At 71.0% G+C, this 115,343-nt stretch carries 97 protein-coding genes and 2 pseudogenes (1 of these 99 running past the window's edge); 43 read left to right on the top strand and 56 right to left on the bottom strand.

Features of this window, described 5'->3' with window-relative positions; all coding sequences use genetic code 11:
• The 3 genes in view from Ate02nite_RS43210 to Ate02nite_RS43200 are tightly spaced (at most 25 nt apart) and all read right to left on the bottom strand, a layout consistent with a single transcriptional unit that may run on beyond the window.
• Positions 1–1,197, bottom strand: partial view of an Hsp70 family protein gene (locus tag Ate02nite_RS43210; protein WP_203813764.1) — the start only. Its footprint begins 1,488 nt before the window's first position; the window shows 1,197 of its 2,685 coding nt (coding positions 1–1,197); its start codon is at positions 1,195–1,197; the stop codon falls past the left edge of the window.
• 13 nt (positions 1,198–1,210) lie between these two features.
• Entirely contained in the window at positions 1,211–2,236 is a 1,026-nt protein-coding gene (locus Ate02nite_RS43205) for a COG1470 family protein (RefSeq protein WP_203813763.1), read from the bottom strand.
• Between the two features lie 25 nt (positions 2,237–2,261).
• Positions 2,262–3,797 carry a transglycosylase SLT domain-containing protein gene (locus Ate02nite_RS43200; RefSeq protein WP_203813762.1) on the bottom strand — a complete coding sequence of 512 codons (1,536 nt, stop codon included), beginning with the start codon at positions 3,795–3,797 and terminating at the stop codon, positions 2,262–2,264.
• A gap of 186 nt (positions 3,798–3,983) precedes the next feature.
• Here Ate02nite_RS43200 and Ate02nite_RS43195 point away from each other — a divergent pair, with 186 nt between their 5' ends.
• From Ate02nite_RS43195 to Ate02nite_RS43185, 3 genes are read left to right on the top strand one after another with little or no spacing between them, the layout of a single operon-like run.
• The gene (locus Ate02nite_RS43195; protein ID WP_203813761.1) at positions 3,984–4,604 is read left to right on the top strand and encodes a response regulator transcription factor; all 621 of its coding nucleotides are present in this window, start codon (positions 3,984–3,986) and stop codon (positions 4,602–4,604) included.
• A gap of 4 nt (positions 4,605–4,608) precedes the next feature.
• The gene (locus Ate02nite_RS43190; protein WP_203813760.1) at positions 4,609–6,531 is read left to right on the top strand and encodes an ATP-binding protein; all 1,923 of its coding nucleotides are present in this window, start codon (positions 4,609–4,611) and stop codon (positions 6,529–6,531) included.
• Positions 6,506–7,081 (top strand): Pvc16 family protein, encoded by a 576-nt coding sequence (locus Ate02nite_RS43185; protein ID WP_239148131.1) that lies wholly within the window; start codon positions 6,506–6,508, stop codon positions 7,079–7,081. Before Ate02nite_RS43190 ends, Ate02nite_RS43185 begins: the two co-directional genes overlap by 26 nt.
• Here the strand turns inward: Ate02nite_RS43185 and Ate02nite_RS43180 are convergent, their stop codons facing one another.
• The gene (locus tag Ate02nite_RS43180) at positions 7,082–10,753 is read right to left on the bottom strand and encodes an eCIS core domain-containing protein (RefSeq protein ID WP_203813759.1); all 3,672 of its coding nucleotides are present in this window, start codon (positions 10,751–10,753) and stop codon (positions 7,082–7,084) included.
• Between the two features lie 151 nt (positions 10,754–10,904).
• Here Ate02nite_RS43180 and Ate02nite_RS43175 point away from each other — a divergent pair, with 151 nt between their 5' ends.
• The 6 genes and pseudogenes from Ate02nite_RS43175 (at position 10,905) to Ate02nite_RS43155 (ending at position 14,321) form a co-directional block, all read left to right on the top strand.
• Positions 10,905–11,237 (top strand): helix-turn-helix domain-containing protein, encoded by a 333-nt coding sequence (locus tag Ate02nite_RS43175; protein WP_203813758.1) that lies wholly within the window; start codon positions 10,905–10,907, stop codon positions 11,235–11,237.
• A 15-nt stretch (positions 11,238–11,252) separates the two neighbouring features.
• A complete protein-coding gene (locus Ate02nite_RS43170) occupies positions 11,253–12,899 on the top strand; it encodes a phage tail sheath family protein (protein WP_203813757.1) in 1,647 nt (548 codons plus the stop codon).
• A gap of 13 nt (positions 12,900–12,912) precedes the next feature.
• Complete coding sequence (locus Ate02nite_RS43165; protein ID WP_203813756.1) at positions 12,913–13,344, top strand: phage tail protein; 432 nt, start codon at positions 12,913–12,915, stop codon at positions 13,342–13,344.
• Positions 13,341–13,700 (top strand): hypothetical protein, encoded by a 360-nt coding sequence (locus tag Ate02nite_RS43160; RefSeq protein ID WP_203813755.1) that lies wholly within the window; start codon positions 13,341–13,343, stop codon positions 13,698–13,700. The genes Ate02nite_RS43165 and Ate02nite_RS43160 overlap by 4 nt, the downstream gene beginning before the upstream one ends.
• A gap of 17 nt (positions 13,701–13,717) precedes the next feature.
• Positions 13,718–13,867 (top strand): annotated as a pseudogene (locus Ate02nite_RS49910) (DUF6760 family protein); the annotation flags it as partial.
• Entirely contained in the window at positions 13,860–14,321 is a 462-nt protein-coding gene (locus Ate02nite_RS43155; protein ID WP_203813754.1) for a phage tail protein, read from the top strand. The pseudogene Ate02nite_RS49910 and the gene Ate02nite_RS43155, both read left to right, overlap by 8 nt.
• 1,219 nt (positions 14,322–15,540) lie before the next feature.
• On the opposite strand, the gene Ate02nite_RS43150 is transcribed toward Ate02nite_RS43155, so the two are convergent.
• A complete protein-coding gene (locus Ate02nite_RS43150; protein ID WP_203813753.1) occupies positions 15,541–15,843 on the bottom strand; it encodes a hypothetical protein in 303 nt (100 codons plus the stop codon).
• A gap of 39 nt (positions 15,844–15,882) precedes the next feature.
• Between Ate02nite_RS43150 and Ate02nite_RS43145 the strand changes: the two genes are divergently transcribed.
• From Ate02nite_RS43145 to infA, 10 genes are all read left to right on the top strand, one after another.
• Positions 15,883–16,824: an eCIS core domain-containing protein gene (locus tag Ate02nite_RS43145; protein ID WP_203813752.1), complete on the top strand. Its 942-nt coding sequence runs from the start codon at positions 15,883–15,885 to the stop codon at positions 16,822–16,824.
• A 32-nt stretch (positions 16,825–16,856) separates the two neighbouring features.
• Entirely contained in the window at positions 16,857–17,537 is a 681-nt protein-coding gene (locus tag Ate02nite_RS43140) for a CIS tube protein (RefSeq protein ID WP_203813751.1), read from the top strand.
• Positions 17,530–19,176 (top strand): VgrG-related protein, encoded by a 1,647-nt coding sequence (locus tag Ate02nite_RS43135; protein WP_203813750.1) that lies wholly within the window; start codon positions 17,530–17,532, stop codon positions 19,174–19,176. The genes Ate02nite_RS43140 and Ate02nite_RS43135 overlap by 8 nt, the downstream gene beginning before the upstream one ends.
• 11 nt (positions 19,177–19,187) lie before the next feature.
• Positions 19,188–19,580 (top strand): PAAR domain-containing protein, encoded by a 393-nt coding sequence (locus tag Ate02nite_RS43130; protein WP_203726471.1) that lies wholly within the window; start codon positions 19,188–19,190, stop codon positions 19,578–19,580.
• On the top strand, positions 19,580–19,987 hold the full coding sequence (locus tag Ate02nite_RS43125; protein ID WP_203813749.1) for a GPW/gp25 family protein: 408 nt from the start codon (positions 19,580–19,582) through the stop codon (positions 19,985–19,987). Before Ate02nite_RS43130 ends, Ate02nite_RS43125 begins: the two co-directional genes overlap by 1 nt.
• Complete coding sequence (locus tag Ate02nite_RS43120) at positions 19,984–21,942, top strand: putative baseplate assembly protein (RefSeq protein ID WP_203813748.1); 1,959 nt, start codon at positions 19,984–19,986, stop codon at positions 21,940–21,942. Before Ate02nite_RS43125 ends, Ate02nite_RS43120 begins: the two co-directional genes overlap by 4 nt.
• Entirely contained in the window at positions 21,939–22,496 is a 558-nt protein-coding gene (locus Ate02nite_RS43115; protein ID WP_203813747.1) for a phage tail protein, read from the top strand. The genes Ate02nite_RS43120 and Ate02nite_RS43115 overlap by 4 nt, the downstream gene beginning before the upstream one ends.
• Positions 22,489–22,998 (top strand): zinc-ribbon domain-containing protein, encoded by a 510-nt coding sequence (locus Ate02nite_RS43110; RefSeq protein WP_203813746.1) that lies wholly within the window; start codon positions 22,489–22,491, stop codon positions 22,996–22,998. The genes Ate02nite_RS43115 and Ate02nite_RS43110 overlap by 8 nt, the downstream gene beginning before the upstream one ends.
• Positions 22,999–23,153: 155 nt before the next feature.
• Complete coding sequence (locus Ate02nite_RS43105) at positions 23,154–23,894, top strand: GNAT family N-acetyltransferase (protein ID WP_239148129.1); 741 nt, start codon at positions 23,154–23,156, stop codon at positions 23,892–23,894.
• Positions 23,895–23,897: 3 nt separating this feature from the next.
• Complete coding sequence (gene infA, locus Ate02nite_RS43100) at positions 23,898–24,119, top strand: translation initiation factor IF-1 (RefSeq protein WP_203813745.1); 222 nt, start codon at positions 23,898–23,900, stop codon at positions 24,117–24,119.
• A 3-nt stretch (positions 24,120–24,122) separates the two neighbouring features.
• Here infA and Ate02nite_RS43095 read toward each other — a convergent pair whose 3' ends face one another.
• The 7 genes from Ate02nite_RS43095 to Ate02nite_RS43065 all read right to left on the bottom strand — a co-directional run bounded on the left by Ate02nite_RS43095 (position 24,123) and on the right by Ate02nite_RS43065 (position 29,803).
• Complete coding sequence (locus Ate02nite_RS43095; RefSeq protein WP_203813744.1) at positions 24,123–25,226, bottom strand: CU044_5270 family protein; 1,104 nt, start codon at positions 25,224–25,226, stop codon at positions 24,123–24,125.
• On the bottom strand, positions 25,223–25,744 hold the full coding sequence (locus Ate02nite_RS43090; RefSeq protein ID WP_203813743.1) for an RNA polymerase sigma factor: 522 nt from the start codon (positions 25,742–25,744) through the stop codon (positions 25,223–25,225). The genes Ate02nite_RS43095 and Ate02nite_RS43090 overlap by 4 nt, the downstream gene beginning before the upstream one ends.
• Positions 25,745–25,805: 61 nt before the next feature.
• Positions 25,806–26,459, bottom strand: a complete 654-nt coding sequence (locus Ate02nite_RS43085; RefSeq protein ID WP_203813742.1) for a peptide chain release factor-like protein — start codon at positions 26,457–26,459, stop codon at positions 25,806–25,808.
• Positions 26,456–27,493 (bottom strand): RNA ligase RtcB family protein, encoded by a 1,038-nt coding sequence (locus Ate02nite_RS43080; protein WP_203813741.1) that lies wholly within the window; start codon positions 27,491–27,493, stop codon positions 26,456–26,458. Before Ate02nite_RS43080 ends, Ate02nite_RS43085 begins: the two co-directional genes overlap by 4 nt.
• A gap of 170 nt (positions 27,494–27,663) precedes the next feature.
• Entirely contained in the window at positions 27,664–28,554 is an 891-nt protein-coding gene (locus tag Ate02nite_RS43075) for a LysR family transcriptional regulator (protein ID WP_203813740.1), read from the bottom strand.
• Between the two features lie 12 nt (positions 28,555–28,566).
• A complete protein-coding gene (locus Ate02nite_RS43070) occupies positions 28,567–29,469 on the bottom strand; it encodes a YeiH family protein (RefSeq protein ID WP_239148128.1) in 903 nt (300 codons plus the stop codon).
• Positions 29,470–29,539: 70 nt separating this feature from the next.
• Complete coding sequence (locus Ate02nite_RS43065; RefSeq protein ID WP_239148127.1) at positions 29,540–29,803, bottom strand: arylamine N-acetyltransferase; 264 nt, start codon at positions 29,801–29,803, stop codon at positions 29,540–29,542.
• Between the two features lie 13 nt (positions 29,804–29,816).
• On the opposite strand from Ate02nite_RS43065, the gene Ate02nite_RS43060 reads away from it, so the two are divergent.
• On the top strand, positions 29,817–30,185 hold the full coding sequence (locus tag Ate02nite_RS43060; RefSeq protein WP_203814004.1) for a hypothetical protein: 369 nt from the start codon (positions 29,817–29,819) through the stop codon (positions 30,183–30,185).
• Between the two features lie 44 nt (positions 30,186–30,229).
• Here Ate02nite_RS43060 and Ate02nite_RS43055 read toward each other — a convergent pair whose 3' ends face one another.
• Positions 30,230–31,669 carry an XRE family transcriptional regulator gene (locus tag Ate02nite_RS43055; RefSeq protein WP_203813738.1) on the bottom strand — a complete coding sequence of 480 codons (1,440 nt, stop codon included), beginning with the start codon at positions 31,667–31,669 and terminating at the stop codon, positions 30,230–30,232.
• A gap of 127 nt (positions 31,670–31,796) precedes the next feature.
• Between Ate02nite_RS43055 and aceA the strand changes: the two genes are divergently transcribed.
• The 3 genes from aceA to Ate02nite_RS43040 all read left to right on the top strand — a co-directional run bounded on the left by aceA (position 31,797) and on the right by Ate02nite_RS43040 (position 36,280).
• Positions 31,797–33,080: an isocitrate lyase gene (gene aceA, locus Ate02nite_RS43050; RefSeq protein WP_203813737.1), complete on the top strand. Its 1,284-nt coding sequence runs from the start codon at positions 31,797–31,799 to the stop codon at positions 33,078–33,080.
• A 1-nt stretch (position 33,081) separates the two neighbouring features.
• Positions 33,082–34,710, top strand: a complete 1,629-nt coding sequence (aceB, locus tag Ate02nite_RS43045; protein WP_203813736.1) for a malate synthase A — start codon at positions 33,082–33,084, stop codon at positions 34,708–34,710.
• Positions 34,711–34,858: 148 nt separating this feature from the next.
• Positions 34,859–36,280: a glycosyltransferase family 39 protein gene (locus Ate02nite_RS43040; RefSeq protein ID WP_203813735.1), complete on the top strand. Its 1,422-nt coding sequence runs from the start codon at positions 34,859–34,861 to the stop codon at positions 36,278–36,280.
• Between the two features lie 3 nt (positions 36,281–36,283).
• On the opposite strand, the gene Ate02nite_RS43035 is transcribed toward Ate02nite_RS43040, so the two are convergent.
• Positions 36,284–36,997 carry a carbohydrate kinase family protein gene (locus Ate02nite_RS43035; protein ID WP_203813981.1) on the bottom strand — a complete coding sequence of 238 codons (714 nt, stop codon included), beginning with the start codon at positions 36,995–36,997 and terminating at the stop codon, positions 36,284–36,286.
• Positions 36,994–37,287: a hypothetical protein gene (locus Ate02nite_RS43030; RefSeq protein WP_239148126.1), complete on the bottom strand. Its 294-nt coding sequence runs from the start codon at positions 37,285–37,287 to the stop codon at positions 36,994–36,996. Before Ate02nite_RS43030 ends, Ate02nite_RS43035 begins: the two co-directional genes overlap by 4 nt.
• 74 nt (positions 37,288–37,361) lie before the next feature.
• Between Ate02nite_RS43030 and Ate02nite_RS43025 the strand changes: the two genes are divergently transcribed.
• Positions 37,362–38,384: an aldo/keto reductase gene (locus tag Ate02nite_RS43025; protein WP_203813734.1), complete on the top strand. Its 1,023-nt coding sequence runs from the start codon at positions 37,362–37,364 to the stop codon at positions 38,382–38,384.
• A gap of 1,004 nt (positions 38,385–39,388) precedes the next feature.
• On the opposite strand, the gene Ate02nite_RS43020 is transcribed toward Ate02nite_RS43025, so the two are convergent.
• The 4 genes from Ate02nite_RS43020 to Ate02nite_RS43005 form a co-directional block, all read right to left on the bottom strand.
• Positions 39,389–39,787 carry a response regulator gene (locus tag Ate02nite_RS43020; RefSeq protein WP_203813733.1) on the bottom strand — a complete coding sequence of 133 codons (399 nt, stop codon included), beginning with the start codon at positions 39,785–39,787 and terminating at the stop codon, positions 39,389–39,391.
• A 106-nt stretch (positions 39,788–39,893) separates the two neighbouring features.
• Complete coding sequence (locus tag Ate02nite_RS43015) at positions 39,894–40,577, bottom strand: response regulator (RefSeq protein WP_203813732.1); 684 nt, start codon at positions 40,575–40,577, stop codon at positions 39,894–39,896.
• A gap of 2 nt (positions 40,578–40,579) precedes the next feature.
• Complete coding sequence (locus Ate02nite_RS43010; RefSeq protein WP_203813731.1) at positions 40,580–40,726, bottom strand: ATP-binding protein; 147 nt, start codon at positions 40,724–40,726, stop codon at positions 40,580–40,582.
• A 29-nt stretch (positions 40,727–40,755) separates the two neighbouring features.
• Positions 40,756–41,706 (bottom strand): sensor histidine kinase, encoded by a 951-nt coding sequence (locus tag Ate02nite_RS43005; RefSeq protein WP_203813730.1) that lies wholly within the window; start codon positions 41,704–41,706, stop codon positions 40,756–40,758.
• A gap of 172 nt (positions 41,707–41,878) precedes the next feature.
• Here Ate02nite_RS43005 and Ate02nite_RS43000 point away from each other — a divergent pair, with 172 nt between their 5' ends.
• Positions 41,879–44,029, top strand: a complete 2,151-nt coding sequence (locus Ate02nite_RS43000; RefSeq protein ID WP_203813729.1) for an MMPL family transporter — start codon at positions 41,879–41,881, stop codon at positions 44,027–44,029.
• Positions 44,030–44,367: 338 nt separating this feature from the next.
• Here the strand turns inward: Ate02nite_RS43000 and Ate02nite_RS42995 are convergent, their stop codons facing one another.
• Complete coding sequence (locus tag Ate02nite_RS42995; protein ID WP_203813728.1) at positions 44,368–45,921, bottom strand: hypothetical protein; 1,554 nt, start codon at positions 45,919–45,921, stop codon at positions 44,368–44,370.
• 191 nt (positions 45,922–46,112) lie between these two features.
• Here Ate02nite_RS42995 and Ate02nite_RS42990 point away from each other — a divergent pair, with 191 nt between their 5' ends.
• Positions 46,113–47,729, top strand: coding sequence for a methyl-accepting chemotaxis protein (locus Ate02nite_RS42990; protein WP_203813727.1), 1,617 nt, complete (start codon positions 46,113–46,115; stop codon positions 47,727–47,729).
• Positions 47,730–47,743: 14 nt separating this feature from the next.
• Here Ate02nite_RS42990 and Ate02nite_RS42985 read toward each other — a convergent pair whose 3' ends face one another.
• Genes Ate02nite_RS42985 through Ate02nite_RS42975 form a run of 3 tightly spaced genes read right to left on the bottom strand, consistent with a single transcriptional unit; the run spans position 47,744 to position 49,802 of the window.
• Positions 47,744–48,631, bottom strand: coding sequence for an aldo/keto reductase (locus tag Ate02nite_RS42985; protein WP_203813726.1), 888 nt, complete (start codon positions 48,629–48,631; stop codon positions 47,744–47,746).
• Positions 48,632–48,685: 54 nt separating this feature from the next.
• The gene (locus Ate02nite_RS42980; RefSeq protein WP_203813725.1) at positions 48,686–48,898 is read right to left on the bottom strand and encodes a DUF397 domain-containing protein; all 213 of its coding nucleotides are present in this window, start codon (positions 48,896–48,898) and stop codon (positions 48,686–48,688) included.
• Positions 48,885–49,802, bottom strand: coding sequence for a helix-turn-helix domain-containing protein (locus tag Ate02nite_RS42975; RefSeq protein WP_203813724.1), 918 nt, complete (start codon positions 49,800–49,802; stop codon positions 48,885–48,887). Before Ate02nite_RS42975 ends, Ate02nite_RS42980 begins: the two co-directional genes overlap by 14 nt.
• Before the next feature lie 441 nt (positions 49,803–50,243).
• Here Ate02nite_RS42975 and Ate02nite_RS42970 point away from each other — a divergent pair, with 441 nt between their 5' ends.
• From Ate02nite_RS42970 to Ate02nite_RS42960, 3 genes are all read left to right on the top strand, one after another.
• Complete coding sequence (locus Ate02nite_RS42970; protein WP_203813723.1) at positions 50,244–50,513, top strand: hypothetical protein; 270 nt, start codon at positions 50,244–50,246, stop codon at positions 50,511–50,513.
• Positions 50,514–50,848: 335 nt separating this feature from the next.
• On the top strand, positions 50,849–52,339 hold the full coding sequence (locus tag Ate02nite_RS42965) for a mannitol dehydrogenase family protein (RefSeq protein ID WP_203813722.1): 1,491 nt from the start codon (positions 50,849–50,851) through the stop codon (positions 52,337–52,339).
• A gap of 33 nt (positions 52,340–52,372) precedes the next feature.
• Positions 52,373–53,770: a COG1470 family protein gene (locus tag Ate02nite_RS42960; protein ID WP_203813721.1), complete on the top strand. Its 1,398-nt coding sequence runs from the start codon at positions 52,373–52,375 to the stop codon at positions 53,768–53,770.
• On the opposite strand, the gene Ate02nite_RS42955 is transcribed toward Ate02nite_RS42960, so the two are convergent.
• The 5 genes from Ate02nite_RS42955 to Ate02nite_RS42935 all read right to left on the bottom strand — a co-directional run bounded on the left by Ate02nite_RS42955 (position 53,712) and on the right by Ate02nite_RS42935 (position 58,415).
• Complete coding sequence (locus tag Ate02nite_RS42955; protein WP_203813720.1) at positions 53,712–54,401, bottom strand: phosphatase PAP2 family protein; 690 nt, start codon at positions 54,399–54,401, stop codon at positions 53,712–53,714. The two genes, Ate02nite_RS42960 and Ate02nite_RS42955, sit on opposite strands and share 59 nt — an antisense overlap.
• A gap of 37 nt (positions 54,402–54,438) precedes the next feature.
• Positions 54,439–55,983, bottom strand: coding sequence for a GGDEF domain-containing protein (locus Ate02nite_RS42950; RefSeq protein WP_203813719.1), 1,545 nt, complete (start codon positions 55,981–55,983; stop codon positions 54,439–54,441).
• Positions 55,984–56,042: 59 nt separating this feature from the next.
• The gene (locus Ate02nite_RS42945; RefSeq protein ID WP_203813718.1) at positions 56,043–57,053 is read right to left on the bottom strand and encodes a phosphatidylinositol-specific phospholipase C; all 1,011 of its coding nucleotides are present in this window, start codon (positions 57,051–57,053) and stop codon (positions 56,043–56,045) included.
• Between the two features lie 91 nt (positions 57,054–57,144).
• Positions 57,145–57,687, bottom strand: a complete 543-nt coding sequence (locus tag Ate02nite_RS42940; RefSeq protein ID WP_203813717.1) for a DUF305 domain-containing protein — start codon at positions 57,685–57,687, stop codon at positions 57,145–57,147.
• Positions 57,672–58,415 (bottom strand): lytic polysaccharide monooxygenase, encoded by a 744-nt coding sequence (locus Ate02nite_RS42935; protein ID WP_203813716.1) that lies wholly within the window; start codon positions 58,413–58,415, stop codon positions 57,672–57,674. Before Ate02nite_RS42935 ends, Ate02nite_RS42940 begins: the two co-directional genes overlap by 16 nt.
• A 160-nt stretch (positions 58,416–58,575) precedes the next feature.
• Between Ate02nite_RS42935 and Ate02nite_RS42930 the strand changes: the two genes are divergently transcribed.
• The 3 genes from Ate02nite_RS42930 (at position 58,576) to Ate02nite_RS42920 (ending at position 59,929) form a co-directional block, all read left to right on the top strand.
• Positions 58,576–59,079, top strand: coding sequence for an FBP domain-containing protein (locus tag Ate02nite_RS42930; protein WP_203813715.1), 504 nt, complete (start codon positions 58,576–58,578; stop codon positions 59,077–59,079).
• Complete coding sequence (locus Ate02nite_RS42925) at positions 59,076–59,594, top strand: GNAT family N-acetyltransferase (RefSeq protein ID WP_203813714.1); 519 nt, start codon at positions 59,076–59,078, stop codon at positions 59,592–59,594. The genes Ate02nite_RS42930 and Ate02nite_RS42925 overlap by 4 nt, the downstream gene beginning before the upstream one ends.
• Positions 59,595–59,704: 110 nt before the next feature.
• Positions 59,705–59,929: a hypothetical protein gene (locus Ate02nite_RS42920; protein WP_203813713.1), complete on the top strand. Its 225-nt coding sequence runs from the start codon at positions 59,705–59,707 to the stop codon at positions 59,927–59,929.
• Between the two features lie 8 nt (positions 59,930–59,937).
• Here Ate02nite_RS42920 and Ate02nite_RS42915 read toward each other — a convergent pair whose 3' ends face one another.
• Positions 59,938–60,969, bottom strand: a complete 1,032-nt coding sequence (locus tag Ate02nite_RS42915) for a glycoside hydrolase family 18 protein (protein WP_203813712.1) — start codon at positions 60,967–60,969, stop codon at positions 59,938–59,940.
• Positions 60,970–61,030: 61 nt separating this feature from the next.
• Between Ate02nite_RS42915 and Ate02nite_RS42910 the strand changes: the two genes are divergently transcribed.
• Complete coding sequence (locus Ate02nite_RS42910; protein WP_203813711.1) at positions 61,031–63,112, top strand: bifunctional polysaccharide deacetylase/glycosyltransferase family 2 protein; 2,082 nt, start codon at positions 61,031–61,033, stop codon at positions 63,110–63,112.
• Here Ate02nite_RS42910 and Ate02nite_RS42905 read toward each other — a convergent pair.
• A complete protein-coding gene (locus Ate02nite_RS42905; protein ID WP_203813710.1) occupies positions 63,105–63,743 on the bottom strand; it encodes a response regulator in 639 nt (212 codons plus the stop codon). The two genes, Ate02nite_RS42910 and Ate02nite_RS42905, sit on opposite strands and share 8 nt — an antisense overlap.
• A 76-nt stretch (positions 63,744–63,819) precedes the next feature.
• Positions 63,820–65,007 carry a sensor histidine kinase gene (locus tag Ate02nite_RS42900; protein WP_203813709.1) on the bottom strand — a complete coding sequence of 396 codons (1,188 nt, stop codon included), beginning with the start codon at positions 65,005–65,007 and terminating at the stop codon, positions 63,820–63,822.
• Between the two features lie 153 nt (positions 65,008–65,160).
• Between Ate02nite_RS42900 and Ate02nite_RS42895 the strand changes: the two genes are divergently transcribed.
• The 4 genes from Ate02nite_RS42895 (at position 65,161) to Ate02nite_RS42880 (ending at position 71,839) form a co-directional block, all read left to right on the top strand.
• Positions 65,161–65,919, top strand: coding sequence for an ABC transporter ATP-binding protein (locus tag Ate02nite_RS42895; protein ID WP_203813708.1), 759 nt, complete (start codon positions 65,161–65,163; stop codon positions 65,917–65,919).
• The gene (locus Ate02nite_RS42890) at positions 65,916–68,459 is read left to right on the top strand and encodes an FtsX-like permease family protein (protein ID WP_203813707.1); all 2,544 of its coding nucleotides are present in this window, start codon (positions 65,916–65,918) and stop codon (positions 68,457–68,459) included. Before Ate02nite_RS42895 ends, Ate02nite_RS42890 begins: the two co-directional genes overlap by 4 nt.
• Positions 68,460–68,582: 123 nt before the next feature.
• Positions 68,583–70,841, top strand: a complete 2,259-nt coding sequence (locus tag Ate02nite_RS42885; protein WP_203813706.1) for an N-acetylmuramoyl-L-alanine amidase — start codon at positions 68,583–68,585, stop codon at positions 70,839–70,841.
• A gap of 20 nt (positions 70,842–70,861) precedes the next feature.
• The gene (locus Ate02nite_RS42880) at positions 70,862–71,839 is read left to right on the top strand and encodes an ankyrin repeat domain-containing protein (RefSeq protein WP_307873303.1); all 978 of its coding nucleotides are present in this window, start codon (positions 70,862–70,864) and stop codon (positions 71,837–71,839) included.
• Positions 71,840–72,226: 387 nt separating this feature from the next.
• Here Ate02nite_RS42880 and Ate02nite_RS42875 read toward each other — a convergent pair whose 3' ends face one another.
• The 14 genes and pseudogenes from Ate02nite_RS42875 to Ate02nite_RS42810 all read right to left on the bottom strand — a co-directional run bounded on the left by Ate02nite_RS42875 (position 72,227) and on the right by Ate02nite_RS42810 (position 90,977).
• Positions 72,227–73,429: a hypothetical protein gene (locus Ate02nite_RS42875; protein ID WP_203813704.1), complete on the bottom strand. Its 1,203-nt coding sequence runs from the start codon at positions 73,427–73,429 to the stop codon at positions 72,227–72,229.
• The gene (locus Ate02nite_RS42870; RefSeq protein ID WP_203813703.1) at positions 73,413–73,640 is read right to left on the bottom strand and encodes a hypothetical protein; all 228 of its coding nucleotides are present in this window, start codon (positions 73,638–73,640) and stop codon (positions 73,413–73,415) included. The genes Ate02nite_RS42875 and Ate02nite_RS42870 overlap by 17 nt, the downstream gene beginning before the upstream one ends.
• A 1-nt stretch (position 73,641) precedes the next feature.
• Entirely contained in the window at positions 73,642–77,127 is a 3,486-nt protein-coding gene (locus tag Ate02nite_RS49620; protein ID WP_203813702.1) for an SGNH/GDSL hydrolase family protein, read from the bottom strand.
• Positions 77,128–77,482: 355 nt separating this feature from the next.
• The gene (locus tag Ate02nite_RS42860) at positions 77,483–78,265 is read right to left on the bottom strand and encodes a glycosyltransferase family 2 protein (RefSeq protein ID WP_275423003.1); all 783 of its coding nucleotides are present in this window, start codon (positions 78,263–78,265) and stop codon (positions 77,483–77,485) included.
• A gap of 538 nt (positions 78,266–78,803) precedes the next feature.
• The gene (locus Ate02nite_RS42855) at positions 78,804–80,789 is read right to left on the bottom strand and encodes a response regulator (protein ID WP_203813700.1); all 1,986 of its coding nucleotides are present in this window, start codon (positions 80,787–80,789) and stop codon (positions 78,804–78,806) included.
• Positions 80,786–81,835, bottom strand: coding sequence for a chemotaxis-specific protein-glutamate methyltransferase CheB (cheB, locus tag Ate02nite_RS42850; RefSeq protein ID WP_203813699.1), 1,050 nt, complete (start codon positions 81,833–81,835; stop codon positions 80,786–80,788). The genes Ate02nite_RS42855 and cheB overlap by 4 nt, the downstream gene beginning before the upstream one ends.
• Positions 81,835–83,871 (bottom strand): hybrid sensor histidine kinase/response regulator, encoded by a 2,037-nt coding sequence (locus Ate02nite_RS42845; RefSeq protein WP_203813698.1) that lies wholly within the window; start codon positions 83,869–83,871, stop codon positions 81,835–81,837. Before Ate02nite_RS42845 ends, cheB begins: the two co-directional genes overlap by 1 nt.
• Before the next feature lie 2 nt (positions 83,872–83,873).
• Positions 83,874–85,343 (bottom strand): methyl-accepting chemotaxis protein, encoded by a 1,470-nt coding sequence (locus Ate02nite_RS42840; protein ID WP_239148125.1) that lies wholly within the window; start codon positions 85,341–85,343, stop codon positions 83,874–83,876.
• A complete protein-coding gene (locus Ate02nite_RS42835; RefSeq protein WP_203813697.1) occupies positions 85,340–85,876 on the bottom strand; it encodes a chemotaxis protein CheW in 537 nt (178 codons plus the stop codon). Before Ate02nite_RS42835 ends, Ate02nite_RS42840 begins: the two co-directional genes overlap by 4 nt.
• On the bottom strand, positions 85,873–87,261 hold the full coding sequence (locus Ate02nite_RS42830) for a CheR family methyltransferase (RefSeq protein ID WP_203813696.1): 1,389 nt from the start codon (positions 87,259–87,261) through the stop codon (positions 85,873–85,875). The genes Ate02nite_RS42835 and Ate02nite_RS42830 overlap by 4 nt, the downstream gene beginning before the upstream one ends.
• A complete protein-coding gene (locus Ate02nite_RS42825; RefSeq protein WP_203813695.1) occupies positions 87,258–87,737 on the bottom strand; it encodes a chemotaxis protein CheW in 480 nt (159 codons plus the stop codon). The genes Ate02nite_RS42830 and Ate02nite_RS42825 overlap by 4 nt, the downstream gene beginning before the upstream one ends.
• 44 nt (positions 87,738–87,781) lie before the next feature.
• Positions 87,782–88,966, bottom strand: coding sequence for an ABC transporter permease (locus Ate02nite_RS42820; protein WP_203813694.1), 1,185 nt, complete (start codon positions 88,964–88,966; stop codon positions 87,782–87,784).
• Positions 88,966–89,637: pseudogene (locus Ate02nite_RS42815) on the bottom strand (ABC transporter ATP-binding protein); the annotation flags it as partial. The gene Ate02nite_RS42820 and the pseudogene Ate02nite_RS42815, both read right to left, overlap by 1 nt.
• The gene (locus Ate02nite_RS42810; RefSeq protein WP_307873302.1) at positions 89,634–90,977 is read right to left on the bottom strand and encodes an efflux RND transporter periplasmic adaptor subunit; all 1,344 of its coding nucleotides are present in this window, start codon (positions 90,975–90,977) and stop codon (positions 89,634–89,636) included. The gene Ate02nite_RS42810 and the pseudogene Ate02nite_RS42815, both read right to left, overlap by 4 nt.
• Before the next feature lie 142 nt (positions 90,978–91,119).
• Between Ate02nite_RS42810 and Ate02nite_RS42805 the strand changes: the two genes are divergently transcribed.
• Entirely contained in the window at positions 91,120–91,293 is a 174-nt protein-coding gene (locus tag Ate02nite_RS42805; RefSeq protein ID WP_203813692.1) for a hypothetical protein, read from the top strand.
• Between the two features lie 53 nt (positions 91,294–91,346).
• On the opposite strand, the gene Ate02nite_RS42800 is transcribed toward Ate02nite_RS42805, so the two are convergent.
• Both Ate02nite_RS42800 and Ate02nite_RS42795 read right to left on the bottom strand, forming a co-directional pair.
• Entirely contained in the window at positions 91,347–92,102 is a 756-nt protein-coding gene (locus Ate02nite_RS42800) for a L,D-transpeptidase family protein (RefSeq protein WP_239148124.1), read from the bottom strand.
• A 149-nt stretch (positions 92,103–92,251) separates the two neighbouring features.
• Positions 92,252–93,151: a CAP domain-containing protein gene (locus tag Ate02nite_RS42795; protein WP_203813691.1), complete on the bottom strand. Its 900-nt coding sequence runs from the start codon at positions 93,149–93,151 to the stop codon at positions 92,252–92,254.
• A 211-nt stretch (positions 93,152–93,362) separates the two neighbouring features.
• Between Ate02nite_RS42795 and Ate02nite_RS42790 the strand changes: the two genes are divergently transcribed.
• From Ate02nite_RS42790 to Ate02nite_RS42780, 3 genes are all read left to right on the top strand, one after another.
• Positions 93,363–94,742, top strand: coding sequence for an acyltransferase family protein (locus Ate02nite_RS42790; protein WP_203813690.1), 1,380 nt, complete (start codon positions 93,363–93,365; stop codon positions 94,740–94,742).
• A gap of 68 nt (positions 94,743–94,810) precedes the next feature.
• Positions 94,811–95,647 carry an EamA family transporter gene (locus tag Ate02nite_RS42785; protein ID WP_239148123.1) on the top strand — a complete coding sequence of 279 codons (837 nt, stop codon included), beginning with the start codon at positions 94,811–94,813 and terminating at the stop codon, positions 95,645–95,647.
• 40 nt (positions 95,648–95,687) lie between these two features.
• Positions 95,688–96,722 carry a GGDEF domain-containing protein gene (locus tag Ate02nite_RS42780; RefSeq protein WP_203813689.1) on the top strand — a complete coding sequence of 345 codons (1,035 nt, stop codon included), beginning with the start codon at positions 95,688–95,690 and terminating at the stop codon, positions 96,720–96,722.
• Here the strand turns inward: Ate02nite_RS42780 and Ate02nite_RS42775 are convergent, their stop codons facing one another.
• The 7 genes from Ate02nite_RS42775 to Ate02nite_RS42745 form a co-directional block, all read right to left on the bottom strand.
• Positions 96,723–103,556: a hypothetical protein gene (locus Ate02nite_RS42775; protein ID WP_203813688.1), complete on the bottom strand. Its 6,834-nt coding sequence runs from the start codon at positions 103,554–103,556 to the stop codon at positions 96,723–96,725.
• Positions 103,557–104,298: 742 nt separating this feature from the next.
• A complete protein-coding gene (locus tag Ate02nite_RS42770) occupies positions 104,299–104,721 on the bottom strand; it encodes a hypothetical protein (protein ID WP_203813687.1) in 423 nt (140 codons plus the stop codon).
• Positions 104,722–104,788: 67 nt separating this feature from the next.
• Positions 104,789–105,742 carry a pirin family protein gene (locus tag Ate02nite_RS42765; RefSeq protein ID WP_239148122.1) on the bottom strand — a complete coding sequence of 318 codons (954 nt, stop codon included), beginning with the start codon at positions 105,740–105,742 and terminating at the stop codon, positions 104,789–104,791.
• A gap of 10 nt (positions 105,743–105,752) precedes the next feature.
• The gene (locus Ate02nite_RS42760) at positions 105,753–106,151 is read right to left on the bottom strand and encodes a pyridoxamine 5'-phosphate oxidase family protein (RefSeq protein WP_203813686.1); all 399 of its coding nucleotides are present in this window, start codon (positions 106,149–106,151) and stop codon (positions 105,753–105,755) included.
• On the bottom strand, positions 106,148–107,539 hold the full coding sequence (locus Ate02nite_RS42755; RefSeq protein WP_239148121.1) for a DUF2252 domain-containing protein: 1,392 nt from the start codon (positions 107,537–107,539) through the stop codon (positions 106,148–106,150). Before Ate02nite_RS42755 ends, Ate02nite_RS42760 begins: the two co-directional genes overlap by 4 nt.
• 20 nt (positions 107,540–107,559) lie before the next feature.
• A complete protein-coding gene (locus Ate02nite_RS42750) occupies positions 107,560–108,807 on the bottom strand; it encodes a DUF1501 domain-containing protein (RefSeq protein WP_203813684.1) in 1,248 nt (415 codons plus the stop codon).
• A gap of 2 nt (positions 108,808–108,809) precedes the next feature.
• Complete coding sequence (locus Ate02nite_RS42745; RefSeq protein WP_203813683.1) at positions 108,810–110,195, bottom strand: DUF1800 domain-containing protein; 1,386 nt, start codon at positions 110,193–110,195, stop codon at positions 108,810–108,812.
• Positions 110,196–110,310: 115 nt separating this feature from the next.
• On the opposite strand from Ate02nite_RS42745, the gene Ate02nite_RS42740 reads away from it, so the two are divergent.
• On the top strand, positions 110,311–111,372 hold the full coding sequence (locus Ate02nite_RS42740; protein ID WP_203813682.1) for an ROK family protein: 1,062 nt from the start codon (positions 110,311–110,313) through the stop codon (positions 111,370–111,372).
• 106 nt (positions 111,373–111,478) lie between these two features.
• Positions 111,479–113,452: a PPC domain-containing protein gene (locus Ate02nite_RS42735; protein ID WP_203813681.1), complete on the top strand. Its 1,974-nt coding sequence runs from the start codon at positions 111,479–111,481 to the stop codon at positions 113,450–113,452.
• Positions 113,453–114,101: 649 nt separating this feature from the next.
• On the opposite strand, the gene Ate02nite_RS42730 is transcribed toward Ate02nite_RS42735, so the two are convergent.
• On the bottom strand, positions 114,102–114,434 hold the full coding sequence (locus Ate02nite_RS42730; protein WP_203813680.1) for an STAS domain-containing protein: 333 nt from the start codon (positions 114,432–114,434) through the stop codon (positions 114,102–114,104).
• Between the two features lie 90 nt (positions 114,435–114,524).
• Positions 114,525–115,247 carry a S1C family serine protease gene (locus Ate02nite_RS42725; RefSeq protein ID WP_239148120.1) on the bottom strand — a complete coding sequence of 241 codons (723 nt, stop codon included), beginning with the start codon at positions 115,245–115,247 and terminating at the stop codon, positions 114,525–114,527.
• Between the last annotated feature and the right edge of the window lie 96 nt (positions 115,248–115,343).

The following is a 115,343-nucleotide window of genomic DNA, read 5'->3' as shown; positions in this document are numbered from 1 at the left end:
GTTGATCGGCGCCGAGGCTGCGGCGGCACCGGCCAGGCCGACTGCTGCGGCACCGCCGCGCTGGGGCGCCGACACCGCGGAATAGCCGTCGGCGGGGCGGGGTGGCGGGACGGCCGCCGAGAACGGGGAGGGGCCGCCGGTGGAGACGGCGGTGGCGACCGCCGCGCCCATCGCGATGCTGTGCTCCGGGTGCGGGTCGGCGACGACCGGCCGCTGGAACTCGGTCGACAGCAGCTGCGCGACGAGCGGGATCCGCGACGAGCCGCCGGCCAGCAGGAACGCGCTGAGCTGCTCGGGCGCGACGCCCGCGGCCCGCAGCGCCCGCTGGGTCGCGGTGATCGTGTCGGCCAGCGACGGCGCGATCATCGACTCCAGCTCGGACCGGTTGAGCCGCACCCGGGTGTGCAGGCCGGGCAGCGCCACCGGGATCATCGTCTCGGTGTCGAAGGAGAGCGACTCCTTGGCCTCCACGCAGTCGCGCCGCAGCCGGGCCAGAGCCGACACCGCGTCCGGGTCGCCCGGGTCGAGCTGGGCCTTGTCGCCGAGCACCTCGAGGACGTGCCCGAAGACCGCCTCGTCGAAGTCGATGCCGCCGAGCTGCTCGACCCCTTCCGGCTCGCCGAGCAGCACGAACCCGTCCCCGTCGCGGCGCAGCACGGCCACGTCGAAGGTGCCGCCGCCCAGGTCGTACACCGCGACGGTCTCGCCGGAGGCGATCCGCCGGGCGGTGGCGTGCTGCAGGGCCGCCGCTTCCGGCTCGCTGCGCAACTGCACCGCGCCGGCGTCGGCCAGCTTGATCGCCTGGTCGAGCTGTTCGCGCTTGTAGGGACCCCAATTGGCCGGGTGGGTGACGGTGACCGCGGCCGGCGGCCCGTCCTGCAGCTGGCTGACCGTGTCCAGGACGTGCCGCAGCAGCTTGGCGGTGAGCGCGTGCGCGGAGAACGGGGTGCCGCCGACCAGGATCGGCACCGGGTCGCCCATCCGCCGCTTGAACTCGCGGGCCAGCCGGGCCGGTTCGGCCTGGCCACGGCGTTCGGCGGCCTCGCCGATGAGCAGGCCGCCGTCGGACTTGACGAAGACCAGCGACGGGATCTCGGCCCGCCGCCCGCCCAGGCGCACGACTTCGACCCGGCCGTCCACCCGCACCGCCGCGGCGGTCTGGGTGGTGCCGAGGTCGATCCCCAACCCGTACTGCATTATGTGCTGCCCCCTAGGACGTGACCTTGCATTTCGGTGCGACCGAACGCCACTGCGTGCAGTACTGCTCGGCGGCCTGCGGGGACCCGAAGCCGTCCTGCAGCAGCATCCAGTAGCCGCCGGGATCGTCCACGAGGCGCACCGGCATGTTGGCGGCCTGAAGTTTGGCGAGGGCGGCGTCCGCGGCGGCCTTGCCACCGTCGGCGCCGCTGTGCGGGAAGACGTCCACCAGCGCGTACGGCTTACCGACGGTGCCCTGGGCCGGCGTCGTCACGCTTGATGTGCCCGGTTTCTTCGTGAACGGCAGGAAGTCGTGGTCGCCGGTGAGCAGGATCGCCGCACTGGCGCCGACGGCCAGCACGATGGCGGTAACGAACAGGACCGTGGTCGGGACACGTGACTTGCGGGTGCCGCTGGCCACCTCGGTGAGATAGGGGGCGCGTTCCGCGTCGTACGCGTCGGAGACTTTGACCACGACGGCGAAGGACCGCGGCGATCCGCTGAACGGCCGCCGGGGTTTCGCGTTCACCGCGACGACGGCGGCCGTGCCCGGTTCGAGGAGCACCGCGTTCGGTTCGACGGTGACCGAGCCGGACGGCGGGTCGAGCTCGGCGGTGATCCGCAACGGCGCCTGCACCCGGGTGTCATTGGCCAGGCGTAGGTCGTACTCATGGGTGGGACCTTCTTTGGCCACCAACCGGCCCGTCACCGGAACGGGAAGGGCGACTTTCAGCAGGGCCGTGGCGAAGCCGGCCGGTTCGCCGGTGGACGCCTCCTCGGCGTGCACGGTGAACGGCACCAGCGAGGAGCTCGGCGGCTGTTCGGGCGGGGTCTGCAGGATGACCGACACCTCGGCGGTCTCGCCCGGCCCGAGGTGCACGCCGGCCGGGTCCACCGTGGCCCACCCGGCGGCACGGCCGCGGGCCAGGTAGACGCGCAGGTCCAGCGGCTGCGCGTAGGGATTGCGCAGCTGCACCGGCACCCGGGTCGGCACGCCGGGGGCGAGCGACACGGGCTCGTCCGGCAGGGTCAGTTCCACGTCCACGATGGTCGCAGAAACCTGGTCAGGGAAGATCGGTGGCGTCGGTAAGCTGACCGCCCGGTATCTGGGTCGACCCGTTCGTCCCTACCTGCTCGGCCAGCTGGCCGTGCAGCAGCGGGTTGTCGTGCGCGTCCAGCGGGTTCGAATGCGAGTGGTACTCGAGAGCGTCGCTGAAACCGTCCGAGTCGGTGTCGGCCAGCTGGGCGTTGAAGCCGAGCACCTTCTCCAGCGAGTCGTCCAGCCCGTCCTGGTCGCTGTCGGTCTGCTGGAGCGGGGTGAGCGCGCCGTCCATGTGGCCGTCGGCGTCCGAGTCGGGCGAGCGCGGGTCGAGGCCCTGGGCCAGCTCGAACGCGTCGTTGAGCCCGTCGCCGTCGGTGTCCGCCTTCCGCCCGTCGGTGCCGTAGGTGACCATCTCCTGCGCGTCGGTCAGGTTGTCGCCGTCGGTGTCGGCCCGCATCGGGTCCAGGCCGTAGCGCCGTTCGAGCAGGTCGGACAGGCCGTCGCGGTCGGTGTCGGCGCCGCCCAGCGCGACCGGTTCCGGTTCGGGCAGCACCGCCGGGGCGGCGGTCTGCGCCATCAGCGTGGACAGCGGGTCGGTCACCGGGTTGGCGATCGGGGTGGCGCTGCCGTCGGAGATGCCCGGGATGACCGCCGCGAACTCGAAACGGTTGCCGGCGGTGGACTCGCGGACCCCGACCCGCGGGTTGGCGGCCTCGACGACCTTGCCGTTGCCGAGGCTGATCGCGACGTGCGCGCCGGGGGTGCGGCCGTCGCCGGCCCGCGGCTCGCGGTCGAACGAGAACAGCAGCGCGCCCGGGATGTCCTTCGCCTTGTCCGGGTCGATCAGCTGCCCTTTTTCCTTGAAGTGCAGATATTGCGCGGTGGCGCCGTCCGGGATCTTTGCGCCGGCCTGGAATGCCGCCCATTGGGTGAATTCAGAACAGTCGAAAACCGCCGGATTCGGATCGGAGAGCTTCACTTCCGCACCGAACACATAGCGATCACCAATTTGCGCCTTGGCCACCTTGAGAAACGTGTCGAGTGCGGCGTTGTCGGCGCCGGCCGCGGCGGGCTGGGTCGCGGCGAGGGCCACCGGGGTGCCTGCGACGTCGTGGAGCGCGGCGCCCGGGTCGTCGTCGCCGGCCGACGCGCCCTTGTGGTCGCCGTAACCGCGGGTGCCGGTCCACATGCCGCGGCCGGGCCCGTCGCCGTAGGCGATCGCGGCGGCCTGCGCGTCCTCTTTGAACCGCACATAACGCGAGCTGAGGCCGCCGTGCGTGGTGGTCCAGGGGGAAACGTCGTTACCCGAGTGCGAGATCTCGAAGGCGGCCTTGGCGTTGTCGACCGGGTCGTACAGGTTGTACTTCGTCAGGAAGCTCGGGTGGGCCTTCCCGTTGATCTGCCACAGGCCGCGGCTGTCCTCGCCGTGCGGGTTGTGGGCCTTGCTGTTGCCGCCCGACTCCGCCAGCGCGACCGCGGTCATCGTGGCCGACTCGTCCGGCGAGAAGCCCGCCCGTCGGGCGAAACCGTAGATCTGTTCGGCGGAGTACCTCGGCATGGTCCCGAGGGTAGACAGCGTAATCCACTCTGTATACGGGCCAGGTGTCTTGCACGAAAGGGCAACGAAAGGGGCAGGAGAGTTGGATCAACGACAGAGCCGAAAGAGCTATTGTTCTGATCGACTTGGCCGGGCCATCATGACTGGGCGGTCGCCCGCACAATGGGCGCTGACCAGGGGGAACGCATGATCTCTAATCGGCCGCCGACTGTCTGGATCGATGACAGTCATGCCATCGTGCGCCGCGGGATGGCGGCCTGCCTGCAGCAGGCCGACTTCGTCGTGCGCGGCGAGAGCTCGGTCCTTTCCCCCGAACCGGTCCTTGCCGATCTTGACGTGCTGGTCTTCGAATACGGCGCCACCACGCTGCGCCGGGCGGTCCGGCTGGCCGAGGGCCGCGGCACCCGCCTGGTCGCCACCGTCCGCGACGCCACCGAACAGAGTGTCCGCGAGATGGTCGACGCCGGCGTCGCCGCGATCCTGCCGCACCACACGCTGACCGCCGACAACCTGATCACCAGCCTGCGGTCGGTGGTGGCCGGCAACGTGGCGCTGCCCGGCGACATGCTTGCCCGGCTGCTGTTGCACGTCACCCAGACCTCGCACCTCGGCCCGGGCGGGCTCAACACCCGCGAGCGGTCGGTGCTGCGGCTGCTCGCCGACGGCATGGACACCCGCGGCATCGCCGAGGACCTGTGCTTCTCCGAGCGCACCGTGAAAAACGTGGTGCACGACGTGCTGACCAAGCTCAACTGCCGCACCCGGGCCCAGGCCGTCGCGGTGGCCACCCGGGAGGGCGTGATCTGAGCCGGTGGAAGACTGGATCACTCTGGCCGACGCGCTGCTGCAGCGCGAGGCCCTGATCTGCCGCCTGGGTGAGGGCCGCCCGCCGCGCGACTTCGCCGGCCTGTACGTCGCGGACGAGGAGGTCGACCGCCTGCTCGCGACGCTGCCCGGTCTCAACGGACCCGGGCCGGAGCGGGTGGCGGCCGTCCGGGCCGGGGCGGCCGCCCCGGTCGTCGCGGCGCGCGCGGCGCTGGCCGAGAACCCCGGCGCGGGCGTGCTCGGTGACCTGATCACCGCGATCGGTCTCACCCCGGCCGAGGCCGAGGTGCTCGCGCTGGTGGTGGCGGTGGAGATCTCGCCGGCCCGGCAGCGCCTGGTCGCGTACATCCAGGACTCGGTCCAGCTGCCCCGGCTCACCCTGGCCACGATCGAGCGGATCTTCCACGAGGAGGACCATCCGGCCGCCACGGTGCTGTCGCCCGGCGGTGGCCTGGTCCGCACCGCCCTGGCCCGGCTGACCGGCGACGGGCCGTGGGCGTCGCTGGTGGCCGAGCCGGCCGCCCGGCTGATCTGGCACCTGACCGGCGACGACACCCCCGACCGGGGGCTGCCCGCCGGGGCCGCGGTCCGGCCCGGTTCGACGGCCGGCCGCAGTGGGTTGGTGCTTGTGCACGGTGGCGACCGGGAGAGCCGGCTGCGGGCGGTCGGCGACGGCGGGCTGCTGGTCACCGACCCGCCCACCACTGATGCCGGATGGCAGGCGGTGGTGCGCGAGGCGACCATCGGTGGTCTCACCGTGGTGCTCGAACTGGGCGAGCCGCTGCCCGCCGCCGGGCGCGACGCGGTCGAGCGCGCCGCCCACCTGAGCTGGGCCCTCTCCTCGGCCGGGGAGCAGCCCCTGGAGGCAATTCCCGGACTGCCCTGGCGCGAGGTGCACGTGCACGACGGCATGGCCGACGACGGGGACTGGCAGCAGCTGCTCGGGCGGGCGCCCGACCCGGCGTACCGGCTCAGTCGTGAGCAGCTGCGCCTGGTCGCCGCCGCCGCGTCGGCCGACGGCGGGCAGGTCGCGCCGGCGGTCCGCCGGCTGGCCGGTGGCCACCTCGACGGCGTCGCCGTCCGCATTCGTCCCCGGCGTGCCTGGGACGACCTGATTCTCCCCCCGGAGGAGGCCGCCCAGCTGCGCGAACTCTCGCAGCGGCACCGCGGCCGGGACACCGTCTACGGGCGCTGGCAGTTCAGCCCGGCACCGTCGACCGGGGTGGTGGCGTTGTTCGCCGGGCCGTCCGGCACCGGCAAGACCCTCGCCGCCGAGGTGGTGGCGGGCGAGCTTGGCCTCGACCTGTACAAGGTGGACCTCTCGTCGGTGGTCAGCAAGTACATCGGCGAGACCGAGAAGAACCTGGAACGGATCTTCGGCGCCGCCGCGGCCGGCGACCTGGTGCTGTTCTTCGACGAGGCGGACGCGCTGTTCGGCAAGCGGTCCGAGGTCAGCGACGCCCACGACCGGTACGCCAACATCGAGGTCGCCTACCTCCTGCAGCGCCTGGAGACGTACGACGGCATGGTCGTGCTCGCCACCAACCTGCAGCGCAACATCGACCCGGCGTTCCTGCGCCGCATCTCGGTGGCGATCGACTTCGTCCCGCCCGAGGAGCCGGAACGGCGGCAGATCTGGTCCCGGGTGTTCCCGACGACCGCGCCGATGTCCGATCTCGATCTCGACTTCCTGGCCCGCCAATTCAAGATCACCGGTGGTGTGATCAGCAACGCCGCGCTCGGCGCCGCGTTCCTGGCCGCGGCCGAGGACAGCCCGATCACCATGCGGCACGCCATCCTGTCGGTGAAGCGCGAGTTCCAGAAGATGGGCCGGCTGCGCACCGAGACGGAGTTCGACCGCTACTTCGACCTAGTCAATAGGGATGCCCATGCTGCACCTGCTGGATGAGACGCTGGAGGCGTTCCTGCGCGAGGTGGTGCCGCTGCCGGCCCGCGACGTCGACGTGGCGTTCGACGCGCCGGACGGCGAGTGGTCGGCGGCCCTGTCGTCCCGGCCCACCGTCGACCTCTACCTCTGGGACGTGCGCCCCAACCTGGCCGAACGTGACTACGGCGAGGTGATCGTCGAGGAACCGGACGGCCGCCGCTACCGCCGTGACCCGCTGCCCCGGGTCGACTGCCGCTACCTGGTGACCGCCTGGACCAGCGAGGTCCGCGACGAGCACTCGCTGCTCGGCGACGTGCTGTCCGCGCTGCTGCTGCACCCGGTGATCGACACCGAGCACCTGCGCGGCGCGTTCGCCACCATCCGGCCGCTGCCCACGCTCAAGCTGCGCAGCGGCGACGGCTCGGAGAACTCGGACTTCTGGTCGGCCCTGGGCGGCCAGCTCAAACCGGGTCTCGACCTGGTCGTCACGGTCACCGTCGACGCGGCCCTGCGCGCCGTCGCCGGCCCGCCGACCGAGGCGATCACCGTGCGGGCGACCGGGCGGAACTGATCAGCCGGTCGGCGCCGGCTTCTTGCGCCGGATCACCTTGGGCATCGCGACCGGGGTGATGGTCAGCGGCGCGGCCTTCGTGCCGCCGAGCCCGACGACCTGGTCCCAGCCGTTGATGGCGGCGCGGCACGCCCCGTCGTCGCCGTTCCAGTCCCGGAAGACGGCGGCCACGCCGGAGTAGTCGAACCGCAGGTTGATCTGGGCGCCCGGCGGTGCCTGCTGGCGCACGTAGGTGGCGATCTCGGTGAGGCTGTTGGCGCACTGGCGGCACGGCGACCAGTCGCCGCTGAGCGTGGCGACGATCGTGACGACCTTGCCCATCTCCTGCTCGGTCACCCACTTGCGGAAGTTCGCCTCGGCGTGGCTGTGGTTGGTGCCGGCCACCCGGTGCGTCTTGTTGTAGGTGGCCGTGTGCACGGTGTTGGGGTCGCTCCCGGCCGGCTTCCACACCTTGCCCAGCGGCACCCGCTCGGGGGCCATGCTGGCGCCGTGCCGTTCGTTGTCCGGGAAGTCGTGCTGGGACAGGTCGGGCGCGCTGCCGAAGGTCACGTTGGCGTTCAGGGTGACATTGGACTCGGCCGCCTGCGGGTCGACGATGTCGGCGGCGTTGCGCCGGGCGCTGGCCGACACGTACATCTTGTATTTGCCCGGTCCGCCCTCCTGGACGATCTCCAGGGTCTTCAGGCCCTTGGGGGTCAGGTTGGCGAGGATCTCGGCGCCCGCCGTCTTCAGCTCGTCGATGTTCTTGACCTGGTCGTGCTTGGCGACGAGCAGCTTCGCCGCCTCCTCCTTGACCGCGATGCTCTCCTCGGTGTCCCCGTCGTCACCCTCGTCGCCGGGCTCGCCCTTGCCGCCCAGGCCGAGCGCGTTCAGCGCCGACTTGCCCAGCGCCACCGCCTTGGCCAGCAGCCAGTCGATGGCCTTGTCGACGAGCACCCGCAGCTCGCCGATCAGCTTGACCAGCTCTTCCGGCACGTTGCCGAGACCCACCTGGTTGGCCAGGAAGCCGATCGCCACCGGCACCGCCGCGGCCAGGCCCTTTTCCACCTTCTGGGCACCGGCCGACACGTTGCCGGCGGCCACCGCGGCCAGCGTGGTCACGTAGTCGTTGACGATCATCAGGATCTCGCGGACGTACTCGATCACCGACTGGACGGCCTTGAAGAACGCGATGCCGCTGTTGACCACGGCCATGATGCCGGTCGGGTCGAGCATGGACAGCAGCTTGGTGGTGGCCTTGGAGACGATCTCGCCGACGATCCAGTCCTTGACCATGCCGAGCAGCGTGTCCCACAGGTTGCCGAGCTGGCTCTCGATGTGTTTCCAGATCGCCGCGACGCCGCCCTCCTCGACGTCCTTGATGAAGTCGTAGGCGCCCTCGGCCATCGCCAGGCCCTTGCGCAGCTTGTCGACGGTCTCCGCGCCGATGTGGTCGCCCAGCTTCTTCCACAGCTTCTCGGTGGTGATGTCGAGGACCTGCAGCACCATGGTGAGGATCGAGCCGAACGACAGGTCCTTCGGCTTCTGGATGCCGATCGCGCCGAGCCCGCGGAACAGCCAGTCGGCCAGCCCGTTCAGCAGGTAACCGACGGCCTTGTCGATGAAGCCGAGGAAGCCCTGCTTGAGGGCCTCCAGCATGTTCATCAGGAAGGCGACCGGGTCGCGCTTGATGTCCTCGATCGCGGCCATCGCGTTGGAGATGATGCTGTCCAGGATGCCGGGCGGGAAGTTCATCAGCTTCAGGATCAGGGTGATGACGACCTTGAGAACCTCGCCGGCGAACTCGACGATCCGGCCCAGCGGCTCGCCGAACTTCTCCAGGATCTTCATGAACGCGCCGATCGGGTTGACCAGGTCTTCCAGGGTCAACGCGTCCCAGATGCCCTTGAACGTCCCGACGATCATCTCGGTGGAGATGCCGAGGCGCGCCATGGCGCCCTCGATCTGTGCCCCGGCCTCGGCGATCACGCCGGCCTCGGCGAGTTTCTTGTACGTCGCCTCGCCGCCCGGCAGCAGCGCGACGAACCCGCCGATCAGGTTTTCCGCCGACCGGGGGACCGCCTTTCCGGTGAACGGGTCCTGCCCGAGGATGACCGTCATCAGCCGGAACCCGCGCATCTTGGTGGCCTCGGTGCTCAGCCACTCCAGCAGCGCGTCCTTGATGATTTTGACGACCTCGGTCAGCACGTCCTTGGCGAACGCGCCGATCTTGGTGATCAGCCCCTTGGCCTGATCGGCCAGCTTGGACAGGTTGTCGCCGAGGTTCGCGATGTTCTCCGGCTGGATCGCCTCCCAACCGGCCTTGAACAGCGCGCTCAACTCGCCGAGGATGCCGAGGAACTGCGCGATCCGGCCGTCCAGCCAGTCGGCGGTCTTCTGGAGGGTGCCGCGCTCCTTCATCTGGGCGAGCGCGTCCTGCTTGCCGATCAGCTTGAGGAAGTCTTCCAGGATCTCGACCGTGGTGGCCGCGACCGGGGTGCCCCGCAGCGGGTCCTGGTGCAGCACCTTCTTGGCGAGGTCCCAGGTCGGCGTGCCGACCAGGTATTTCTCCGCGAGCCCGACCGCGGCGTCCCGGACGAGCTGGACGATCGCGTCATAGATGCCCTTCACGAACCCGAGCGCGTCGGCGTACAGCCCGCTCACGTGCCGGCGGACGATGACCAGCGCGCCATCCGGGTCGGTGAGGTCGATCTCCTTCCAGGCCTGATCGATCTCACCCTGGATGCGGCCGAGCGTCAGGTTGTGCGACTTGAGCCCGTCGTCGAGCATCTTGTAGGCGCCCTGCACCACGCCCAGCTCGATCAACTTGCCGGCCACGACGTTGCCGAACGGCACCAGGCCCAGCACGCCCCGGGTCAGATTCTCCGGGCTGCGGTCGACATTACGGTTGGCGATCGGGTCGTACCCGGCGACCACGGTCAGCATGTCGTAGCCCGGCACGCTCTTGACCAGCCCGACGATCGGCCCCATCAGGTAGTCGGAGGCGTCGCGCTGCACCGGCGTGCGATAGATGCCCACCGAGGTCTGCTGCACGACGTGGGTGGCCTCGTGCGCCATCAGCGCCAGATCGCCGGCCGACTCGCCCGCGCCGAGGAAGATGTGCTGCCCGGTGGTGAACGCCCGCGCACCCAGCTGCGCCGCCGCGGCCTGCGCTTTCGCGTCGTCGTGCACCAGCACCCCGCCGAGCGGGAAGCCGAGGTGCTCCTCGATCTTGGCGCGGACGTCGGGCGGGATCGGCCGGCCGCCACCGGGGGAGGCGATCATCTGCTCCAGGCCGGGCGGGGTGTTCGGGCCTTCCGGCGGCTCGCCCGCGGCCGCGGCCGGGGTGACCAGCCGGGAGATCGTCGGCATCGGACCGCCACCCTCGGCGATCGCCTCGGACACCGCGTCGGCCTGACGTTCGTACGGGTCACCGGGTTTGCTCACGGAGAGTTTGGGTTGCGCCAGGCGCGACAACGCGCCGTTACCCCCGCCGGCCAGCGCTTTGAGCGCAACCGGATGCTTCGCGCGGCCCGACGCCAGACGCTGCAGGGCCGCATTGCCGCCGGCGGCCGCCGGCTCCGTCGTGGTTGCTCGTTCATTGACCGTACGGGCAACGTGCTCCACAACCGCAGGAGACGAGCGCGACTGGTGCTCGTCGACGGTCGGCTCCTGCCGTGCGGACAGTTTCACCGGCCACCTCCGGCCCCCAGCATCGAATGCCGTCGTCGTGGCGGGCAAGTCCCCGGAAGCATCGGTGCACCAATGGCTGCACCGCCGCACCTTATGCCCGCGGGCAGACGCGAGAGACGCTCTCTTCGGCGGAGACCGTGGAGGTGAGGCGATGACGCGGGTCCTGATGGGGGACTTCGAGGCCCTGCACCGCCTGGGCCTCGAGCAGATCCTGCGGGTTGACGGCATCGAGCTGGTCGACACCGACGGCGACGACGTGCTCGACCGGTTGCTGGAGGCGTTGCCCGACGTGATCGTGCTGGACCTCGACAAGGTCAGCACCGGCGCGCTCGTGCACGTCATCGTGCACCGGTTCCCGCGGGTGAAGGTCGTGGCCTGCTCGTCGCGGCATCCGATGATGCGCGTGTTCCCGCCGCTGCACTACGGGGAGTTCTACGAATCCGACCTTGACCCCGCGCTGCTGACCAGCGCGGTGCAGGCCTGACAGGGGGAAGACTTCATGGCCGCGTCGTACGGAGCACCGGGCGTCTACATCGAAGAGCAACCGAGCGGGTCCATACCGATCGAGGGGGTGGGCACCGCCGTTGCCGCGTTCGTCGGTTTCACCGAGCGATACGACATCGAGCAGGGCGACCCGACCGACCCCGACGGGGTGAAACCGCAGCTGGTGACCAGCTGGCCGCAGTACGAGCGGATCTACGGCGGTTTCGTGCGCGGCGCCGTACTCCCGCATGCCGTCCGCGGCTTCTTCGAGAACGGCGGCAGCAAGGCCTACATCTGCCGCATCCCGACCACCGATGAAGAGGGCAACACCGCGGGCCGCGGCAAGCCGACGCTGACCCTGCCGAGCGCCGACAACCCGGGCACCCCGAGCCTGCAGCTGTCCGCCGTGCAGTCCGGCGCCAACCTCGAGGTCGAGGTCGTCCCGCCGGCCGCCGCACCGCCCGCCGAGGGCGAGGGCGAGGGTGGCGGCACCAGCAGCAACGGCAGCGGCGAGTACACCCTGCGGGTGTATGAGGAGGGCGCACTCCGCGAGGAGCTGAGCGGCCTGCAGTTCAGCGGCCGCAGCGCGCGCACGGTGGAGAAGACGGTCAACGACCGCTCCAAGTTCGTCCGCATCGAGGTGCAGCCCCTGCAGGGCGCGTCGCTGGCCGAGCGCACCCCGGCCGCCGGCCGATACACGCTGCAGGCGCCGCCGGTCTCCACCAAGTCGGTGACCCCGGCCGACCTGGTCGGCAACGAGAGCGACCGCACCGGTTACCAGGGTCTCGCCATCGCCGAAAATGTCACCATGGTCGCCATCCCCGACCTGGTCACGGTGGCCACCAAGGACGACGGCTCGATCGACGAGGAGATGTTCCTCGGCGCCCAGAAGCAGCTGATCGACTTCTGCGAGGCCAGCCACAACAAGATGGCCATCCTCGACACGCCGCCCGGCCTCAACGCGACCCGCGCCCTCGAGTGGCGGTCCCGGCTGGCCCGCGACTCGGCGTTCGCCGCGCTGTACTACCCGAACGTGGTGGTCCCCAACCCGCTGGCCCGGCCCGGTGCCACGAACGGCGAGCTCTACCTGACCGTTCCCACGGCCGGGCACGTCGCCGGCGTCTGGGCCCGCACCGACGGCACCCGCGGCGTCTGGAAGGCACCGGCCAACGAGGCCCTGCGCGGCATCGTCCGCCTGCAGAACGACGTGACCGCCGGCGAGCAGGACCTGCTCAACCCCGAAGGGGTCAACTGCATCCGGTCCTTCGGCAGCTACGGCACCAAGATCTGGGGCGCCCGCACGCTGGCCAAGACCGACCCGTCGTGGCGCTACATCAACGTGCGCCGGCTGTTCAACTTCATCGAGGAGTCGATCCAGCGCGGCACCCAGTGGGCGGTCTTCGAGCCGAACGACTTCGATCTGTGGCAGCGGGTCAAGCGCAACATCACCTCGTTCCTGCGCGGCCTCTGGCAGCAGGGCGCGCTGGTCGGCGCCACCCCCGAGCAGGCCTTCTACGTGGTGTGCGACGAGAGCAACAACCCGGCGTCCTCGGTCGACGAGGGCAAGCTCATCGTCGAGATCGGCATCGCCCCGGTGAAGCCGGCCGAGTTCGTCATCTTCCGGATCAGCCAGTGGCAGGGCGGCGGAGCCGCAACCGAGTGATTAGGAGGCCTCCGTGCCTGATTTGTCTACTACCTTCAACTTCGTTCTTGAAATCGGCGGAGTCGAAATGGCGAGCTTCCGGAAGTGCTCGGGTGTCGAGTCGGAGACCGAGACCATCGAGTACAAGGAAGCCACCAAGGACGGAAAGATGATCATCCGGAAGGTTCCCGGGGCGATGAAGTGGAGCGACATCACCCTGGAGCGCCGGATCGACGAGTCGAAAGCGCTGTGGGAATGGCGCAAGCAGGTCGAGGACGGTGACGTCGACGCGGCCCGCCGGGACGGCTCGATCGTCATCAAGGACTCCGTGAAGAAGGAAGTCGCCCGCTGGAACTTCGAGAAGGGCTGGGTCTCCAAGTGGACCGGCGCCGAACTCGACGCGGGCAGTAACGAGGTCGCCACCGAGAAGGTGACCATCACCCACGAAGGGCTTCACCGGGCATGAGCGGGCTACAGACCGAGTTTCCCTTCACGCTGCCGAAGGGCTATGTCGACGACGACGGCACGCTGCACAAGACCGGCGTCATGCGGCTGGCCTGCGCCCGCGACGAGATCGAGCCGCTGCGCGACGGCCGCGTGAAGGAGAACGAGGCGTACGCGACGGTGATCGTCCTCGCCCGGGTGGTGATCCAGCTCGGCTCGGTCGCGCGGGTCACCACCAAGACGATCGAGTCCCTGTTCGTCTCGGATTTCTCCTACTTGCAAGACCTGTACCGGATCGTCAACTTCCAGGACCCGAGCATCCTCGAGGCGCTGGAGCCCGGCGCCCCTTTCCCGCAGACGTCAGTGGGGGTGGGTTAGGGCACTACGCGCACGACGAGCTCTGGCAGGAGATCGCCTTCCTGGCCTATCACCTGCACTGGGACTTCGATCGGTTGCTCGACCTGGAACACGGCGACCGGATCCGCCTCCTGCGAGAGGTGGGCGGCCTGAACGAACGCGCATGGCAAGGAGTGGCAGGTGGCTGACGAGAGAAACCTCCGACCGCCCTTCGTCGGCAAGTTCCGCTTCAAGATCGGTGACCTGGAGATCGGCCAGTTCACCGAGGTGACCGGCCTGGCCGTGTCCATCGACGTGGAGGAACTGCCGGAGGGTGGTCAGAACGCGTACACACACAAGCTGCTCGGCCGGATGCGCTGGCCGAACATCGTGTTCAAGCGCGGCCTGACCAACTCCGACGCCCTGTTCACCTGGCTGTCCGGTTTCTCCGGCGCGGGCTTGACCGGCAAGCAGAACAAGGTCGCCCCGGTCACGGGTTCGATCAGCGTCCTCTACCAGACCGGCAAGCCCTACCGCACCTGGTCCCTGATCGGCGTCAAGCCGGTGAAGTGGACCGGCCCGCGCCTGGCCGCGTCCTCCCGCGACCTGGCCATCGAGGAGCTGGAGGTGTGCCACAGTGGCTTCACCGTCACCTCACCGTAGTGACGGCCCCCGGCCCCTCCGCCGCGCCGCCCGCTTCCTGGCCCGCCTGCTGCCCCGGTCCCTGCGACCGGGGCTGACCGGTTCCACCACCCGGGCCGCCGAGACCGGCCGGGTGGCCGGTCCGTCGGTCGGTTCCGTCGGCCGGGCCGCTGGGCAGGCGGCGGGTTTCGCGCATCGCCCGGCCGGTCCGTCGGTCGGCTCCGGCCTGTCCGGCGGTCTGCGCGTGCGTACCTCGTGGTCGGTGCTCAGGTGGTACCGGTCCCTACGGACCGCAAGCGCGAGGATGACGGCCGACTTGACCGTCCAGGGGAAGCCGGACTCCGGCACCCGGCGGGCCGGTTCCGGACCGCACATGACGAGGCTGCCCGGCCCCGGCGCGGTCGGGGCCGGTGCACGCGAGCGGATGCTCGCCCGGACACCACGGGACACCCGCGGGCGCGGACCGCTGATCGGTGCGCCGTCCGCCGGGCCGGACGTTCGGCCCGGACATGAGCTGGCCATGGGCCCGGGCGGGCTTTCGGCCGGGCTATCCGGCGCCGGTCCTGGGCGGCCAGGATCCGCGGGCGGCGAGCCGACGGACATCTCCGTCGCGGCCGGGCTGGCGGATCGGATGCGGGTGCGCACCTGGTTTGCGGGCGGGATGAGTGCTGGGATGTCCGAGGGAGGCCAAACAGCTCCGGCCGGGTCGGCGGGCGGTGGTGGGCGTGCCGGTGCCACGGGGCACGATCGGGGGCGCGGGCACGGCGACCACTCGGCGCACGACCCGGCCGGTTTCCCGCACGGAGACCGCGCGGCCGCCGACCTCCGGTCGAGCGGCCCTGCCGGCCGCGCTGGGCACGGACCGGGCAGGCTCGGCGCGAACGGATCTGGCGGGCTCGGATCGGGCGGGCCTGGCGAGCACGGACCGGGCGGCCGCGGGCTGACCGGGCCCGGGTCCAGCGGTTTTGGGCGACGAGGGCTTGGCGGGCCTGGAACCGCGACCGGGTCTGGAGCCGACGAGCGCGGGCCGAACGTCAGTTGGTCAGACCTCGACGACCTCGTGCCGTTCGGGCTGGGCGCCGTCGGGCGGCGCGGCGCGGGTGCGCCAGGCGGAGCCGGAAGCGGCTCTGGCGGCAGCCGTTCCACTGCCGACTCCGGCGGTGGCATTGGCGGCGCCGCCGACCGTGGCGCGGGCCGAGCCGGCTACCTCGGCGCCGGGTCCGGCGCAGGCGGCTTGGGATTACGCGGTGCTGGCCTCGGCTTGGCCGGACTCGGCAGCCCTGGCGCCCTCGGTGCGGGGCCGGGGAGCGCCGGCGTCAGCGGCGCGGGGCTCGGTAGCGCTGGCGTTCGCGGTGCGGGGCTTGGCAGCGTTGGCGCGCGCGGCGCCGGCCAGGCGGGATTCGGCGCGGCACAGCTTGGCGGCGCCGGAGGCTCCGCGAGCGGCATCGCCGCGGGCCGGGGCCGAGGCGCCGGTGGTCTTGGCGGTGCGGGCGGCGGGGCTGGGCTCGCTGGTGGGAGCGGGGCGGGCGCGCTTGGCGGGCATGGCGTGCCGCTGGCCGGGCGGCCCAACGCCGGGCCTGAGGTGAGCAATCCGGAGTCTGCGGCCGGGCTGCGGGTGCTCGGGGCGGCCACGGCGCCGCCCGGCAGTGTTCCGGACCCCAGTGGGGCGTTCACGGCCAGTCCGGCGGCGGGGCATCGGATGGGTGGCGGGGACGTCGCTGACCTCGTACGGAAAAGTCCTCGGGAACGGTGGGAAGCGGCGGTGGCCGCGCGGCCGCTGGAAGCGCCGCGGGCCCTGCCCGGGGCGCTGCATGCGATGGCGTCGGCGCTTACCGGGCGGGCTCGGCCGCCGCTGTTCACCACCGGGCCCAACACGCGGCATGCGCTTGCGGCGGCGGGGGCGCTGGGTGCGACCACCGGGACCGTCGTGCACCTGCCGGCCGCGCCGCCGTCCGGGCCGGCGGTTTCGGCCGTTCTGGCGCACGAGCTCATGCACACGCGCAGCCCGGTGCGGCGGCCGCGGTTCCTGCTCGACGGGGTTTCCGGGCTGCTCGACGACGATGAGCGGCAGGCCCTCTCCGCCGGCAAACAAGCCGCTGCGACGGGTGCGGGAATTGTCGACTCGCTTCCGGTGGGAGGCGGACTCGGCGCGGTCAGCGAGGTCGCTACCCGGGCGGCCCGGGCGGCGGTGATCGAGGCGACCGCCAGCCCGGTCGGGAGTGCCTTCTCGGGGCTGTCCGGCGACGCCTTCTCCGGCCTGCAAGGGGCGGCGGGGGACGCGTTCTCGGGACTGCAAGGGGCTGCGGGCAGCGCCGCCTCGGGAATGCAGGAGGCGGCCTCGGGAGCAGCGTCGACCGTGAGCGCGGCCGCTTCCGATGTGGTGGGTGGCGCGGCTTCGGCGGTGGGGCAGGCGGCGGGGGCGGCCAAGGCCGGGCTCGACGCCGACCAGGTGGTGGAGATCGTGGAGCGGCGGCTGTTGCGGGAGATCGAGCGGCGCGGTGGCCGGTGGGCTGGCCTCTTCTGATGGATGAGATTTTAGATGGTGGGTGAGTTCTGATGGCGGGAGTTGCCGGCGCGCCGGCCAAGGCCGAGTTGCGGACCGAACTGAAGGAAGTCATCCCGTTCCTGTTCAATCCGGCGGAGCTGACGATCACCAAGTCGGCCTCCTGGCAGGGGGCCGACAACAAGGGCGCCAACGCGCCGCTGCTGCGCTTCCAGGCGGGGCAGCCGGGCACGCTCGCGCTGAGCATCACGCTGGACACCACCGACACCGGCACCTCGGTCACCTTGCACACCGACAAGCTGATGAAGCTGGTCGCGGTCGACGCGAAGCTGCCCGCCTCGGACAAGAACCGGAACAACTTCCGGCCGCCGTGGGTGACCTTCCACTGGGGGCCGCTGCAGTCGTTCAAGGCCGTGGTCGAGCGGCTGACGCTCAAGTTCACCTACTTCGCGGCCAGCGGCATGCCGTTGCGGGCCAAGGCCGACCTGGCGCTGAAGCAGTACGAGGACGAGCAGGTCAAACCCCTGCAGAACCCGACCTCGCACACGCCGTCGCTGCAGACCGTGCACCGGGTGCACCACGGTGAGACGCTGGACCGGCTGGCCGCCAAGCACTACGCCGACTCGACCCGCTGGCGGCTGATCGCCGAGGCCAACAACATCGTCGACCCGCTCGCGCTGGCCGCCGGCACCCTGCTGGTCATCCCTGAGCTGCCGGTGCGCCGCCGTGGCTGAGCAGAAACGCCGGCTCGACGGTGCCCAGCTCACCATCGACGGGCGGCCGCTGGCGCCGGAGAACTATCCGCTGCTGGCGCTGGTGCGGGTCGAGGAGTCGGTGCAGCTGCCCGACTACTTCGCGATCCACTTCGACGACCCGCACTTCGAGCTGTTCGACAAGGGCACGTTCACCATCGGCACCCGGGTGGAGATCGCCTTCCGGGCCGAGGGCGACCCGGTCGTGGTCACCTCGGGGGAGATCACCGCGATCAGCGTGGAGCCGGGGATCTCGGGGCGGCACGAGCTGGTCCTGTCCGGTTTCGATCTGACCCACCGGCTGGCCCGGGTGCCCAAGTCGCGCAGTTTCCAGCGGGTCACCGACGCCGACATCGCCTCCCGCATCGCCGGCGAGTACGGCCTGGACGCCGATGTGGACGCCACCGGCGCCGCCCACGACTACGTGTTGCAGGCCGGCGAGACCGACTACGCGTTCCTGCGCCGGCGGGCCGCCCGGATCGGCTTCGACGTGTGGGTCAGCGACAAGAAGTTCTACTTCAAGAAGGCACCGCGCTCGACCGCCACCCCGCCGAAGCTCACCTACGGGAAAAACCTGGCCAAGTTCGCCACCCGGTTCTCCGCCGCCGAGCGCTCCGACGAGGTGGAGATCCGCGGCTGGGACCACCTCGGCAAGGAAGCCATCACCGGGCGGTCCGACCGCACCGAGCTGGGCACCGATGCGCCGGCCGGGCAGGAGATGTCGGACGCGGCCCGGCGCGCGTTCGGGCGCACCAAGCGCAACGCCGGCCAGTTCCCGGTCACCGACCAGGCCGAAGCCGACGCCCTCGCCGGGTCGCTGCTGCTGCGCGCCTCCGGCGAGGAGGTGGTGCTGCGCGGCGAGGCGATGGGCGACCCGCTGATCGGCGCCGGCGCCAAGGTGCACGTCGAGGGCGTCGGTTCGCGGATGACCGGCGACTACCGGGTGACCCAGGTGGAGCACACCTATGGTGCAAATCGCCCCTATCTCACGCGGTTCGTCTGCGGTGGGAAAGAGCCGGCCGGCATCGCGGATCTGACGAGTGTGAAGACGCCGGAGAAACAAGGTTGGTCCGGCTTGGTGGTCGGGATCGTCACCAACAACGACGACCCGGAGAAGCTGGGCCGGGTGCGGGTGAAGTTCCCGACGCTGTCGCAGGACGACGAGAGCGCCTGGTCGCGGATCGCCACCCCGGGCGGCGGCAAGGAACGCGGCCTGCAGTGGATCCCCGAGGTCGACGACGAGGTGCTGATCGGGTTCGAACTGGACGACACCACCCGGCCGGTGGTTCTCGGCGGGCTGTGGAACCGGCGGGACAACCCGCCCGAGCCCGGCGCGCTCTCCGGCGGCGTGGTCAAGCAGCGGATGCTGGTCAGCCGCAAGGACTCCCGGCTGGTCTTCGACGACGACAAGATGGAGATCGACGTGCTGCTCGGCGGGTCGAATTGCTCTTTGAAGCTGGCGGAGTCCGAGTCGTCGCTGACCGGGGACCAGAAACTGGTCATCACCGCCACCCAGATCGAGATTAAGGCGACGTCGAAGCTGACGCTCAGCGGCGCCCAGGTCGAGATCACCGCGTCCGGGCCGCTGACCGCGTCCGGCAAGCCGATCAAGCTGAACTGAAGGGGCCGACGATGCCGCAGCCGGCCGCACGCCAGAACGACCCGGTCACCGGGACCGACATCCACATCCTGCTGGTCCCGTCGCCGGGCGGCCCGGTGCCCACCCCCACCCCGCTGCCGTTCGCGGGGCAGCTGATGCTCAGCCTCTCCACCGACGTACTCATCAATGGTCTTCCGGCCGCGACCCAGGGCAGCATCGCGCAGAACATGCCGCCGCACATCCCGCCGTCGCCGTTCAGCAAGCCGCCGACCAACCAGGGGCGGGTCATCATCGGCTCGCCGACCGTGCTGGTCAACGGCAAACCCCTGGCCCGGATGGGCGACCAGGTGGCCACCTGCAACGACCCGGTCGACGCGCCGACCAGCGTGATCAGCGCCGGGTCGCCCGACGTGCTGGTGGCGTGATGGCCGGCGACGACTTCATCGGCAACGGCTGGGCGTTCCCGGCCGCGATCAACCGCAACGGCAGCGTGCGGCTGGTCACCGGCACCGAGGAGGTGGACGCGGCGATCCGGATGATCCTGTCCACCGTGCCGGGGGAGCGGGTGATGCGGCCCGAGTTCGGCTGCGCCATGTGGGAGCAGCTGTTCGCGCCGCTCACCGCGGGCACCCTCGGCCTCATCGAGCAGGCCGTGAAGGAGGCCCTCGAACGCTGGGAGCCGCGGATCGAGCTGCAAGCCGTGGACGCCGACGGGGAACAGGCCACCGGAACGGTGCACATCACGGTCGCCTACCGGGTGCGGTCGACAAACGACGTACGAAATCTGGTTTTTCCGTTCTACACGATTCCCACCGAGGAGCCGGCGCCATGAGTCTGCCCGCACCCGACCTGGACGATCGCCGGTTCCAGGACATCGTCGACGAGGCGAAACGGCGGATCAACCGGCTCTGCCCGGACTGGACCGACCACAACGTCTCCGACCCCGGCGTGGCGCTGATCGAGCTGTTCGCGTGGATGACCGAGATGACGCTGTACCGGCTGAACCAGGTCCCCGACCGGCTCTACGTGAAGTTCCTCGAACTGGTCGGGGTGGAGCTGTTCTCGGCCGTGCCGGCCCGCGCCGACCTGCTGTTCCGGCTCACCTCGGCCCGCGAGGACGTGGTGCGGGTGCCGGCCGGCACCCAGGTCAGCACCGAGCGCCGGGAGGACGAGGCACCGATCGTCTTCCTCACCGACTCGGAACTGCTCGTCACCCCGCCCAAGCTGATCGCCTGCCTGACCCACACCGGCGACCGCTACGCCGACCACTGGGAGGAGTTGCGCCGCGAGGCCGCGTCGGTGCAGCTGTTCCCGACGCTGCAGGTCGACGAGGCGGTCTACTTCGGGCTGCAGGAATCGGCGGCCGGCAACCTGCTGCGCCTGGACGTCACCACCGGCCCCGAGGGCGCCGGCGTCGACCCGCGCCGCCCGCCCCGGGTGTGGGAGGCCTGGGACGGCACGGCCTGGAAGAACGTCCGGATCCTGGACGACACCAGCGCCGGCTTCAACTCCACCGGCGAGGTCACCCTGCTGCTGCCGATGCGGCACGAGGCCCTCGCGATCGGCTCGAAGCGGGCGTTCTGGCTGCGCTGCCGCCTGGTGCGGCCGGTCGAGGGGCAGCCCGACTACACCAACCCGCCGATCCTCGAGCAGCTCTCCGCGGTCTCGCTCGGCGGCGCGGTCCCGGCCCACCACGCCGAACCGGCCCCGTCCGAACTGCTCGGCGCCAGCAACGGCCGGCCCGGCCAGGTCTTCCAGGTCCGCCGGGTGCCGGTGCTGCCGCGCCGGCACGACGAGACGGTCCGGGTGGTGCTGCCCCGCCACGAGCGCACCGGCGAGCCGGAGGAGCAGGAGTGGATGGAGGTCGCCGACCTGTCCGACGCGGAGGAGGACGACCAGGTCTTCACCTGGTCGGGCGCCACCGGGGAGATCCGGTTCGGGCCGCGGGTGCTCGACCGCGAGGGCAAGGTGTGGCAGCACGGCGCGATCCCGCCGATCGACGCGCAGATCTACGTGACCGGCTACCGGTTCGGCGGCGGGCGGCGCGGCAACGTGCCGGCCGACCGGCTGACCGTGCTGCACACCTCGATCCCGTTCGTGGCCGGGGTGACGAACCTCGACCCGTCGGCCGGTGGGGTGGACGCCGAGACGGTGGAGAATGCCAAGGTGCGTGGCCCGATGCTGCTGCGTGGCGGCCGGCGGGCGGTCACCGCCGAGGACGTGGAACGGCTCACCCTGGACGCGGCGCCGAGCGTGGCCCGGGCCCGCTGCCTGCCACCGGACAACCCGTCGGACCCGGCGCGCCTGCTCGTCGTACCCCGGGTTGATGTTGCTCCGGAGAATTTGACCTTGGATGACCTGGCCATCTCCGAGGAGCTGGAGGAGACGATCAAGGCCTATCTGGAACCGCGCCGGCTTTTGACGATGCGCTTGCGCATCGACGCGCCGCGCTACCAGGGGGTCAAGGTGGTCGCGGAGGTGCGGGCTGCTCCGGGGGTACGCACGGAGACGGTGCGCGAACGCGCGGAGCGCGCCCTCTACGAGTACCTGAACCCGCTGACCGGTGGGCCGAGTGGGCAGGGCTGGCCGTTCGACACCGACCTGCGCCTGGGCGACGTCTACGGCGTACTGCATGGGTCGTTCGGGGTTCAGGGGGTTGAGGCGGTCCACTTCTTCTCCGCCGACCTGCGCCGCAAACGCACCCTTGACCAGGTCGAACAGCGGTTGCGGCTGCTGCCCGAGGCGCTGTTCATGTCGTACGAGCACCGGGTGGTGGTCCAGCAATGACCGGCCATGACGGGTGGCTCGTCGAGCAACTGCCCCGGGTGATGGCCACCGACCCGGTGCTGCGCGACTTCGTGACCGCTTTCGAACAGACCCACGACACCGTCCGGGAACGCATCGACGCCATCGAGTTCCAGATGGACACCGGCCTGGCCAGCCCCGACATGCTCGCCTACCTGGGTTCCTGGCTGGGCGTCATGCTGGAGCCCACCGACCCGGCCGAGTACCGCCGCTCGCTGGTGCGCGAGGTCGGCAAGCTGCTCGGCTGGCGCGGCACCCGGTACGGCGTGGAGGCGCTGCTGCAGGCGGCCACCGGCGCCCGGGTCACCGTGATCGACGCCGGCGGCATCTTCGGCAGCAACGACCAGGTGCCGGCGCCCGACCCGGTGGTGGTCGTCCAGATGGACCACACCGGCCACCTCACCGAGAAACAGGTGATGGCGTTCCTGCAGAGCGAACTACCGCTCGGCGCCAAGATCCAGCTGGACGTCCGCTTCCAGCCGCAGCCCGCGCGCGGGCGCGCCCGCCCACCCGGCAGTGGAGACGACAATGCCTGAGATGTACGGCCAGGTCCGGCAGATGCCCTGCCCCGACTGCGGCAACCCGGTGATGCCGGACCGCGACCAGCTGTGCCAGAACTGCGGTTACCCGCTGATGTTCCTGCGCAAGGGCGGCGGCACCGACGACGCCCAGGCCCAGGCCATCCCGCGCAGCCCCAACGAGCGGGTCGACGAGACCGGCATCCGGGCGGTTCCGCAGCAGGTGCCCCGCACCGTGACCCGGCAGTTCCCGGCCAGCAACTACGGCGCCCCGCCGCGCGGCCAGGCGCAGTGCCGCAACTGCGGTTACCCGAACGAGCCGGTCCGGATCCGCTGCGAACGCTGCGGCATCGAGCTGCAGCCGGCCCGCCCGCAGGCAGCCCGGCTGGCCCCGCCCATGATCGCCCAGCAACAGCCCGGCAAACGCAGCTGGACCTGGCTGCTGATCTTGCTGATCATCCTGGCCGCGCTGTCCCTGCTGGCCCTGATCGCCGCACTGGCGTGGCTGTACCTGGGGTGATCTGGTACCTTTCATGACGCCGTGGCACCAACCGAGGAGGTGAGACCCGTGAACGTTTGTCCGAAGCGGGCGCTTCCCCTCGTCGTCACGGGCCGGCACTGATCTAGGTGCCGCCGGGAGCGCCCCGACAGAGCGATCCCGAAAGGCACCAAACTATGAACCCTTTGAAGTCCCGCCACGCCGTGCTTCTCGCACGCGTCGCGGACGGCCGGTGGCACGCGCTGGAGGACGACCTGGTGGTCGGCCGCGGCGAGGTGTCGCGGCGGCCCGATGAGCGGCTGTTCGTCAGCATCGACGCCTGGAGCGACGAGGCTTTCGACCGGCTGGCCGAGGCCATGCTGGCCGAACTGCCCCGGCCGCTGCACACCCTGGTCGACGAGACCGACCTCGACCTGACCGCCCGCTGGCTGCGAGCCGGCTTCACCGTCCGGCGCCGGGAGTGGGAGTACACCGTACCCACCGCCCCCGACGACGCCCTGCCGCCGACCGGCGTGACGATCAAGGCCTTCGGCCGGGCCGAGGAGGCCCCGCTGGTCGCCCTGGACCGGGCGATCCGGGCCGAACGATGGCCGGACCTGCCGGCCGAGATCTTCGTCCCGCCCGCGCTCGACCTGTCGAAATACGCCGTGGCCGCGGTCGACGGGCACTACGTGGGTCTGTTGCGGGTCGCGATGGTGACCCGGCTTCCCCGGATCGGGCTGATCGCCGTCCGGACCGACCAGCAGCGCCGCGGCATCGGCCGGGCGCTGCTGGCCCACACACTCGGCGCCCTTCACGGCGTCGGCAAGACCACGGCCTCAGCCGAGGTTTCCGAATCCAACGTTGCCGCCACCGCGCTGTTCGAGGGCTTCGATGCCCGGCGGACCGGCAGCAACCTCGAACTGGTGGTGCGCTGAGCTATGCCAAGAACAGCCAAGGGAATCGAGCTCGAGGGCACCGTCCTCGAATGTATGCGTAATGCGAACTTCAAGGTCGAACTGCAGAACGGGCACACGGTGCTGGCCCACATCAGCGGGAAGATCCGGAAGAACTACATCAAGATCCTGCCGTTCGACCGGGTGCTCGTCGAGCTGAGCCCGTACGACCTGACCCGCGGCCGGATCGTCTTCCGCTACCGGTAGCCCTTACTTCGGGGGCGCCTCGTCCGTGGTCCTCTGCTCGAGGACCACGGTGTAGGCGAGGACGCTCCCGGGGTCGAGCCGGACGGTCGTACCGGCCGGCTTGACGACCCGGGTCTCCCGGCCGAGCGCGCGACCGGTGGCGGTGTCGATCACGAACCGCTGCTCGATCGAGCCGTACGTGGCGTTCCCGGTGGTGAAGGCGAAGCCCTGCCCCGGGCGTCCGCTGTGATCGGTCACGGCGCCGAGCGAGCGCACCCCGGGCAGGGTGGCGATCAGCCGGAGGCCGGCCGCCCGCACCTGGCCGCTGACCGGCAGGTCGACGAGCAGGCCGGAGGTCACCGACAGCAGCCACTCCTGCTTGTCGGTGGGCATGTCGCTGCCACCGCCGTCGAACGACTTCAGCAGCCGGGCCTTCAACGCCGCCGGGTCGGCCGGGAGTTTCTCCAGGTCGCGCAGGGTGACGTTGTCGTTGCCGAAGGCGTAGATCTCGGGGTCGTCGTACGAGTCGACCTGTCGCTTCCCGCCGTCGATGCTCACCGGGTAGCCCTTCCCGAGCTCCCCGCTCGGCAGCGGCTTGCCGACCAGCACCTGGTGCGGTGAGCCGGCGGCCCGCCAGGCGGCGTCGTCGGCCGGGGTGAGCGGGGTCATCCCCAACCGAGTGGAGATCACCCGGTTGGGCTCCTTCCCGGAGCGGGAGAACCAGGTCTCGTACGAGGACTTGGACGTCATCTCGTAGGTCGCCGTCCCGGTGCCCACGGTGATCGTCGAGCCGTCCTCGGTGCGGATGACCAGGTACTTCCCGGACCCGTACGCGTCGGTGCTGCTGTGTTCGGCCGCCGTCAGCAGCAGCTGGGAGGCGGTGAGCGGACGGTCCGGCATCGCGGCGTCCGGGGTGTGACCGGCGGGCTTCTGGACCGAGACCGCCACCACCACGGCCACCGCTACGGCCGCGAGGGCACCGGCCGGGACCAGCAATGCGGCCCGGAAACGGCGGGCCGGGGCGGTCCGCTCCCATACCGGTACGGGCATCGGCGGCGTCCCGGACGGATCCAACTGGTCCGGTCGCGCCTCGGCGAGGACCTTCATGATGTCGGGGTGCTTGTTCATCGGCTGGGCTCCTTGGCGATGGTCAGCTCGTCGGCGGCCGCGACGGCCCGGGCCAGGCGGTTGCGGGCCCGGTGCAGGCGCACCAGAAAGGCGGGGGTGGAGCAGTTCACGACGCGCGCCGCCGCCCGGGGCGACAGGCCGTCCCAGGCGATCAGCGTCAGCGTCTCCCGGTCGTTCTCGGATAGGCCGGCGAGCGCGGTGAGCACCGCCGACCGTTCGGCCACGCCGTCGGCGATGTCCGGTTCGGCCGCCCAGTCCCGCAGCTCGCCGGCCACGAGCCGGTGCCGTTCCTCGTCGCGATTCCGCGCCCGGATCACGTTGCGTGCGACGCCGAGCAGCCACGGAAGGGCCGCGGTGCGCGGCATCTTCGCGAAGCTTCGCCAGGCGACGAGGAACGTCTCCGCCACCACCTCGTCGGCGAGGGGCCGCCCGGCGCGGGCGACGGCGTAGGCGTACACGCGTCGGTGATTGTCGGCGTACAGCGCGGTGAACTCCTCTGCAGCCTCTAGGTCTGCCACTGATGAGCCGTCCTTAGTCAGGTTTTACGGTCACCTGGAAATGCGCCGGGGAGCCGTTTTCTTACAGGTAACCTCGCTCAATCCGGACCGGGTTGCCGCGTACCAGGTTGTCGTGGACCTGCCAGCGGGCGGTGACGGCGGCCTGGGCTGCGGTTTCGATGCCGCGGGAGATCTTCTCCCGGAGCAGGCCGATCGCGATACGGCGGTTCTGGCTCAGGTAGCGCTCGGTGTCGGCGACCACGGTGAAGCCGGTCGGCCGGTGGGTGGCGCGCACCGCCGTACTCGCCTTGTTGCGGTGCTGACCGCCCGGCCCGCCGGTCCGGACCGCGACGAAGTCGATATCGGCCTCCGCGAAGCGCAGCGACGGGACCTCGACCTCGCACGGCTCGGAGATGACGTACCAGTTCTTGCGGCCCACCTTGCGATAGGGGCTGGGCGCCTGCCAGCACAGCGTGCCGGTCCAGCCGGCCGCGAACGCCTCCGCGCCCGGCCCGTCGATGCGCAGCAGCACCGAGCGGAACGTGCCCGCCCGCTCGCCGGGAACCGACTCGAGGCGGTCGACCATCAGCGCGGCGGTAGGGGATCTCGGCCGCTTGACCTTGGGCCGGGCCTCCGGGTCGGCCGCCGCCGCCTCCAACCGAAGGACCAGACGGGACACGGCCCAGGCGCATTCCTGCGGGCCGCGGCCCGCCGACATCAGCAGGTGTACGGTCATCGCCGCGCCACCTTGTAGGTGACCAGCGGAACCGTGGTGGCGATCGGCGTGGCCAGGCCGTGCGCGGTCAGGTCCCCGATCACCTGCTCGATCTTCTTGTACGCGGTCGGTGCCTCCTCGAACAGCAGCTGCCGGTCGTCGCAGACGACGAGCGAGCCCACCGGGGTGCGCCGCAACTCGGCCACCGTGTGTTTGGCCTTACCCCGGCGCAGCGCGTCGGACCGGGACATCTTGCGGCCGGCCCCGTGCGCGACCGACCAGCCCGCCTCCGGCCCGGCGTGCCCGGCCACCAGGTAGGACCGGGTGCCCCGGGTGCCGGCGACCAGCACGGTCCGGCCGTCGCCGTTGGCGGCACCCTTGCGGTGCAGGTAGCCGCCGTCCCGCCACTCCACCGAGTTGTGGCACTCGTCGACGATCGGATCCTCGGGGACGGCGCCCAGGGCGTACGCCACCCGGGCGGCCATCAGCCGCCGGTTGAGCGACCCCCAGCGCACCGCCTCGTCGTGGGCCTTCAGGTAGTCGGCGGGCGAAGCCGCCGGCCCGGCGCCGTGCTGCGCGGTGTGGTCGCGCAGGATGCTCTCGCCGAGCCCACGCGAACCGCTGTGCACGATGAGCACCAGGTCCTTGGTTTCGTCGAGCCGGGCCAGCTCCACGAAGTGGTTGCCCCGGCCGACCGTGCCGATGGCGTCCAGGTGGCCGAGCGGGACGTCCCGGCCGACGAAGTCCCAGGCCGGGTCGTCCGGGTCGGGGGAGCGGTCCAGGTCGGGGAAGCGGGCGGCCAGTTTCTCCGGCACCGGCCGCTTCAGCGAGATCGGGAAGACCGCGATGCCGCAGCCGATGTCGGAGCCGACCAGGAACGGGTAGAGCACGGTGGAATGCATGGCGGCACCGATCGGGGCACCCTTGCCGGGGTGCAGATCGGGCATGCCGGCCACGTGCAGCATGCCGTCGAGGGCGGCCACCTGGTGGCACTGGTCGACGGCGTCGGACTCGATCCAGCTGGATGGGGACGCAAAAATGCGAACGGAAGCCATTGCTCACTTTCCGTGCGGCGAGGTGCCGCTTCAGCGCGGCCGCGGCGCTTCGGCGGCGAGGTGCCGCTCAGGCGCGGCGAGATGCCGCGAGAGGAATCCCGCAGGGCGGGCGAAGGAGTCGAGGGCGGTTCCGTCAGCGATACATGCGAAGAGGATCGCGCAGACGGCGCTCAGGCGGCAATCGAATTAGCGATCAGCTCGGCCGCCAGGTCGGTCGGCGCCGCCCCGAGCCAGACCGCGTGCAGCGGCCGGACCAGCGACAACCCGCGCACCCGCACCTCGACCAGCTCGCCGGCCCGCACCAGGGCGTCGGTGGCCCGGGCACTGACCACCCCGATGCCGCCGCCGGCCCGCACCGTCGCCAGGATCGTCGTGGTGGAGCCCAGGCTGGTGGCGTGCGGCAGGTCGACGTCGCCGAGCGCGTTCAGGAACGTGTTGCGGGTCCCCGATCCGGGCTCGCGCAGCAGCAACGGCTGGTCCGGCAGGTCGGCGATCTTCAGCGAGGCCCGCGCCGCCAGCGGATAGCTCGCCGACACCACCAGAGCGACCCGATCCTCGCCCACCTGGCGTGAGCTGAGGCCGGCCGGGATGTCCGGCGACTCCACGAAGCCGAGGTCCGCCGCCCCGCCGCGGACCGCCTCGCAGACCCCCTGGCTGTTCGCGACCTGGGCGGAGATCTCCAGGTCGGGATGGGTGCGGCGGAGGGCGAGCAGCCAGGCCGGCAGCATGTACTCGGCCACCGTCAGGCTGGCCGCCACCCGCAGCCGGGCCTTCTGATCGTCCCGCAGGGTGCGAACGCCGTCGGCGAGGGTGTGCGCGGCCTCGATCACCTGCTGGGACCAGACGACGACCGCCTGTCCGGCCGGGGTCAGCAGGCTTCCGCGCCGGGACCGCACCAGCAGCGGCACGCCGAGCCGCCGCTCCAGCTTCGCGAGGCGCTCGCTCGCGGCCGGCTGGCTGATCCCGTGCCGCTGAGCGGCGCGGCCGACGCTGCCGGTCTCGGCGACCGACAGCAGCAGGTCGAGCGCCGGCAGGTCGCTGATCCACGGCGGCAGGGGCATCGGTGCTCGATCCTACGTGAGTTGCTGCAGGCCAAGGCTGGTAGCGGCGACCGACACCCAGAGCACGAAGCCGAGCAGCAGCGGCCGCGGCCCGGCCCGGCGCAGCGCGGCCACGTCGGTGGACAGGCCCACCGCGGCGAGTGCCACCGCCACGCACCCGACGGCCAGCCAGTGCAGCGCCGGCAACACGACCGCCGGGATGAACCCGATCGTGTGCAGGCCCGCCATCAGCACGAACGCGCCCAGGAAGGACAGCTGCCGCCAGCCGGAACGGCCGCCCAGCGCCAGCACCACCGGCACGATCATGAGGGTACGCACGAGCTTGACCACGACCGCGTGCTCGGCCGCCACCGGCCCGTAGCCGGTCGCCGCGGCCACCACCGCACTGGTGTCGTTCACCGCCGTCCCCGCGAACAGCCCGAACGCCTCCTGGCTCATCCCCAGCAGGTGCCCGAGCGGCGGAAACACCACCACGGCGGCCACGTTGAACAGGAAGATCGTCGAGATCGCGTACGCCACGTCGGAGCTGCGCGCCCGAATGGCCGGGGTGACCGCCGCGATCGCCGAGGCCCCGCAGATGCCGGTGCCGACCCCGATCAGCGTGCGCAGATCACCCGGCACACCCAGCGCTTTCCCGGCCACCCAGGCAAGCCCGAGGCAGACCGCGAGCGTGCCCAGCATGACCGGAATCGAGCCAACCCCCACCGAGGCGACCTCACCGAGCGACAGCTGCGCCCCGAGCAGCACCACCGAGGCCTGCAGAACCGGCCCTTTCGCCAGGTCGAGGGTGGCTTGCCGAGGCTTGGCGACGCGGCTCAGCAGCACCCCGCCGACCACGGCGAATACGGGGACGCCCAGCACCGGCACGAGGGTGCCGCCCGCCAGCGCGGCCAGGCCCACCACGAGAACGATCACGCTTCTCAGCCTGCGGCCGGCCGACCCACCCGGGTAGCGGCCAACTTGGGGTCGCGGTCATAGGGGTTGCCTATGACACGGCACGATCAAGAACCACGCCGAAGAGATCCCGATAGGCGGCGAGAAGGTCGGCGTCCGACTCCAGCAGCGTCTCGGTCCGGCCCGCTTGACCGGTACGGATCAGGGTGCGCCCCGAGATCGTGATGCGCCCGTCCCCGTCCAGCCGGGTGCAGACCGTACCTTTCCGGAAGTGCGACCCCGGCCAGGTCTGCTGCCACCAGCAGGCCGGCCCGAAGTCGAGGAGCTCGCGCCCACGCCGCTCGATCCGATGCACCGGTTGCCCGTCCTTGCTGACCACCAGATCCGGGCTGCGCCGGAGCGAGCTGATTCCGTTGCGCAACCTGGCCAAGGCGCTGGCCCCGTTCGACGGTCAGCTGTCGGAGGCCTTCGCGGCGGACGTGGCCGCCCGGATCTCGGTGCGTAGCTTCGCGGCCCGGCTCGGCCTCCGGGAAATCACCAACCTGGTCGACGCTGATCGGCGGCATGTGGTGGAGCTGCACCGGATCGCTGACGACTTCAATGCGGCCGACCTGTCGCACCTCGATCTCGCCGGGCTGCAGCTGGCCGGGATTCGCTGGTCGGAGGGCACCCGGTGGCCGGAATCGTGGGTGGAGACGATCCGCCGGGCCTCGGATCCGCTGGGCGGTGGGACATAGGTGATGCGCGCGGACGGCACAACCCTCGAGTGCAGCCGGAGAGGCTAGGCGCGGCGTTCGAGGAACTCGTAGACGTCCTGGTTGTCTACGCCGGGGAACGTGCCCGGCGGCAAGGCTGCCAGCAAGTGTGAGTGCACTCGGGCGCTCGGCCAGGCTGAGCCGGCCCAGCGGGAGACCAGGTCGGTGGGTGGGCGGCGGCAGCAGTCGGGGTCGGGGCAGCGGGAAACCGTGCGGCGGGTCGTGTCGCCGCCTCGGAACCAGCGGGCGTGCTCGTATGGCGTGCCTACCGTCACCGAGAACTCGCCGGAGCGGGTGGACTCGATGTGGACGGTGCACCAGTACGTGCCGGCTGAGGTGTCGGTGAACTGGTAGAACGACGAGTATGGGTCTTCGGCCTGGAAGATGGTTCGGGACGCCCACTTTCGGCAGATCGGCTGGCCCTCTATCGCTCCCGTCACGTCCGACGGGAAGCGGACGCCGTCGTTCTCGTAGGCCTTGTAGACGATGCCGCTCTCGTGCACCCGGGTGAAGTGCACGGGAATGCCGAAATGCTGGGTGACCAGGTTGGTGAAGCGGTGTGCCGCGGTCTCGTAGGAGACGCCGAACGCGTCCCGGAAGTCGTCGATGGCCAGCGCCCGGTCGGCGTGGGCCACCCGCAGGAACTCCACCGCGAACTTCTCCGGCATCAGCAGCGCCGCGGCGAAGTAGTTGGCCTCGACCCGCTGGCGCAGGAAGTCGCCGTAGTCGTTCGGGTCGTTGTGGCCCAGCACGAAGTGCCCGAGGGTCTGCAGCACCACCGCGCGCGGGTCGTGGCCCTTGCCGCTGGCGACCTGGGGCAGGTAGATGCGGCGATTTTTCAGATCGGTGACCGAGCGTGTCGAGCCGGGCAGGTCGTTCACGTAGTGCAGGGAGAAGCCCAGTGACGCGGCGATGTCGAGGATGCCGCGCTGGGACAGCGGGCCGGTGGTGTAGCGCACCGACTGCAGCACCTTGGCGGCGGCCGCCTCGATCTCCGGGAAGTAGTTGTTGCGCTCGCGCATGTTGACCCGCAGCTGGGCGTTGGCCTTGCGGGCCACCTCGGGCGTCGCGCTCTGCGCGGTCAGCACCCGGTTGAGCTCGCGGTGCAGGCCGACAAGGGATTCCAACGCGTCCGCGGGCAGCCTGCGGCCGCCGCGAACAACCGGAAGACCCAGCGCCGCGTACGCCGTCTCCTGCTGGAAGTGCGCCAGGTCGATCTCCAGCCCGGCCCGCCGGGACGGTGCCTCGGGACGAAGAAGATCCTGCATCGGTACGCCGAGGGCGGTCGCGATGGCCTGCAGGATCGACAGCTTCGGCTCGCGCTTGCCGTTCTCGATCATCGAGAGCTGGGACGGCGCTCTTCCGACCGCTTCACTGAGCTGCTCGAGCGTCATGTTCTTGGATTTCCGCAGGTGGCGGAGCCGTTGGCCGAGGGTCACGAGGTCGACAGAAGGTGAAGCGGTCACGGGTTTGACGCTAACAGAAATTCCGCGTTTCTTCTGCTCACAAATGCCTCCCGAGCCCCTTGCGTGATGCGCGACAGTCAAATTCTTCCACCGAGCAACACGGCGACAGGGCAGGAAAGGGATTTCGATGACTGATCAGCTGACCCGGGGCGGTACCGCTGCGGACCTCACTCAGGCGTGGGCCGGCGATCCCCGTTGGACCGGCATCAAGCGCACGTACACCGCGGATGACGTGGTCAAGCTTCGCGGCACGGTCCAGGAGCGGCACACCCTGGCCGAGCGCGGCGCGCAGCGGCTGTGGGAACTGCTCAACAGCGAGGACTACATCAACGCGCTCGGCGCGCTGACCGGTGGCCAGGCGGTCCAGCAGGTGCGGGCCGGTCTCAAGGCCATCTACCTGTCCGGCTGGCAGGTCGCGGCGGACGCCAACCTGTCCGGCAACACCTACCCGGACCAGTCGCTCTACCCGGCCAACTCGGTTCCGGCCGTGGTCCGGCGGATCAACAACGCGCTGATGCGGGCCGACCAGATCGACACCGCGGCCGGCCGCTACGAGCGCGACTGGTTCGCCCCGATCGTCGCCGACGCGGAGGCCGGCTTCGGTGGGCCGCTCAACGCGTTCGAGCTGATGAAGTCCATGATCGTGGCCGGTGCCGCGGGCGTGCACTGGGAAGACCAGCTGGCCAGCGAGAAGAAGTGCGGCCACCTGGGCGGGAAGGTGCTCATCCCGACCCAGCAGCACATCCGCACGCTGAACGCCGCCCGCCTCGCCGCCGACGTGCTCGGGGTGCCGTCGCTGGTCATCGCCCGCACCGACGCCCTGGCGGCCGACCTGCTCACCACCGATGTGGACGAGCGCGACAAGCCGTTCATCACCGGGGAGCGTACGGCCGAGGGCTTCTTCCGGGTGCGGCCCGGCGCCGACGCGGCGATCGCCCGCGGCGTCGCCTACTCCGACTACGCCGACCTGCTCTGGGTCGAGACCGGCAAGCCGGACCTCGAGTTCGCCCGCAGCTTCGCCGAGGCGGTGCACAAGGAGCACCCCGGCAAGATGCTGGCGTACAACTGCTCGCCGTCGTTCAACTGGAAGAAGAACCTCGACGACGCCGACATCGCGCGGTTCCAGAAGGAACTCGGCGCGATGGGCTACAAGTTCCAGTTCGTCACCCTGGCCGGCTTCCACGCGCTGAACCACTCGATGTTCGAGCTGGCCCGCGGCTACGCCGAGACCGGCATGACCGCGTACGTGAAGCTGCAGGAGGCCGAGTTCGCGGCCGAGGCGGACGGCTACACCGCGACCAAGCACCAGGCCGAGGTCGGCACCGGCTACTTCGACGCCGTCTCGACCGCGCTCAACCCCGACAGCTCGACCACCGCGCTCAGCGGTTCTACCGAGGAGGAGCAGTTCTGACATGGGCGGCGAAGAGGTCACCATCACGGGCACCACGGACGGCCGTTACTCCGAGATTCTGACCCCCGAGGCCATCGCGTTCGTCGTGGCGCTGGACCGTGAGTTCGGCGCCCGGCGGGTGCAGATCCTGGAGCGCCGCCGGCGCCGCCGGGCCACCCGCACCGACGAGCTCGACTTCCTCCCGTCGACCCAGGCGATCCGGGACGACGCGTCCTGGCAGGTCGCGCCGGCCGCACCCGATCTCACTGACCGCCGGGTCGAGATCACCGGGCCGCCGGAACGCAAGATGACCATCAACGCCCTCAACTCGGGCGCCAAGGTCTGGATGGCCGACTTCGAGGACGCCACCTCGCCCACCTGGGAGAACGTGGTCCTCGGCCAGGCCAACCTGCGGGACGCGCTGGACGGCAAGCTGGACTACACCGCGCCGGACGGCCGGGAGTACAAGGTTGGCGCCGACCTCCCGACGATCATGGTGCGGCCGCGCGGCTGGCACCTGCCGGAGGCGCACCTGCGGGTCGGCGGCCGGCCAGTCTCCGCGTCGCTGTTCGACTTCGGGCTCTACCTGTTCCACTGCGCCCAGCGTCAGCTGGACCGGGGGAGCGGCCCGTACTTCTACCTGCCGAAGCTGGAGTCGCACCTGGAGGCCCGCCTCTGGAACGACGTCTTCGTCTTCGCCCAGGAGCAGCTCGGCATCCCGCGCGGCACGATCCGGGCCACGGTCCTGATCGAGACGATCACCGCGGCGTTCGAGATGGACGAGATCCTGTACGAACTGCGGGAGCACTCGGCCGGCCTGAACGCGGGCCGCTGGGACTACCTGTTCAGCATGATCAAGAACCGTCCCGACGTCGTGCTGCCGGAACGTTCCCAGGTCACCATGACGGCACCGTTCATGCGGGCGTACACCGAGCTTCTCGTCCGTACCTGTCATCGTCGCGGAGCGCACGCCATCGGCGGCATGGCCGCCGTCGTCCCCAGCCGGGACCCGGTGGCCGCGAAGCGGGCCTTGAACCAGGTGCGGCAGGACAAGCGGCGCGAGGTCGGCGACGGCTTCGACGGTTCCTGGGTGGCGCACCCGGGCCTGGTCGCCACCTGTCGCGAGGTGTTCGACCAGTGGCTGGGCGCCGAGCCGCACCAGATCGTGCGCAAGCGCGACGACGTGCGGGTCACCGCCACCGAGTTGCTGGACGTGAAGGCCCTCGGCGTGCAGGTCACCGAGGTGGCGCTGCGCAACAACAGCAGTGTCGCGCTGCGCTACATCGCAGCCTGGCTCGGTGGCCGGGGCGCGGTGGCGATGGGCGGCCTGATGGAGGACGCGGCCACCGCCGAGATCTGCCGCGCGCAGCTCTGGCAGTGGATCCACGCCAGCACCCCGACCGACTACGGCGTGCCGGTCTCGGCCGCCCTGGTCACCCGGATGCTGCGCGAGGAGCTGGACGTGCTCAGCGAGACCGGTGCCCTGGACGAGGACTCGGCCCGGCGGTTCGGCCAGGCCCGGACCCTGCTCACGGTCCTGCTGACCGAGCGCACCTGCCCCGAGTTCCTGACCCTGCCGGCTTACCTCCGGCACATGTCCGGCGGGTCCGGAACTCCTGCCACCACCGAACAGGCCACTGTCGCAGCCTGAGCGGTAGCGAGAACGGCGCGGTCCCGGCACTGGGCCGCGCCGTTCCTCGTCGCCTGGGGGAAACTCCAGCCGGACGTCGTCTTCCGCACATGTGAGTCACGGCGCATTTCAACTGATCTTCAAGTTTCGCCGGGCAAGATACCGCCCGATGATCACCATGAAGCGGTGGGCGCCCGCTCTTCTGCCCGGCGTTCTGATGCTCGTCCTCGGGCTGGTGCGGCCTACCCGGGCGGTGCTGAGCTGGGACGAGATCGCCACCGCCGACGTCGCTCGCCGCTCGGTGTCGCAGATCTGGCTGCTCGCGCACCACATCGACGGGGTGTTCCTGCCGTACTACCTGTTCATGCACCTGTGGACCACGGTCGTCGGCGACTCGGTGCTGGACCTGCGGTTCCCGTCGATCGTGGCGATGGCCGGGGCGGTCGCCCTCGCCGGGGAGCTGGGCCGGCGGCTGTCCGGTCCGGCGGTCGGGCTGGTCACCGGCTTGCTGCTGTGCCTGTTGCCGAACCTCTCGCGCTACGCGGCCGAGGCACGGCCGTACGCGTTTGCCTGCTTCTTCGCCACCCTGGCCCTGCTGCTTCTTTACCGGGTTTTGGATGCGCCGAGCCGGCTTCGGTGGGCCGTCTACGGCGGCGCGGTCCTGGGTCTAGGGCTCAGCCACGTGGTGGCGCTCACCACGCTTGTCGCGCACTTGGTGATCCTGCTGATGCGTACCCGCCGGGCGGTTCTGCCCTGGATTTTGACCGTCGCGGTGGCGCTTGTTCCGCTGTTGCCGCTGCTCTGGTGGGGGACCCATCAGCGGCAGGCGCAACTGCACTGGATGCCGCCGCTGACCGGCGCCACGATCTACCAGTTCCCGGCCGAGCTCACCGGCACCGCCCCCACCGCCTGGCTGCTGCTCGGCCTGGCGCTGCTGGCGGCGATCACCGCCGACCGGCGCTCGGTCGAGCTGACGGTCGCCGGCTTCGGGCCGCCGCTGGTCGTCCTCGCGCTGGCCGCGGCCGGGACCTCCTTCTGGGTGAACCGCTACCTGCTGTTCGCGCTCATGCCGATCGCGATGCTGGCGGCCACCACGCTGGTACGGGCGGCGACCGCGCCGCGATGGCAGACCCGGGGCGTACGCCTTCTCGCGGCGTTCTGCCTGGTCGGTCTGGTCGCCGTGCCCGGCGAGATCGAGGTACGCGGCCCGACCGTGAAGAACGGCAGTAACTACCGCAAACTGGCCGCCCTGATCCGTTCCGGCCAGCAGCCCGGCGACGTGCTTGTCTACCAGGCCGGCCGCACGATGCGGGCCGGCGTCGAGTACTACCTGCGCAACGACACCGGCCGCCCCCGCGACGCCCTGGTCAGTGCGTCCGCGGCGGCCATCGGGTCGCTGTCCGCCCGCGAATACCCCGACCCGGTGGTCAGGTTGGCCGGCACCGACCGGATCTGGCTGGTGCTCTACGCCCGCCGCACCGACCCGCTGACCGGCCGCCCCGACCTGGCGTCCTTCCTGCGCGAGGGCTACCACCAGGCCGGAGTGTGGACCGGCAAGCGCGCCACCCTCGCGCTCTATGTCGCGGACTAGCTGTCAGACGGCGCGCCGGAGCTTTTCGCGGGCAAGGTGCATGCCCAGGTCGCAGCCGGGCCCGAGCCGGGTTGGGTCGCGGCACAGTTCGGTCAGCAGGCCGGCCGCGAAGACGTCGCCGGCGCCGGTGGCGTCTCCGATCTCGGCGGTGGGCAAGGGTTTCTGTGGGCGGAAACCGTCGCCACCGGGGCCGTGCCATCGGGTGCCGGACGGCTGCTTCACCACGGTCACGGCGTTGCCGGGGAGGTCGCCCAGCGCTTCGAACTCGCGGCGGTTAACCAGCAGGAAGTCGGCCAGGCGCAGGATTCCGTCGATGTCGGCGGTGCGGTTGGTACACCACACGTGGCCCGGGTCGAGGCTGATCAGGGTCTGTGGCCGCTTTGCCTTGACCGCGGTCAGCAGCGCCCGCAGCCGTCCCGGGCTCCGGTCGTCGAGGAACGATGTGACGTGCAGGAACCTGGCCCGCGTCAGGTAGTCGGCCAGCTCGTCGAACGCGCCGTCGAGGTGGTCGGCGAAGGTGGTGTTGGCGCCGGCGTGCGTCAGCAGCGTCCGCTCACCGTCGCGCATGACCGAGACACAGGTGCCGGGCAGGTGATCGTCGTCCCGGAAGACGAATCGCCGGTCGATCCCGGCCGCGTCGAGTGCCGCCGGCTCCGCCGAAGTCGTCCGCCCGGTAGTCGAGGTTGAGCGCCCCGATGCCGACCACGTCCAGCTCAGACGTCACGCACCTCGATCACCCGGGCGGTCGGCGCGGCGTCCCCGGCCTGCTCGCGGAGCGCGAGCCGCTCCGGGTCGGCCATGAACGACTCGTACCCGGCCCGCGCCCGAAACCGGATCACGTGCACCTCGGCAGCCTGGTCGGTGCCGCGCAGGCGTCGCTCGAGCGTCCCACCATGCCGGCCCAGCAGCCCGAGCACGGCGTCCTCATAGCGCTGCCCACCCGCGGATTTCCCAGCCGCCATCTCCACCACGGCCACCAGCAGGAGTTCCCCGGAAACGCTGTCCACCTGCGGAGTATCCCACCGCTGGGAGGTACTGCTGTTACCTGCCTTGGCGGCTCGCGGGTGCCTACCGTCGAGGCATGGAACTTCGACCGCTTGGGCGCACCGGCGTCCACGTCAGCAAAATGTGCCTTGGGACCATGATGTTCGGGGACTGGGGGACCAAGGACCACGACGAAAGCATCAAGGTCATTCATCGGGCGCTCGACGCGGGGATCAACTTCGTGGACACCGCCGACGTCTACTCGCAGGGTGAGTCCGAGGAGATTGTCGGGAAAGCTCTCGCCGGGCGGCGGGACGACGTGGTGCTCGCCACCAAGTTCTTCATGCCGTTCGATGACGATCCGCAGCATCGGGGTGGGTCGCGGCGGTGGATCATGAAGTCGGTGGAGAACTCGCTGCGACGGCTCGGCACCGACTATCTCGACCTCTATCAGATTCATCGGTGGGACCCGACTGTCGATCTCGACGAGACCTTGGGGGCGCTCACCGATCTGGTACGGGCCGGGAAGGTTCGCTACATCGGGCATTCCACCTATCCGCCGTCCACCATCGTCGAGGCTCAATGGGTTTCGGAGCGGCGGGGGCGGGAGCGGTTCGTCACCGAGCAGCCGCCCTACAACATTCTGGTGCGCAACATCGAGAACGAGGTTCTGCCGGTCGCCCAGCGATACGGGATGGGCGTCATTCCGTACAGTCCGCTGGCCGGCGGATGGCTCTCCGGGCGCTACCGCAAGGACTCGCAGGACGGGCCGATGTCGCCGGCCCGGCAGCGGCTCGCCAACCGGTTCGACCTGTCGCTTCCGGAGAACCAGCGCAAGCTCGCCGCGGTCGAGCAACTGTCGCAGCTGGCCGACGACGCGGGCCTGACGCTGATTCAGCTGGCGCTCGCGTTCGTGCTGCGCCACCCGGCGATCACCGCGCCGATCATCGGCCCGCGCACCATGGAACACCTGGAATCCCAGCTGGCGGCGGCCGACGTGGTCCTCGCCGACGACGTCCTGGACCGGATCGACGCGATCGTGCCGCCCGGCGTCACCATCAACCCAGCCGAGAACGGCTGGGTCAGCCCAGCGCTCGACGCCACCGCCCGGCGGCGCTGAACACCTTCAGGATCAAGTTCGCAAGAACAACCATTTCCGGTACGGGCGACCCCGTAGACAACCGCATTTCCCCCCGACCGCCGCGACTGCGCGACCAGCGTGCGTCACCGGCACGTGCAGCGCCTCTCGCGCAACCGAACACACAACCCGGGGCTTTGCTTTGCGCACCAATACGCCCTGCTCTGCGTACCTCCGGTAAGCGCCGGAATTCCGGCCAGTGCCAGGCTTGGCCAGACCCGCCGCCCACCACGGAACCGAGCCCCAACGCCGCCACCAACGCCAGCGCCGGCGTCGCCACCAGCGCCGAGACCGCCACCAGGGCTGACGCCGACGCCGACGCTGGTGGCGGCTCCCACGTGATGGCTGCCGGATCGAAGCGTGGGTCGGCGTTCCACATCGCGGAGCCCGGTCCTGCCTTGTGGACAGTGCCGCCGACTCCCTTATCGGTGCCCGGCAGGAAAACGTGACATGCCGGATGTATCGGATGTCACTGACGAAGGCCGGCGCGATCTTGCGGAGTTCCTGTTCGCTGCGAGCAGTAGGTCTTCAAGGTCTGCGTGCCGGAGTGGGCAGGGAGGGCCCGGATGCGGAATAGGTCCGCACGGAAGGGGCAAAAGCTGGTAAAACGCCGTTTCGCCTGAGGCTGCCCGTCTGGGGCGGCCCGTCTGGGGGCTTACCTGGGGTGAGCAGAGCAGCGCGTATTGGTGAGCAGAGCAAACTGCCGAACGGGCTGGCGTTTGTCCTGGTCGGCAGGGTGAGCCGTCGCCCGCTGACGGGTTGGGTTGAGGTCTTGGGTCGGGACCGCCCGTGGCGGGCGCGCGGAGGGTGAGCTGCACCTACCGGGACCGAGTGCCACGGGACTGGGGTGGCGCGTACGGAAGAAGGGATCTGCTCTTTTTGGGCAAAGCAGCCAGTTCCCGGAAGCTGCTCCTTGCGGGAGGGGTCCTTGGAAATCGGCGCGCGTCGATCGGTGGGCCGGGTGCGGAACGCCGGACGCTCTGGATCTAGGTGTAGCGCAGGGACTTTCGGCCGATTGCGGCCACGTCGCGGATGGTCTGCAGCAGGGTGCCGGCGTCTACGCCCTTGCGTAGGAAGCCGGCCACGCCGGCCGGCAGTGCGGCCGCTACCAGGTCCTCGGTTACGAACGTGGTGTGCATGAGGACCCGGACCGTGGCCAGGCCGGGGTCGCTGGTGATCTGGCGGCTGGCTTCGACGCCGCTGAGGTCCGGCATCCGGTTGTCCATCAGGACCACGTCGGCCAGGCCGGCCCGGCAGCGAACGACTGCCTCCACCCCCGTAGCCGCCTCGGCCACTACGGTCATCTCCGGGTCGGCGTCGATCAGCGTGCGCAGCGCCTGCCGGATGAGTGGTTGGTCGTCGGCTACCAGTACCCGGATGGTCATGGGATGTCCTTCCCTCGTTCTCGTTTGCAAGATCAAGGGTCGCGGGATTCCCGGCTCTGCGAATCCTCCCGACGCGGTGTTGTGATTACCGCAGGTGGAGTACGTGTCAAACCTCGGGCAGGGTGTCGCCGGCCCGGATCAGGTCGTTCTGGTAGGCGATGACGACCAGTTGTGCGCGGTCACGGGCTTGCAGCTTCACCATCGTACGATTCACATGGGTTTTGACCGTCAGTGGGGAAAGGTGCAAGCGGCGCGCGATGTCGTCGTTGGAGAGGCCGTGGGCCACCAGCACGAGGATCTCGGTCTCCCGCTCGGTGACCAGGTCGAGCGCCGGCAGCCGGCGGGTGTTCGCCGGCTGGATCTGGTGGATCAGGCGGCTGACCAGCCCGCGGGTGGCGCGCGGGGAGAGCAGGGCCTCGCCGTCGGCGACCACCCGGATGGCGTTGACCAGCTCGGCCGGGTGCACGTCCTTGCCGAGGAATCCGCTCGCGCCGGCCTGCAGGGCGAGGATCACATTGTCGTCGTTGTCGAACGTGGTCAGCACCAGCACGCGCACGCCGGCCAGGCGTTCGTCGGCGCAGATCCGGCGGGTGGCCTCGATGCCGTCCAGGTTCGGCATCCGGATGTCCATCAGGACGACGTCGACCCGGGCACTGTGCGCCAGGTCGACCGCCTCCTTGCCGTCGCCGGCCTCGCCGGCGACCTCCAGGCCGGGCTCGGCGTCGATGATCATCCGGAAGCCGGCCCGGATCAGGGCCTGATCATCGGCCAGCAGGACGCGGATCGGCACGGTCAGGCTCCCTCGGTGGAATCGGCGGGCAGGACGGCGTGTACGCGGAAACGGCCGCCGGCGATCGTGGTGGCGCTGATCGTGCCGTGCGCGGCGGTGGCACGCTCCCGCATGCCGAGCAGCCCGAACCCGGAACCCGCCGGGTGCACCCCGGCGACCTGGTTGGTGATCTCGATGGTCAGGGCGTCCTCGGTGTATTCAAGATCAAGAACGGCGCGCCGGAACCGTAGCGGTGGGCGTTGGTCAGGGCTTCCTGCACGATCCGGTACGCGGCCAGGTCCGCAACCGCAGGCAGCGGGCGGGAGTCGCCACGTTGCTGGTGGCGTACCTCGAAACCGGCCTCGCGCAGCCCGGCCAGCAGGTCGCCGAGGCGGTCCATCCCGGGCGTCGGCTCGGTGCTGGCGACCTCCTGCGGGTCACGCAGGACGGTGATCACCGATTTGATCTCGCGTAGGACGGTGTCGGCGGCGGTCCGGATGTGCCCGAGCACCGGCCATACCTCGTCCGGGCGGTTGCGCAGCACGTGGTCGGCGGCCCCGGCGTGCACGCTGATCACCGCGATGTGGTGGGCGACGACATCGTGCAGTTCCCGGGCGATCCGCAGCCGCTCGTCGATGACCCGCCGCTGGGCCTCCTGCTCGCGGGCCTGCCGGGCCCGCTCGGTCACCTCGACGATGTAGGCCCGCCGCATCCGCACCGAGTCGCCGGTCCCGGCCCCGCCGAAAATGAAGGCGAACAGGCCCACCTGGTTCCACCCCCACCAGCTGAGGAGATGCGTGGCGGTCCCGGCGATCATGAATACGGTCCATACGGTCCCGGCGTAGAACCAGGGCCGGCGCCGGGGGCTGTAGAGCGCGGCGGAGTAGGTCAGCAGGCCCACGGTGACGAACAGGCCGGCCGGTGCGGTGTCCAGCACGATGGTGATCGTGGTGACCGCGGCGGCCAGGGTGAGGGCCGGCTCGGGATAGCGGCGGCGCAGCAGCGTCACCGCTGCCGCGAACACGGCGAACCCGACGATCGACCTGGTGAGCGGCCGCTCGTCCATCCGCAGCACGAGCGTGCACGCTCCGGCGGCCAGGAGCAGGTCACCCAGCCAGGGCGGTAACCACCGGGCAGTCACGTCTTGCATGGTCACGACGGTAGGCCGTCGCTTCCCGTCACCACGTCCTGTCTCCGCGGTATCAATCGCCCGCGCGGATACCGCGAACGCAGTACGCCGCCGCCTGCCCTGACGGGACGACTTATCCGGCGTACCCCGAGATCTTGGATTGGTCCTGTAACCAACCGACGGAGGACCTTTCGTGGCGACCCTGTTGTACCGGATCGGCCGGTTCTCGTTCCGGCGCCGGCGCCTGACCCTCGCTGTGTGGATCATCGTGCTGGCGCTGTTCGGCCTCGGCGCCGCCAAACTCTCCGGTCCGACCAGCGACGCCTTCTCCATCCCGGGCACCGAGTCGTCGCGGGCCATGGACGTGCTGGGGGAGAAGTTCGGCGGTGACGCGGACACCGCGTCGGCCAAGGTCGTCTTCACCGGCGACACGAAACTGACCGGCACCCAGCAGAGGGCGGCCATCGAGAATGCCGTCGCCGCGCTTCGGCGGGCCCCGCAGGTTGCCACGGTGACCGACCCCTTCGAGGCCAAAACAATTTCAAAGGACCTGCAGACGGCGTACGCCACGGTGACGTACTCGGTCGCCGCGGCCGACGTCAGCACCGCCGACCGCGAGGCGATGATGGCGGCCGGCGACGTCGCCGAGACCGCCGGGGTCGGGGTGGAGTACTCCGGTGAGGTCACCACGACCGCCGAGGGCAGCCACGCCGCCGAGGCGATCGGCATCGTGATCGCCGCGCTGGTCCTGATGATCACGTTCGGGTCGCTTGTCGCGGCCGGTCTGCCGCTGCTCAGCGCGCTCGTCGGGGTCGGCATCGGGATGCTCGGCATCAAGATCGCCACCGGCTTCCTCGACCTGTCCTCGTCGACCTCCGCCCTGGCCACCATGCTCGGCCTGGCGGTCGGCATCGACTACGCGCTGTTCGTGGTCTCCCGGTACCGGCATGAGCTGGCCGAGGGACGCGACGGCGAGGAGGCGGCCGGCCGGGCCGTCGGCACCGCCGGATCGGCGGTGGTCTTCGCCGGGCTGACCGTGATCATCGCGCTGGCCGCACTGTCGGTCACCGGCGTGCCGTTCCTGACCGCGATGGGCCTGGCCGCCGCCGGTACCGTGGCGGTCGCCGTGGTGGTCACGCTGAGTCTGGTGCCGGCGGTTCTCGGCTTCGCCGGCCGCAAGATCGTCGGGAAGCGGCGCCGGTCGGCGTCCAGCAAGCCGGCGCTCGGCGAGCGGTGGGCCCGCGGCGTCCTGCGGCACCGTGCGATCGCCGTACTCGTGCCTCTCGGTTTGATCGTCGTTGTTGCCCTGCCCGCCCTCGACCTGCGGCTGGCGTTGCCGGACGACAGCACGGCCGCCGTCGATTCCACCCAGCGCAAGGCGTACGACCAACTCGCCGACGGGTTCGGGGCCGGTTTCAACGGGCCGTTGATCGTGGTCGTCGAGAACACCACCCAGGCCGTTGCCGCCGGCGCCGGGACGGCGATCGCCAAGCTCGGTGACGTCGCGCTGGTCAGCGCCCCGACGATGAATCAGGCCGGCGACACCGCGCTGCTCACCGTCGTTCCGGGCAGCGCGGCGACCAGCGAGGCCACCAAGGACCTGGTGCATGCGATCCGGGCGTACGCGACCACGCTGACCGGTGGAACCCTCGCGGTGACCGGGACGACCGCCATCAACATCGACATCTCGGACAAGCTCACCGGGGCGCTGGTGCCCTACCTGGCGATCGTGGTCGGGCTCGCGTTCATCCTGCTGATGCTGGTGTTCCGCAGTCTGCTGGTGCCGCTCAAGGCCACGCTGGGTTTCCTGCTCTCGGTGGCGGCCGCGTTCGGCCTGCTGGTCACCGTCTTCCAGCACGGGCACCTGGCCGGGTTGCTGGGCGTGGAGTCGACCGGCCCGATCGTCAGCATCATGCCGATCTTCCTGATCGGCATCCTGTTCGGCCTGGCCATGGACTACGAGGTCTTCCTGGTTACTCGCACTCGAGAGGAGTTCGTGCACGGCGCCACCCCGAACGAGGCAGTGCTCACCGGGATGAAGTACGGCGCCCGGGTGGTGACAGCCGCCGCCCTGATCATGACAAGCGTGTTCGCCGGCTTCATCCTGGCCGACGACACCATCATCAAGTCACTGGGCTTCGCCCTGGCGGCGGGCGTCCTGATCGACGCGTTCCTGGTCCGCATGACCATCGTCCCGGCGGTGTTGTCCCTGCTCGGCCGCGCGGCGTGGTGGCTGCCCCGCTGGCTGGACCGCCTCCTGCCCAACGTCGACGTAGAGGGCGAGCAGCTGACAAAGCAGCTGGCCGCAGCCGAACCCCACCCAGAACTGGCCGCGGTGAAGTGAGCCAGCCGGCCGCAGCCGAACCCCGCCCAGAACTGGCCGGGCGCGGTTCGGACCCCGGACCCCGGACCCCGGGCGGACCTCGGACCTCGGGCGGACCCCGGCCCGGGTTGGCCGGGTCAGCGGTCGCTTCGCCGTAGCGGGCGGCAACCGGCGGTGGGGCCGCCCGGGTCGCCGCGGCAGCCGCCGAAGGCGGGGTTCGGGATAGTGCGGTTGTCTGGGCCGCTCGGCGTATCTCTGCATGGAATTTGACGTTGAGCGGCGCGGGCCGAAAGCCCGCGCCGCTCGATTTCCGTCGTTCCGGGCGGGTCTGGCCCGCGCCGTTTGTTTCGCTTTGCCGGTCAGGCCTCGAAGCGGGTGCGTCGGCGGCGGGTGACCATGAAGCCGGCGATGCCGGCGGCGATCAGCGCGGCGCCGGCGATGCCGATGAACGCCGTTTGCGGGCCGGTGATCGGCAGGCCGCCGCCCTCGCCGCCGGTGTTCTCGTCGCCGCCGGTGGTGCCGCCGGTGCTGGTGCCGTTGAGGACGATCTGGGCGGTGTCGTTGGCCTTGTTGGCGTCCGGCTTGAACGCGTCGCACTCGCACTTGGGGTTGAGCTGGACCGAGCCGCGGGCGCCGGGGACGACCTTGGTGATCTTCAGGGCGAACTTCCAGGTGACCGTGGTGCCGGCCGGGAGGACCTCGTCGGTGAAGCAGGCGTACTGGACGGCGTTGGCGTCGCCCTTGAGGATGCTGTCGGTGGTGTTGCGGAAACAGGCGTCCGGAACGCCGGTGACCGTCGCGCCGGTCGGGATGGTGACCAGGGCGGCCGCCGCGGGCAGGCCGAACTGGGAGGCCAGGGTGGCCGGGCCGAGGTTCTTGACGCCGACCGGGATGCTGACCGTGGTGCCGGCCGCGCCGGACGCGGTCGCGCCGACCGCGGCCAGGTCGGCGCCCTGCTGGCCGGTGACCGTGACGTCGAGGGCCTGCCAGTTGTTGTCGGGGTTGGGGTCGGTCTGCTTCGCGGCCGACTTCGGGGTGGAGATCTGCTTCAGCGTGAGCTTGCCGTCGGTGCCGGGGTTGCCGGGGCCGTCGAAGCCGTTGTCGCCGACGAACTTGATCAGGTCGTCGTAGTCGCCGGCGGTCAGCCACTCGTAGTCGCCGGTCGCCTTGCCGGGCGCGAGGGTGTCCTTGCGCAGCTGGTAGGGGAGTTCGACCTGGTAGGTGGCGCCCGGCTGCAGCTCCTCGTCGAAGGTGCAGGCGTTCAGCACGCCGTCGGCGTAGAAGCAGTTGGAGAACTGCTTGACCCCGGCGATGGCGTAGTCGGTGCCGGCCAGCAGCGCGGTGCCGTGCACGACCGTGTCGGTGCTGTTGGTGACCTGCAGCGACGCGGTGAAGCTCGAGCCCGGCTTGGCCGAGACGCTCTGCGTCTTGCCGGCGACCAGGTCGACACCCTCGGCGACGTTGACGTCGACCGTACGCGTCGAGGTGGCGATCCCGTCGGCGCTGAACGTGACGGTGAGCTTGCCCTTCTCGCCGAGCGCGGCCTTGGTGGCGGTGACCGCGGCGAAGTCGGCGAGGCCGCCGTCCGGGCCGACGAAGGTATAGAAGTCGTCCGTGCAGACCAGCTTGGCCGGGCCCTCGTTGACGCAGCCGGGGTCGCCGTCGACGGTGGCCAGGGCGACGCCGGTGAGGTCACCGCTGAGCTCGTAGACGATCTTTCCGCCGGTCAGCGCGTCGCTCTCCTCGGCGAACAGCAGCGGTGCGGCGTAGGTGCTGCCGCCGGCCGCGACCGTCACGTCCGGAAGTAGAACATTAACGGCGGGGCTTGCGGCCTGTGCGGGCGCGGCGACGGCCGCGGCGACGAAGGCGGCGGCACCGGCGGCGAGCAGGCGCCGGACCAGAACACGGTTCATGCGGAAGGTCCCCCATAGCTGTTGGATCTTGGTGCGAGCCGCAGCCTAAAGATCAACTGGCCTGGGCGGGGATCATCCGTTCGGACGGGACCGTATCGTCGTTCTAGCTGTGCACTCCCTGGCAAGTCGCTGTTAACCCGGGTTCCCGGTTTGCGCGTTTTGTGGGAAATGCCGGGATAGCATTGATCTACGTGAGAGTGCTTCGGCGTATGCGGGTGACCACCCGCCTGGTGGCGGGCTTCCTGCTCCTGGCGTTGTGCGTGGTGGCCATCTGGATGGCGGCCGTGTGGTCGGCGGACAGCACCCGGACCACGGCTCAGGCCCTGGCCGCGTCGCAGGCCGAGCTCGACGCGGCCCAGCAGCTGAAATACCGAGTCACCGACGTCAGTGGATGGCAGGCCGGTTACGCCTTCAACATCGTGCGCGGGGCGGCCGGCGCGAGTGCAGACACGGCGCCCGAGCGGGCCGCGTTCCTTGCGTCGATGGACAGTTTCGTCAAGGAACTGAACGCGATGGCGGCGATGTCGCTGTCCGCCGCCGAGCAGGCCGACGTGGCGACGATCCGGACCGCGTTCCAGAAGTTCGCGGACATGGACGCCGAGGTCATCGCCGCTTACCGGGCGGGCACCGCCGCGCAGACCGACAAGGCCAACGACCTGGTGGCCGGGGTGGGCCTCGATCTGTACGCGGTGATCGCCGGCGGTGTCGACCGGCTGCTCGCCAGCGCGCGGGACCACGAGGCCGTCGCGCACCGGCGGGCCGACAACACCGCCAACCGCACCACCCACGTCGCCAACCTGGTCGGCGGCCTCACCCTGATCGTCGCGGTGGTGCTTGCGGTTGCGCTGTCGCTGTCGATCATCCGGCCGCTGAGCGCCCTGCAGGACCGCCTCGCCGACATCGCCGAGGGCGAGGGAGACCTGACCCGGCGGCTCGAGACCAGCGGAAACGACCAGTTCACCGACGTCAGCCGGTCGTTCAACAAGTTCGTCGACAAGATCGCCGGAACGGTACGGGAGATCGGCGCCTCGGCCACCACGGTCGCCAACGCCAGCGAGACGCTCACCACCACCGCGATCCAGATCATGGTGGACGCCAAGGCGACGTCCCGGCAGTCCGGCGAGGTCGTGCTGGCCGCTGACGAGGTCGCCGCCACCGTGCGCACGGCGGCGGCGAGCACCTCCTCGATGGGCGGCTCGCTGCAGACGATCGCCGGCACCGCGGCCGAGGCGAGCCAGGTCTGCGAGCAGAGCATGCAGGCGGCTCGCGCGACCCAGGACGTGATCGGGCGGCTCGCCACCTCGAGCGAGGAGATCGGCGGGATCGTCAAGGCGATCACCGCGATCGCCCAGCAGACCAACCTGCTCGCGCTCAACGCGACCATCGAGGCGGCCCGGGCCGGCGAGTCGGGCAAGGGCTTTGCCGTGGTGGCCGGCGAGGTGAAGGACCTGGCCCAGGAGACCGAGGTCGCCACCGACAACATCACCGCGAAGGTGCAGAGCATCCAGCAGGACACGACGATGGCGGCCGCGGCGATCGGCGAGATTGTCGAGATTGCCGGCCGGCTGGGCGGTTTCCAGTCCACCATCGCCACGGCCGTTCAGCAGCAGACCGCCGCCACCGACGAGATGAGCCGCAACATCGCCCAGTCGACGACCGCCTCGGCAGACATCGCCGCGAACATCGCCACCATCTCGTCGGAGGCGCAGACCACCACCAGCGGCGTCATCGACATCAAGCAGGCAACGCAAGAGCTCTCCCAACTGAGCAACGGGCTGCGGGTGCTGGTCGGTCAGTTCCGGGTCTGAGGCCTGTCCTGGGTCTACTCCTCGGGGATCGCGCGGTCGAAGAACGCCGGGCGGGGGACGTCCGGGTCGGGGCCGTTGCGGACGCCGGTGTCGAGGGCGTCGATGCGGGCGACCTCCTCGGTGGTCAGCTCGAAGTCGAAGACGTCGAAGTTCTCCGCGATGCGGCCCGGGTTGGTGGACTTCGGGATCGCCGAGCGGCCGTGCTGCAGCTGCCAGCGCAGCATCACCTGGGCCGGCGTCTTGTCGTGCCCGGTCGCGATCGTGCCGATCGCGGGGTCTTCGAGGACGTTGCGGCGTTCCTCGCCCCAGCCCGGGTAGAACGTGATGCCACCGATCGGCGACCACGCCTGAGTCAGGATGCCGTGCTCGGCGTCGGCCTTCTGCACATCGGGCTGACTGAAGTAAGGGTGCAGCTCGATCTGGTTGACCGCCGGCACGACCTGGGTCTGGGAAAGCAGATCGTCCAGGTGATGCCGCATGAAGTTGCTGACCCCGATCGCCCGCACGCCGCCGTCGGCCAGCAGTTTCTCCAGCGCCCGGTAGGCCGCGACCACCCGGTCGAAACGGTCGGGCGCCGGCTGGTGCAGGATCAGCAGATCGAGCCGGTCGACGCCGAGCTTGCGGGTGGCCTTCTCGAACGCGTGCAGCGTCTCGTCATACCCGTAGTCGCTGACCCACACCTTGGTCTCGATGAAGATCTCGCCCCGGTCGATGCCGGACCGGCGAATGCCCTCGCCGACCTCCCGCTCATTGCCGTAGGCGGCAGCGGTGTCGACATGCCGGTAGCCGATCTTGAGCGCGGCCTCGACCGCTGCCGCGGTCTCCTCGGGTGGGCTCTGAAAAACACCGAGACCAAGGGCCGGCATGCGTACGCCGTTGTTGAGAACCAGTTCTGCGGTCATGCCCCGACGCTAGTTCGGCGCCGCCCCGATAGAGGGGTACCAGGTGTACCACCCTCAGGAGGTAACGGAGAACTCTCCGCCCTTGACGCCGCCGACGAAAGCTGCCCAGCCGGCGGCGCCGAAGAACAGCACCGGCCCATCCGGATCTTTGGAGTCGCGCACCGCCGTGCCGCCGTTGGGGAGGCCGGCCGCCTCGACGCAGTTGTTGTTGCCACCGGATCTGGTCGACTTTCGCCAGGTCAGGGTGGCGGGGTCACGATCCCTCATGGTGGTTCTTCTCCCTCAGGACCTTGCTGATCACCGCGTTCGAGCCTTCCATATCCAGCGAGCGACTGTCCAGGTCGTTCCAGACCTGCTCGTATGCCTCGATCTCATTGGCTTTGTCCAGGTAAAGAGCGCCCGTCACGCTGTCGCTGTAGACGGTCGGCGGTTCCTGGGCTCCGCCGTCGCCATTCGGCGACGATGGGAATTCCAGGATCGTGAACTTGCCGGTCCCGGAGGCCCGATGGAGTCCGGCCGTCAGTGGCAGCACTCGCACGCTGGCCTTCTTCTCCTCATTGGCCTTCAGTAAGTGCCACAGTTGCTGTTGCATTGCGCCCGGAATGTCCGTGGAAGCGAGCAGGACGGCCTCGGAGACGATCACCTCGAGGTGGGGCGGCGGCGGGAAGTGTCGCGACAGCAGCCCTTGACGCTGCTGCTTGATCTTGATCCCGGCCAGGACCTCGGTATCCGTGAATTGCGGTGTGTCGGCCCGCATGACGGCCTCCATATAGCTTGGCGCCTGCAGCAGACCCGGGACGACCTGCGGTTCGAAGGTTCGGATCCGCGCTGCCGCGCCCTCGAGGCCGACGTAGAGCTCGAACCAGTCCGGCATGACCACGTCGTTGTAGGACTGCCACCAACCCCGGGCCTTGGTCTCCTTGGCCAGGCTCACCAGGGCTTCGGTGACGCCGGCGTCGGTGCCGTAGAAGTCGCACAGCATCTTGACCTCCGGGCCCCGGACCGGGACGGCGCCCTTCTCGATGCGCCACAGCTTCTGGGTGGAGCACTCCATGTATTCCGCCGCTACCTTGATCGTCTTTCCGGCGGACTCGCGCTGCTGGCGCAGGAACCGGCCCAGCTGGCGGCGGGGAACTGTCGAGTTGGCGCGTTCGGTGTTGTCGATCTCCATGGATAGTTCGCTTCCCTTCGAGCGGTTTGATCTATCCGGTATGGAGTCGGCCCGTACTCCATGGTGGAAGGCGCGCGTCGCCTTCGTGGAATACATATCGAGAAAGTCGGCCAAAAACTAGTGTGCAGCCGAATTCAATCTAACGGAATGTTGTTCCTCGCCGATGCCGCGTCCACGATGAGTCCAGGCGGCGGATGTCCCGGCCCCCGGTGGGCATCCGCCACCGCCGATATCAGTGTCCCGATCTTGACGAAAGGGTTGCGGCGTGGACCAGATGCCCCGGCGAATCCCCGGCACGCACGTGCATCCGGAGCTGCGGAGCGAGACGCGGCCAACCATTCCGGAGAATGATGGCATGCCGACTCGCGACCAATTGCTGCGCGTTCTAGAACACCTCCGATCATGGCCGACCCCGAATTCCGGAGAAAGGTTGTCGGCGCAATGATGCGAGACGAGTTGCTACGGCGCATTTCCGGTCTTCCCGCCGAGACCGACATCGGAGTCCGCGTAGGCGACGGCCACCTGGACATCACCGACGTGATCACCTGGGACAACGGCGATCGCGGCGCGCTGACCTGCCACCCACCCGACCTACGAGACCTACTACGCGAATGGGACCTCCCCGACGCCACGTTCGCCCGGATCACCCACCCGCCGTTCACCCGGATCGCGCAACCGGCGGAGGAGACCACGCGGGCCTGGCGCCGATAGCCGCTCGGAACCTCGATCTTGCGGAGTTGCTGTCAGCTCCTAACGGGAAGTCGCCATGATCGCGGGTGGGTCACGGCGGCGGGGAGCGCCGGCCGGGTGGTGGCCTCGATCTTGTAGGGAAGCCGTTGGCTCCTAACGGGAAGTCATCATGATCGTGGGCGGCCCGGCAGCGGGCCCGGGGTGGTGCGCGGTGGAGGTGCGGGCCGGTGTGGTTTGGGGCGGCGTCCGGTGACCGGGAGCGGGCAGAAGATCGAGGGAGTCGGTCGGCGGTGACCTAGGGAGGTTGGTGGGATGCTGTGGGTTATCCCCGATCCACCGCCGGGAGGTCATCGAAGATGCTGCCGCTCAGCAACGCCAACCTGCCATCCCTGCAAGACCAGCGGAAAGACGTCGCCGTTCCGAACTATGACCGGGCCGCGCTGCGAGCCGGCATCGTGCACTTCGGAGTGGGTGGCTTCCACCGCGCCCATCAGGCGATGTACCTCGATCGCCTGATGAATGAGGGCAAGGCCCTCGACTGGGCGATCTGCGGGGTGGGGGTGATGCCGGCCGATGAGCGGATGCGACAGGTGCTGACCGCGCAGGACGGGCTCTACACGCTGGTGGTCAAGTCGCCGGACGGCGCACTCGACGCCCGGGTGATCGGGTCGATCGTCGAATATCTCTACGCGCCGGACGACCCGGAAGCCGTCATCGAGAAGATGGCGTCGCCGGAGATCCGGATCGTGTCGCTGACCGTGACCGAAGGGGGTTACAACTTCCACGCGGTCACCGGCGAGTTCATGGCCGACAACCCGGACGTGCAGCACGACCTCACCCTGGGCAATCAGCCGAAGACCACGTTCGGGCTGATCACCGAGGCGATCGAACGGCGGCGGCAGCGGCAGATCACACCCTTCACGATCATGAGCTGCGACAACATCCAGGGGAACGGGGAGGTGGCTCGGCGGAGCTTCGTGGCGTACGCCCGGCTGCGTGACCCGGGCCTCGCCAGTTACGTCGCCGAGCACGTGGAGTTCCCGAACAGCATGGTCGACCGGATCACCCCGATGACCACCGACGAGGACCGCGACCAGGTGCGCGCCACGTTCGGGCTGGAGGACGGCTGGCCGGTGGTGTGTGAGCCGTTCACGCAGTGGGTGCTCGAGGACAGCTTCGGAACGGGCCGGCCGCCGTTCGAGGACGTCGGCGTGCAGGTGGTGCCGGACGTCGAACCGTACGAGTTGATGAAGCTGCGCCTGCTCAACGCCTCCCACCAGGGGCTCTGCTACTTCGGCTGGCTGGCCGGCTACCGGCTGGTGCACGACGTCGCGCAGGATCCGCTGTTCGCCAAGTTCCTGCTGGCCTACATGGAACGGGAGGCCACCCCGACGCTGGCCGCGGTACCCGGTGTTGACCTGCGGGAATACCAGCATCAGCTGATCGACCGGTTCTCCAACTCGCAGGTACGCGACACCGTCGCCCGGCTGTGTGCGGAGAGCTCGGACCGGATCCCGAAGTGGCTGCTCCCGGTGATCCGGCACAACCTGGACACCGGCGGCGACATCGTGCTGTCCACCGCGATCGTGGCGTCCTGGGCCCGCTACGACGAAGGGGTCGACGAGCAGGGACAGCCGATCGAGGTGGTCGACCGGTTGCGGGAACCATTGATGGCGGCGGCCAAGAAACAACAGGACGAACCACTGGCATTCATCGCGAACCGGGAGGTGTTCGGGGACCTGGTGGACAGCGAGCGCTTTGTCTCGGCGTACACCTCGGTGCTCGCCGGCCTGCACCACAAGGGAGCGCGAGCGACCCTCGAAGATCTTGTGTCAGGGATTGGATAGCCCCTGGTTGTCGCGAAGTGACAGCATGAGCGCGTGACCCTGCCGCTGCGTGTCAATGTCGCGCCGGAGCGGGCGGATGCCTCGCCCGGCGACAACCTCCAGTTCGATGTCACCGTGCGCAACGCGAGTGACATCGTGGAGCATTACGGCGTCGAGCTGCTCGGGCTGCCCGACGGGGCGACCGTGCGCACCGAGCCCGAGGTCGCCAAGCTGCGGCCGGCCGAGAGCGGCACGCTGACCGTCAAGGTCAACCTGCCGGTGCAGCCGCCGGCGCCGGCCGGCACCTACGTGGTGGGTGCGCTGGTGCGGTCGAAGTACCGGCATGACGTGTCACGCTGCGTCGAGGTGCCGATCGAGCTGGCCAGCGTCGAGCAGATCACCCTGCGCACCACCCCCGAGGTGGTGACGGGTGGGCGCACCGGGCAGTACACGTTGGAGATCGCCAACGGGGGTAACGCTCCGGTGCGGCTCTACCTGACCGCGACCGACCCGGAGCGACGGGTCACCGCTACCTTCCAGCCGGGCTGGCTCGATCTGCCGCCGGGCAGTAACGCCCGGGTGTTGCTGAACGTGTCGGCGCCGCTGCCGTGGAACAAGGAGAAGCAGCGCCAGCTCACCATCGCCGCCACCCCCGACCTGCCCAACGCAACCCCGGTGAGCGGTACGGCGACGTTCGTGCAGCAGCCGCGGATCGCGTCGAAGTTCGCCAAGGTCGCCGGGATCGCGGCCGCGGTGGTGGTGCTGGCCGCGGCGATCGCGGTGCCGGCCCTGCTCAACCGGGCCAAGGACAAGCCCGACCCGGCCGCGGTCAACCAGACGGCCGCGGTTCCGACGGCGGGGGCGACCACCGCCGCGCAACAACAGCAGAGCGCGGCACCCCCGGCCACTTCGGCGGCGGCACCCTCGCAGGTCGCGCCGCCGGTGGAAGCGAGCACAGCCCCGACCTCGGCGGCGGCCACCACCACCGCACCCACCGGTGGGGGAGAGCGCGAGATCGACCTGACCACACCCCCGCCCGGGGTGGTGGCCAGTGACGTCTTCCGCAACCAGGGCTTCCTGGTCAGCGGGGACCCCAAGGCGGTCGCGGTGGCCGGCTGTGAGAACGCGCGCAGCGCCGCCGTGGTGGAGGAACCGACCGGCAAGTTCCTGACGTCCAGCTCACCCGATGACCCGACCAAGTGTCACGAGGTGCCGTTGCTCATCGACTTCCTGTCGGACGGCCCGCCGGTCGGGGCGCTCAAGGTCACCCCGCTGACGCCCAACACGCTGCTCATGGAGGTCACGTTCCGCGACTTCCAGCGGGTCGACTCGACCACGCTCACCGTTCCGGCCGACGTCGCGAAGTCGCACGGCGGGGTCGATCAGGTGCTGATCAGCTCGACCGTCGGCCCGGTGTCGATAACGAAGCTGCAGATTGCACCCTTGAGCTGAGGATCGCCCAGGACATCAGCGTCACGCACAAAGCGCCGTTGATGAACGACGCCGTTACGTCGCTCGGGTGGTGCATGCCGCGGTAGAGGCGGGACAGCGCCACCCCGACCGGCATCAGCAGCAGCGCCCAGCACAGCCACTTCTGCCAGGTCTGGTGCACCAGCCGGGCCAGGATCAGGGCCAGCCCGCAGTACAGGGCGAACGCGGCCGACGTGTGCCCGGACGGGAAACTCGACGTGGGCGGCGAGTTGTCGAGGTGCTTGACCTGCGGTCGCTGCCGATCGATGACCAGCGTGGTGAAGAAGAAGACAAGCGCCTGGGCGGTGACCGCCGCGCACAGGAACAGCGGCTCGTACCAGCTGTGCAGGGTCTTCAGCAGGATCAGCGCCGCGATCGCGGTGACCCCGATGATCACCGGGGTGCTGCCGATCAGGCTGAAGATCTCGGTGACCAGGTTCCACGGTGGAGTGCGGTGCGCCGCGAAATAGCGGTTGATGCCGTCCTCGGCGGTGAACGGCCATACGTCGTTGAGCACCTTGGTGACCAGCAGGCCGAGGGCGATCATCCCGAGCAGCAGGGCGATGAGCCACGGCACGATTCGTTTGGCGTAGTACGCCGCCTTCTCCAGCATGAGCCGGGCACTACCCGGATCGAGGTTCTTTCATGCCTCAGGCCGCGTACGCCGCCTCGGCCCATTCGCCGGCGCCGTCGCCGCCGCGCCGTTTCACCCGGTACATCGCCTCGTCGGCGAGGCGCAGCGCCTCCGGCAGGTCGGCCGCGTACGCCCCGGCCACCCCGATGCTCACGGTGGCCGGGCAGTCCGGGATCGCCCGTACCGCCGCCACCATGCGCGCCGCCACCCGCAGCGCGTCGGCCGGCCCGACCCCCGGCAGCAGCACCGCGAACTCGTCCCCGCCCAGCCGGGCCAGCAGGTCCTCCTCGCGCAACTGGGCGCCGAGCGCGTCGGCGATGGCCCGCAGGGCGGCGTCGCCGGCCGCGTGCCCGGCCGTGTCGTTGATCTGCTTGAACTTGTCGGTGTCCACCACCATCACGGTGAGCTTGTCGGCCGGCCGCAGCTGGGCCTGCCGGACCGCCCGGTCGAAGGCGCCCCGGTTCGCGATGCCGGTCAGCGCGTCCAGCGCCGCCGCCCGGGCCGCCTGCTCGTGCTGGGTCCGCAGCAGTTCGAGGGACTTCATCGCCTCGACCGACTGCAGCATGCGCAGCCGGTGCCGCCACATCGCGGCGGCGAGCGTGTCGCCGTACGCCATGGTTGCCCCGGCCTCGGCCGAACCGCGTGCCGCCAGCAGCAGCGCCCTGGTCCGGTGGGTGGCCGCAGTGATCAGCCAGCCGGCGTCCGGGGTGAGTGTCGCGACGGCGTGCTCGATCACGGCGTACGCCTCGTCGGGCCGGCCCGAGCGGCGCAGCGCGACCGCGTGGAACGGGCGGCTGTAGGCCAGCGCGGTGGTACTCATCCCGCGGGCTTCCAGAATCCGCAGGTAGCGCTCGATGTCGACGGCGGCGCCGGCCGGGTCGTGCCGGTCGGCCCGCGCGCAGGCCGCCGCCAGCAGGGCGGTCTCCCGCCACGCCTCGGCGTCCTGCCCGCGGGCCTCGGCGGCGGCCCGCAACGCGTACCGCTCGGCCTCGGCGGTGTGGCTCTCCGCCTCCGCGACCTGGCCGACCTGGTAGAGCTCGAGGGCCCAGAACAGGTGCAGCTCGGCCTGGTTGTACAGCCACATCGCCCGGTTGCCGTTGTCGGCCGGGCTCATCGCGTACGCGGCGTCGTAGTGGGCGCCGACCAGCTCGTACAGCCGGAGCTCGAAGTAGCCGATGGCCACCGCGACCCGCCCGTTGACCGCCGCGACCGGGTCGGTCTCGCCGGTCACCGCGGTCTCCGCGGTGACCAGGTCCTGCAGGACGCCGGTTTCGCCTTCGCCCTCGCCCAGCCGCAGCTGGTGCGAGGCCCGGGTGGCGAGCGCGCAGGCGAGCCAGCCCGGGCTGTTCTCCCGCACGGCCGCCTCGGCCATCAGGTCGAGGGCCGGGACCGCGCCGTGCGGATCGCCCAGATTGATCAGGGCGAGGGCCCGCACGAAATGCATGCCGGCCGGCCCGTCACCGCCGGTCAGGTACGTCTCGGCCTCGGCCAGCGCTGCCGCTGCCTGCCCGCTCTGTGCCTGCTCGAGCAGCCGTGCCGCCTGTCGCGCAATGTCGCTCATCGGCCCTCCCGGGCGGCCTTATCGACCGCCCGGCCTGGGTCTTCAGCTAAACACCGTCCTCAGTTGAACGAGATGATTTTGTTGATCAGGCCGCCGCCCGGGAAGTCGAGCATCAGCACGCCGGTGCGGACCACCGGGGTGTGCACCTCGGGCCCCTCGTTCAGGTAGATCAGCAGGAACGGGTCGACGCCCTGTACCCCGAGCGCGCCGCCGGCCACCTGCTGGGGCTGGGCGAAGACGCTGGAGCCGCTGCCGAAGTTCACGTACATCTTGCTGGGGTCGCCCGCGCTCGTCGCGTCGAGGAAGCGGCGCACCTGGTCACGCTTGGTGGCGATCGCCCCGACGCTGGACACGGTGTAGTTGTCCTGCACGTACGTGGAGTTGCCGTCGTTCCAGCCGTCGAACTGAGCGAGACCGTAATTCGAGTACCGTCCGCCACGCGCGCCGTTCAGCACGGCGAGCACGACCTTGCCCCGCACGGCGCCGAGCGCCGGCATGGCCGCGGCCGACGATCGGCTCACGCTGGGGGACCACCAGAGGTTCGGGCGTTTGGCGACGTACGCGTCAAAAATGTCAATAAAGCTGGACTGACCGGTCACGTCCGTACACGAACCGATCTCGCCGGTGCACTCCTGCTTGAGGCGTACGACCACGGTCTCGCCCGGATGCGCCGTCAGAAAGTCGCCGAGCTTGTTCAGCACGTCGTCGAAGTTGGCGTTCTGGTAGGTCGCCCCGTGGTGGATCGTGAAGGTGTTCCCGGTGTTGACCCGGGCCCGGATGTCGATCATCCGAATGCCCGCGTTGAGCTGCGCGGTCAGCGTCGCGCCGGAGTCGCCGAAGTCCTCCTGCGTCTGCGTCCAGGCCCCGCCGTGGATCGAGATGGTCTCGTGCGTGCCCGGGATGGACAGGCTGGCCAGGCTGCGGGAATCGGACAGGCTGCGCATCCAGTCCGGGTTGCCGGCGGTGCTCAGGGTCCGGTAGGAGGCGTCGGCCGCAAACGCGGCAGACGGGATCGCGACAAGGGCGGCGGCGAGGGCGGTTGCGCCGAGGACGGCGACGGCACGCTTCATGGCCGGAAAGATATCGATCAATGCCCGTACGGCGAAAGGGCTAAGTTACTCGCGGGTCTGCCCGTCGACGCCCTCGTAGGCCGGCCGACCGCTAACTGGCGGCGGCCAGCTTCAGGAGGCGCTGGATCTGGGACTGGCGGCGGGTGGTCAAGGTGGTGGCCAGGGCTCGGGTGGGTGGGTAGGCGCCGGCCGTCTGTTCCATTCTCGACGTCTCTACGCAATTGCCCAGGTGGCCCAGGAGCAGGCTTATCGCCGTACGGTCGAAGGGGTTTGCTGTTTTTAGCTCTGTTACGTCTGTGGGGCGCAGCATGTGCAGGGCGCCGTGGCCCTCGTGAGCGTCGGCCGAGTCCGGGGCGGTCAGCGGCTGTTGCCAGCCCAGCAACCAGCGGCGGAACGTGCCGTCCTCCTCGTGCCACTGGGTTCGCAGCTCGGTGGATATCTCGCGCAGTGCGGGGTCGGTCGCTCGGGCCTCGGTCAGGGCCGCTACCTGGTCGCCCTCGGCTATCTGCTCCAGGGCCATCTGCAGGAACATCACGTCGGCGCTGTTGAAGGCGGGCGTGGCCGCCGGCTGCTCTGCGGAGCAACCGGCGACCAGCGTCAACAGCAGCGCTAACCGGATCAGACGGCTTGCCACAGGGCGGGGACGTTCGGCGGTTCCCAGCCGGCTATCGCGGTGTGCGCCTGGCGGCAGCGGTAGGAGATGCCGTTGTAGGTGACCACGCTGCCTACCTGGTAGGTCGTGCCGGCCTTCCACGTGCCGGAAGCCGGGGGAGCGGTGGTCGGAGCGGTAGTGGGCGGGGCTGTGGTGGGTGCGGTGGTCGGCGGCGTGGTGGGCGTTGTTGTGCTGCCGCCGCCGATGTTGAGGTCTACGCAGGAGTAGAAGGCGTTGTTGGTGTCGGCTACGTTCCAGCGGGCCAGCACCGTCTGGCGGCCGGTGAAGCCCTTCATGCTCACCGTGTGGCTCTTGGTGGCCCCGGGCTGGGCGCCGCCGTCGTTGAAGCTGGCCAGCAGGGTGCCGCCGATGAAGTACTCCCACGTGCTTGTCGAGTGGCGGGCGGTGAGCACCCAGTTGAACGTCACCGTCTGGCCGGCTGCGGCGGCCGGCCAGGCCTTCGAGGTGTCGTTCAGGACCGCGAAGCGGCTGCCGCCGCCGTTGCACTGGGTCGAACCCTTGGGGGCCTCGACGCTCTGCGGCTCGTAGACGATGTCGCCGCAGTTGGCTACCGCGCCGCTGGCGCAGTTGGCCTGGCGGCTGGGCGGGGATGAGATGTAGCCGTGGGCCGCGGCGGGGGCCACGGCTACCAGCAGCGATGCGGCGGTCGCGGCGATGGTCAGGGCGGGCAGTGCGAACCTACGTCTCATGAAGGGACTCCTTCGGGGTCGTGGGCTCTTCATGAAGGGGGACGGCGTGGTTCGTCGAACATAAGTTAAAGATTGTTAACAGTAAATAGAACTTAACGAAGTTTCTCGATGCGTCATTAATCGGCTGCCCGGCCCCGGAGTGATCGGATACGTTCGCGCGATGGAACCACTCACCGAGCCGGAGCTTCGCGGCTCGTTCGTCAACTGCAGTAAGGGCGAGGCCGGCCGGATCAAGATGCCGCTCGACCTGGCGACCACCGCCTGGCGCGACCTCGACTTCTTCGGCTGGGCCGACCCGGGGGCGCCGCAGCGGGCGCTGCTCGTGGTGCCGATGGACTCCGGGCCGGTCGGGGTGCTGCTGCGCCGGCCGGAGACCCGGCGGACGACGGTGGTGCGCTCCAGCATGTGCCAGGTCTGCTTCACCGGGCACTCGGCCGGCGGCGTCACGCTCTTCGTGGCACCCCTGGCCGGCGCGGCCGGGCGCCAGGGCAATTCGGTCGGCCTCTATCTGTGTTCCGACCTGGCCTGCTCGCTCTACCTGCGCGGCAAGCGGCAGCCGCGGGGTCGCCTGGTGCGGCCGGAGGAGACGCTGACCCTCGACGAGCGGGTGGACCGGGCGATGACCGGGGTGCGTGGGTTCGTCAAGCGGGTGGTGGCCGGATGACCGAGCTGATCGCGCCGACCACCCGGCTGCACCGGGCCTGGCTGGAGTCACGCGACGAGTGGGGCCGCGGCGTGCACCAGGACGGTGCCGGCTTCCGGTCGGGGGACGAATACGACTCCGCCGAGGGCTTCGCCACCTGGGTGGCGCGCCTGCGGGCGGAGGAGGACGTGACCGTTCCGCCCGCGCCCAACTGGGTGCACTGCACCTATCGGTGGATCGTCGAGGACGGCCGGGTGCTGGGCGCGATCGCGCTGCGTCACGAGCTCAACGAGATGCTGTTCACCATCGGCGGGCACATCGGCTACGGGGTGCGGCCGTCGGCGCGCCGACGCGGGCTGGCCAGCTGGGCACTCGCCGAGATTCTTGACGAAGCCCGCAAGCTGGGGCTCGACCGGGTGCTGATCACCTGCGACGTCGGCAACACCGGTTCGGCCCGGACGATCCTGAAGGCCGGTGGCGTTCTCGAGGACGTTCGGGAAGGTAAACAGCGGTATTGGATCGCTATTTCCGGATAAATACCTCAAGCGCGAAAGGTGACCCACAGAATGCGCTGAGAAGCGGCATAACTTCCCCCTAGGTTGGCTCCCTAGCGTCCTGGGCAGCTACCACCAAAGGGGAAGTCAGCATGCTCTACGCCTCGACCCGGCTAAATGAATCCACTGACCAGAAGGTCTTCGTCGATTCCTCGGGACGCCGCAAGCGGATGCTCACCGTCGCCGGCCTGGTCGTCGCGGCCGCCGCGGCGCTCTACATCGGCGTGGTCGGGGTGAGCGTGCTGCAGGCCCCGCAGACCGGCCTGACCACGAAGGGCACGGTCACCCCGACCTCGACGGCAAAGGCGGGCGGCTGAGCCGGGTGTCAACCGGCGAACAGCTTCGTGAACGCGTAATCGGACTGGTCAACCCCGCTGCAGGTGGCACTCAGGGTGCCGTCGTCGCAGTCGCCGTTGTCCCGGTTGACCGACCAGAACCGGACAAAACCAAGACCTTTGGAAGTGGCAAAGCCCAGCAGGGTACGGGCGTCAGAGAGCGTAGTCACCGGGCCGGTGTCGTTGACCCCGATCATCGGCGTCACGCCCAGCATCGCGTACAGCTGCTTGTCGCTCTTGCCGGTCCAGACGCTCGCCAGGTCGTCGTGCACCGCCTCGGTGGCCGCCGCCATCGCCGTACCCCAGTCGCCGTCCGCGGCGAAGTTCATCGTCATCGCGTTCACCGTGACCGTGACCCCGGCCTTGGCCACGCTGCGCAGCAGCGCGATCCCCGCCGACGTCAGCCCGGCCGTCCCGTCGCCGACCGGCAGGGTCAGCGTGATCGCGGTGCGCCGCGACTTCTGCAGCTTGGCCAGCGCCGCCGAGACGACGGCGTTGTCGACCGGTCTTTCGATGTCGACGTCGAGATGGTTGCTATCGGCCACATCAAGGGCTTTGCCGTACGCCGTGGCCAGCCCCGCCGCCGAGCACACGCTCTCCAGGTAGGTGCCGGTCGCCCCGCCGGTGGCGACGATGACGTCGCCGTCGATCTTCGCCAGCCGCGCCCGGACCGCGGCGTTGCCGATGGCCAACGTCCCGTCCCAGGTCGGCGTGCAGGTGCCGGCCTTGTCGGCGACGACGAACGCCACCGCGAAGTCGCCCTGCCCGGTGGCCTTCTGGATCGCGGCGATGTCGGCGGTCCCGCTGACCACGTCGACGTAGGGCGCGACCGGGGGAGTCGCGGCCACGGCGGCGGTGCTGGTCGCGGAGGCCGACGCCGATGCCGATGCCGAGGCCGACGGGGATGACGACACCGAAGGGGCGGCCGAGGGGGAGGTGCCCGCCACGAAGGACGGTGCGGCCGAGGACGAGCAGCCGCCGGCGAGAAGAAGAGCGGCGAGGGAGAGACGGCGGAGATGCATCTCCGCACTATCCCCTTGCTCCCTATGTGCGAGATAAGAACGCGATTAAAGGGGAAATTTCGTGCCAGCAATTCGGGCGAGGTGGGTCGTACTCGCCGTGGTCGTCACCCTGTTCGCCAGCATCCTGGTGGTGAACGGCATTGTCCTGGGCGAATTCACCCAGGACGGCGCGGTGGCCTCGACCGCCGACACCGACCAGGTGCCGTCGGCCGCGCTCAAGGGCGGCCCGGTCATCCAGACCGACGGCAAGACCACCACCACGGTGACCGTGCCGGACAAGCAGATCGTGCTGACCTTCGACGACGGGCCCGACCCGAAGTACACCCCGGAAATTCTGAAGGTCCTGGCCGAGTACGACGTGCCGGCCACCTTCTTCATGATCGGTTCCGAGATCAGCCAGCACCCGGATCTCGTTCGCCAGGTGCGCGACGCCGGCCACGAGATCGGCATCCACACGTTCACCCATCCCGACCTGTCCACCAAGAACGAGTGGCGGCGCGAGGTGGAGATGCAGGAGACCCAGTTCGCCCTGGCCGGCGCGGCCGGAGTGTCCAGCGTGATCTTCCGGCCGCCGTACTCGTCGACGGTCCAGGCCCTGGACAACAGCAACTGGGCCGTCATGTCGGACATGGGCGGCCGGGGCTACCTGACCGTGGTCAACGACCTGGACAGCCGGGACTGGGAGTCCGGTGCCACCATCGCCGACATCACCAAGGCAGTGCTGCCCGAGGACGACGCCGGGGCGATCGTGCTGTTCCACGACGGCGGCGGCGACCGGTCGAAGACCGCCGAGGCGCTCGCCACCGTGATCCCGGAGTTGCAGCAGGAGGGATACACCTTCACCACGGTGGCCAAGCTGACCGGGATGACCACGGTCAACCCGGCCGCCACCGGCAAGGAACGCGCGCTCGGCCTCGGCCTGGTCGGTGCGGTGCGGGTGGCCCGGCACGTGACCGGCTGGTTCGCCGCGCTGCTTCTGGTGGTCGGCATCCTCACCGTCGCCCGGCTGGTGATCATCCTGGTGCTCGGCCGCCGGCACGCCCGCCGGAAGCCGCCGGCCACCCCGTACACCAAACCGGTGACCGTGGTGGTGCCCGCCTACAACGAGAAGGAGTGCATCGCCGACACGCTGAGATCCCTGGCCGCCAGCACCTATCCGATCCGGATCGTGGTGGTCGACGACGGGTCCACCGACGGGACGGCCGAGATCGCCGAGTCGCTGAAGCTCGCCAACGTCACCGTCATCTGGCAGCCCAACAGCGGCAAACCGGCCGCCCTCAACACCGGCATCGCCAACGCCGACACCGAGGTCGTGATCATGATGGACGGTGACACGGTCTTCGAGCCGGACACCGTGCGGCGGCTGGTGCAGCCCTTCGCCGACCCGCGGGTCGGCGCGGTCGCCGGCAACGCGAAGGTGGCCAACCGGCAGGGCATGGTCGCGCTCTGGCAGCACATCGAGTACGTGGTCGGCTTCTCCATCGACCGGCGCGCCTACGACGTGGCCCAGTGCATGGCCACCGTGCCCGGGGCGATCGGCGCGTTCCGGCAGGCCGCGCTGCGGCAGGTCGGCGGGCTCAGCGACGACACCCTGGCCGAGGACACCGACCTCACCATCGCGATCATCCGGACCGGGTGGCGGGTCGTCTACGAGGAGCACGCCCGGGCCTGGACCGAGGCCCCGACCACGATGTCCCAGCTCTGGCGGCAGCGCTACCGGTGGAGTTACGGCACCATGCAGGCGATGTGGAAGCACCGCCGGGCCCTGGTCGAGAAGGGCACGTTCGGCCGCCGCGGCCTGCTCAACCTGGCCATCTTCCAGACCCTGCTGCCGCTGCTGTCCCCGCTGATCGACGTGTTCCTGATCTACGGCCTGTTCTTCCTCAACCCCCTGGAAACCCTGGCCGCGTGGCTGGGCATGCTGGCCGTGCAGGCGCTCAGCACGATCTACGCGTTCCGGCTGGACAAGGAGTCGCTGAAACCACTGTGGCGGCTGCCGTTGCAGCAGTTCGTCTACCGCCAGGTGATGTATCTGGTGCTGATCCAGTCGACCCTGGCCGCGCTCGGTGGCATCCGGCTCGGCTGGCAGAAACTGCGCCGCACCGGCGGCCTCGAAGCCCTGCTGGGCCAGCGGGTCAACTGATCAGCCGGCGTTCCCAGGCCCACGCGGCGATCTCCACCCGGTTGCGGGCCCCGAGCTTGGTCTGCACGCTGCCCAGGTGGGTCTTGACGGTGCCGATCGAGATGAACAGCTCACCGGCGATCTCCGCGTTGGTCAGGCCCTTCGCGGCCAGCTTCACCACGTCCAGTTCCCGCGGGGACAACCCGCCGTCGTCGCTCTTCGGCGCCGGCGGGGACAGGTGCTCCAGCAGCCGGACCGTGATCGACGGGCTGATCAGGGCGTCACCCGAGTCGGCCGCCCGGACCGCCTCGACCAGCAGGGCCGGGCCGGAGTCCTTGAGCAGAAAACCGGCCGCGCCGTTGCGCAGCGCCTGATGCACATACTCGTCCAGGTCGAAGGTGGTCACCACGACCACCTTGATCGGATCGGCCACGCCCGGGCCGGCCAGCAGCCGCAGCGCCTCCAGGCCGTCCATCTTCGGCATCCGGATGTCGAACAGCGCCACGTCCGGCCGCAGCCGGCGAGCCAGCGCCACCGCCTCGACGCCGTCGGCGGCCTCGCCGACGACCTCCATGTCCGGCTGCGCCCCAATGATCATGCCGAAGCCGGTACGGACCATCGCCTGGTCGTCAGCGATGAGAACCTTGATCATGAGGTTTGTTCACGACCTTCCTCGAGTTGCAGCGACGGCGAGACCGCCGCCTCGTGTTGGCCGTCGTGAACAAACCTCATTGGACCACCTTTACGTTCAAGGGAAAGGCGGCGTCGACCACCCAGCCGCCCTCGATGCCGGGGCCGGCCGAGATGCGGCCGCCGACCGCGCGGACCCGTTCGGTCAGGCCCACGAGACCGTACCCCGAACGCTCGCGCGGCCCGGCGGGACGGGCCGTGCCGTCGTTCGCCACCCGCACCAGCAGCCACTCCGGGGTGCGCCGGATCCACACGTCGGCCACCCGGGCGCCGACCGCGTGCTGCCGCACGTTGGTGAGCGCCTCCATCACCACCCGGTAGGCCGAGGTGGACACCTCGACCGGGATGCCGTCGATGGTGCCGTCCACGTGCAGCCGGCCCAGCGGACCGCCGGCCGCGGTGAACTGCTCCAGCAACTGCCCCAGCTCGCCCACCCCGGACACCGGGGCCAGCGGCGCGTCCGGCCGGGTCAGCGGGTCGCGCAGGACACCGACCATGCGCCGCATCGAGGCCATCGTCTCGGCGCCGGCCTGTTCGATCTGTTCCAGGGCGAGCAGGGCCCGCTTCGGGTCCTGCTCGACGATGAACCGGGCCCCCTGCGCCTGCACCACGATCCCGGTGACGTGGTGCGCGATGAAGTCGTGCAGGTCGCGGGCGAATTCGGTGCGCTGCTCCGCCCGTACCGCATCGACTGCTCTTTGTCGTGAGCTTTCGAGAATGCGCAGGTAGAGGCCGACGCCGAGGGCCGCGGCCGCGGCCAAGGCCTGGATCAGGCCGAAGATGACGAACTCGGCCGTGCGACCGCCGCGCAGCGGCAGGAAGCTCACCGCCGCGCCCACCGTGACCACCGCGGCGACCGCCCAGCCGGGGCTGGCCCGCCGGGCCACCACCAGCATCACGCCGAGCAGCGCGAGCGATTCGGCCAGACCCCAGGTGTACGAGTACCCGTCGTTGGCCACGGCCACCAGGAACGTGACGCTGACCGACCCGAGGCTCAGCCAGATCGCGGCCTTGGGCAGGGCGGTGGAGTTCTGCCTGTGCGCGGGCAGCCAGACCGCCGCGGCGCCGATCGCCAGCAGGATCCGGACCAGGCCCATCCCGGCCGAACCCGGCCCGGTGAGCAGGCGGCCGGAGAGCACGTCGAACATGCCGAGGGCGGCCATGATCGCCAGCGCGCCCACCTGACCCAGGCGGAGCAGCACGAGGCGGTTCGGATTCGGTTCCATCGTGACCCAGCGTAACGGCAGGTCAACCGGCCTCCATCGGCCGAAAGTCAGACCTGCGGGCCTTCGTGGTCCTGGCTCGCGGCCGATGTGGCAGGCCTTGCGGAAACGACATGCTCTGCGTCGACATCGATAACCCTGTGAGCGGAGCAAGACATGTTCGTGAAAACGGCGGAGCAGGACACCCTCGCCGCCGTCGCCGCGGTCGACCTGGTGAAGGTCTACGGCAGCGGCGACACCGCGGTACGGGCCCTGGACGGGGTCACCGTCGGGTTCACCCGGGCCCAGTTCACGGCGATCATGGGCCCGTCCGGGTCCGGCAAGTCGACGCTCATGCACTGCCTGGCCGGCCTCGACACGGCCACCTCCGGGCAGGCGCTGCTCGGCGGCACCGACCTCACCCGGCAGTCCGACCGGGTGCTCACCAAGGTGCGCCGGGAGCGGATCGGCTTCGTCTTCCAGTCGTTCAACCTGCTCCCGCAGCTCACCGCCGAGCAGAACATCCTGCTCCCGCTCGAACTGGCCGGCCGCAAGGTCGACCGGCACCTGTTCGGGCACCTCACCGAGGCGCTCGGCATCACCGGCCGGCTCAGCCACCGGCCCAGCGAACTCTCCGGCGGCCAGCAGCAGCGCGTCGCGGTGGCCCGCGCCCTGGCGTCGCGGCCCGAGGTGGTCTTCGCCGACGAGCCCACCGGCAACCTGGACTCCCGCTCCGGCGCCGAGGTACTGCTCTTCCTGCGCAACTCGGTGCGCGAGCTCGGCCAGACCGTCGTGATGGTCACCCACGACCCCGCCGCGGCCGCCTACGCCGACCGGGTCGTGCTGCTCGCCGACGGCCGGGTGGCCGGCGAGGTCCAGTCGCCCAGCCTGGCGTCGGTCACCGAGGCGCTGCAGTCGCTGGCGGCCAACCGATGAGCGCGGTCCTGCGCACCCAGCTGCGCGGCGTCGCCCGGCGACCGGCCCGGCTGCTGCTCACCGGCCTCGCCGTCCTTGTCGTGTCGTTCGTCGTCTACGCCACCGTGCTGGCCCAGACGATCACCGAACGCAGCGTGCTCAACGGGCTGTCCGGCACGCCCGAGGCGGTCGACCTGGTCGTCGACAACGGCAGCATCTCCACCGCCGAACTCGCCGCGATCGGCAAGATCCCCGGCGTGGCCGAGACCGCCGGGCGGCTCGACGCCGGCGGCCAGATCGGCACCGAATACCTCAACCTCTCGGCCGACAGCGGCACCGGGCCGCTGTCGGTCACCACGCTGACCACCGGCCGCAAACCCAGCGCGCCCGGCGAGATCACCATCACCGCGCGGACCGCCGAACGCCTCGGCCTCAAGGTCGGCAGCACCACCAAGGCCACCTTCCGCTACAGCGACGACGGCAAACCCATCGACCCGGCGACCCTCACGGTGGTCGGCATGGTCGAGGGCCCGGAGGATTACGGCTTCCAGGCGTACGCGCCCCAGGCGACCGTTTCCACCCTGGTCGGCGACACCTACCTGCGCCGGATCGACCTCCGCCTCGCGCCGGGAGCCGACGCCGACGCCGTCCGCCAGCAGGTCCAGACCCTCACCGCGGCCGCCGCGAGCAAGGTCAAGGAGGGCACCAAGCCGGAGATCGCCACGGGGGCAGATGTCCGGCTGGCCGAGGCCACCCAGAAGGCCGAGCAGGTCAACAGTGTCTTCGAGGTGATCGCGGTCTTCGTGGCGATCGCGGTCATCGCGGCCGGCCTGGTTGCCGCCTCCACCTTCCGGATCGTCTTCGCCCAGCGGATGAAGCAACTGGCCCTGCTGCGCGCGGTCGGCGCCGGCCGGGGTGGGGTCTCGCTGTCCCTCGCGGTCGAGGGAGCGCTGGTCGGCCTGGCCACCGGCACCACCGGCGTGCTGCTCGCGCTCGGCGCCGGCCACCTGATACCGGCGCTGGTCCGTACGTTCGGCCCGAAGATCGAATCGCCCGGCTTCCCGCTGCTGCCCGCGCTCGGCACCATCGCGCTGGCCGTGGTGATCACCATGGTCGCGGTGGTGGCGCCCGCCTTCACCGCCGGCCGGGTGTCGCCGCTCGAGGCGTTGCGCGGGGCCGGCACCACCGGCGCCCGCAAGGACATCGGCAAGCTGCGCTGGGCGGCCGGACTGCTGCTGGCCGTCGTGGCCGGGCTGCTGGCCGGCTTCGTCGCCACCCGGCTGCCGGGCCGCGACCCCAAGGACTACGACCCCAGCACCAACCTCCTCGCGGTGGTGGCCTCCGGCGGGTTCGCCTTCCTCGCCCTCATCGCGCTCGGCCCGGCCCTGGTCCGGCCGGTGCTGTTCCTGCTCGGCATGCCGATCCGCCGGTCCGGGCCGGTCGGCCGGCTCGCCGCCGGGGGAGTGGGCGCCGCGCCGCGCCGGGCCGCCGCGGTCAGCGTGGTGGTCGCGCTCGGCGTCACCCTGATCGCCGGCACCCTGGTCGGCGGCGCCTCGATCCGGCTCCTCGCCGACCGGGAGACCGCCTCGTCGGCACCCGCCGACTACGAGCTGACCACCAACGGCGACCCGCTGATCAGCGCGGCCGTGGTCGACCAGCTCAAGGCGCGGCCGGAACTGGCCAACGTCACCCCCTACCGGCGGCTGTCGGTGAAGGTGGCCGGCACCCAGGTCAACGAGCTGGACGCCAACGACCTGAACATCGGTTCGCTGCCCGAGCTCAAGAAGCTCGACGTGGTCGGCGGCAGCCTCGCCGACCTCGGGCCCGGCAAGGTCGTCATCTCCGGGTTCACCGCCGACATCACCGGGCTGCGGGTCGGCGACCAGGCGTCCCTCAGCAACGGCAAGAAGGTCCGCAAGCTGACCGTGGTGGCAAAACTGCCGGACTCGGCGCCGCTCGGCTCGGCCATGGTGCTTGACCCGTCTGACCTGACCGCGCTCGGCGCCCCGGCCGGTTACGCGGGGCTGCTCGCCGACGCGGCCACCGGCGGTGAACAGGGCCGGACCGACGGGCGGCGGGCGCTCACCGACGCGAGCACCGCGGCCGGTGGGCAGTGGGGGATCGACGTCCTCGCCGACCAGCGCGACGAGATCGACAAGGAACTGACCGTGCTGCTCGGCATCGCGCTCGGGCTGATCGGCCTCACCGTGATGATCGCGGTGGTCGGCGTGGGCACCACCACGGCGCTGTCGGTGGTCGAGCGGGTCCGGGAGTCCGGGCTGCTGCGGGCGGTCGGCCTCTCCCGGGGCGGGCTGCGGATCATGCTGACCACCGAGTCCGCCCTCTACGGCGTCATCGGCGCCGCACTCGGGCTGGCGCTCGGGGTCCCGTACGCCTGGCTCATGGTCAAGGCACTCGGCGTGAACGCGCCGCTCAGCCTGCCGGTCGCCCAGCTCGCGGTGGTTTTCGTCATCCTCGTGCTGCTGACCGCGGCGGCCGGCGTCCTGCCGGCCCGCCGCGCGGCGAGGGTCAGCCCGGTCGCCGCCCTCGGCACCGAGTGAGAACTCCGATCGCCGGCCGCCCTTTGCCCCCGGCGGCCGGCGATCGGTCTTTTGGGATGGCAGGCCGATCATTACTTCCGCTACCCTTCGCGGCGGCACGGCCGGGACTAGGGGGACATAGGCGTGAATCGTCAGCTGGCGATCGGAATCGGTACTTCGGTGGCGCTGCTGGCCGCCGGCGGGGGCGCGATGGTGTTCGCCTGGAACGAGGACGGGTCTGCGGCGTCCTTTCAGGACGGAATCACCGCGATGCCGCCCGACCCGCACCCGGCCCAGCCCTCGATCACGGCCTCGCTGACCACGATCAACATCTCGGCGGCGTCGCTCAACCTGCCCGAGCAGAAGACCAAGGTCTTCAGCCTGCTCGGCATCACCTGGAACGACCCGAAGGACGCGCCGGACGGGACCGTGCAGGTGCGCACGCACAGCATCGCCACCGGGAAGTGGAGCGGCTGGCAGGTGCTCTCGGCCGGTGAGGGTGGCGCGGACAGCGCGGAGGGCTCGCACGCCCGGGGCGCCACCGAGCCGCTGTGGGTCGGTGCCTCGGACGGGGTGGCCGCGCGGATCGTGCCAGCCGACGGGTCGGCGGCGACCGCACTGCCGGCCGGGCTGCGCCTCGACATGATCGACCCGGGTAGGTCGGGCGGCCGGGGTGGCGGCGAGCCGGATCCGTCGGCGTCCGCTTCCTCTGACATTCCGGAAATTTCCGATTCGTCTTCGCCGGCCACTACCGAGCCCACCACCGAGCCCACCACCGAGCCGACTACTGCTCCTACGACGACCGCGCCCACCACGGCACCGACGACCACCGCGCCGACCACCACCGCGCCGACCGTGGCGCCGACCACCACCCTGCCGATGCCCACCTCGACGGCGCCGCTGGAAACGCCGCTGCCGTCCTATGTGAGCCGGGCTGCCTGGTCGGCCGACGAGACCCTGGTCACCGAGAGCATGAGTTACGCCAGCGAGGTGCGGGTCCTCTTCGTGCACCACACCGCGGAGACCAACAACTACAGCTGCGCCGACTCGCCGGCCATCGTCCGGGCGATCCAGAAGTACCACGTGAAGAGCAACGGCTGGGCCGACATCGGCTACAACTTCCTGGTCGACAAGTGCGGCACGCTCTTCGAGGGCCGGCGCGGCGGGGTCACCAAGGCGGTCATCGGCGCGCACACGTACGGCTTCAACACCTCTTCCGCCGGCATCGCGGTGCTCGGCAACTACAGCACCACCGGCTCGCCGGAACCGGCCGAGAAGACCATCGCGCAGGTCGCGGCGGCCCGCCTGGGTGCGTACAAGTACAACCCGGCCACCGTCGGCCAGCTCACCGAGAACGCCCCCGACGGCAAGTTCAAGCAGGGCCAGGTCGTCGACTTCCAGCGCATCTCCGGCCACCGCGACGGCGTGGCCACCGAATGCCCCGGCAACAACCTGTACGCCCGGCTGCCCGCCATCCGGGCACTCGCCGTGAACATGGTCTCCGGGCTGGCCGCGCAGCCGTTCGGCGGTGGCGGTTCGCTGGTCAGCGGCGTCTACTACGCGCGCGGCGTGGTCACCGTGAACTGGTCGGTGGCCACCCCGTCGAACCTGCTGTCCCGCTTCGAGATCCTGCTCGACGGCCAGGTCGCCGGCGTCGCGCCGCCCACCTGGCGTGCCTTCAACGTGGCCGTTCCGGCCGGGAAGCACGCGATCGCGATCCGGGCGGTCCAGCTGTACGGCGCCACCTCGGTGACCGGCTCGTCCGCCGTGTTCAGCGACGTGTCCGTGCCGTTCTTCTCGAGCGCGCCGGGCGTGCTGCTGCGCGGCGGCACCTACTCGGCCACCTCCGCCCCGGTGGCCGTCACCTACCGCGCCACCGACAACGTCCAGGTCGGCTCGCTGGCGGTCACCTCGCCGTCGAAGACCGGGCTGTCACCCACGTCGACGTACTGGAACACCGCGGTGCGGCCGTCGGCCAACACCACGTTCACGCTGACCGCCAAGGACTGGGCCGGCAATGCCCGTACCGCTTCGGTGGCGCGCAAAGCCGTGCCGCTGGCGGAGACCTCGGCCAAGCGGGCCGGCACCTGGACGGCCAGGTCCGGCAGTTCCTACCTGGGCGGCAAGGCCCTGGCCACGACCAAGAAGAACAGCAAGCTGACCTGGACGTTCACCGGCCGCTCGGCGGCCCTGCTGTTCTCCCGCGCGGCGAAGACCGGCAAGGCCGACATCTACCTGGACGGCAAGAAGATCGCCACGGTCGACACCAAAGGCGCGACCGCATACCGCCAGGGCCTGTGGGTCCGAGCCCTGACCCCAGGCAAGCACACGGTGACGGTGACGGCCCTGGCCACCGGCGGCCGCCCCACAGTCGTCTCAGACGGCCTCTTCTACATCCCGTAAGGCTGTCGTCTCTTACGCTGATGCGGTCCGACGGGCATCGGGAGGTACGGATGACGGATTGGTCGCGAATGGGGTACGGGTCATGGTCGAACCTCGCCGTGGTTCGGGAACGGCTCGCGGCCGGCGCAGACCCGAACACTCTCGCCGGCGGGCGCGGGCGGCCTTTGCATCACGCGGCGCGAGAGGGTTCGGCCGAAGTGGTGACGGAGCTGGTCCGGCTCGTTGACGACGTGGACGCCGTCGATGACGGGCGTACCGCGCTCTGGCTCGCCGTGCATGCCGGCCGGCCCGCCAACGCCCGCGCGCTCGTGGCCGCCGGCGCGGATCCCGAGCGGCCGATGATGGCCGGCTGGTCACCGGCGCGGCTGAGCCTGGCCGGGGCGACGCCTGATCTGTTCGACACGAGCGTGACGCTGACGCAGGCGGAGGCCGCCACGGTCGCGGAGGCGGGCCGGCTCATCGATGCGCTGGCCGATGTCGACAGCGAAGGAATGAGCCTGTGCTGCGTGACCGGAATCGACGCCACCGAGGCGGTGCGGCGCCTGGACGCCGCGGTCCTCGACGAGGAGATCGACGTCGAGGACATGTGGGACGCTGACGACGACGAGTCGATCCGGACGCTCGGCGTCACCGAGGTGCCCGGCGGCTGCATAATCAGCCAGCCGTGGGCGTACGGCGCATCCATGCCGCTGGTCGCGCTGCTGCTGTCGGCCGGCACGGTGTGCTACGGCATGTACGCCAACCCCAAGAGCGGCAACCAGGGCGAGGCCGCGCACGACGGTGTCATCACCGGCTCGGACCTGCACCCGGGCGGCGGCTGGTCCGAGGCGAACGCCCCCGCCGCCGAAGTCCTGCGTGACTTCCTGTACCAGCACCACGCCGTCGAGTACTGCTGCGCCTACGCCGCGGTGCGCCCCGCCGACGCCCGCCCGTTCACCGAGCCGGACCGGTGGGTCCGGCTACCCGCCCGCGACTGGTGGGCATCTTCGAGAAACTAGCGAACAAGCCTGGCGATTCCGGTCCTCGCCGACATGATCAACAGAGATCTTGGAACGCTGGGCCACTCAGCGGGGGGCAAATCGACAAGTTCGCCGCAGGCTGCCACGATGCTGCTGGATATAAGCGGCATTTTGGGGCGCTGTGGCCACGATGTGGAAGCGCCATCCGCAGGGTGGGATCGTGGGCTCGAGATGCGGGATACCTGCCCGGCCGCTGGGTGAGCGGAGCGCGGGCGGGGTTGGGGTCTCGTTGCGCGAGAGTCGCGGCACGTGCCGGTGTGGCACGCCGGTCGCGGGGTGCGGGCGGTCGGGTGTGGTTGCGGTTGGGGAGGTCGTTGCCCGTACCGGAAAGGCTTTGGTCTTAACCGGAAAGCTGTCCGGTCAGCTCTACCACGGCCTATCGCGGTGGGTCACCCGGCCGGTGGTGGCGTCCAGGGCGATGCCGGTCTTGCCGTCGCTTACCCGGACCACGTCGTTTGTCCAGTCGGCGGTGATCGGGCGGCCGGCCTCGGCCGCCTCGGCCAGCCAGGCGAACGCGCCGGCCAGCGGATATAGGTCGCCGCCGTCGGCCCACAGGGCGGCGGAATGCAGGTCGTCCTCCTCCTGGGGCTGCCAGAGCAGGATCTTCGCGGCGCCGGCGGCTACCGTGCGGGCCAGCGTGAGCAGGGCGACCGCGGCCCGGCGCGGCGATGACGCGGGCAGCGCGGGGTCTACGTCGGGGTAGAACTCGGCCCACCAGACCGGCAAGCCGGTGCGTTCGCGCAGCCAGCGGGTGGCGTCGGCGAACATCTCGGTGGCCGCTACGTCGCCGGCCGGGAAGTGGCCGTCCTTGGTCCGGCTCGAAGCATCCACCGCCACGAAGTCGGCGCCGGCCTTGTTGGCCATCCAGTAGTCGATCGCGGCCACCGCCCGGGGGTCGACCGTGCCCCACCGGCCGGTCAGCGGTGAGTCGACGTCCGGCCAGATGTCGAACACTACGTACGGGCCGCCGACCCGGGTTTCCGGGTTTGCCGCCTTGAGCGCGGCGTACACCTTGTTGTAGAGGCGGGTGTACGCCTCGATGTTCCAGTCGTTGCGGGCGGGGTCGTAGAAGCCCTTCAGCTCGTTCCAGACCAGGAAGTCGCGCACGTCCGGGTATCGGCGGGCGACCGCGGCCGCGAGCGCGGCGAAGTCGTCGAAGTGCTCCTCCCGGGGTGCGGTCTCCAGCTCGGCCCAGTCGGTGTGGCCGGCCTGGCCGCCCTTCATCCAGTCCGGTGCGCCGCAGAGGGTGAGCACCGGCTCGGCGGTCGTGCGGCGCAGCAGCGCCACCCGCTCGTCCAGGGTGTGCCAGTCGAAGACGCCCGGCGCGGGCTGCGGGTTGAGCGCGCCCCAGCCCATGATCTGCTGGTTCCCGGCCAGCGGTGTGGCCGCCAGGTAGTCCCGGGCCCGGGCGGCGGCCGCGGTGTCGCCGTCGGCCGTGTACTGGGTGTGGGTGACACCCAGCACCGGCCGCCGGAACTGCGGCCGGGCCGAGGACGGCACCGCGCCCACCGCGATCAGGGACAGGGCCGCGAGCAGAGCCCGGCGGGACCGGTCATGCGATCTCCACATAGACCCGCCCGGCCAGGCAGGCCATCAGGGCCACACACAGCAGGGTCAGGGCGATGTTGGCGATCAGGTCTTTGCGCCACCACCCGGACGGGTTGGCCCGGGTGTAGTGCAGCGAGTCGTAGGCCCGTTCGGTCACGACGCCGCGGACGGTCACCAGCGCCACGATCAGCGCGCAGAACACGCCGGCCATGATGTCGAGGGCAAGAGTCACGTCACTTCACCGTCTCCAGGTGGACCGAACCGGCCGGCGTGGTGGCCGAGGACCCGGTCGCGATCTTGATTGCGTCGGCGATCGCCCCGGCGATGACCTGGGCACCGGCCGCCGACGGGTGGAGGCTGTCGATGGTCTGGTCGGCCTGTTTCCAGTTGCCGTCCGGCGCGGCCAGCAGCGAGTAGACGTCCACCACCGGGACGCCGGTCTGCGCGCCGAGCTTGGTCAGCTCGGCGTTGTAGGACGGAACCACGGTCGGGTCGCCGTTCGGTGGGGAGTTCACCAGCACCGGCTTCGCCCCGGCGGCCTGAACTTCCTTGATCATGGCGAGCGTGTCGGCCATCGAGGACGCCGTCGACCGGGCCTGGTAGATGTCGTCCGGACCACCGTAGATCACCACCGCGTCCGGGCGGTCGGTGGCCAGCAGGGCGGTCAGCCGCTTGCGCATCTTCGCCGTCGACTCGTCGTCGGCACTCGCGTTGATCATCTTGACCGGGGCGACCTGGTCCAGCGCGTCTCGCGCCATGCTCGGCCAGGACCGGGTGCCGTCCTCGCCGGCCACCGGGTTGGAGTCGCCCAGGGTGACCGAGTCGCCGATCGCGAGAACGGTCGGCACCCGCGACTTCAGCAGGGTGATCTCGCTGTCCCGGTGCTCCGTGGTGAACCGGACGGTGGCCAGCAGCTGGTCGATGACCGTGTTGGTCCAGCCGGCCGGCAGACCCTGGGTGAGCTGCCCGTAGATGTCCTGCTGCTTGGTGATGGCGACCACGTCCGGGTCGGTCTCGACCACGCACTGGGCCACCGACTTGGTGTCCAGGCAGTTGGGCATCACCTCGGTGTAGGTGACCTGGCCCATCTTCTCGAAGCCGCCGACCACGTACGAGTTGAGCTGGGAGAGCCGGGTTCCCGGCGTCGCCTGCGCGAAGAACTGCCGCATCACCGCCACCTGATGCGCGGTGACCTGGGTGAACCCGTCGTTGGCGGACCGTGCGACAAGCCCGATCGAGGTGACCGTGAGTACCGCGACGGCGGTCGCGATCACCGGCAGCCAGCGCGGCTGCGGCGCCGGTCCCGGGACCGCGACGGTGGTCGCCTTGGCCGGCGGCAGGAACGCACCGGCCGCCAGCATCGCCACCCAGGGCAGGGCGAACAGCCAGACCCGGAGGAACATCTCGCCGCCGTAGCTCTGCACGAGCACGAACGACGCCGGGCTGCCGGCCAACACCGCGATCAGGAAGCCGGTCCGCAGTCGTCCGCCGCGCCACCAGCGCAACGCGCCGATCCCGGCGAACAGGCCGATGATCGCGATCAGGCCGAGCCGGACGGTCTGCGCCAGCTGGCGCGCCTCGCTGCCGGCCAGCCGCTCGGTCAGGTTGTTGCCGACCACGCTGTCGACCGCGCCGACGTCCTGGGTGAACAGCGTCAGGTGGCCGGCCCAGAAGTCGTGCGCGCCCAGCACCAGCCAGGTCATCGGCAGCACGGCGGCCACCACGACCAGGCCGCGCGGGCGCAGCCCGGCCAGCACGGCGAGCAGGAACATCACCCCGGCCAGCAGGTACGGCGTGAGCTGGTGGGTCGGCGCCAGCGCCGCCATGACGGTGACGAGGATGCCGATGGTGGCCGCGCGGGCCACCGGCCGGTGACCGTCCAGCCCCGGGTCGAGCCGCGGCACGCCGCCGTCGTTGCCCTGCACCAGGCGCCGGCACAGCAGCCGCATGGCCAGTGCCACGGCACACAGGAACAGCAGCAGCGCCAGGCTCTGCGGGGAGAAGTACTCCTGCTCGACCCAGTCGCCGGCCAGGAAGATCCAGAGCGCCAGCCAGATGGCCCGGGGCGGCAGCCGCAGCGCGCGGCCGATCAGTCCCATCGGGACCATCCAGCCCATCATCATGACGACCGGCGCCCAGCGCAGCATCGGCGCGGCGTCGGCCATGCCGGCCGCCTTGGTGAGCACCGCGGCCAGGGTGAAGAAGCCGGCCCAGGAGAATCTCGCGTCAAAACTCTCAAGAACGGCGCCGTGCTGGGCGATGTAGTCCGTGAAGCCGACGTGCAGCCAGGCGACCGGGAGCCGGGCGGCGTTCTCGACGAGGGGTTGGAGGGCGTACGTCTCGATGACCAGGACCGCGGTCAGCAGGTAACCGCGCCAGGCGATGACCGGTGAGCGGCGCAGCTCGATCACCATGGCCCCGACCAGCAGGGCCAGCGCGACCCAGCACAGCGGGCTCAGCGCGTCGACCATGCCGAGCAGGCCGAACTGCGACGAGTCGGTGAGCTGGGCGCCGACGAACCAGACGATCAGGCTGACCGCCGCGAGTACCAGGCTCAGCGGGATCCGCTTCAGGAACGGCTGGGCCGCAGCCTTCTCCGGTGCCTTCTCGGTGGCCTTCGCCGGTTCGGGTTCGGGCTCAGCGGTGGGCCGGGGCCGGAGCAGGTGTGGCAGGGCGCCCGCCGCGGTGGCTACGGCCCAGAGGATGACCGCTATGCGGGGATGCCAGAAGTGCGTCACCAGCTGGAGCATCGCGAGCAGCAGGCCCATCGAGATGCTCAGCGCGATCGAGGCGGTGATCTCGACGAGCCGCTCGCGGAAGCGGATGTAGGAGACCGCGACCCAGCCCGGTACGACCAGCACGAACGCCACCAGCAGCACGGCCCGCCCCGGGAAGGCGATGTTGACCGCGGTGCTGCCGGCGACCAGCAGTGAGATGACCATCGCGACGATCGCGAGCGGGCGGCGGAGATCCTTGGCCGGCCCCAGCGTTGATACGGCGGTCTCGATGGCCGGCGCGGGGAGCACGGTGGTCTCGTCGGGCGAAGCGGGCGAGGTCGGCGCGGCGGGCGGGGTGGGCGCGCCATAGGTGCGGCCCTTGTCGGCCGGCGGCGTCGGCTTCACCTGGGGTGCCGGAAGCACGGTGGTCTCGTCGGGCGAGGCGGGCGGGGCGGGCGGGGTAGGCGCGCCGTAGGTGCGACCTTTTTCGGCCGGCGGCGTCGGCTTCACCGGGGGTGCCGGGAGCACGGTGGTGTCGGCAGGTGAGGCGGGCGCGCCATAGGTGCGACCTTTTTCCGCCGGAGGCGCGGGTTTCGCCGGAGACGCGGGTTTCGCCGGGGGAGCAGCCGGAGGCGCGGCCTGCGCCGGGGGAGTCGCCGGAGGCGCGGGTTTCGCCGGAGGCGCGGGCTGCGCCGGTGTCACCGGGGGAGCCGGGGTCTCGACCGGGGGAGCCTGGGTCTCGGCCGGGGGAGCGGGCGCGCCGTAGACGCGGCCTTCCTCAGCCGGCTTCTTGGGTGGCGCGCCGTAGACGCGGCCCTCGTCGGTGGGTTGCTTGGGCGGCGCCCCGTAGACCCGGCCTTCCTCGGCCGGTTTCTTGGGCGCGGCACCGTAAACCTTGCCCTCTTCGCCCCGCTGCTTGGGTGCACCGGTGGTGCGCCCCGGCACGATCGGCGGTGTGGGTGCCCCGTAGACGCGACCGGATGACTGATTCTCAGTGCCCACCGAGCACCGCCTTCTCGAACAGGCCGGCTCTGCCGTCGGCTCCGGGGTTGGGCGCCGGCAATCCGACCAGGGGGTTCACGAGATCGTTCTCCAGGAGATGAGGGGCGTCGAAGTCGCGGAACGGCTGCTTATGAGGGGCGCGGGGGTGGCCCAACCAACCTTCCAACTCCGGGACAAACTCGCTTCCGCATTGAGTGCAGGGTTGTGCGACGGTCAGCAGGGCAGGCTACCGCATTGGCCTGACGATTTCACCCATTCGGGTTTTGACTTCCGGCCAAAAGCAGCAAATGGTGCGTATGCCACGAGGCCGCCCGGCTGAGCCGGGCGGCCCGACGTGTGTCGGCTGTGTTGCTCGTTACGCGGCCGTGGAGGTCTGGTGGGCCGGGGTCTCGGCCGGGGCCCCGAAGCCGAAACGCTCACGCATGATCGTGCGGACCACCCGGAACCCGTCGCGGAAGGTCTGCAGGTTGCTCTCGCCGTACATCCGGCGGAACTCGAAGCTGGCCACCTCGTCGATGCGCACCCCGGCCTTGGCGACCCGGGTGTTGATCAGGGTCTCGATCTCGAAGCCGTCACCCCAGCGCGGGGCGGTGGCGTCGGTGTGGTCGGGCAGGCCGAAGATCGGCACGCAGTCCTTGCGGAACGCGTTGTAGCCGTAGCAGAGGTCGGAGAAGTGGGTGCGGAACAGCACGTTGGTCATGAAGTTCAGACCCCAGTTGCCGACCTTGCGCAGTGCGGTGATGTCGTCGCTGCCGCCGCCCTTGGCGAACCGGCTGCCCTTGGCGTAGTCGGCGCCGGCGTCCAGCGCGCCGGTGAACCGGGCGATCTCGCGCGGGTCCATCGAGCCGTCCGCGTCGATCATCACGATGTAGTCACCGGTGCAGGCCGCGAAACCGGCCGCGAGGGCATTGCCCTTGCCCTTTCGTGCCTGGTTGACGACGACGATGCCGGGCCAGCACTTGCGGGCCACTTCCACGGTGTCGTCGACGGAGTTGCCATCGACCAGGATGACCTCGTCGATGTCCTTGGGCATGTGCCCGAGGACGTGCGGCAGGTTCCGGGCTTCGTTCATGGCCGGTATCACGACACTTACGCGGGGGCGGCGCTTGCCGCCCGAGCTGGCCGGCTGTCGCGGCACGGTGATTTCCGTGGTTCGGCTGCTGCCAAGGATGTCGTCGACGGACACGCAAGCTCCAGGATCGTGGGGTCACTGAATCCGTAACGATGCGCAATTGGCTTCGCTGCGGACTCGGTAATCCTGCACGTTATCTGAGATGAATCGGGGGCGACGTCAGCGTTGTGTTGCGCGACGGTCGGCAGTTGTTTCCAACCGTCCATGCCGTGCGAATTTACCCGAACGGCCAACTGGCCTCGCACTTGGGGGTGGCCAACCAGTCAGGCTCCACACGCTATTGGGCGGAACACCCACAGGTCAAGGCGTGTTTCTCAGTAAAGCGATATAACCGATAAATCGGTCATCTCAGGCTTGTAGCATCTGATCTTCCAAAGTCGACATTTCGGATCTAACGCTGACTTAATGCGCAGATAATGACCATCCGCGCTTCCCGGAAATCGCCCGAACACCGTCGTGTTAAATCCTTGTGAAAGACCCGATAGCACTTCACATATTTTCAGAAGTCGTTTCAAATTTAATCAGTATCGATTTAGCTGAAACGTTATCCGTGACGGCGCGCTTGCGCTCTGCGTTCGTTTGCGGCCGGAATCGCTGATGGGAGCGTGAACCAGAAGGTCGCACCCTGCCCGTTCTCTCCGTCGGCCCAGATGTCGCCGCCGTGCCGCTCCACCGCCCGATGGACAGTCGTCAATCCGATCCCGGTTCCCGGGAAGTCCTCGGCCTTGTGCAGCCGGGCGAACGGCCGGAAGAGTTCGCCCGCCTGCCCGGCCGGGAACCCGGCCCCGTTGTCCCGGACGTAGAACCCCTCGGGCGCGGCGCCGATCTCCACCGCCGGCGTGTCGACCTTGCCGGTGAACTTCACCGCGTTGTTGATCAGGTTCTCCAGGATGACCCGGACCAGGCCCTCGTCGGCGTCCACCCGCATGTCCTCGTGCACCCGGTAGGCGACCTTGCGGGCCGGGTAGCGCGCCTCGACGTCGGAGATCACCTGCCAGGTGGTCGCGGTCAGGTCGAACTCCTCCCGGCGCAGCTCGCCGCGGCTGGCCCGGGCCAGGATCAGCAGCGACTCCACCAGGTCGGCCATCCGGTTCGCGGCCGCCTGGATCCGGCTCAGCCGGCGCTTGGCCTCCGGGCTCAGCGGATCGTCCTCGTCATCCATCATGTGCTCGGCGAAGCTGCTGATCACCTGGAGCGGCCCGCGCAGGTCGTGCGACACCGAGCCGGAGAACGCCTCCAGCTCCCGGTTGCGCCACTCCAGCTCCTCGACCAGCGAGGCCCGGGTCTCGGCCAGCTGCCGGGCCGAGCGTTCCTCGGCCGCGTCCAGCTCGCGGCGCATCAGCTCCTCGCGGATCCGGCGGCTCTCGTCGTGCGACTGCTTGCGTCGGATCTGGGTCCGCACGTGCGCCCGCAGCGCCTCCGACCCGGCCCCCGAGCGCACGTAGTCGTCGGCGCCGGCGGCCAGGCAGGCCAGCATGTCGTCGTCGTTCTCGCCGGTCATCACCACCGGTGTCTCACCGATCACCGGCACGTCCTTGATCCGCCGGCAGGCGTCCCGGCCCAGGTCGCCGCCGAGGCCGAGCCCGAGCACGATGCAGTCGACCGGCTGCTCGGCGAGCAGGTCGAGGGCGTCCTCGGTGCCCGCGACCGGCACCACGTCGTACCCGTCGGCCCGCAGCGCGCCGGCCAGCTCGCCCAGCCGTTCCCGGTCCGGGGTGAGCGCGAGCACCTTGCTCGGCCCGTGCAGGCTGCCGGTCACCTCGATCGGCAGCTGCTCCGAGCTCTGCCGCAGCACGGCGTTCAGCTTGGCCGGCACGATCGCCAGGTTCTGCTGCTTGCGCACGAACGCGTCGGCCCCGGCGTCGAGCATCTGCAGCTCGGTGGCGTAGTCGTCGGCCGCGGTCATCAGGATGCACGGGATGTCGCGTAGCGCCGGGTCGAGGCGCACCCGGCGGATCACGGTGGCGCCGTCGATGCCCGGCATCACCCCGTCCACGATGATCGCCTGCGGGCGGCGGTCGGCCGCGGTGCGCAGGCCCTCCTCGCCGCTGGACGCGGTGACGACCGCGTACCCCTCGGACTCCAGCAGCTCGCGCAGCTGCTCGCGGAAGGTCATGCTGTCGTCGATCACCAGGACCGTGGTGCGGTCGTCCAGCACCGGCGCGTCGCCGAGCAGCTGCCGCACCCGGGCCATCACGTAACCGGCGTCGTACGGCTTACCGACGTACTCGTCGGCCCCGATGCGCAGGCCGGCCAGCCGGTCGGCCACCTCGTCCTCGCTGGACAGCAGCACGGTGACCACCCGGCCGAGCTCGGGCGTGGCGCGCAGCTCGCGCAGCAGTTCCAGGCCGTCGGCGTCGGGCAGCAGCACGTCCAGCACGGCGGCGTCGAAGCCGCCGGCGGCGAACGCGGTCCGGGCCTCGGCGCCGGTCGCGCAGAGGATCGTGGTGAAGCCGTCGGCCGTGAACGTGTCGTGCAGGTCCATCCGTACGGTCAGGCTGTCGTCGACGATGAGCACCGTGAAAGTCATCGCCGACTCCCGGTGGGCTGCAGCTCGGCGATCCGGGCCGCGATCCGGGCGGGTGGCAGGACGTACGCGGCCGCGCCGAGCAGGGCGGCCTCCCGTGGCATCCCGTAGACGACGCAGCTGGCCTCGTCCTGGGCGAAGGTGACCGCGCCGTGCGAGCGCATCCGCAGCAGCCCCTCGGCGCCGTCCCGGCCCATGCCGGTGAGCAGGCACCCGGCCGCCTTGTCGCCGCACTCGTCGGCGACCGACTCGAACAGCACGTCCACCGAGGGCCGGCAGGAGTGCCGGGCCGCCGCGTCGCTGAGCCGCAGCACCCCGTCGCGTACCAGCAGATGCCGGTCCGGCGGGGCGAGCACCACCCGGCCGGCCAGCGACTCGATCGGCGTCCAGTCCCGGGCGTAGGTGACGTCGCGGCTGGTCTGCCCGCCCAGCCAGTCGGAGAACGCCACCGCGAACGGTTCGCTGGCCGCGATGTGCTGCACGCACAGGATCGGCGGCTGGAAGCCGGCCGGCAGCGTGCGCAGCAGGTCGGTGAGCGCGCGCGGCCCGCCGGTGGAGGCGCCGACCGCGACCAGGCGCAGGGTTTCCCGGGGCGGGGCATCCATCGGAAATGGGTCGGGCCGGCGGCCGTCGAGGCGGGCCCGCGGGTGGGTGATCACCCGGATCCGGGACACCAGGCGTACGGCCGAACGCAGCCGCCGTCCCCAGTCCGCATCGGTGTCGTCGCCGCGCGGCTTCTCCAGCACGTCGACTGCCCCGGCAGCCAGGGCGTTGTAGGTGCTGAACAGCTCCTGCCGGTCGGCCGACGACACCACCAGGATCGGGGTGGGGTGCTCGGCCATGATGTGCTCGGTCGCGGCCAGCCCGCTCATCGTCGGCAGCATCATGTCCATGGTCACGACGTCGGGACGGAGCCGGCCGACCAGCTCGATCGCCTCCTTGCCGTCCGCCGCCTCTCCGACAACATGTAGGTCCGGGTCGGCGGCGAGCGACTCGCGCAGGTGACCGCGCATCGTTGCGGAGTCCTCCACCAGCAGCACCCGAATCATCAGAGGATCAGCCTCCGGATGTGCGCGAGCAGCTCCTCCTGGTTGAACTCGCCCTTGATGACGTAGGCGGAGGCGCCGACCTCCTCGCCGCGGCGGCGGTCCTCGGCCGAGGCGCGCGAACTGACCAGGATGGCCGGGATGTGCCCGAGCGTCGGATCGGCCCGGGTGGTGGCCACGAAGCCGAACCCGTCCATGCCGGGCATGTCGATGTCGGTGAGGAACAGGCCGTAGTCGCGGCGGTGCGCGCGGTCCAGGCCCTCCTCGGCCGAGGCGGCCAGGTCCACCTCGTAGCCGGCCGACTCGAGGATGCTGCGCTCCAGCATCCGGGTGGTCAGCGAGTCGTCCACCACCAGGATCGGCATCCGCGGCTTGCCCGGGTCCGGCGGCGCGCCGGCCACCATGACGTCGCGGTGCGCCTCGGCGACCAGGCCGTGCGCGTCCAGGACGAGCCGCGGGTTGCCGTCCGAGTCGATCGCGACGCCGCCGATCACCGGCGTGGCCGGGGCCAGGTCGGGCAGCGGCCGGGCGACGAGCGTGCTGGTGCCGGCCAGCCGGTCCACGCCGACGGCGACGGTGTCGTCGTCGGCGACAAGCACCACGGCGACCCCGGCGCCGGTGGTGTCCGGCGCGGACAGGGACATGGTGCGGGCCAGCGGCAGGAACGGTACGACCTGGCCCTCGTGCGCGAACCGGCCGGTGGCGGCGGCGGTGACCGCGTCGCCGGCCGGCAGCCGCACACACTGGCGCACCGCGTCCAGCGGCATCGTCGCGACCATGCCGCCGGCCTCGACGATCAGGCCGTTCATGCTGAGCAGGGTCAGCGGCACCGAGATCTCCACGGTGGCGCCCTGGCCGGGCCGGTTGTCGATGTTCACGGCCCCACCCAGCTGCAGCGCCACGTCGCGGGCCACGTCCATCCCGATGCCCCGGCCGGCCACCTCGGTGACCGCCCCCGAGGTGCTGATCCCGCCGTGCAGCACCAGGTCGATCAGCTCCTGCTGGCCGGGTTCGCGGCCCTCGGGCAGCAGGCCCCGGGCGTGTGCCACCCGGCGCAGCGCGGTCAGGTCGAAGCCGCGGCCGTCGTCGGTGCACCGGAAGTAGACCCATCGGCCGCGCCGCTCGACGTCGACGCTGATCGACCCCTCGTCCGGCTTGCCGGCCGCCTTCCGGGTGGCCGCCGACTCGATGCCGTGCACCACCGCGTTGCGGACGACGTGCAGGAACGCGCCGTTTATCTGGTTGAGCACGTTCGGGCCCATCCGGGTCTCGGCGCCGTGCGCGGCGAACCGGACCCGCTTGCCCTCCGCCTCGGCCGCGTCGTGCACCGCCCGGTGCAGTGCGGTGAAGATCGTCCCGGCGGCGACCAGGCGCAGCCCCTCGGCCCGGCCGCGCACCTCGTCGAGTTCCCGCTCCACCTGGTCGACGGCGTCGGTGAGCCGGCGGCCCAGCACCCCGATCTCGCCGGCCAGCCGCTGCACGGCCGAGCGGGCCCCGGCGTCACCGGCCGCCCGGCCGACCCGCAGCCGGTCGCCGAGCGCCTCCACGCCGCGGTGCAGCCGGGACAGGGTGCGGCTGCCGTCGCGCAGCGGCGCGATCCGGGCGCTGGCCTCGCCGATCGCGTCGAGCAGCTCGTCGAGGTCGGCGGTGGCCGCGCGGGGAGCCGGCTCGTCGTCCTCGGCCATCTCGACCGGCTTGTTCTCCGGCGGTGGGGCCGCGGGCTTCTCGAGTTCGCCCACGAACCGGGCGATCTCGTCGTTGAGCCGCAGCAGCTCGCGCATCTCCTCCGCGGGCACCAGCACCGGAGTCTCGCCGCGATGCGGTACCAGGACATCCTCGAACTCGTGGGCCCGGTCGGCGATCTCGCTCTGCTTCACCACCCGGGCCGCGCCCTTGAGCGTGTGCGCGTACCGCAGCAGCCGGGCCACCAGGTCCGGGGCCGGCTCCTGATCCAGGTCGAGCACGGCCGCGCTGATCTGGTCGACCAGTTCGCGCGCCTCGATCCGGAAGTAGCGCAGCGGGTCCCGGGCTTCGGCCATGGTCAGTGCCGTCCGGTGCCGACCAGGTCGAGCAGGTCACCGGAGAGCGTGCTGAGGTGGGCCGCGGTCTGCTTGGTCTGTACCGCGCTGGCCTCGGTCTCCCGGCTGGCCCGGGCGGTGTCCGAGGCGGCCGAGCTGACCTGCTCGACGGCCGTGCTCTGCTGCTTGGTGGACAGCTCGATCTCCCGGGTGGCGTCGCTGGTGGTGGCGACCAGCTGGGCGATCCGGCGGAACGAGTTGGTCGCGTCGTCGAACTGCCGGGAGCCGGCGTCGACCGCCTTGGCGCCGATCTCGGTGGCCATCACGGTGGTGTTCACCGCGCCGCGGACGTCCTCGATCATCGCCCGGATCTCCTTGGCCGACCCGGCCGTCCGGTCGGCCAGCTTGCGGATCTCCTCGGCCACCACGGCGAACCGGCGGCCCCACTCGCCGGCCCCGCTGGCCTCGATGGTCGCGTTGATGGCCAGGATGTTGGTCTGCTCGGCCAGCTCCGACACCAGGTCGACGACCCCGCCGATCTGCTGCGACTTCTCGCCTAGCGCCAGCATGTGCTGCACGATCTGATCGACCTGGGTGCGGATCGCGGTGATCGAGGCGCGGGTCTGGTCGATGGTGGCGTCGCCGGTGCGGGCCGCGTCGGCGGTGTCCTCGGCGACCTTGGAGACCCGCTGGCAGCTGTCCGCGATCTGCCGCGAGGTGATCAGCAACTCGCTGATCGTCGTGGTGATCTCGTTCATCGCGCTGGCCTGGTCCCGGCCGCCGGACGCCTGCTGGGCCGCCGCCGCCTCCAGCTGCGCCGACGAGCTCTGGATGTGCCCGACCGCGGCGCCCACCTCGCGGCGCAGGTCGCGGCTGAGCCGCCAGGCCACCGCGGCTGAGCCGAGGATCAGCACCCCGCCCAGGCCGATGATGAAGATCATCGCCCACATGGCCCGGTCCGACGACTCGGTGCGGGTCTTGGCCATCGTCGTGCGTACCCGCTCGATCAGGGTTTCGATGGCGCCGAGCAGGGCCTCCCGGGCCGGCTTGGCCCGCGGGTCGTTGAGCACGTCGATGTTGAGCACGGCCATGTTCTGCCGCTTGGTGATCAGTTCGGCGACCACCGAATTGTGGGTCACCTCGAGGGTCGACACCGTGTCCAGCAGCCGGATCGCGGTCGGGTCGTCGTCGAGCGTCGAACGCAACGCGCTGACCTGGGCGAGGAACTCGGCGCGGTCGGCGTTGGTGGCGGTCAGCCACTCCGCCGACTTGCCCAGCATGAACGCCCGGTAGTCACTGATCCGGCGCTCGATGGTGGCACTGAGCTCGGTGGCGCCGACCAGTCCCTCGGACGCCTCCTTGATCACCGCGTCCTTGGTGGTCACCACGTAGCGCAGGGCCAGTACCGACGTCGCGGTCATCAGCAGGGTGAGCGCGAGCGTAAGCCCGAAGCTGGCCGCCAGTTTGAACCCGAAGGTCCGTCCCGACATCATCCCGTTGCCTCCTCGGTACCCGGTGCGTGCCCGGCAAGCGTGTGGACGGCGGCCCGGGCGGACGGCACGTCGATGATCGGGCGGGCGGCGCCGTCGAGCGTGGCCATCCCGCGCAGGACGCCCCGCCGGCCGGCCCCACCGGCCTCGCCGATGATCGCCTCGGCGGCGACCCGCACGTGCCCGTCCACCTCGTGGAAGGCGAAGCCGAGCGGCGGCGTGCCGGTGGCCAGCACCAGCCAGCGCGGCCGGTCGGTGACCGGGTGCCCGAGCAGGGCGGCCAGGTCGTACACCGGGATCACGGTCCCGGCGAAACCGGCCAGCCCGAGCAGCGCCGGCAACGGGCCGGGCAGCGGGGTGACCGGCCGGTCCGGGTGCAGGCCGGCGGTCTGCGCCAGCCGCAGGGCGTACGGGCGCCCGCCGGCCTTGATCGCCAGCAGTTCCACGTGCCCGGAGTCGTGGCTGCCCAGCGGCTGGGCGAAGGACCGGTCGAAGTCCGACCGCAGCCGGGTGATCCGGCGTTCGACAGTGGTCATCGGCGCACCCCGCAGGCGTCCAGTTCGGCCCGGCACAGCGTGGTCAGCGCGATCCGGCCGAATCCGCCGCCGAACAGGGTGATCCGCAGATCGTCCTCGGCCGGCAGCAGAGCGAGGGCGCGTTCCAGCTCGGTCGCCGCGGTGCGCTCGTCGCCGCCGCGCCGGGCCAGCTGCCCGAGCCGCAGCCGGGGCAGCGCGAAGTCCGGGTCGAGGTAGGCGGCGAGCCGGTACTGCGCGACCGCGTCGCCGACCGCCGTGGCGGCGTCCAGGCAGAGCCCGAGCAGCTGGTGTGCGTCCGGGTTGAGCCCGTTGTCGTCGATCAGCCGGCGGGCCGTGTCGATCGCGTCGTCGAGCCGGCCGGCCTGGGCCAGCAGCACGCCCCGCAGCAGCCGCTCGTGCGGTTGACGCGGGTCCGGCAGCAGGGCGAGCGCGTCGGCGAACCGCTCGTCGCCGAGCAGGACCACCGCCTTCTGGTACCCGTCGTCGGTCGCCGGCGGCGGATCTGTCCGGGCCGGCCGGACCGGAACCGGCGTCGGCCGGGGCACCGGCGGGGGAACGATGGCCGACGGCAACGGGCGCCGGTAGTAGAACGCCTCGTGGGTCTGCCGCAGTTCGAGGCCGGCCGGGTCGGCGCCGAGCGAGTCGGTATGTCCGAGGAACAGGTACCCGCCGGGGGCCAGGGCCGTGGTCATCCGGGCCACCAGGGCCTGCGCCACCGCCGGGACCAGGTACATCAGCAGGTTCCGGCAGAAGATCACGTCGTACTGGCCGGGCCGCCACAGTATGTCGTCGGTCTCGGCGACGTTGTGCTGCCGGAACTGCACCAGGCGCCGGATCTCGTCGTCCACGTGGTAGCCGCGCTCGCCGGCCCGGAACCAGCGGCGTTTCACCGCGTCCGGCGTCTCGCGCAGCGACCAACCCGAGTACCAGCCCTCGGCGGCCTGGCCCAGCACCGCCGGGTTGGCGTCCACCCCGAGCACGCTGACCAGCCAGTCCGGGCCGGGCAGCGCCTCCTTCGCGGAGATCGCCAGGCTGTACGCCTCCTCGCCGGACGAGCAGGCCACCGACAGCAGGCGTAGCGCCCGCTGCGCCGACCGGTCCCGCAGCCGCTGGGGCAGGGCCTCCTCGCGCAGCGCCTTGAACTGTTCGCCGTGCCGGAAGAAGTAGGTCTCGGTGATGCTCAGGTGCTCGATGAGCTCGGTCATCTCGGTGTTCCACGGGCGGGCGGCGAGCCGGTTGAGGTATTCGCCGCGGCTCATCCGGTGCACGTGGGCCCGCTCGACCAGCAGCGGGCCGAGCTGCCCGGCGTCGCGGTCGCTGAAGGTCCAGCCCAGCCACCGCGCGAGCAGCTCCCGGAACCGGCCGGCCTCGGCGTCGGCGGTCATCCGACGACCGCCGCGGCGGCGGCTTCCCAGACCTCGTCCGGCACCGCGCGCATGCTCTGCAGCAGCAGCAACGGTTCGGCGCCGATCGTGCCGACGCCCGCGACCAGCCGGCTGGACCGGCCGCCGAGCAGGGCCGGGTGGCCGCCGGTGGCGCTCGCGTCGACGTCCCGGATGCCGATGATCTCGCCGGTGGCCAGGGCGACCGCGCCGCGTTCGGTGCGGACCGCGACGTACCGCTGGGGTTCGCCCTGGTCGCCGCGCAGCAGCCGGTTGACGTCGATCACCGGGATCGGCACGCCGCGGATCACGCTGATCCCGAGGACGAAGGCCGGGGTGCCGGAGAGCGGCTGGGTGTCGAGCGGCCGCATGGTCTCGATGACCTCGTCCAGCCGCAGGGCGCAGAGCAGTGGGCCAGCACGGAACACGAGCGCCGCCATGACGGCCTCGACCTCCGGCAGTTGCCCGTATTGCCGCACCAGCCGAGATTATCGAGCTTTGAGGGATTAAATCCGAGTTTTGCTCACTCTGTGCGCAGCGCGACCACCGGGTCGAGCCGACCGGCCCGCTGTGCCGGGATCACCCCGAAGATGATGCCCACCGCGGCCGACACCCCGAAGGCCAGCGCGAGGGACCACCAGGTCACCGCGGCCGGGACCGGGGTGAGCCGGTCGACAAGCAGCGCGGCCGAGATGCCCAGGGCCATCCCGAGGACCCCGCCGATGGTGGTCAGCAGGACCGCCTCGAGCAGGAACTGCACGCCGATGTCCCGCGGGCGGGCGCCGACCGCCTTGCGCAGGCCGATCTCCTTGGTGCGCTCGCGCACCGACACCAGCATGATGTTGGAGACGCCGACGCCGCCGACCAGCAGGCTGATCCCGGCGATCGCGGCCAGCACCCCGGTCAGCACGCCGAGGATGTCGCCCAGCACGCCGAGGATCTGCTCCTGGGTGACCGCGCTGAAGTCGGTGTCCGGGTGGCGTTTGACCAGGGCGGCCACCACCGCGCTGCCGAGCGCGTCGATCCGGTCGCGGTCGGGGGCGCGGATGGCGAGACCGTCGATGCGCTGGGTGCCGAGCAGCCGCTGGGCCGCGGTGACCGGCACGTGCACCTCGCTGTCCCGGTCGACGCCGAGGCTCTGCCCGAGTTCCTCGAAGGTGCCGATCACCCGGAACCGCACCCCGCCGATGGTGATCTGCCGGCCGATCGGGTCCCGGTCGCCGAACAGCGCCTTGGCGGTGCCGGCGCCGAGCACCGCGACCCGCCGCCCGGTGGTCACGTCGGTCCTGGTCAGATAAGACCCGCGGTCGAGACGCCGGACGAAGACGTCCGGCGTGGTTTCCAAAACCCCCTGCATGCTGGCGTACGCCTCGCGAGAGCCGGCCCGTACCGTCTCCCCGGAGCTGATCGTGACCGCGACCCGCGACCGGTCGCCGACCACCCGGATGACCGCGTCGACGTCGTCCATGGTCAGCGTGGACGCGGTCGGCGCGGCGCCCGGGTCGAGCCGGCCCGGCACCACGATCAGCAGGTTCGAGCCGAGGCCCTCGACCTGCTGCTCGATCTGCCGCTTGGTCCCGGTGCCGATGGCGACGAGCGCGACCACCGCCCCGACGCCGATGACCACGCCGAGCATGGTCAGGATGCTGCGCAGCCGATTCGCCCGCAGCGCGTCGATGGCGACCCGCCAAGCCTCCGCGACTCTCATGACACGATCAGCCCGTCGCGCATGACGATCTGCCGGTGCGCCCGCCCGGCCACCTCGCGGTCGTGAGTCACCAGCACCACCGCCACCCCGTCGGCGTTCAGCGTCTCCAAGAGTCCGAGCACCTGCTCGCCGGTGGTCGAGTCGAGGTTGCCGGTCGGCTCGTCGGCCAGCAGCACCGACGGCCCGGTGACCAGCGCACGGGCGATCGCCACCCGCTGCTGCTCGCCGCCGGACATCTGGTTGGGCCGGTGGTCGAGCCGGTGCCCGAGGCCGACCCGCTCGAGCATCTCGGCCGCCCGGGCCCGCCGCTCCCTGCGCCCGACCCCGCGATAGACCAGCGGCAGCGCGACGTTGTCCCGGGCCGTGGTGCGGGCGAGCAGGTGGAAGGACTGGAAGACGAACCCGATGGTCTCGTTGCGCAGCAGGGCCATCTCGGCCGGGCCGAGCGTCGCCACGTCCCGCCCGCCGATCCGTAGCGTGCCGCTGGACGGCCGGTCGAGCGCGCCGAGCAGGTGCATGAGGGTCGACTTGCCGGAACCGGAGGTGCCCACGATCGCCACGTAGTCGGTGGCCGACACGGTCAGCGACACGCCCCGCAGCGCCGAGACGAACACGCCGTCCAGGTCATAGGTGCGGGTCACGTCGACCGCGACGATCGCGGGCTCGGTCATGGCACCTTTTCGCCGGACTTGACCAGGTCGGCGCCGCCCACCACGACCGGCTGGCCGGCGTCCAGGCCCGAGGTCACCTGCACCACGTCTTCGCCCTGAACACCGACCTTGACGGAAACCCGCTGGTAGCGGCCGTTCCGGACGGTCCACACGGTGTCCTGGCCGTCGGCGTTGACGATCGCCGACGCGGGCACGGTCACCGCGTCGGCGGCCTCCCGCACCTGCAGCCGCACCACGGCGCTCATCCCGGGCCGGGGCGTCGGCGCTTTGGTGCCGTCGTCGTACTTCCCGGCGGCCAGGTCGAGCCGCACCCGGTAGGACACGCCGCCCTGGGCCGAGGTGGTGGGCAGCAGGTCGACCGCGCGCACGGTGGCCGCGTAGGAGGCGCCGGTCGCGGCGTCCAGCTCGACGGCGGCGGTGATGCCCGGCTGCACCAGCAGCACGTCGGTCTCGTCGACCTGGGCGCTCAGCCCGAGCGCGGACACGTCGACGATCGTCACGATCGGCGTGCCGGCCGCGACGTAGGCGCCCTTGGGTACCGCGGTGTCGACCCCCGGGAGAGAGGTGGACGCGGCCGGGGCGGAGCCGCCGGAGAGCAGGTCGGTCAGTGACGAGGTCGCGGCGCCGCCGGTGGCCGGCCCACCGAACTGGACCACGCCGGCCACCGGGGCCCGCAGGGTCAGCGCTTCCACGGCCGCGTCGGCCAGCTCGTACGCCTGCTGGGCCTGCAATTTCTGGGCCGCGGAGAGTGACTCGACCGCCTGGCCGAGCGAAGCGACCCCACGCTGGACCGACCGCAGCGTGGCGGCGGCCGCCGCCGACGCGGCCTGATACTGCTGCTCGGCCGCGTCGACCTGCTTGAGGAGTACGCCCCGCAGGTTGGCATCGGTGATCTTGCCGGCCGCGTCCCGGGCGTCGTCGAACGCGGTGGCCGCCTGCTTGTCGGTCTTCCGTCGCACCGCGGTGTAACCGGCGGTGCTCAGCCCGGCCGAACCGCCACCCCGGGAGGCCTGGTCGAGCGCCTTGGCCGCGGAATCCCGGCGGGCCTCCAGATCGGGGGAGTCGATCACCGCCACCACGGTGCCCTTGTTGACCTTCTGTCCGGCCTCGACGCGCAGCTCGGCGAGGGTGCCGGCGGCCGGCGCGCTGAGCGTGGCGGCGGCCCGCGCGGTCACCGAGCCCGGGGCCTCGACGATCTCGCCGACCGTGCCGCGGGACGCCGACCCGACCGTGATGCCGTCGTCGTCGCTGCCGCAGGAGGCCGCGGTGAGCGACACCAGCATGACGATGGCGAGCGCGAGAACCTCGGGTCGGATGCGGGCGCGAAAGGGGCGGGACACGCCCGCAACCTTAGGCCGTCGCCAGTCGGATCGCTTACACCGAGGCCACCTGCTTGACCCGGGGAGGCACCCTGAGTGAACCGCCCCCACGGCCCCACCGTACCTGTTTGGACAACGTGACCGTGAAGGACGTGACGCAGCGATGCAGCGAGCCGACGAGTTGACCGTGGTGCACCACGACGACACCGAGAGCCGGTTCCAGGACGTGACATACACCCTGAGCCGGGAGGGCTTACGCCTGGTGACGGCCCGCGGCGACGAGCAGTTGATACCCCGCCACGAGGTCCTCACCACCCACGCGCGCAAGGCCGCCTAGAAACAGCAAAGCCCGGACCCCATCCGTGGAGTCCGGGCTTCAAAGGATCCGGATCAGGTTCCCGGGCGACGCCCGAACACCTTCACCGTGGAGCCGATCTTGCCGAGGCTGTAGTACTTCGTCGCGTCCTGCGGCAGCAGGTTCACGCAGCCGTGCGAACCACGCCACATGTCGTGGATGTAGGTGGTGGTCTGGTGGAAACCGCGCCCGCCGATGAACCGCTGCCAGTACGGCAACCAGACGTGGTACGGGTCCGACCACTCCTTCTTGGTCCGCTTGTTGATTTTGAAGGTGCCGGCCGGCGTCTCGTAGTTGTTCATGCCGGTACGGGTGACCGTCGGCTTGACGAGCACCTTGCCGTCCTTCATCACCCAGGTGGTCTGGTGGGTGAGGTCGACACAGAAGGTAAGGCCGGTCTTCTTGGCCTTGCACGCGGCCGTGTTGGACGCCGCGAGGCGCTTGGCCACGTCGTTCGTCGTCGGGCCGGCCAGACCGGAGGCCGGCTTGATGCCGAACCGGGTCTGGAACTTCTTGATGGCCGCACAATCGGTGGCGGACTGCTTGCCGTCCACCGTGAGCGTGCCGTAGCCGCCGATCTTGTTGAGGTTGCCCTCGACCTGCTTCTGGAACTTACCGGTGGCACAGCTCGCGGCCGCCGCCTGCGTGACCACCGAGGTGGTCACGACCTTGGCCGCCGGTGCGGTGCGCACCGCAGCACCGGCGCCCGCAGGCGTCAGTGCCACACCGAGACCGCCGCCCACCAGGGTCGCCAAAACGACCCCGGTGAGGCGGGCGGAAGCCCGTCTCACTACCAACTTGGTCCTCCCCAGGACATGTGTTCGCACATCGAAACACAACCGGGCTCGCCTCGGTGTGTGGGGAACGACCGTGGCGCGAATCTGTGAGATGTTTTCGGTTCGCGCCGGATTCAGTTGAGGGAAGACGGGTTGCAGAACCCTTAGCTTTGGGGTGTCGCGAAGTCCTGCACCCAGTAAGTGGTGCGGTCGCGGGTGACGGCCAGGCCGGCGCCCATCTGGTGCAGCCGGCAATCCATGATGTTCTCCCGGTGCGCCGGGCTGTGCATCCAGCCGTCGACCACCTCGAACGGGCTGTCCGCGCCGCGGGCGATGTTCTCGCCGTACCTCTTCCAGCGGTAACCGGCCTCGCTCACCCGGTCCCCGGCGCTGTCGCCGTCGGGCGACTCGTGCGCGAAGTAGTCGCGGCGGGCCATGTCGGCCGCGTGCTCGTTGGCCGCCTCGATCAGCCGCCGGTCCACCGCCACGGCGTCGCAGCCGCCGCGCCGCCGGTTCTGGTTGACCAGCGTCAGGATCTGCTGCTGCCAGCGCGCGTACGGGCTGGACGACACGTCGGCCCGGGTGACGTCCTGGCGGGCGGTGGCGAGCAGGCCGTCCGCGGCCGTGGCGGGTTGCTGGGCGAAGCCGAGGGTCTGCCTCTTCGGCTGCTGCGCAGCCGGGCGCTGCGGCGCCGCGGCAACCCGGTTCTGGTCGCGCGGTTCGGGCCGCTCCGGCTCGGCGTCCGGCGTCTCCCGTACGGCGTCCGGATCATCAGGATCGCCGTCCCCGTCCCGTACGGCATCGGGGTCCTCCACAACGGAGCCGTCACCGGCGTCGTCGGCGTTCCCCACCACGGGTTCCTCGTCGACGTCATCAGCGTCGTCGACGAAGTCCCCGGTGTCGTCCGAGTCGTCCCCGAACTGCGGCCACCCCCACAGGCTCGGCATGCTGAAGCCGAACGGCTCGTCCGGCGTTTCCGACGCACCCGCCGCCGTGGCCAGGACCCCGCCTCCGAGCAACATCGCCGACGCCGCGGCGCACACCACCACCAGAGGTTTCCGCATTTCCCAGTAAGTCCCATCGAGTCGCGGGCGTCCGGCCTCCCCGGTCGCCCTCGCCAGGGGACAACGTCACAAACCGGCCACGGTCACCATGGGCGTCGCACAACCGCACAGACAATTCGGACAGTTCATCCCTTCGGGGTAAGCCTGCGCGGCCTTTCTGGCGACCGCTCGGCGGTCCCGCCGACCGGGCAGTGATGGCTACCGTTCCCCGGTGCGAAATCGCTACCTGGACCTGCTCCGTGCCGCGGCAATCGTCCGGGTGATCATCTACCACCTGTTCGGCTGGCCCTGGCTGTCCATCCTGCTGCCCGCGATGGGCATCATGTTCGCGCTGGCCGGCTCGCTCGCCGCCGCTTCCCTGGACAAGCGGGCCGCCGGGCAGGTGGTCCTCTCCCGGGTGCGGCGGCTGCTGCCCCCGTTGTGGCTGCTCGGCCTGGTCGCCGTACCCGTCATGCTGGTCGCCGGCTGGGCGACCGAGATCGACAGCGACCATCCGTTCAGCATCGGCCGGTTGTTCTTCTGGCTGCTGCCGATCGCCGACCCACCCGGCAGTGACCTGGCCATCGACGCCTGGGAACCGCTCTGGTACCTGCGCGCCTACCTCTGGTTCATCCTGCTCTCGCCGGTCATGTACGCCCTCTACCGGCGGATCGGCTGGGGGGCGGTGGCCGCGCCGCTACTGGTGATGGGCTTCCTCGACCTGACCGGGTTCAGCCTGCCGGATACCGCCGACGCGGCCCTGTGGGACTTCGTCACCTACGGCGCCTGCTGGATCGCCGGGTTCGCCCACCACGACGGCCGGCTGGCCCGGGTCAAGCCCTGGATCGCGTACCCGGCCGCGGCGGTGATGGGGGCGGTCGCGCTGTGGTGGATGAACGGCCACCAGGGGGAGGACCCCTGGGACCTGAACGACGTGGCCGAGTCGCAGGCCCTCTGGTCGCTGGCCTTCGTCCTGCTGGTGCTGCGCTGGCAGCCCAGCATGGAATGGCTGGCCAAGTTCAAGCCCCTCGACGGGGCGGTGACCCTGCTCAACGCACGGGCCGTCACGGTCTATCTCTGGCACAACATCGCGATCGCCGCGGTCTGGCCGGTGCTCACCTTCATCGCCCTCGACGACCTGGAGGGCGACCTGGCCATCGCGGTCGACTTCGGCGTCGCCATGGCCCTCACCCTGGTGGCGGTGGTCTGCTTCGGCTGGGCCGAGGACCTGGCCGCCCGCCGGTCGCCCCGGCTGTGGCCCGCCTCCAGCCGGCCCGCGGCGGCTGCCCCCGCCCCGGAAATGGAGCCGGAGCCGGAGCCGGAGCCGGAACCGCTGCCGGTCGGCGCCGGAGCCGCGATGGCACCGGCGCCGGCCCCGGAGGTCGACCCCGTCCCGGAGCGCGTCGCCGCCGCCCGGCACGCCATGCTCGGTGTGGAGAACGACCGGGATCTCGGTATGCCGGTGGCCGGCCGCCCGGCCGCCCACCACCCGCCCGGCGAGCCGGTCGACCACGCCGGCCGCTCCTGGCCGCCCCGGTCCCCGGCGGCGGACAGCCTCGACGGCCAGCCCGACTGGTTCCGCGGGCGACGCGGGAGCGACCAGCCCGAATAGAGGTGTGCCTGCTCACCCCGGCGGCATCCGGCGACTCCGGCCGGTCGCCGCCGGGGGAGGCTCACCCGGTGAAACGCCCCGAGGTGCCCGCACCCCTGCTCGTGCTGCTGGCGATCGTCTCGGTGCAGTTCGGCTCGGCGGTCGCCCGCACACTTTTCGACGATCTCGGCGCGGCCGGGGTCACCCTCCTCCGGCTGGCCCTCGCCGCGGTGATCCTGGGGGTGGTCACCCGGCCCGCCCTGCGCGGCTGGTCCGGCGCGGCCTGGCGGGCCGCCGCCCTGCTCGGCGTGGTGATGGCCGGGATGAACCTGATCTTCTACCTGGCCCTGCGGACCGTGCCGCTCGGCATCGCGGTCACCGTCGAGTTCCTCGGGCCGCTGCTGCTCGCCGTCGTGCAGACCCGCCGCCTGCTCGACCTGGTGTGGGCCGCGCTGGCGGCCGGCGGCGTGATCCTGCTGGGCACCGCGAACGGCGGCTCCGCTCCGCTCGGCGGCCTGCTGCTGGCGTTCCTGGCCGGGCTCTTCTGGGCCGGTTACATCGTGTTCAGCGCCGAACTGGGCGGGCTGGTCCCCGGCACCGGCGGGCTGACCGTCTCGCTGGCCGTGGCGGCACTGCTGGTGCTGCCGTTCGGCGCGAGCGGTGCGACCGCCGTACTGGATGATCCTCGTCTGTTGATCGGCGGCGTCGCCGTCGCCCTGCTCTCCTCGGTCCTCTCCTACGGCCTGGAGATCAACGCGCTGCGCCGCATCCCCACCCGGGTCTTCGGGATCCTGATGAGCCTCGAACCGGCCGGCGCGGCCATCGCCGGCCTGCTCGTCCTGCACCAGCGCCTCGGCGTGGTGGAGATCGTCGCCCTGGTGCTGGTGACCGCGGCCAGCGCCGGAGTGACCCTGGCCCGCGCCTGAAACTCTCAACTGCGTGCCGCCCGGACCGAAGTGATCCCTCGTGCGGTTTCAGTTGCGTGACCAGGCCGGGGCATCCCGTTCCGTCGCGTACCTGTTGATGGGTGCCGGGCCGTTCATGTTCGTCACCGGCGTGATCCTGCCGGACAACCGGACGATCACCGGCGTCAGCGTCTTCGCCGTACTCACCGTCGTGCTCGGCGTCGGCGGGGCGATCTGCCGGTGGCGCCCCGAGCGGGTGCCGTGGGTGATGTGGCTGCTCGCGCCCTACCTCGGCGTAGGCCTGGTGACCGCGCTCAACCTGGCCACCGCCGACGCCAGCACCGGCGCCCAGTTCTTCTACCTGTGGCCGGTCCTGTACGCCGCGAACTTCCTCAGCCGCACCGGGAACTACCTGGTCCTCACCCTGGTCTCGGCCGGCAACGCGGCCGTCGTCTTCCCGGTCGAGGGCGCCAACCGGGGCCTGTCCGACTGGGCGTCGCTGACCGTCGCGATGATCCTCACCGCGATCGTGGTCAACTCGCTGCGGCTGCGCAACGACCGGCTGCGCGACGTCCTGGAGACCCAGGCGTACGCGGATCCGCTCACCGGCGTGGCCAACCGCCGCTCGTTCGACGGCGAACTGGCCCGCGCGGTCGTCTGGGCCAACCGCGGCACCGAGCCGATCGCCCTGCTCACCATCGACATCGACTACTTCAAGAAGATCAACGACACCTGGGGCCACGGCGTTGGCGACATGGCCCTGCAGTCGGTCGCCGACGCGCTGCGCACGGTCGCCCGCCGCGAGGACGACGTGGTCGGCCGGCTCGGCGGCGACGAGTTCGTGGTGCTGCTGCGCACCGACCGGATGGGTGCCCGCCGCGCCGCGGATGAGATCCGGGCCGCCGTCGCGAAGATCGAGGACCTGCCGAGCGGCCCACCCGGCCTCAGCATCGGCGTGGCCGTGCTACCCGACCACGCCGGGACCGCGATCGAACTCGGCCACGCCTCGGACACCGCCCTCTACGAGGCCAAACAGGCCGGCCGGGGCCGCACGGCGATGGCTCACCCGCCGACCCCGCTCCCGCTCAGCGGTTGATCAGGCTTCCTTCCGGGGGTACGGGCCCCAGCCGTCCCGCAGCACGTGGATGTACACGGCTTCCAGGCAAACCCCGATCCGCTCGGCGAGTTCCTGATCCTCCGGCTCACCCAGCCGTACGGCCCGGGCGAAGTGATCGAGCGCCTCCATGTGCCGTCCCTGGTCGAAGCAGCTGCGTCCGGCGTTCTCGTGGACGACGCTGCGCAACGGGTCGGGGACGTCCGCTTTTGCCGCCTTGGCGAACAACCGGTCGGCCTCCTCGTAGTCCTTGCGCAGCCGCAGCACGTGCGCCAGCTCGGCCTGCGCGATCACCGTCGACTGGGTGTGCTGCGCCGACTCGGCGTGCGCGAGCGCCAGCCGGCTCGCGGCCGCGGCCATGCCGAGCTCCCCGAGCAGCCGGTAGACCTCGGCCCGCACGGCCAGCAGCCCCGCCTTGGCGACGTTGTCGGTCTCGTCGGCGAGCGGCTCGTCCAGCCGTTCCCCGAGCTCCCGCAGCGCGTCCTTGTTGTCGACCACTTCCCGCAGGGTCCCACCGTCGAGCCGCCACCGGATGGCCTCGAGGTCGGCCGCCGACAGCACAGCCTTCTCGACCAGCTCAACCACCGGCTCGGAGGGAACCAGCGCGGCGCCTCGCTCCGCCTCGTCCGGCGCCGCTTCGGTGTTGTCGTCCTGATCGGTCTGTTCGTCCCCGTCGCTCTGGTCGTTCTGGTGGGAAACGTCCGGCTCGGCGTCGAGCACGACCCCGTTGAGCAGCCCCGCCAGATCCAGGTCGAGCACCATGCCGTCGCCGCCGTCCCCCACCGGTTTGACCGAGGGAGCGGGCGGATCCGACTTGTTGAACCACTGCCCGACGAACGCGGTGTCAGCGGCCCGCCGAGGCTCCTGATCGGGCCCGGACACCATGAGCTTGCCGATCGGCCGCAGGTTGTGCAGCGTCCCGTCCGGATCCATGTACGGCGCCGCATGCGCCCCGGGCCGCCCCTGCTCCGCTGCCGCCGCGTCCGCTGCCGCCGCGTCACCGGCGTCCGGCGCCCCGTGCCGCGGAGCCTTGGGCGCCGCGACCGGTGCACCAGGCACGGCCCCGTCCACCGAAGGCCGCTGCATCGGCACCGCGATCCGAGCGGCCCCGGCCCCGCTGTCACCGTCCGGCGCCGGCTTCTCGGGTGCGAGCGCAGCCTGCTGCGAGCCATCGGGCCGAGCCGTCGCGCCCTGCGGTGCCACAGCCGCTGCGTGCTGAGCCGCGGCGTGACCGGCGGCGGCCGGCTGGGCGGCGTCGTGACCGGGCTCGGCCTGCTGCGGCACCGCCGGTTGCCCAGTTGCCGCTTCCGGCGCGGCCGCGTGGCCGGGCTTTGCTTGGTGCTGGCCGCCGCCGCGCCCAGGCGTTGCCTGCTGCGGCGCGGCGTGGCCGGGCGTTGCTTGCTGCGGCGCGGCGTGGCTGGGCGTGCCCTGGTCCTGGGCAGCCGTCCGCGCGGGGCGAACCATCGGCTGCGTCGGCACGTCGTCCTGCGGCGTGGCGGCCGGCGAGACCGGCCGCGCGGAGCCGCCCTGCTGCGGCGGGGTGCCCACCGGGCCGGCCGGACGCGGCCCGCGCCTCCCAGCGGGTGCGCTGACCGGGGCCGAAGCCAGCGAAGTGGGCCGGCTGCTGTGGGCGCCGGGCATCTGATCGGCCGGCGGCCGGGTCTGTTCGGTTCCGGCGGCCGATGGCCGGGTCTGTTCGGCGCCGGAGACCGGCGGCCGGGGCCAAGCGGCCGGGTCCTGATCCGCGGGTGTGGAAGCGGCCGGCCGTGCCGGGGTGCCGGCCGGAGGCCGGCCAGCGGTAGGCATCGGCGAAACCGGAACATCGACCGGACCGCGCGCGGCGGCCGGCGAGACCGGCGTGACCGGGGGAGCCTGCCGCGCGGTCGGGGCCCCGCCCGGCGAGCCTGCGTAGGCGGTCGGAGCGTTCGGCGAAGCCTGCGCGTTAGGCGGGGCCTGGACGCCCGGCGGCACCTGCCCGGCAATCGGCAGCTGCGCGGCCGGCATGACCTGAGCAGCGGGCGGCCGCTGCGCGACCGGCGAGGCGGCCGAGACCTGCGCGGCCGGCGGCAGCTGGGTGCCCGGCGGCACCTGCGATCCGGGCGGCGTCTGGACGCCCGGCCGCACCGGCGGCTGGAGCGTGGCCGGCCGGGTTGCGGCCGGAGGAGCCGAGGCGGCGGGCACGTCGTAGCCGGGGACCGGACCGGGCCGCGCCGGCTGGTTCGGGTCGGTCTGCGGGCGCGGGGCGCTGGGGGAGATGGGCCGGGACAGGCCACTCACCGGCAGGGACGCCGGAGGCGCCTCGTCCGGCACCATCGACCAGGGCCCGCCGTCCGACTCGGAGAGCGTGACGTGCGCGGTGCGCGGAGTCCGGCGCGAGCGCGGCGGCCCGTCCGGCCCGTTGAGGCGGCTGCCGGTCTCCCACGGAGACTGCATCTGGGAGCCGGTCTCCCACGGCGCCTGCGGCCCGGGCTGCGCCGGCGTCTGCGGCCGGTTCTGCGGCTGCGGCGCCGGCATGCGGGTGCCGGTCTGCTCCGGCGCTTGCATCCGCGTTCCGGTTTCCCAGGGCGACTGCGCCTGGGGAGCGTTTTGTTGCGGTTGCTGCGCTTGGGGGCCGTTTTGCAGGGGTGCTGCCATGCGGGTGCCGGTCTGGTCCGGCGTCTGCATCCGTGTCCCGGTTTCCCAGGGCGACTGCGCTTGGGGGCCGTTTTGTTGCGGTTGCTGCGTCTGCGGGCCGGTTTGCGGTTGGCCCTGCATGCGTGTGCCGGTCTGGTCGGGTGCCGGCATGCGCGTGCCGGTTTCCCACGGCGACTGTGCCTGCGGGCCGTTCTGCTGCGATGGCTGCGTCTGCGGGCCGGTTTGTGGCTGGCCCTGCATGCGTGTGCCGGTCTGGTCAGGCGCCTGCATGCGAGTGCTGGTATCCCACGGCGACTGCGCCTGTGGGCCGGTTTGCTGGGGGGCCGGCATGCGGGTGCCGGTTTCCCATGGGGCCTGCATGCGGGAGCTGGTGTCCCACGGCGAACCGGCCTGGTGGGCAGGGCCCGCGTGGGCGGCCGGGAGTTGCTGGCCGGAGGCGTCGGGGCGCGGCGAGCCGGCGGTGCGCTGGTCCTGGCCGGGCGCGCCGGTGCCCGGTCGCGGGGTGCCCTGCTCGGCCGCGGCGGCCGCGGCGGCCGGGCGCTGCTGCGGGGACGCCGGGTCGGCGGCCGGTGGGCGGGCGGTGCCGGGACGCCGGGCCGGGTCGGGGCCGGCCGGACGGGCCTGCTGGCCGGGTGTGCCGTCGGCGCCGGGGATGATCGGCGTCGCCGGGCGATGCTGGGGGCCGGCCGCCGGGCGGCGGTCGGCAGGGGTGTCCGTGGTTGGTGTCGGGGTAGCCGGCGGCGGGGCGACCACGCGGGCGGCCGGGGTAGCCGGGGTCGTGCCGATCACGCGCGGCGGCTCGGGTTCGGCCTTCTTGACCACGCGGGGGACCGGGGCGGGCTCCTCGCGGCTGATCACCTTCGGCTGGGTGGGCGGTGGGGTCTTGCTGAGCACCCGCGGGCCCTGGCCGCCGTACTCGTCGGACTGCTCGTCGGCCGCGGCCGGGAGTTCCGCGCCTTTAGCGTCCGGGCCGGTTGGCTCGTCGTTCCAGGTGGCTTCGCCCTCGATGTCCCAGGAGGTGACCCGGCGGCCGTCCTCGGACCAGCCCTCCTCGGCGGCGGGCTCTTCCCAGCCGGTGCCCTCGACGGCTCGGTCGTCGTCGCCGGCCCAGGCGACATGCTCGCCGGGGCGGCCGTCACCGCTCCACGCGGCGGGCTGCTCCGACCAGGTGGTCCGGTCGTCGGCGCGACGGTCGTCCCAGCCGCTGCCGCCGACCGGGCGGAAGCCCTGGTCGTAGTCGCCGATCGCGGTGATCGGCGGCCGTCCGTCGGTGCGCCGGCCACGATCGTCGGCGGCCCGGCGGCGTCCCTCCCGCTCGGACCGCGGGTCCAGCTCGTCCGGGCGGCGTTCGTCCGGGCGCCGCTCGTCGCGGCTCCCGTCGGGCCGCCGCACGGCCAGGTCGTCGCCGTCAGCCGGGTCCCAGAACGCGGTGCGCTCGCCCATCCGGCCACTCGGCCGGCGGCGCGGGTCGGCCATCCGCGGATCGGTGGTTTCCGGCCGGCGCAGGCGCGAGTCGGTGCTGTCGAGGTCGGCCGAACGCCGCAGCCGCGAGTCGGTGCTGTCGACGTCGCCCGGTCGGCGGAGCCGTGAGTCGGTGCTGTCCAGGTCGGCCGGACGTCGCAACCGCGAGTCGGTGATGTCCAGCTCGCTGTCGATCGGCCGCCGGATCCGTGGATCGGTCCGCTCGCCCGGTCGCGCCCGCCGGTCGCCGCGCTCAAAGGCGACCTCATCCCCGGCCCGCCGCCGCTCGTCCCGGCCCGGACCACGGTCCTGACCAGCGCGCCCATCCTGACCAGCGCGCATGTCCTGACCAGGGCGTCCGTCTTGACCAGGGCGTCCGTCCTGAACCGGCCGGCGCCCGGCCTGCTCTGGGAGCCCTCCCTGAGCCGCACGCCCACCCTGAGCGGGACGCCCGTCCTCGGGTCGCCGGTACAGCTCTTCGGGATTGACCGGCGGCCGCAGCCCGGGGACCTGGGCCCGCCCACTCACGGCCGGCGGCCCGTAGGCCTCGGCGCCACGCGTATCCGCCCCGAGCTCAGCACTTCGCGGGTCGGCCGCACGCTGGTCAGCGCCGCGCGGATCGACACCGCGCGGATCGACACCGCGCGGGTCAGCGCCGCGCTGGTCAGCGCCGCGACGCGGCTGCTCAGCCTGCGGTCCGGCGGCTCGCCCACCCTGCGGCACGGCGGCTCGCCCCGGAGCGCCGTCCGGCGCGGCGGCGCCGCGCGCGGACCGTCCATCCTGCGGTGCGGCACCCGGCCGGGACTCTCCATTTTGCGGCGCGGAAACACGCCCGGACTGTCCATCCGGGACTGCGGAACCACGTGCGGGCGGTCCGGCCTGGGGAGCGGCGCCCTGCGGCCCGGCGGGCCGTCCGGGCGGCGCATCCTGCGCTGCGGCACCCCGAGCCACCGGCCCGGCCTGCGGCGCGGCGCCCTGCGCTCCGGCGACTCGTGCGGCCTGCCCACCCTGCGCTCCGGCAGCCCGCCCTGCCTGCCCGCCCTGCGTTCCGGCGGCCGGGGCTGCCTGGCCGCCCTGCGGCGCGGCACCCTGGCTCGGCTGCGCGGCCTGCGGTTCCACGTCCTGCCCGGGCTGGCCGCTCAGCGAGACAACGCCCCGTCCGGTCGCCGGGGCCGGGCCCGGCGGCAGAGCCGGCGGCGGGGTCGTGCCCGGGGCCGGCTGGTCGCCGGGCTTCGGCTTCGCGGCCCGGCCGTCCTGGTCGGCGTTCTTCTTCCGGCGCAGCCATCCGCGCTTGCTCTTCGGCGTCTCTTCCTCGACCGGCGCGGCCGCGGCGGCAGCCGCTTGCGCAGCCTCCGGCGCCTCGACCCGCTCGTCGCGGACCGGCGGCTGCGGCCGGGCCGGATCCAGGCCCGCGAGCTCGGCGGCGTCCTGCCCGGTCCAAGTGCCCTGACCAGCCGGATCGTCGACCCACGCGACGCGGTCCCCGCGCTGCGGCGAACCGCCCTCGGACCACTCGGCGTGCTGCGTGACGTCGTTCGCCCGGCTGACCCGCTCGCCGCGCTGCGGCACGTCGCCGGGGCGGTTGCCGCGCTGCGGCACGTCGCCGGAGCGAGTGCCACGCTCGCCGCGCTGCGGCGCGTCGCCCGGCTGGCCGCCGAGGTCGCGCTGCGGCTGGTCGCCGACGAAGTCGGAGCGAAGCGGTGCCCCGCCCCGTGGAGGCACGTCGCCGACCCAGTCGGCACGTGTCGGCGCCTCGCCGGGCCGCCCGCCGCGCGGGGGCACGTCGCCGACGAAGTCGGAGCGAAGCGGTGCCCCGCCACGCGAGGGCACGTCTCCGGCCCAGTCGGCGCGCTGCGGTGCCGGGCCCCGCTGGCCGCGCTGCGGCGCGTCGTCGGCCCACTCGGCGCCGCCGGCACGTCGCGGGGTGTCGCCGGACCATCCGGTGCGGCCGCCGCGCTCGGGCCGGTTCTCGTCGGTCCAGCCGGTGTCGTCGACCCACTCGGTGCGGCCACGCTGCGCGTTCCCGGACCGGCCGCCGCGCTGCGGCTCGCCGGACGCTGCGGGTCGTCCACTACGCGCCGGGTCGGCGGGCGAGCCGGGTCGTCCACCGCGCGCCGGGTCGGCGGGAAAGCCGGGTCGGCCACCACGAGCCGGGTCGCCGGGGCGGCCACCGCGAGCCGGGTCGCCTGGCCGGCCGCCGCGCTGCGGCTCGCCGGGGGAGGCCGGTCGGGCACCCCGCCCGGACCGGCCCGCGCGGCCGAGGTTCTCGTCGGCCGGGGTTACCCGGGTGGTGGTCGTCGGGCCGTGGCCGTAGGCGGCCAGGTCGCGGTGGTCGAAGGGCTCGTCGATGTCGTCCTGGAAGTCGCCGAAGCGGTCGTCGCGGCGCTGCCGGACGTCGCCGGTGCTCGGGATCGGGTAGTCCGGGGCGTCGAAGTCGGCGCCCAGCTCGGGGCGGTTGAAGTCGATGTCGGCGAACTCGTCGCCGGCCAGGTTGGGCGCGGACGTGTCGACCGGGGCGAAGTCCGGGTCGTCGAGCCAGCTCGGGCGCTGCGAGTCGAACGCCACCTGGGGCTTGCGGCTGCCGGTGGCACGTTGCCGGCGGCGGGCGGCGAGCTCGTCGACGGGAGTGTCGACGTCGCCGGAACGACGGGTGGGAATGACCGGATCGGGCGCTGATCGTTTCTGGAATTGACGTTCCTGAACGACCGCCGAATTCGGCATGATGGAATACTCAGAGTATTCGTCTTCCCAGTATTCGTCGTCCTCGAAGCTCATGCGGCGGCCCCGTCCGGGAGTAGCCCGGCTAAGAGCCCTGAGCCCCAGTGCCGCATTGCTCCCCCGTCTCGTCGCCCCAGTGCCCGGATAGTCCCCCCATCCGGCGGTTGTGGAAGGTTAACCACGCTTTTGCGCGGTGCGCCAGCACCCTCGGGAGCGTGCCGCACGGCCCGGTGGCGGCGCGGTGACCGAGAGTCGGCGCCGACGTCGCGCGGACCGCATGGGTTTCCTCTGCCATGACTACGCGTGGGCGCCGCGAACAGTTCAAACACGTTTTCCCGGGCACGGATCGTCGGCGTGGAATAACGCGTGGTCACCGCTTTCCAGATCGTGGACTTAAGGAATTCTTAAACCCGTTTTGAGGATCCCCACGACCTCGTTAGGTGGACAGGGGGTGGCGAAGACCACTCCCGCGCGGCGCGGATCATGGTCCTCGGGGATGTCACGGTGGATGAGCCCCCACGGACAACGCGGTCCCCAGGGTCCACGAACCACTGGACGCTGGAGACCCTCAATCCCCCGGCCGGCGGCTGCCGCCCCCGGTAGTAACAATGGCCGCCCTCGCGCCACACCCCAGGGACTCACACATCGCGCTTGCCCCCCAGGTGCAGGTGTGTGGTCACGGTTGCGCGGGAGTGCCGGGAGAGGAACGGCGGCGGGGTGCACACCGCCGCCGTTTCGAAAACTGTCAGAGCCGCCCGTCGGAGGTGAACCGGCCGACCTGGGCGGGCAACACCAGCCCGGCCGCGGTCAGGGCCCGGAGCAGCGACTCGAGCTCGCCGGGGGAGCAGGGCACCCGGTGCGGCAACTCCAGGGCCCGGGCGGCCTCGACGGCCCGCACCGCGATCGCCGCCTCCACCGCCCACAGCCGGTGCGCCCGCATCGCCATGTGCGCGGACGCGGTCATCGACGCGTGCAGCCGCAGCAGCCGGCGCAGGTCGGCGGCCAGTTGCTCGATCGGCGGCCCGACCGGCTGCGGCACCGGCGGCTTGCGAGCCTCCCAGTACGCCGAGGCCACGTCGAACCACTTCGGGGCATAGAGGATCAGCGCGCCGAACAACGTGGGCGTGGCCACGATCAATGCGAGTTTTGCTGCATCCCAGACGTTCATGGGTCTCCCCGGGATGGGCGTCATCTCGACGATCCGCCCGCGCCGGGAACCCGTCAAGCCGAATACGTCAGCGCACCCGTCCGCGCGGAACGAGCCGGGTGATCGGCATCGGCGGGGCCGGCAGCGGCGGGCCGTCGTAGCCGCGCACCTCGCCGAACCGCGGCGTGCCGGAGGCCCAGTCGGCTCGCATCTGGACGATCTCGTCGTGGTCGCGGGCGACGAAGTTCCACCACATGACCAGGCGTTCGTCGAACGGCTCGCCGCCGAGCAGCAGCAGCCGCGACGCCGATCCGGTGGACAGTCGCACCGAGGTGCGCCCGGATCCGAGATAGAGCAGCGGGCCGGGCTTGAGGTTGGCGTCGTCCACGTCGGCCGCGCCGTCGAGCACCAGTACGGCGTACTCGTAATGGGCCTGAAGCGGCAGCTGAGCGGTGGTCCCGGCAGTCAGGGTGACCTCGGCACCCACCAGGGGGGTGTGGCATTTCGCCGGGGAGGTGGCACCCGCCAGGGTGCCCATCAGGACGGTGGCCGACAGACCGCCGTCTTCGACGACGGGAAGATCTTCGTGGTGGGCGAAGGCCGGGGCCATGTCACGGTCCGCGTGCGGCAGAGCAACCCACAGCTGTACGCCGTGCAGCACGCCCGAATGCTCGACCGGCGTCTGCTCGGCGTGCGAGATGCCCCGGCCGGCCGTCATCAGGTTGAGCTGCCCGGGCCGGATCTCGCAGGTGTTGCCGAGGCTGTCGCGGTGCAGCACCTCCCCGGCCACCAGCCAGGTCACCGTCTGCAAGCCGGTGTGCGGGTGCGGCCCGACCCGCATGCCCTGGTTACCGGCCAGGTCGTGCGGCCCGTACGCATCCAGGAAGCACCAGGCGCCCACCATCCGCCGCTGCCGGTTGGGCAGCGTGCGGGTGACGGCGAAGCCGCGCGGGCCGCCCAGCGCGACCGGCGCGCCCTCCAGCAATTCCATCGTGGCCGGCGGGGCCGGCCCGACCTCAGGGTCCGCCTCGAAGCTGCTCACGACATCGACGCTAGCCGGTAAAGGCGCTGGAACCGAGGACCTTCGTCACGCTGATCTCGATGACGACGCGAATCGGGTTGGGCCGGGGAACCCGATAGCGCGCGGCGTACAGCTTCTCTCCTTCGGCGACCGACACCGGGTCGTCCTTGACCACCGCGAGGCCCTCGACCGTGCTCCACCGGGCGCCATCAACCTGGCAAATCGCCACCCTCGCTTGCCCATTTCGGATATGCCGGACATGAGCAGATCCTGCGGAGGAGATCACCCGGGCAACGTCGCCCAGCAGGGTCGCACCGACGGCCACCACGTGTGGCGAGCCGTCCTTGCGCAGCGTGGTGAACGTGCAGAGGTGCCGCTCGGTCCAGAAATCTGACAGCGCGGCGGATGACAACGAGACGAGGCCGCTCATACCAAGCGCTCCGCCGGCAGGGTGCCGCGGCGGACCGCGTCGACGAGGGCGGCGTGATCCCGTTCCACCTGGTCGGCGTACGCCCGGGCGAAGCGGCACAGCGAGTCGGCGAGCTTGTCGCTCCCGCCGATGTATCCGGTGATCATCGAGGCTCCACTCGTGCGGGCGTGCGATTTGGCGAGCAGGAACCCGCAGATGCCGGCGTAGTCGGCGAGCGCGCCGGCGCTGATGTCCTCGACGACGATCGCGCCCTTCATGTCCCGGAACTGGCGCACGTAGAACTGCATGTCACCGACCGTGGTCCAGCCGAGCAGCGGGTCGCTGACCGTCTGCAGCGCCTGCTGGTATTCGACGACCCGCTGTCCCTGATGCCGGTGCCAGGCCGCCTCGCCGTGCTGGTGCGGCGCGATCACCGACCGCCGGGCCTGCTTGAGCTGCAGGAACAGCACGTCGTCCGGGCTGCTGCCCTCGCACAGCGCGACGTAGGCCCGCAGCCCGACCGACCCGACCCCGACCACCTTGTGCGCGATGTCGACGATCCGGTACCCGGCCAGGATGCGCGCCCAGTGCGGCGGCAGCGTGTTGAGATAGCCGTCCAGCGCCTCGGCCAGGGCCTCCCGCTCCTCGTCGGAGGGCCGGGTGATCACCGGCGGCTCCTGGACCATCCGCAGCGTGCCGTCGTGCCGTTCGGTGAAGCGGGGGAGGGCCCGGTCACTGGTGCGCCGGCGGGCCCGCCGGGCGGCCCGCTCGATCTCCTCGCGGAAGCTGGCCTTGGAGGCGGCCGAGCGCAGCTGGTCGACGTCGAGCCGGTCGAAGCTGCGCCCGAGCAGCGGCCGTTCGGCCAGGTGGGCGAGCTGCTCGCGGTACTCGTCGACGCAGTGCTGGACGGCCTCGCCGCACTGGGTCTCGCGGAAGCCGTTCTGCCGGCCGGCCACGTAGACGCTGACCGCGAGCCGGCGCAGGTCCCACTCCCAGGCGCCGGGGTGCGCCTCGTCGAAGTCGTTGAGGTCGAAGACCAGTTCCCGCTCGGGGGAGGCGTAGAAGCCGAAGTTGCCCAAGTGGGCGTCGCCGCAGATGACCGGGGTGATGCCGGTGGCGGGCAGCCGGGCGAAGTCGTCGGCCATGATGTTGGCGGTGCCGCGCAGGAACGCGTACGGCGAACTGATCATGCGGCCGATCCGAATCGGGACCAGCCAGTCCTGGCGTCCCTCGTTCTGCCCGATGACCTGCTGCACCGGATCGGGCCGGTCGTCCGGCGGGTTCCAGTAGGCCATGTCGGTCCGGTGCGCGCGCTCGCGCAGGGACCGGCCCAGCTCGTACCGCTCGGCGCGGGGGCGAGCCGGCCTGCGCAGCGACGAGAAGCCGTCGTCCTGACCTGTGTCCAGCACGCTTTCCATTAGAGCTGAGCTTAGGTGCGGGCGGCGGCCAGGCCGAACGCGGATGGCTTGACACCCGGGAACACCTCGGAAAGCGAGCCGAAGCGGCAGCGCTTCTGGAGGAGTTCACCGATCACCGAGCGGTAATCGGTGGTGGCGGCCAGGTCGCCGGCCACCAGCGCGCCGGGGGACAGGCCGGGCCAGGCGGTGTAGACCTTGCCGCCGCGGACCCCGCCGCCGAGCAGCAGCATCGCGTTGCCGTGACCGTGGTCGGCGCCGTGCGACGCGTTCTCCTGCACCCGGCGGCCGAACTCGCTGATGGTCAGCAGGGTCACCGAGTTCATCCCGGCCGGGCCGAGGTCGGTGCTGAACGCGGCCAGGGCGAGGGCCAGGTCGGTGAGGTTGTCGTACATCCGCTGGCCCTTGGTCGCGGTGCCGAGCGCGTCGTGCATGTCCCAGTCGCCGCAGTCGACGGCCGCGGTGACCAGGCCGGTCCTCGACTTGATCAGCCGGGCCACGTCGCGCAGCGCCCCGCCGAGTTCAGTGGCCGGATAGGCGGCCCCGTTGGCCGGGGTGTAGGGGGTGGCCCGCATCGCGGCGGTGGCGGTCAGTGCCCTACCGGCGGCCAGGGCGGGGCCGGCCTGGGCGGGCGGCGCGTCCGCGTACATCGTCTTGAGGGCCGCGGCCATCGGACGCTGGACCGAGTCGCCGGCCAGGGTGAACTTGTCGATGGCGGCCATCGAGACGGCCGGCACCGGCCCGGCGAACAGCCGGCTCGGCATGGCGCCGCCGACCGAGACGCCGGCCAGCGGCCCGGTCGCGCCGGTGACGCCGAGCATCCGGTCCAGCCAGCCGCCGCGGATCGAGGTGCCGGGGGCGGCGTTCTCCATCGCGTCCATCGCGGCGAAGTGCGAGCGGGTCGGGTTGGGCTGGCCGACCGCGTGCACGGCGGCGAGCTTGCCGCCCTTCCACAGCGGGAGCAGCGGGTTCAGCGCCGGGTGCAGGCCGAACGTGCCGTCCCCGGCGATCACCTGGCTTTTCGGCAGGGCGATGGTCGGCCGCGCCTTGTAGTAGTCGGGGTCGCCGATCGGGGCGATCGCCGACAGCCCGTCGAAGCCGCCGTGCAGCGACAGCACCACCAGGGTGTCGCCGGAGTAGGTCGGGTCGGCGAAGGCCAGCTGGGTGGAGAGCCCGGCGCCGGCCAGGCCGGTCAGCGCGGCCGCGCCGAGCAGCGTGCGGCGGCTGATGGTCGCGTTCTCCACACATCCGGGGAACTTCATGATCACCTCAGCTGGAAGGCCGGCGAGTCGAGGACGAGCGCCACCAGGTACGGGAAGCTGCCCGCGAGCGTCTTGTCAGAGCTGGTCAGAGGACTGGTCGGCAGCTTTCCGGCGACGCTGAGCACGGCGGCGGTGTGGGTCGGCGGCAGCCTGGTGCCGGTCAGCCGGGTCGCCAGGGCGTCGATCAGCGCGCCGTAGGTGGCCGGCAGCGTCGGGACCAGGGCCTTGCGCAGGTCGGCCGGGCGAGTGAGCTGCGCCGGGTACCAGCCGGTGGCCAGGTTGAGGTGCCAGTTGCACTTGAGCAGGAACGCCGACGGCGACGCCCAGGCCACCGCGACGTCCGGGTAGCCGTTCGGCGGGCCCCACCGGTACGGCGCGTTCCCGACGTCGACGAGCATGTTGTAGAGGGCGTCGATGGCCTTGGTGCCGGATTTCTCCGGTCCGAGGCCGAGCGTCCGGATTGTCGCGATCAGGTCCTCGAACGGCGTGCGGGTCTTCTTCCCGGCGCTGGCGGAGAACTCCGGTGAGGTGAAGAGGGCCTTCAGGACCGGCTTGATCGCGGTGTCGTTGTCCAGGTAGACCTTGGCCAGCTTGGCGACCAGCGAGGCCGGGGGTTCGTCGGCGACAAAACGGACACACAGCTTGGTCGCGATGCGTTCGGCGGTCGAGGGGTGCCGGGCCAGATGGTCGGCGAAGGCGAGCGGTGCCACATCATTCGGCGCGTTCGCCGAGGAGAAACCGAGGATCTTGACCGCGCCACCCAGGTGCTTCGACGCGTCGTACACATAGGTGCCGTTCTTGGCCACGGTCAGGCCGGTGAGCAGGCGCGCGGCCGCCTGCACGTCGTCCTCGGCGTAGACCAGGCCGACGGTGTGCAGCTCCATCAGCTCACGGGCGTAGTTCTCGTTGGGGTGGCTCCTGGTGGAGGAGCGGTTGTCGAGGTAGGTGAGCATCGCCGGGTGCCGCATCGACGCCTTGAGCATGTCGGCGAACTTCCCGAACGTGTGCTTGCGGATCACCTGAGCGTCGTAGTCGGCCCGGCTGTCCCAGCCACCGCTGGACGGCGCGGCCACGTGCAGGTGGTTGGCCCAGAACGCGGCCACGCTCTCGAACAGCTGCCGGTTGCTCCACGCGGCGCGGGCCACCCCGGCCCGGCCCAGCTGCTTGAACGCGTCGTAGGAGTGCACCGGCAGCTTCGCCCGTACGGCCGAAATGCTCGCCCCCGCGAGGGGAAGGCGGGCCAGCAGGTCGTCGCAGACCGCGTCGTTGATCTTCTCGGGCGCCAGCTGCTTCTCCAGCCAGCCGTTCACGCCCAGCTGAGCGGCCTCGGCCAGGGTCGCCGGGGTGGGCCCGAAGGTGGCCCGGCGCACGAGCAGATCTGTCGTCATGCCATCCGGTTCGACCGGTTAACCGGGGGCCGTCGCCCGAGCAACCATCACTAACCGACCCGCAATCCGCCCGCACCCGTACCCTGGCGGCGGAACCGGACGTACGCTCAGCTTTGTGGATCAGGCTGAACCGGTACGCACTCCCGCCTCCTGGGTCGTCGTTGGCCTCGACAACGGTGGGACCTGCAACAACGCCACCGTGCTCGACGCGACGGGCCAATATCTCGTCGACCATCTGGTGGAAAATCCCAGTCTCGTGACGGACGGGCCCGAGTCGGCGGTCGAGGCCCTGGCCGAGGCGTTCGCCAACATCATCGAGCTCACCAGCACGCCGCTGACGCTGGTGCGCGCGGTCGGCCTGGACACGCCGGGCCCGGCCAGCGCCACCGGGGTGATCTCGTCCAAGGGCGCGACCAACTTCAACCAGGTGTCGTGGCACGGCTTCGACATCCGGGGCGCGCTCGAGGCCCGGATCGGCCTGCCGGTGTTCTACAACAACGACGCCAACGCGGCCGCGCTCTACGCACACCACCAGCTGTTCGGCGCGGACGCGATGCGCCGGTCCTCGGTCGCCGCGATCGTCGGCACCGGGCTGGGCGGCGGCGTGGTGGAGAACGGCCGGGTGATCTCCGGGGCGGCCGGCATGGCCGGCGAGCTCGGCCACGTGCAGATCCCGCTGCACGGTGTGCTGGAGGACGACCAGCCGGTCCCGCAGTGCAACTGCGGCTTCGCCGGCGACGGCGAGAGCCTCGCGTCGCTCACCGGCATCAAGAACAACCTGCTGCCCTACTGGCTCACCAAGTTCCCCGACCACCCGCTCGCCGCCGAGCCGATCGCGGTGGCCGCCAAGCAGCTGCGCGGCTACGGCGAGAAGGAGGACCCGCTGGCCCTGGCGGTGTTCGGGCAGCAGGCGAAGGCGATCGGGAAGCTTTTCACGGTGGCCGCCAACTTCACCGACCCGCACGCCTACCTGCTCGGCGGCGGGGTGGTGGAGGCCGCGCCGAAGTTCCGGCAGTGGTTCCTCAACACCGTCCGCGAGCACACCCAGCTGCGGGCCGAACAGCAGGCCGCGGCCACTTTCGCACTGGTCGCCGACCTCGACATGGCCGGTGCCCGGGGTGCCGCGGTGGCCGCCCTCGAAGGGGTCCAGCAGCGCCGGTCAACAGATGGTCGATAGATCTGTTAAGGCATATTCACAACTCTAGATATTGATGGTTGTCCTTCAGTAACGTCAGCCCTTGCCATCCGCGGCCGGGGGGCTCGGATGTGCTGAAGGGGGACGAATGCGACGTAGCATCGCAACCATCTCGGCGACCCTGCTGGGCCTGGCACTGATTACGCCGGGCGCCGCACAGGCCGCTCCGCCACCCACTCAGGATGATCAACTCAGCCCGGCCGACAAGGCCTCGCTGGCCGCCGGCATCGGCGTGGCACCCAAGGCCGACTACGGGGCGAAGCCCAAGGGCCCCAACCCGTTCCTGGCCGAGGTCGCCGACGCCAGCAAGGTCGACTACTCGGGCTGGGCGAACTACTTGAAGGTGCAGGCCAAGTCCAGGGCGGCACTTCGGGCGAAGACGCTCGCCAGCACCAACCCCGCCCTCGCCGCGCAGGCCGCCGTCCCGGCGGTGGTGGTCGACGAGGACGAGATCGACGGCACCAACGGCGGCAACGACACGCCCGCCAACGCCCAACGGATCACCACCTTCGGCACCGGCACCTACCCGAAGATCCGGGTGCTCGGCAGCCTCGACAACGACCCGATCAGCACTCCGGCCGTCCCGGCACCGGCCGAGGACAACGGCTCGATCACGCTGGCCGGCGACACCGGCATCGGCACCATCCGCAGCGGTGCGCTGATCGACTCGGTGATCGGCGACGGCCCGCACGGCCGGCAGACCGGCGACGGCAGCAACGACTTCGACTTCTACAAGATCACCGCAGCGGCCGGCAAGGTGCTGACGCTGAAGACGGCCACCCCGACCGGCCCGCTCGACACGGTCCTGGAACTGTTCGCCGCCGACGGCACGCTGGTCGCCGTCAACGACGACTTCACCGGCCTGGACAGCCAGATCACCTACACGGCGGCCACGGCCGGCACGTTCTACCTGGCGGTTGCCGCCTACGGCGGTCTGCCCGCCGACCCGTTCGACTCGGCCAGCGGCGGCGGCATCGGCGACACCACCCCGCCGTCCGAGGGTCCGTACACGCTGACGCTCACCTCCGGCGGCATCGACAAGGACTTCTTCGCCATCAAGCTGAAGGCCGGCGACATCATCGGCGCCAGCGTCAAGGGCAGCCCGACCTACATCACCGTCTACGACACCACGCCGCGCGAGGTGCACGGCTCCGACCAGGACGCCTCCTACATCTACCCGCTGGCCTCCCCGCTGCCCGCGGGCGGCACCGCGGTGACGGATTACGTGGCGACCAAGGCCGGCTGGCACTACGTCGGCGTGCAGTCCGGCTCCGGCGCCTACGACATCACGGTCGAGGGTTACCGCCCGGTCCTGCAGGGTGCGACCCCCGTACAGACGCTGTATCTGGATTTTGATGGTGAGCGTGTCAACACCGGGGTCTTCGGTGGTCCGGGCAACCGCGACCTGAGCCCGTTCGCCGCGTTCCTGGCCAACTGGGGCCTGACCCGGGCCGACGAGGACGCGGTGATCGACGCGGTGACCGCAGGCGTGACCGAGAACCTGAAGAAGGACCTGTTAGCCAGCGGCCTGAACCCCAAGTTCAAGCTGAAGATCAAGAACAGCAAGGACGACGACGACCCGTGGGGCGGCGCCAACGTCAGCCGCATCGTGGTCGGCGGCACCATCGACGAGAGCGGCGTGGACACCATCGGCATCGCCCAGAGCATCGACCCCGGCAACTTCGAAACCGAAGAGACGGCGCTGGTCCTGCTGGACGTGCTGAGCGCCCCCGCCGGCGACTCGTCAGCGTCCCTGAACACCTACCTGACCCCCGCGAGCGACCGCATCGCTTTCCTGGGCCAGGCGCTGAGCAACGTGATCTCCCACGAGGCCGGCCACTTCTTCGGCGACTACCACACCGACAACCAGGACGCCCTCCCCAACCTGATGGACGCCGGCGGCACCGGCTTCGCGACTCTGTTCGGCGTAGGCCCCGACGGCGTAGGCGGCACCGCCGACGACGCCGACGTCGACTTCGGCGACAGCCAGTTCATCCCCTCCGAAGGCTTCATCGGCACCGAGGACACCCTCGGCCGAATCGTCTTCGGCGTAACAAGCTGAGTTCATCAGGAAAGGACAGCCCCGTCGCTCGCGGCGGGGCTGATCCCTTTTCAAATACGGGCATGCCCGGTCCCGTGGCACTCAGTCCCGCTGGGCGGCGCTCACCCTCCGCGCGCCCGTTCCGGGCGGGCCCGACCCCAAACCCCGCCCTGCCGGGCCACACCCGCCCTGTGCGCCCGTTCCGCGGGGGCCCTGCTCCCGCGCATTGCCCTGTCGGATAGCGCTTCGCCCGTGCGTCCGTTCCGGGCGAGCCCGGTCCCCGCGCACTGCCCTGCCGGGCAGCAGTCCACCTGCGCGTCCGTTCCGGGCACGCGCTCGGCCCCGCGCATTGCCGTGTCGGGCAGCGCTTCGCCCGTGTGTCCGCTCCGGGCGATTCCGGCCCCGGAATACCGCGTTACCGGGCAGCGCCCGGCGACGCCCGTCTTGCCCGGCCGGTCGTCCACATAGTGGCCGCCGATCTCGGATCCTGGGCCGACGTCTCGCAGCGTGGGCCGAAGCTTCCGCATGGTGGATTCGTCCACTTCGGATAGCCGGACATGCCGCCTATTTCCCCCGCGTGCGGCCCGATTCGCCGAGATCTTGTGGACTTGGCCCCCGTTCCGTGCCGTAGGTCTACAAGATCTGGAGATCTCGGCGCGAAACGGTCTACTCACTCTTTGATGGCGGCCGCCACGTCCGGGAAGAGTGCCAGGTAGTCGGCCAGCCCCAGGGTGTCGAAGAGGCGGCGCAGGAAACCGCTCGGCGCGGCCAGCCGCACCCAGCCGCCCCGCTCGATGGCCCGGGCGTGTGCCGTGACCAGCACGCCGACCCCCATCGAGTCACAGAAGTCGAGACCCGCGACGTCTACCACCACCCGAGGGCTGGGGCGTTCGACAAGTCGGTTGAGGTTCGCCTTGAGGGACGGTGCGGTGTCGATGTCAAGGGAACCGCGCAGCACGAGGACGGCCGTGTTGGGCGGGTGGTGCGCGACCGAGACCTGCATTGGTGATGTCGCTTTCGAGCTTCGGGGGGCGGCGGTGTCCCACAGCCTATCGAGCCCGAGCGCTGCGCGCCCCATGCGGATCATCAGCCCCTATCGTCCCTGCGAGATGAGCTGGTCAGCCACCACGGTGGCCGCGTCCACCGGGATGGCGAACCCGATCCCGACGCTGCCACCCCCGGCCTGCCCGTCCGCGTTGGGCACGGTAGCGATGGCCGTGTTCACTCCGATCAGCCGCCCATCGCAGTCGACAAGCGGCCCACCGGAGTTCCCCGGGTTGATCGCCGCGTCGGTCTGCACCGCCCCCGGCAACACCGCGGTCTGCCCACCGTCGGCCGGCACCGGAATATCCCGTCCCAGCGCGCTGACGATCCCCGCGGTAACGGTGCCGGAAAGCCCGAGCGGCGCCCCGAGCGCCACCACCGGCTGCCCGACCCGCAGCGCCGACGACCGCCCCACTTCGATGAGCGGAAGCTTCTCGGTGGTCTGCACCCGCACCACGGCCAGGTCAACGAGCGGGGCACGGCCAACAATCGTGGCCGGCGCGGTTCGCCCATCACTGAACAGCACGGTGATGGCCCCGCGGGCACCGGCCGGAGAGATCACGTGGTCGTTGGTGAGGATGTAGCCCCCGTCGCGAATGATCTCCCCGCTGCCGTTCCCACCACCGACCGAGAGCGTGACGACGGTGGGTAGCACCCGCTCAGCGATGCTCGCCGCCGAACAGGTAGCCGCCCCCACCGACCGCTGCCGCTCACCGCCGCCGGTAGCCCGCCCCACCAGCCCGCCGACAAACCCAGCAACCAGAGCGATCAAGCCAGCCGAAAGAATCCGCGGAAGCCAAGGCCGACGACCGTTCGTCCCACCAACGTTCGTCCCACCAACGTTCGTCCCACCAACGTTCGTCCCACC

The organism is Paractinoplanes tereljensis (genome assembly GCF_016862435.1).
GTDB classification, from domain to species: Bacteria; Actinomycetota; Actinomycetes; order Mycobacteriales; family Micromonosporaceae; genus Actinoplanes; species Actinoplanes tereljensis.
This window is presented reverse-complemented; position numbering and strand designations above follow the sequence as displayed.

Bases quoted from the DNA above. Each gene is read 5' to 3' on its own strand.
- Ate02nite_RS43200 (WP_203813762.1), bottom strand. From the start codon at position 3,797: ATGCCGAGGTACTCCGCCGAACAGATCTACGGTTTCGCCCGACGGGCG.
- Ate02nite_RS43195 (WP_203813761.1), top strand. From the start codon at position 3,984: ATGATCTCTAATCGGCCGCCGACTGTCTGGATCGATGACAGTCATGCC.
- Ate02nite_RS43185 (WP_239148131.1), top strand. From the start codon at position 6,506: ATGCCCATGCTGCACCTGCTGGATGAGACGCTGGAGGCGTTCCTGCGC.
- Ate02nite_RS43175 (WP_203813758.1), top strand. From the start codon at position 10,905: ATGACGCGGGTCCTGATGGGGGACTTCGAGGCCCTGCACCGCCTGGGC.
- Ate02nite_RS43170 (WP_203813757.1), top strand. From the start codon at position 11,253: ATGGCCGCGTCGTACGGAGCACCGGGCGTCTACATCGAAGAGCAACCG.
- Ate02nite_RS43160 (WP_203813755.1), top strand. From the start codon at position 13,341: ATGAGCGGGCTACAGACCGAGTTTCCCTTCACGCTGCCGAAGGGCTAT.
- Ate02nite_RS43150 (WP_203813753.1), bottom strand. From the start codon at position 15,843: ATGCCCGCCAAGCGCGCCCGCCCCGCTCCCACCAGCGAGCCCAGCCCC.
- Ate02nite_RS43140 (WP_203813751.1), top strand. From the start codon at position 16,857: ATGGCGGGAGTTGCCGGCGCGCCGGCCAAGGCCGAGTTGCGGACCGAA.
- Ate02nite_RS43130 (WP_203726471.1), top strand. From the start codon at position 19,188: ATGCCGCAGCCGGCCGCACGCCAGAACGACCCGGTCACCGGGACCGAC.
- Ate02nite_RS43125 (WP_203813749.1), top strand. From the start codon at position 19,580: ATGGCCGGCGACGACTTCATCGGCAACGGCTGGGCGTTCCCGGCCGCG.
- Ate02nite_RS43120 (WP_203813748.1), top strand. From the start codon at position 19,984: ATGAGTCTGCCCGCACCCGACCTGGACGATCGCCGGTTCCAGGACATC.
- Ate02nite_RS43115 (WP_203813747.1), top strand. From the start codon at position 21,939: ATGACCGGCCATGACGGGTGGCTCGTCGAGCAACTGCCCCGGGTGATG.
- Ate02nite_RS43110 (WP_203813746.1), top strand. From the start codon at position 22,489: ATGCCTGAGATGTACGGCCAGGTCCGGCAGATGCCCTGCCCCGACTGC.
- Ate02nite_RS43105 (WP_239148129.1), top strand. From the start codon at position 23,154: ATGAACCCTTTGAAGTCCCGCCACGCCGTGCTTCTCGCACGCGTCGCG.
- infA (WP_203813745.1), top strand. From the start codon at position 23,898: ATGCCAAGAACAGCCAAGGGAATCGAGCTCGAGGGCACCGTCCTCGAA.
- Ate02nite_RS43095 (WP_203813744.1), bottom strand. From the start codon at position 25,226: ATGAACAAGCACCCCGACATCATGAAGGTCCTCGCCGAGGCGCGACCG.
- Ate02nite_RS43085 (WP_203813742.1), bottom strand. From the start codon at position 26,459: ATGACCGTACACCTGCTGATGTCGGCGGGCCGCGGCCCGCAGGAATGC.
- Ate02nite_RS43080 (WP_203813741.1), bottom strand. From the start codon at position 27,493: ATGGCTTCCGTTCGCATTTTTGCGTCCCCATCCAGCTGGATCGAGTCC.
- Ate02nite_RS43075 (WP_203813740.1), bottom strand. From the start codon at position 28,554: ATGCCCCTGCCGCCGTGGATCAGCGACCTGCCGGCGCTCGACCTGCTG.
- aceA (WP_203813737.1), top strand. From the start codon at position 31,797: ATGACTGATCAGCTGACCCGGGGCGGTACCGCTGCGGACCTCACTCAG.
- aceB (WP_203813736.1), top strand. From the start codon at position 33,082: ATGGGCGGCGAAGAGGTCACCATCACGGGCACCACGGACGGCCGTTAC.
- Ate02nite_RS43040 (WP_203813735.1), top strand. From the start codon at position 34,859: ATGATCACCATGAAGCGGTGGGCGCCCGCTCTTCTGCCCGGCGTTCTG.
- Ate02nite_RS43025 (WP_203813734.1), top strand. From the start codon at position 37,362: ATGGAACTTCGACCGCTTGGGCGCACCGGCGTCCACGTCAGCAAAATG.
- Ate02nite_RS43020 (WP_203813733.1), bottom strand. From the start codon at position 39,787: ATGACCATCCGGGTACTGGTAGCCGACGACCAACCACTCATCCGGCAG.
- Ate02nite_RS43005 (WP_203813730.1), bottom strand. From the start codon at position 41,706: ATGCAAGACGTGACTGCCCGGTGGTTACCGCCCTGGCTGGGTGACCTG.
- Ate02nite_RS42995 (WP_203813728.1), bottom strand. From the start codon at position 45,921: ATGAACCGTGTTCTGGTCCGGCGCCTGCTCGCCGCCGGTGCCGCCGCC.
- Ate02nite_RS42985 (WP_203813726.1), bottom strand. From the start codon at position 48,631: ATGACCGCAGAACTGGTTCTCAACAACGGCGTACGCATGCCGGCCCTT.
- Ate02nite_RS42980 (WP_203813725.1), bottom strand. From the start codon at position 48,898: ATGAGGGATCGTGACCCCGCCACCCTGACCTGGCGAAAGTCGACCAGA.
- Ate02nite_RS42975 (WP_203813724.1), bottom strand. From the start codon at position 49,802: ATGGAGATCGACAACACCGAACGCGCCAACTCGACAGTTCCCCGCCGC.
- Ate02nite_RS42970 (WP_203813723.1), top strand. From the start codon at position 50,244: ATGATGCGAGACGAGTTGCTACGGCGCATTTCCGGTCTTCCCGCCGAG.
- Ate02nite_RS42965 (WP_203813722.1), top strand. From the start codon at position 50,849: ATGCTGCCGCTCAGCAACGCCAACCTGCCATCCCTGCAAGACCAGCGG.
- Ate02nite_RS42955 (WP_203813720.1), bottom strand. From the start codon at position 54,401: ATGCTGGAGAAGGCGGCGTACTACGCCAAACGAATCGTGCCGTGGCTC.
- Ate02nite_RS42950 (WP_203813719.1), bottom strand. From the start codon at position 55,983: ATGAGCGACATTGCGCGACAGGCGGCACGGCTGCTCGAGCAGGCACAG.
- Ate02nite_RS42945 (WP_203813718.1), bottom strand. From the start codon at position 57,053: ATGAAGCGTGCCGTCGCCGTCCTCGGCGCAACCGCCCTCGCCGCCGCC.
- Ate02nite_RS42935 (WP_203813716.1), bottom strand. From the start codon at position 58,415: ATGAGACGTAGGTTCGCACTGCCCGCCCTGACCATCGCCGCGACCGCC.
- Ate02nite_RS42930 (WP_203813715.1), top strand. From the start codon at position 58,576: ATGGAACCACTCACCGAGCCGGAGCTTCGCGGCTCGTTCGTCAACTGC.
- Ate02nite_RS42925 (WP_203813714.1), top strand. From the start codon at position 59,076: ATGACCGAGCTGATCGCGCCGACCACCCGGCTGCACCGGGCCTGGCTG.
- Ate02nite_RS42920 (WP_203813713.1), top strand. From the start codon at position 59,705: ATGCTCTACGCCTCGACCCGGCTAAATGAATCCACTGACCAGAAGGTC.
- Ate02nite_RS42915 (WP_203813712.1), bottom strand. From the start codon at position 60,969: ATGCATCTCCGCCGTCTCTCCCTCGCCGCTCTTCTTCTCGCCGGCGGC.
- Ate02nite_RS42905 (WP_203813710.1), bottom strand. From the start codon at position 63,743: ATGATCAAGGTTCTCATCGCTGACGACCAGGCGATGGTCCGTACCGGC.
- Ate02nite_RS42900 (WP_203813709.1), bottom strand. From the start codon at position 65,007: ATGGAACCGAATCCGAACCGCCTCGTGCTGCTCCGCCTGGGTCAGGTG.
- Ate02nite_RS42895 (WP_203813708.1), top strand. From the start codon at position 65,161: ATGTTCGTGAAAACGGCGGAGCAGGACACCCTCGCCGCCGTCGCCGCG.
- Ate02nite_RS42890 (WP_203813707.1), top strand. From the start codon at position 65,916: ATGAGCGCGGTCCTGCGCACCCAGCTGCGCGGCGTCGCCCGGCGACCG.
- Ate02nite_RS42880 (WP_307873303.1), top strand. From the start codon at position 70,862: ATGCGGTCCGACGGGCATCGGGAGGTACGGATGACGGATTGGTCGCGA.
- Ate02nite_RS42875 (WP_203813704.1), bottom strand. From the start codon at position 73,429: ATGTGGAGATCGCATGACCGGTCCCGCCGGGCTCTGCTCGCGGCCCTG.
- Ate02nite_RS42855 (WP_203813700.1), bottom strand. From the start codon at position 80,789: ATGACTTTCACGGTGCTCATCGTCGACGACAGCCTGACCGTACGGATG.
- cheB (WP_203813699.1), bottom strand. From the start codon at position 81,835: ATGATTCGGGTGCTGCTGGTGGAGGACTCCGCAACGATGCGCGGTCAC.
- Ate02nite_RS42845 (WP_203813698.1), bottom strand. From the start codon at position 83,871: ATGGCCGAAGCCCGGGACCCGCTGCGCTACTTCCGGATCGAGGCGCGC.
- Ate02nite_RS42840 (WP_239148125.1), bottom strand. From the start codon at position 85,343: ATGATGTCGGGACGGACCTTCGGGTTCAAACTGGCGGCCAGCTTCGGG.
- Ate02nite_RS42835 (WP_203813697.1), bottom strand. From the start codon at position 85,876: ATGACCACTGTCGAACGCCGGATCACCCGGCTGCGGTCGGACTTCGAC.
- Ate02nite_RS42830 (WP_203813696.1), bottom strand. From the start codon at position 87,261: ATGACCGCCGACGCCGAGGCCGGCCGGTTCCGGGAGCTGCTCGCGCGG.
- Ate02nite_RS42820 (WP_203813694.1), bottom strand. From the start codon at position 88,966: ATGAGAGTCGCGGAGGCTTGGCGGGTCGCCATCGACGCGCTGCGGGCG.
- Ate02nite_RS42805 (WP_203813692.1), top strand. From the start codon at position 91,120: ATGCAGCGAGCCGACGAGTTGACCGTGGTGCACCACGACGACACCGAG.
- Ate02nite_RS42795 (WP_203813691.1), bottom strand. From the start codon at position 93,151: ATGCGGAAACCTCTGGTGGTGGTGTGCGCCGCGGCGTCGGCGATGTTG.
- Ate02nite_RS42775 (WP_203813688.1), bottom strand. From the start codon at position 103,556: ATGCCGAATTCGGCGGTCGTTCAGGAACGTCAATTCCAGAAACGATCA.
- Ate02nite_RS42770 (WP_203813687.1), bottom strand. From the start codon at position 104,721: ATGAACGTCTGGGATGCAGCAAAACTCGCATTGATCGTGGCCACGCCC.
- Ate02nite_RS42760 (WP_203813686.1), bottom strand. From the start codon at position 106,151: ATGAGCGGCCTCGTCTCGTTGTCATCCGCCGCGCTGTCAGATTTCTGG.
- Ate02nite_RS42750 (WP_203813684.1), bottom strand. From the start codon at position 108,807: ATGAAGTTCCCCGGATGTGTGGAGAACGCGACCATCAGCCGCCGCACG.
- Ate02nite_RS42745 (WP_203813683.1), bottom strand. From the start codon at position 110,195: ATGACGACAGATCTGCTCGTGCGCCGGGCCACCTTCGGGCCCACCCCG.
- Ate02nite_RS42735 (WP_203813681.1), top strand. From the start codon at position 111,479: ATGCGACGTAGCATCGCAACCATCTCGGCGACCCTGCTGGGCCTGGCA.
- Ate02nite_RS42730 (WP_203813680.1), bottom strand. From the start codon at position 114,434: ATGCAGGTCTCGGTCGCGCACCACCCGCCCAACACGGCCGTCCTCGTG.